Below are 115343 nucleotides of genomic sequence, written 5' to 3' on the forward strand. Positions count from 1 at the left end.
TCTCCCTCGGCCATCCGTTTTAAGTATTCTTTTTCCTCGTTTTCAGAGAGGGGCTGCGGAAACGCTTTGTTTTTCACATACGAGACAAACAGCATACCCGTTAGCACAATAAGTATTTTTAAGTTTATTTCAATAATCGATTGTTTCATCATAATGATTTGCTAAAAGTTTAAATATAATGAACCATGACCTTATTTTAAAAGAAAAGAGGGTTATGGGATGAAGTGTAAAATACATCGGTGTAATTGCCGAAAGATCTGGTCTGTTCAGAATCGGAAAAAGAAGATAATAGCTAAATCGATATTGCTTAACGGCAATTGGATGACAGAAGTAAAACCTGATCGAAGATTAAATCCAAAAGGATTTGTCATTACTAACTACACTCAGGACATTATCACAGATCCCCCGATGGAATTACTAATGCAATTTAAAAAAGTAACAAAGTTAATTTATGATAAAAACACCGTTGAGTTTAATATTAAATCTGGTAAATTTTTATGGTTTGCCGAAGATGGAAGCTGTTATTTGTTAAATAGGATGTATGAGATGTAGCTGGGCAAGCCCTGCTACATTTTTCATTTGTTAATATCAATTAACCTGCTTTATTAACCTGCCCTTGAGTAAAACACCATCATAAAAAAACGGCCAAACGATTTTCAACTAACGCCCCCGTTAGTTGAAGAAGGCTCCCTCACAACTCTTCTGCACCTTAATTCAATTCGAATCCCTTAAATGTATAGCACAAGAATCTAATCCTCTAGTATCAATTTAACTTCATTAAAAATATGGCGAGTGATTCTTCTCTTTTTTCAATAAAAATTGCAGATTGAAGTATTTCACATAATATAGTAATCAGCTTCCTTTGAATATGACGGTAGAAATAGAAGCAATTTTTGAGGTTAAATATACAATCTAATTTTTTGACATTGAGAGCAGGTAAGAGTAGCATACTTGAATGTTGTAAATTGGTTGAGACAATAAATGGTGTCAATTAAATTCTTGACGTTAAATCCTAAATAAAGTAAAAATAAAAAAAGGGTGATTCCCCCCTTTTTATCGTTAAAACAAAAGTATTCAACAGGTGAATAAGAAAGGATTTAAGTAATGAAAAAGGGAATTTTACTATTAATAGTAGCTACGCTTCTATGGGCGGGTAACTATATTTGTGGTCGCTTTTTAGCACCCGCCTTACCGGCCACCTTGCTTAATACAATACGCTGGGCCATTTCGACTCTAATACTTTGGGGATTATTAGCTTTCAATAAAAAGAACCTCCCTATACTATCTAAGTGGAAAGAATTTTTGGTGTTAGGATTTCTAGGCGTATTTGCTTTTTCCACATTAAACTATCTTGGATTAAAATCCATTAGTGCCTCACAAGCTGGAATGATTTCAGCTGGTATTCCTATTATCATCTTACTTTTTACCCCCTTTTTACTTAAAGAGAATATCAAAACTAAAGGCTGGATTGGCGCAATTGTATCCATAATTGGAGTCATCATACTAGTTCAGGGCAAACAATCAAATTCATCTGATGCATCTATTATTGGAGAGATTGAAATTCTATTATCTTGTGTAGCCTGGGCTTTATATACAGTCCTAGGAAAAAAGTATGGAAGACAGATGGATCCATTAACTATGACAGCAGGAGCTGCTTTTTACGGGACTCTTTTTAGTGCCATAAGTTGTATAGGAACCGTACAACCATATATGATTCATATGACCAATAGTGCTTGGCTTGCCATTATCTACGTGAGTACACTTGCCTCAGTAGTTGCATACTTTGCTTGGAATGCTGGAGTAAAAAATTTAGGAGCCGGACGTGCAGCTCCCTTTATTAACCTGCTTCCTGTATGGACCGTTGTATTGGGTATCCTGTTATTACAAGAACAAGTATCTGGAATGACACTTTTTGGAGGAATTATTGCAATCTTTGGTGCTATTTTAGCAAGTTTATAACATATTTCTGATCTCTTTATATTTAGGCGTCTTTTCTAATTACTATCCACTGAAATGTAAAAAAGGACTGATAAGATAAAAAAGGTTGGTATGTTGATGGTACGGGACCAGAATCAACGGTAGCTTATTTCAAAAATGAGGATTTAAATATTCATTCATTAGATACAGAAGAAATTCACATTAATAAGATTGTCGATTACATTTTCATGGAAAACACTCATTGACCTAGTTGAACTATATGGCGTTATTATTGAGCAAGAAATAAATAGGGGGTACATATTATACATGACTAATATGTACCCCCCCCTTTATTGACTAAAAGCTTATGGAACTAACCTGCCCGTTAGCACAATAAAAAAAGGATCACCGCAGCCATCCCATTTTTAACATAACCTACCCGATAGTGTAAGTACAATTCAAAAACTCATTAATTGTTGAGTGTACAATTGGCATTACCTTAGAGCTTGCAGGCTTCTTTTAATAACTTAATTCCTGTATTGATTTCAGTTTCCGTTAATCCTCCAAATCCAAGCAAAATTCTAGAACCTGCGCTTCCTGTTTCTCCGCTATAATATATCGATAATGGATAAACCTACACCAACATTCATTGCGGCATAATTAACCCGTCTTCTTATCCCTTTACGTACTTAGTACAACAACAGTAAAAAATGACCTTTAAGTTAGCATCCAATTTAACCTCCTGAAATTCTTTTTATCTCGGTGTATATCTAAAAAGATTTTATCGAAAAATAAACAAAGGAGGTGTAAGAAATGAGGCATATTTTAAGAATCGTCATGAAGTTTATTGCAGCTGCTGTTGTTCTGGGCATTATCGATGCGTTGGGCTACGATTTGGGTGCTTCTGATATCCTAGGGATTTCAGCGGTATTAGCTATTGTTAGTTATATATTGGGTGACTTATTTTTTTTACGGGTTGCCAACAACACAGTGGCAACTATTGCTGATTTTGCCTTAGCGTTTGTAATTCTCTACCTAATGATCGATAATATGACCTTCGAGGATGACGTGTTATCCGCTTCACTTATTGGCTCGATAGCAATCACAGCTTTTGAAATCTTCTTCCATCGCTTATTAGGAAGAGAACCTGGCAAACAGGCTTCCAATCAGCGACAAACCATGCAAACTGGACCACAATTTCAAACGGAAGCGTCTTCTGAATTAACTCCTGTTAAACGGGATGAAAGAAGTGCTCAACAGGACAAGTCTCAGGAGAACAAAGATAAACAATAATAGTCAAAAAAGCGTACATCCAAAGAATGTACGCTTTTTTATATTATACCAATTATTCCGCTGGTGGATTTTCGACGCCAATTTGATTCCGTTCAAGATGGCATTGCTCTCTGCCGGGTTTGTAATTCCCACCGAAACCAATTACGGTACATATCAATTTATTACCCATTTCTTAAACTATCCTGCCCTTTAGCTCAATAAGAATTGAGATTTGGCTGAAGTGGCGACCATGGTAAAATTGCGTTTTATGATGCATTAAATGAGCAGCTTGAACGAAATAACGACGTAAAAGAAAAAGCCGGGGAATAATCCCTGGCTTTTTCTTTTATACTGTAAAATGATTTACCAGACCTCCCCACGCCTGTTTTTAAGGGTTCTTCTTCTGTAATCGTTTTCTCTATTTATTATAAAATTGCTTCGCTGGTTCGTCTAATCCATATCATGCAAAGACCTATTTCATCATGGTCAATTCTTAGCCAACATATGATATATCGGTATATCAAAAAAGGCGCCTGAAATTTGATAGTCGAGATCAATTCCGTGTGGATTACTCGTTTTGTCTATCATAGATTAATCTGTCTTTTGCTCCAAACAAAAGAGTAGCTCCTTTATGTCTAAACCATAGTAAAATTACAAACTTAGCGGTTCAATTTTCACCGAGTATTTCACATGAACCTTCATTTTTTCATAATGGTCCAGCCATTCCCTTCTTGTCATTGGATGAACCAAGGGAGAGAGCGTATGGGCCCCCACTTCCAGCGGTTCTATCTTTAACCTTTGTGTTTCCTTTACAAGCTCCGCGGTTTCCCGTTGTAAATAAGACTCGATATCGTGGGTCATCCTATTCATTTCACTTCGACTGAGTATGTTTTGGTGTCCTCGGTATTCATCGATTCTTCCCTTTAGCTTAACATGAATGGTTAGCGTTTTTAATTGATCATCGACCTGCATATGAACCTTGGAGCGTACCTGGCCCAAGGAAACATTTAGATGTGGGATGGGAAGATTCTTTAAATAGTGGTCATTGGCGGTGAGCTGAAACATTTGGTCTTCCCTTTTATTAAATAAACCCACATACTTATTTTCATTAAATAAAGCCGTTCCTTCATACGTAAAATTATCTTTGTCTGCCTTAAATATCGGAAGCACTGGATCGGAATAGTGAGAGTAGACCTTTTCCATAAATTCATGCAAATTGACGATGCTCATTTCCCCTTGATTTCTTCTTTCATAATGCCGGAACATCCGGTAAAGGTAATAATCCAGGTTCTTCTGCACTTTACTTTCCCCTTCTAAAAAATCTTCAAAGCTCCCTCTGACCAGTACAAGAAAAAGGCGTGGAGATACATCAGGATCTGAGAGGATCGTATCAATTATCGAGATGACTTCTTTTTTTGCCAGTTTTTCATTAATGATCAGCATGCGAAGTTGGCCAAACTTCAATTCCCGATAAAACTTCAGGTTGAATTCTTTTTTCCCCTGCTTTAATAAATCCACATTCAATGTAAACAGCCTTTTTTTCTCATCAGTAACCGGAGGGACGAGGGTCGTTATTTCCAATCTGCCTCCTTCCCCTTGATTCAGGGACCAAAACGTGACTGGAGCAATCTCCTCAACCGTATTGTTTTCAACATAAGGTGATGAACAGCCTGAAAAAACAAGGAGGATACAAAGGATGGACAAAAGAGTCTTCATCTAAGACTGCCCCCTCTTCCATTTAATGGCAACGGCAAGTACAGAAGGAACCAAAAGGTAGGTTATTGCCCCCAGCCATAGCTGCAGTGTTACCCATACATTTAATTCCTATCCTTCCCTCCAGTACCAACCATTAATGATCAGCATACAGATAAAAACTGCAGCTACACTTCCTAAAAAGCCCTTGCGATTCGTCTTGATGTTTATTCTCCCTGCCACGATTCTTATTGCTCCATACAAACATAATAAAAAAAGGGCAATCAAATAGAGAAAATAAATCATGTTTAGGGAAATTAATATAAGATCCACCCTTTCGAAAACAGGGGACTGCAGATAGCGGATCATGTTCACAACCGGGAAACTAATCTTCTCCAAATATGGTGAACCATAATAGAGAAGACACGCCACAAACAGAACAAGGTATTCAAAGACTGAGAGTGCATTTCCTATACTCATTCCCCTTAAAATCTTTTCCTTAGGGCCGATCCATGGGCCCAGGCAAACTAAATATTCAGGTCCGGAGAGGGCAGACCAAACCATCAGCAGTCCGTACCATGAATGAAGTGAAACCTCCCCCGGCACCAACGGATACAAATGATGAATTTCGGAAATGGGCGGCAAGAAATATGGAATATAGACAAGAATCACCCAGATCGTGGCCAAAAAACTGATGATGGACAAACGAATCGTTTTCTCCATCCCTTGAGAAGCTATATAAAACCCGGATGCCATCAAGACGAAAATAAGCCAGCTCGTCTTCATCGAAGGAAACATAAATTGATGGACGATTTCGACATACCCCAAAGTGGTCACGATCACTTTAATTAAAATGAAAAAAATCCCCAGAAGTGCAAAGAATCGGACAATCTTTTCACTAAATAATTGGACAAAGCCGCGATAACCTAGAACAAAATAATTCGATGTTAAATATTTGGCCAGAATGAAAAGATTGATCTGCGAAAGAACACCCACTCCAAGGATTCCTACAATCATATAAGGTTGGACCAAATGTTTGGGCAAAATTAATATGTAGTACAGCATTTGCATCCGGTTCACCATCGCAAAAATATAACCGCTTCCCATAACAGCAGTTCTATCAAACAAGCGAAATCTGCTGCTCATTCGCTCCCCTCCCCTTTAGAAACCCGCCATTTTTTCACCGTCTTCAAATATTCCGGCCGCAGCTTTGCCCATGGCAATGGTGCGCGAACAAAAAGATCTTTCCAATCTCTCCAGTAAAGAGGAGCAACCGGTGCAAAAAATGGCTGTTTTAAGGAAGAAAGACCATTCAGATGAGCGAGCAGGAGTATCAATCCAAAGGCAATTCCCAGGATCCCATAAAATGATGCAAGAATAAGAATCAAAAAATTGAAGGGCGGTAGTTGCTTTTGTGACTAAATAATTCGGCACTAGAAAGCATGCAATTGCCGAGATTCCCACAAGAACAATCAACACCTTGCTGGCAAATCCCGCTTCAACAGCAGCTTGTCCGATGACAATACCACCAATAACTCCAATGGTCTGACTCGTTTTTGTCGGCATCCGTAAACTCGCTTCTTTAATAATTTCAATGATAACCAACATAATCAGCGATTCCCAAAATGGGCTGAACGGCAGTTTGGTCCGTGATTCCATGAGTACATACAGAATCTGGAGCGGAATCATCTGATAATGATAAGTGGTTAATGCCACATAAAGAGGAATCAAAGTGATGGCTATAAAAAAACTTAAATAACGAAGGGTGCGCAAAAAACTGGCAATCACCCAGCGATGAACATAATCTTCCGGAGATTGAAACAGATGAAAAAAGGTAATGGGGGCGATGAGCGCAAAAGGTGTATCATTTAGCAAAATAACGATCTTGCCAACCCCCAGTGAATAGGCGCACGAGTCCGGACGATCCGTCTGCATAAACTGTGGAAACAAACTGTGCGTATGATCATCCATAAAAGCGGAAAGATTGGAGGCCTCCAAAATCAAGTCAAAGTTCACTTTCGAAATATTTTCCCGTGCAATTTCCACGATATCGGGATTGGCAATTCCTTCAATATACAGCATCTGAACCTGTGTTTTGGTATTCGAACCTGCCTGGAACTTTTCTGCTTTTAGCTCCGTAACAGGCAGACGCCGCCGAATCATGAACACATTCTGCTCAATCCTTTCCGTAAAGCTGTCTTTGGGCCCGTACATTATTGTCTCAATTTCCGAATTTTCGATTGCCCGGCTGAGCGAATTTTCCAGTTTTACCGCCCACCATTCATTATTCTCTTGATCATGGATAAGGACAGCACCAAACAGCATGTGTTCTTTGGCTTCTTCCATTGCATGGATTCTTAGAACACTGCAGGTGGATATACCCTGAATAAATGTCTGTTCCTTGTTCTGAAGAAGTGGCTGAATAATGGCCTCGTTCAGTCTTTCCTTGTCAATTAACGTTTGTATGTAAACAAGCGAAAAAGAAGCCCCGTTGTTTGTTTGCCTCTGTACGATTTCAGCATCATCCATTTTCGCTGTTACCTGTTTTAATAATTCGAGCGTAACAGCTTCATGCGTCATCCTGTTCTGCTCTTCATTTATTTTCTGATTGGCTGCTTTCCTTTTCTTTTTTCGGAACATCAATACCTACCACCTGACCGCATACCTTGATAGTTTCTGCGCTTATTATGTACCGGTGAATAGATTTTAACCAAAGAAAAAACAAGTGCTCCGCCCATGTGCTTTGCCATGCACAAGAAAAACTGCAGGTCATATATAGGTAATATCGGTTCAAATCGATGAGGGAGATGATGAAATTTATGCTGCCTATGGAAAGATATTTCGGTAAGTTTGAACTCGTTCATTCATTTTATGGGGCTATGCCTACAGGCGTTACCGTGTCAGAAACCGGGCGTATTTTCGTTTGCTTTCCGAAATGGGGAGATGACGTGAAATTTACGGTGGCTGAAATTGCGGGTGATCAATTACACCCTTATCCAAATTTGGAAACAAATTTGGCCAACCCGGCAAACGTTGCGATGTCATTTATCAGTGTCCAAAGTGTAGTGGCTGATGGAAGGGGAACACTTTGGGTATTGGATACAGCAGCACCCAATTTTTCTGAACCGATTAAAGGGGGAGCAAAACTGGTCGCTGTTGATTTAAAAACAAATACAATCAGAAATGTGTATACCTTTACAGAAAAAGTCATCCTGCCAACCACATATTTGAATGATGTTCGCTTTGATTTTCGTGTGGGAAAAGCCGGTTATGCCTATATCACAGATTCATCCTCCAAAGGTCCAGGAGCGATCATTGTTGTGGATTTAGAAACCGGAAACGCATTCAGACGGTTAAGTGGCACCCCACCTACATCACCCGATCCCTATTTCTTGCCAAAAGTAGAAGGTAAAATACTGATGAACCGCAATAAAGACGGCTCCCTTTCTCCCTTTCGACTGGCATCTGATGGTATTGCGATTTCTGTGGATGGAAAGACCTTATTTTTTTGTCCATTAACCAGCCGTCATCTGTTCTCCATTTCAACAGAAGCCTTGAGAGACAGAAGGATACCGGAGAAGGACTTACTTTCCCGGGTAGAGTATTGGGGAGAAAAAGGGGCATCTGATGGAATGATTACCGGGGCAAAAGGAAACGTCTATGCAGGGGATTATGAAAACAACAGCATACGAAAGATTATGCCGAACGGAAATATGGAAACCATTGCACATGACCCCAGGCTTTTATGGCCGGATACGTTTTCGATTGGCCCGGATCAATACTTATATGTGATTGTGAACCAATTACACCGGCAGGCCAGGTTCCATTATGGAAGGGACCTGCGGGTAAAGCCATATAGTTTGCTTCGCATAAACATAGATGAATTGCCTGCTTCTGCATTCTGACAATAAATAAGGAACAGTTTATTGGGTAAACTGTTCCTTTACATGATCTATAGTGTTGGCAAATCCAAAGCGGTCTTCATATTTGTCAAGTTCAATTGGATTTGCTCGTTCGTATCCCAAGCGTGATACCATCCTTTTTCCACGATATAACCGGAAACTTGTTCATGCATATCTATGGCTTCTTCCAAATGCCGAGTTAACATTTCTTTGATTTCTGGTGTTCCGGCTTCCGTAACAGCCATGGCGTAATTTCTAACTCCACTTTTTGCTGCAATCAATAAATCCATCGCAACACTCTGGTCGGAAAGGGCATCCATTCCTGTTAAGTTTTCAATGATTGAATTCAATTTAACTCAGCTCCTAACGATTGCTTTGCATTAGATAAAACAGAAGTATATTCGGTTAACTGTCTGGTGGAAAGATCAATGTCTTGCTGCATCATTTCTTTTAGCCTTGGGTCACTAACCAGTGCTCTCATTGTTTTAGACTTGGTTAAACAATTTGTTTTAAAAGCGGCCATTTCTTGAACCTCAAGAACTTCGTGCAGGGCATAGTTCATTTTTAATCCTCCTTCCTAAGGCTTCAGGACGACTTTTATGCAATCATCCGTTTTGGTATCAAAAATCTCATAGCCACGCTTTGCTTCACTGAGCGGAAGGACATGGCTGACCACATCTCCCGGATCAATCTTTCCTGTAGAAACCAGTTCAAACATATAAGGCATATAGTGAATAACAGGTGCTTGTCCTGAGCGGATATTTACATTGCGGTTCATAATATCTCCAAATGGAAAACCGTTATATTTCCCCCCATAAACGCCGGTTACCTGGATATTGCCACCTTTTCGGACAGCCTGGGTCGCCATGATAAATGCACCTAATGCACCACTGTGAAGTTTTAATCCGCTGGCAAGAAACTCCATATCTGTCATTTTTCCGTCCATACCAACCGCATCAATGACTACATCCGCACCGCCCTTAGTAATTTCCTTCAAGTATTCACCACAATTTTTATGATCCTCAAAGTTCACAATTTCAACTTTGTTTGTCCGTTTTGCATGCTGCAAGCGGTAATTCACATAATCGACTGCAATCACCCGCTTCGCCCCTTTTAGCCAGCAAAACTTTTGTGCAAAAAGCCCCACCGGACCGCATCCCAAAACGATAACGGTATCCCCGTCCTTTACGCCCGCATTATCGACACTCCAAAAACCAGTGGTCATCGCATCCGCAATAACCGCTAACTTTTCATCAGGTTCCTCGCAGGTCTCCGGGATTTTAAAATGAGTAAAGTTGGCAAAAGGAACTCTCAAATATTCCGCTTGCCCGCCTGGGTAACCGCCAGTTGTTCCGGAATAGCCGAAATAGGCTCCCATATCTCCATTATCATTTGAATTGTCGCATTGGCTTTCCAAATTGTCCTTACAGAAACGGCATTCACCGCATGCGATGTTAAATGGGATGATGACGCGGTCTCCCTTTTTTACTTTAGTCACTTCAGGGCCAACCTCTTCAACGATTCCCATCGGTTCATGTCCAATGACATAGTTCTCTTGCAGGTTAGGGATCATGCCATGAATTAAATGCAGATCAGAACCGCATATTGCTGTACTGGTTACTTTGATGATCATGTCATCCGGTTTTTCAATCTTAGGGTCTGGCACTTCTTTCACAACAACATTTTTTATCCCTTGATACGTTACCGCCTTCATACTATATAACCTCCAGTGTCAATGTTCATCAGGTGTCCGATCGAACAAGCCCTTTCGATTGGTCTCAACAGGAAACAGGTTCATTTTGCCGATTTTCATCGTATTATTGGCCGATAGCTGGTCCAATTGGTACTGTTCCGTTAATTCGTAAGGATGGAACCATTTTTTCTTGATCATCAATTCAGATATTTCCTGATGCATCGCTATGCCCTGCATCAATTGTTTTCTTAATGTGGCACGGACATCAGGTGATGCGGATTCGGTTAATGCTACAGCGATGTTGCGAACACCTTCTTTGGCACGAAGAAGAAAGTCCATGGCAAAGGTAGTATCTGCCATCTCAGGCATATGCAGCGAGTTTATCGGGTCCAAATAATCATTATTCAATGGATGGTACCTTCCTTTCCATCAATGATGGGAGTGGGGCGATTTTGAGGAACAGGAGCTTGAAAAGGTGCTCGTTCATAGAGGGACTGCAATTCAGTCAAATCTTGTATTGATTGTTCAACATCTTTTTTCATTAAATTCCTAAGATCATCATCAAAAACCAGTCCTTGCATTAATTTAGACTTGGCGATACAAAGCGTTTTAAAGTTAATGGCCTCATGTAAGTCCAAAGACTCGTGGGCAGCTAATACTTTCTGTTGATCCATTTTGATTCCCCTCCTTTTTATCGTAAATACAATGGTATTGTTCCAAACGTAAGATGAAGTATGATTTACAATATTTCCTACAAAGACCAATCAATTACAATGATGTAAATCCAACCTGAAAAACCGCTGTTTCAAGTGGTTTTTTCCTTTTTTGACCAAAATTTATTATGAATTCACATGATTAGTATTGATTTGATTTCATCCAGGTTTATAATCATAGAAAAAAGAGATGAAAAGTTTCAGGTGGTTACTATGAGAAAATGGTTATTACAATTACGACAGCAAAAAAACATGTCTCAGGAAAAAGTCGCATCCGCTGCTTTTATCGACAGGAGCTATTACTCCCAAATTGAATGGGGAAAAAGAGTTCCGAGCCAGGAAGTTGCCAAAAGAATAGCCAAAGTACTAAACTTTGATACGGCACGATTTTACTCGAACTATTTTAATGAACCTTTTAATGAAGTCCTATCCTCCTCACCTGTATCCATTGCCCACTGCGATTTGGAGCTCCGGTATACTTGGGCATTTAATCCTCCGTCAGATTACGATGTGCCCAATCTTCTATTGGGAAAGAGAGATGATGAATTAATCGACCATGCAGGCTCCAAAGAATTTATGGCATTGAAGTATAAAATCATTAAAACGGACAAGCCCCAGCGTAAGCTGATTCACTATGACATGTCCGATGGCATTCATATGTATGATATTTTTGGAAAACCAATATATTCAATGGAGGGAAAATTGACTGGCGCGAGTTTTGTTTGCACAGATCTTACTGCCATAAAGCAGCAACTCCTTCAGAATAGATCTGAATAGAGGAAAAGGAAAACATGATCTAATCCATCGAACTTGCGGTCATTTTGGCAGCTTTCACAGGAACTTTCGGGGAATCCCCAGCTTCGTGGATTTCGAGCGGCTCTTCCAAGCTGCAGCCAGATCTTTGTATGGGTATTGACATTAGAATCTGATTTTCAACACAACGGGGCGCATATACCAAAGACTTGATTTCATCGATTATGATGAAGATACAGACGGTGTCTTCTACCAACAATAAAATAAATATCCAGTCTTCTTTTTCCATTAAATGGACCGATTATGGAAGATCAAGTTAGACTTAATCCTTTACCCCCGGTTTACCCCCTGCATAGGTTCCTGTTATACCTCTGATAATTACATAATGATTTAGGCAGTATCACCAGAACAGTTTTACTATACGTTTATAAACTGATACAGAAGTCTTCTTATTTGATTTAATGAAGGGAGGTTTTTTTATTGGTTAATCGACATCAGCAGCCTGGCTCATGGATCCCAGGAGGAGTGATGGTTCAACAACAACATAGTCATCATAGCAGCGGCCAGCATTACATGCCACAAACCCAGCATGCTCAATGGTCGCATGGACATCATCCCCATCATATCCATTGGCCACATGGACACCATGTACATCATCCTCACACCCACCCGGCACATTGGGCACCTGGACAACATGGACAGCACACTCATCCAGTACACTGGACACCTGGTCAACAGGGACAGCACACTCATCCAGTACACTGGACACCTGGTCAACAGGGACAACACACTCATCCAGTACACTGGACACCTGGTCAACAGGGACAACACACTCATCCAGTACATTGGACACCTGGTCAACAGGGACAGCATCAGTCACAGCCTATGCACTTTATGCCAAGACAGTACTGGGCGCAGTTACGGTAGATTTACAACCCCATGACCAATATACAAAGTGAGATCTAATGTTCTGTGGATACTACGTTATAAAGGGTAAATTAGAAAAAGAACTGCTTCAAAGGGATACCCAAACGGTATCCCTATTAATTTTTTCGATCTCAGAAAATGCAAAATCTGCCTTCCGTCTTCCAACCCATCCATTCTCCTACATCATAGCCCATCTTAATGGGACTTCTTAAATATTGAAAATACACCCACTAGGATCTGTATCATTTTTAATACATAAGTTTCCTTGTGTTTTAAAAAACATCCCATAGCATTTCTCACTCCTTTTATCATTGTTAACCAGCTGCACCCATTATAAGATGCAAACAACACATGGAAATGGGTGATATCGCACGGGAAATCGGTTTCGGTAGAGGTACTAACCCCCTCTAGATTTCCAGGAACTTCTTTCCCGGAAAAAATATTATTTCCGTCTATATGTTTATATTTTAAGCCATTCCAGATCAGCCATCTTGGCTCCAATAATAAGCAATATCATTTTCTACAATGAGTAAAAGGCAACGTATAAGCAATACTAAGAAGGAAGTTTTTGAATAAAGGAGAGAAAGTAATGACAAGTCGCAATGGCAGCAAAGGAAGCCAAAATCAAGGTTCACCCCAAGCACAAAACAATCAAGAATTTAGCAGTGAGCTTGTGAGTGGGGACGATAACAAAGGAAAAGAATACCGTTCTAAAAAGGGTAGTAAATCAAAGAGTGATCCAAAGGAAAGCGGAGCATAAAAAAATCGTGAGGTTTACGCCTCACGACTTTTTATGCCTAATAAGCATTTCAGGTGCAAAGTATTTGCAAACGTTCAAGCGAACAAAGCGTACAATGTAAACTACTTCAGCTGCAATGTTTAAATCAACAGCTGGCTTATAATTTCATCTAAGAACTTTTTAGAGTATAAATAAAAAAAGAAAGCCTGGAACATTTAACTGCTGCCAGGACATTTATATATACCCTAATGGAAACAGGGAAACGCACCGAATAGCAATTAGAAAGCGAGTTACCTTATAACTCATTTTCCCTTTGCTGTTTAGTAGAGAAAGACGCAGTTTCACCCTCATTACCCGGTTCTTTTTGAAACCCTTTATCGAGCTGACCGGCATTTTCTATATCTCCTGATGCCCGGTATCCTGCTACTTCCTCGTTGCTTGTTGTGCCATATAGGCCCATGCCACCAAGCTGTGTTCGTAGGTTTTCCTGAATTTTATCTTTTTTGTCTGCCATTTTCTTCACCTCCGCTTGTTGTTAATGTAACCAACAATTAGTGCGGTATGTAAGAAATAAAATGGTTTTGACTCAAATTATGCTCCCTTTTCCTGTAATGATTAGAGTATGAACAAAACAAATAAAACAACTTTATTGAAGTATAGTTTTATTTTTTTTTGAAACCATATTAAACGGAGGTGTGTACATAATGGAAAAAAACAAAGATGTTCCAAATACACTCAAATATAGTATATGGAATACACGAACGGATGAAAATCAACCTGGTAAAAATGAAAAATATACGGAGTCAATTGACAGATCTAACCCAGAATCAAAAACAGCAGACAATCAAGAATAACAATCGCTCCATAGATTTGGCGGTTATCTTTTAACGTTTGATTCAACAGGCCAAAAATATTTGAAATACAGGAATCAAACGGAATTTGAGGATACTTTTGTAAGAAAAAGGACCAAATCTTCAAAGCTTAACTCAGTTTCCTCTTGTGAAGTAAAATTTCGCAGCCTCTTCAAATAATCGCAACCATCATTACACATCCGACTATTCAGCCTTTTTTATTACAAAGCCCCGCGCCCAGAAGCATCCACAAACTTTCCAGCTATCCAGCGGCTATAAGGAGAAGTGAAGAATGCGACCATATCTGCAATATCCTCAACCTGTCTAAACGTTTAAAAACGGATAGCTCCCGGCATAATGGCATTCACTGTTGTGCCACGGTTACCAAGCCGTTTCACTAATGTTTGGGAGACATATGTTTCATGCAAAGAACGAAGGGGATAAACCTCAGTCTATGTTCTCCGATAAACGAATTAATGTGAATGAGGAACAGCTAGTAAGATTTTTTCAGTGAGGAAGGATAATCCGTCTCATCATTGTTACCTCTTTTATACAATTGTAAGCAAGGAACCAAAAGATACAATAAGCTGTATTACATGTTTTTGACGAAATTCTTTTTACGCTTTTTCTTTCTAATCACTGCTATTAAGAGAAACAATGCAGGAATCAAAGTCATTAACAATGACCCATAAAAAGGGTAAATGGTTACGAGAAAATGATTGAGTTCTTCGAAGTTTGGAGCAACCCACTGACAGCCAAGCACAGTCAAAAGAAAACCAAATGGAAATACGATTGGTCTATAATCCGAAAGCTTTAACCATTGGGACGTTCCTATAACAAGTGCATAATAGAACATAGATATTTTGATAAATATTCCAGTAATCCATATAGCAATTGTTACTGATTCAAGGTGCTCAAAGAAGGTTGAAATAGTGATGTACCGGATAGCGGTAAACAACGGAAAGGTATAGCCGCTTGCAGTTCCTCCAAATAAGAAGACTGCTAACAAATTGGTGATAACAAAGTTAACCATAATGGTAACGACCAAAATCAAACTCCACTTCATTCCTTTATCGCGATCGGATAAAAAAGGAAGAATCATAGTGATAAGAAAAGTTTCCCCAAACCATGCCTGTGGCGCTGCCGCACCCATAACCGAGGGCATCATACCATGCTCCATAATGGGTAACATATGCTTTGGGTCAAAATCCTTCAAAAGGAGTATAGCTGCGATTATCGGCAGAAGGAATAAAATTGGAACAAACAAGTTGGCGGTTCTTCCCAGCACTTCAATTCCGCCGCGTACAGCAAAAGCACAGACCAAAACCATTCCTCCAATGATTACAGATGGCGGTGTTGTTTGCAAGAAGGAAACACTAACAAACGTTGAATACTCTCTTAGTATAATGCTGCCTATATGGAGTAAAAAGAACAGATAAATAAACCCAAGTATCTTTCCTAAAACCCGGCCAACTATATGTTCGCTGTATTGAATGATGGTTTCCTTTGGATACAATTTATGTAACTGATACAGAATAAACACTGTAAAAAAGCCATTAATGGATCCTAAAATAGGAGAAATCCACATATCACGCTCTGCATATGTACCCGTAATGCCAGGAACGGTGAGGAGAGCAGTTGCTTCTATCGTTGGATACATAATAAGTGCCATTTGAAATGAGGAAATTTTACCTTTTTCAATCATTATTCTACCCCGTTACATTTTTTCTTTTAGTATTTCCTCAAAATCATAAAAGAAGACTTACTAAGTTTGATACCTCTTACGATTGGTTTCGATAACCAATAAAATAAACGGTATGACAATCGATGAAATTTCCTATAGATGCTAACCTCACCACCGTTAGCAACGGACAGGCAGCCCTTCTTCCATCCTAATTTTTCTCAAGCATCTTACCAAGTGGTTTAAAAAGCTGCTCAATCATCTGGGTAGGACCTTGTAAGTCTGGAAAGAAAAGAAGAAGAATGGCGAGAAGCCATCCCATGGCTGTAATGGTCACAAAAGCCGTCTTCTCCTTTTTCTGATGTTGTCCCATTTTTGGCCATTCATATAAAATAAGTAGGACCACCACTATTGTTATCCCTATTATTGACACCCATTTCATTTCTTTTTGATCTCTTCTTCCCTTAACCCTGCCGGTGTGGTGGACAAACCCGGTCGGCGTACCCGCATAGTAATATCCATATCCACGTGAAGTTGCGGAAGGACCTTTTCCCAGTGATCTTGGTTTTTTTCCCATTCTTTTGGGTATTTACGATGAAACGCCTCAGCAAAACCAAACACGTCGACTTTCATTCCTTTCTGAACTTCATTTAAAGACTGCTGAATACGTTGTTTGAGGTCTTTTTTTGCTTCATATTCAATCCGTTTTACAACGCTGGTACTCATCGGATTTAGATTGGTTCCGTTTTGTACAATTGTATTTTCTGAAGTTATTTTGGCCATAATTTCCCACTTTCCATTCTTGATTTTAGGAATCAATCTCGTCTGTTGCCGAATAGGATCCAATGAAATGGATCCCTTATTCTTCGGATGTGCTGTAATTGACAACACTTTTATCTCATCTCTTAACCACAGCACCCCTCGTGTTACCTTTGGATCAATTTGACCGATCATTTTATCTCTCCTAAAAATCGCAGTACCTGCGATATAAGCCGCAGTTTCTGCTTTTCCTTCCCCATGCTTTAGGGGTAAAATCTTTAGCAAGGGCAGAATTGCCCCACCTGAATCACCTGTTAACATCTCTACAAAATCGTTAACAGTTACCGTTGCACCAGTCCTCATCTGAGATAACCTTCTGAGTGCTTCTCCCTCGTAACGATCCAGTGGCGGCATTAATTCCATTACATCAGCCGCTTTCCCATCACTGACAAACAAATGAGCATTTTCCCTCGGCTCTGGGTGTCGAAGTAAAAAGTCAATTTCCTGATTGAGTCCACCCTTTTTACCAAGCTTCTTACCAATTATGAATACTTTACAATGTCCCCAGAAAATTTGTCGTGAAATTTTTGTCTGGAGCTTTGAAGCAGCATCTGCCATATTCTCTCCTATCGATGATCTCACCGAAATGATAGGTACCCCGCTGCCTTGTCCCTGCTGACTGCCGCTTACATTGCGAGGCTGTAAGACTTGGATGGTAAGCTCAATATTTTTGTCGCCTCTTTTATCGATCGCGGCCCCCAATACAAATGCCATATCATTGACTTCTTTTCTGTCCCAGCAGCCAGCAAGAAGGAAACTAGATGAAAGAAAGAGAAGAATGATGAACGTTATTTTGAAATTTTGTGATAAAAAGAGTTCCATCCTTTTTCATCCTTCCTTAACGCTCTTACTTTATGGTTCTTTCTCCGGATTCGGTTTTTCCCCTAGGACCTGTCGGTGGGCATTGTATTTGCCCGTTAGATGCGGACGAGAGTTCATCATCCACCATGGGGCACGAAAGAAGGTATCTTTCAATTCACGACCTTGCAATGGGGCGATTGGTGTTAAGTATGGAAGACCAAATGAACGTAAGGTACATAAGTGGACGATGATGGTCATAACCCCAAACATAATACCAAGCAAACCAAGCGTAGCGGCAAGAAGAATTAAAGGAAAGCGCAGTAGCCGGAGCGCTAGCCCTTGTGTATAGTGAGGCATCATAAACGATGCAATACCCGTAATCGCAACAACAATGACCATCGGGGCGGAAACCAGACCGGCTGAGACAGCAGCCTGACCGATGACCAGCGCGCCTACAATACTAACAGCGGCCCCAATTTGTTTGGGAAGTCGGACTCCCGCTTCACGCAATGCTTCAAAAGTAATCTCCATCAATAATGCTTCGACAAACGCGGGGAAAGGAACGGATTCTCTTGCAGCTGCTAGACTAATCAGCAAGGAGGTCGGCACCATCTCCTGGTGGTAGGTAGTAACGCCAACATAGAGCGCAGGCAAAACAAGAGATATCCACATAAACAACATACGCATTAAGCGGATGGTTGAGCTAACGAGAGAACGTTGGTAATAGTCCTCTGGCGACTGGAGTAGTGAAAAAAAGCCAATGGGTGCAATTAATACAAAAGGAGTTCCATCTACCAAAATTGCTACTCGTCCCTCTAGCAGATTAGATGCAACTGTATCAGGTCTTTCCGTATTTATAAGTTGTGGAAACGGTGAACGAGGATTGTCTTCGATCAATTCCTCGATATATCCACTTTCCAACACACTGTCTATATCGATACGCTGCAATCGTTTTTCAACTTCCTTAATGAGTGTTTGATCCGCTAGTCCTTCTATGTATGCAATGACGATATTTGTACTGGTATAGCGCCCAATTTTCATTGATTTCATTTTCAGGTCAGGACTTTTGATCTTTCGCCGGAGCATTGAGGTATTGACTCCCAATGTTTCTACAAACCCTTCCCTGGGTCCACGTACTAGGCTCTCTGCTGTCGGTTCTTCAATCGATCTTTTTTCCCACTGTGCGATCCCAAGGGCAAGTCCTGAAACTTCTTGGTCTAATAAAAGCACAGGATTCCCGATTGAAATATTCTCAATACAATCTGTCAACGTCTTGACTTCTTTCAGTTTTGAAATGTGCATTTTTTCCCTTAAAATACTCTGCGGACTACGAACTTTTCCTCCTGTTTCTTCCATTAGCGGAGCAAGTACATGATCATCGAGTTCCCTAATATTGGACAAGCCCTCTATATAAACAAGAACGGCCTTTGTTTCTCCACCCATCAAAAATGTTCGAAACACCACATCAAAGCAATCCTGATACATGGAGCGAAGAACCTGCAGATTGTCATTCAAAACGGAAGAAAGAACTTGTTGCTTCGCTATTTGCTGCTGTGGAGAATTTTGATTGTCTACCTTTTTAATCCTTTTTCGTCGAAACAACTTGATAAGCTCCTTCCTTTCAAAAACAGCTGGTTTTATTATGTCCCTCGGGAGCGCTGAATATTTAGTTTTCTGTCTGAATGAAATGTTTCTATACGAAATGGGAAAAAGCATAAGAGGTAGATTTCATGGCATATGAGACACAGCTGAAGCTATATATTTCCCTTTATCTCTCAGTTATTAAAAGGGTAATCCTGGTTAAGAACTCTGAGTTTTGAAGGAGGTGAATACATGCCAAACCGTTTATTCATTTAACGGGCCATATTCTCGAATAAGGAAGGAATTTATATAAACAATCTTGAAAATGTGATTTATTCCAGAAAGCTCCAGCTATATAATTCACTTAAAGGATATAAAGAATAAAATGGCTCTATTATTAAATAAGAATAAAAAGGACAGAATTAAAAGCTTGTATTATTATGTAGTTTTACATGAGAAAGGAGAATTTTCTTTTAAGCATAAAATATGAAAAACGTATGAGGCCAAAAACAGCTGATAAAACTTATTTCACTAAAGGATGGGGCTATTTTGCAGCGCTTGCACTATTGCTGTATGCAATTTTAAAATGGCTATGGGCATGGGGATCAACGGTAGGACTTACAACACAACGAACTGTACAAGGTGAAGCAGGGTTTGGTGATACATTAAAGGATATACCATAGGGATAGACTTCACAGCTATTTTAGCGATACTGGCATCTTTATTTGCTTTAGCTCTCGTGACTTTCCTGGGGGGGGAAGCTACCAAAATGGTTATTAATCATATCAGGATGGTCAGTCGGGATATTAACCGTTCTAATTAGCTTCTTGACAGCTCTTCAATTTTGGGGAATCCTTCCCAAAGGATACACCGAGGGATTAGCCATTTGGGTGTATGTGGTAACGTACGGAGGATTATTCTTGTGGGGAGTAACTGTATTTATAGCCACTCTGTCGTTTTTAGCATTGGATTAAAAACAAATATTCCCCAAAAGCAGATTTTAAGCAATAATCTGCTGCCGGTGCTTATCTTGTCTATCCTTTCAAACTAACTAAACTCCAAACTGTTTTAAATGATGGTCAAGGTGCTTGTAAATTCCTTTCCCCCATTGCTCGGAATTAAGTTTACCGAAAAAAGGATGTGGATGAGTCGTACATTTCTTTGGACCATTATATTGGAAAGTTATAATTTTTTGCTTCAATTTTTCCTTCTCTGTTTCAAATTCTTTTTCTTCTACAATCATAATGGTCGGAATTGTGGACATATTTCGGGCTAAAGGCTTGTCGTTATAAAAAATTGGTTTCACAAAATTTCCTATAAATATTCCTAACCAACCTCTCGCTGGAAAGGAATGTCCCATTGCAATGTCTTGAAAGGATGAGCAATGTGCTAGCATTTGGGCAACATCCATTTTACCCCATTGGGGTTTTAAATTTCGGCTTAATTTGTCAATACGGTTTAAAATTTCCTCTGAATGCAATGGATTAAAAATATTTTTCATTTGTGTACCTCCTTTTACATCACCACAAAAAATCCATTTATTTTGTTCTGCTTGCTTAGGCAAGAAATTTCAACTTCTAAATAATTATACCATAATATTCCAATTTCGTTTGAAATCAGCCATCCATTAGATGGCGCGATTGGTTACCTTTCAATATACGAAATTTTTGATTAAACTTTTTTTCAAAAACTTTGTTTTAAATAGTGCAACTTTCTTATAAAACCACAAAAGGCAGAACCATATAAACATATTTTACATATCAAATATGTCCATGTCTCTTATTTTAGTGACTTTAACCTCTGCTACTATAAATTTGAACACTAGATTAATTAAGAGAGGGCATCAGCCCCTCTTTTTATACTCCTTTTTAATAGAAATAATAACGTTCCGTGGCACTTGCCCCTTTCAAAGCAACAAATGCTGCATATATTTACTAGTAAGAGATTAATCAGCTTTTTTTAGCTGAAATAGTCTCTTGAAAGGGGGTTACTAAATGAGCCAAAGAATAAGCCGAAACCGATTATGTCAGGAATTTGCAAGAATTCTTGGTGGACAAGGTAGTATAACTGAAAATGGTGTTTGTTTAGTACAAAAATTTCGTTCAATTCGTTTTAGAATCTTAGGGCGTCCAACACGTTCTCCGTTAGTTACTCCTCAATTTTTCACTTTTGAAGATGTAGATAGTAGAGGAAGAGCACTAAATTTAGGTGAAACAGTCCTTTTGCAAGAAGAGATAAATCCATTATTAACTGAACTTAGAAAAAGAGACATAATTGTGACTGCAGTTCATAATCACTGGTTGTTTGAAGAACCTCGAGCAATGTACATGCATTTTGAATCAATTGAACCACCATTAGACTTTGCACGAAAAGTAAGGTCAGCATTTAGAGTATTGAGAGGGTAATAGATCATTTCAAGATAAGAGGGAGACCAATAACTGGTTTCCCCTTTTTATAATGAAAAATCTACTATGGAACTGCAGATAAATTTCTTGGTTCAAACCATGGGTGATTACGAGTGATTAGAATCTAATTGATCTGAACATCAAACATATTTGATTATAAAAATGATCCCCATACTAACTCCATTTAATCCAGAAAAAAAGTGCAGTCCCGATTGTAAACGAGAATGCACATTTTGTTTTTGCTTCATATCAAGTATTATTTTCTGTTTAAATATCGGTAAAGCGTTGCTCTGCTAACTCCAGTTGCCCGCACAATTTCCTGAATGGAATAGGGATGATCATCAAAATACATTTTTAATGCCTGCTCAAGCATATCAGAATTCACTCGCGGTTTACCTCCGCCTTTCACCTTTGCCAAGCTGACACCAGACGATATTTTTTCAGAAACACTATCTTGAGTTACTTGCGAGAGTCCTTCAAACAGCCGAAAAACGACCTGACCATCATCTACTCTGGTATCAATCGATTCGCTTAAGGAAACAAAGTGTATACCCTTCACTTGAAAACTTTGAATAAGACGGATAAAATGCTGAATATCTTTGCATAGACTGCTGAATTTGTGAACAACAACTGTATCTCCATTTTTTACAAAGGGCATTAGCGAGTAAAACGCCTGAAGATCTGTAACGGTTGTTACACTCTTTTGAACATAAAAGTTTTCCAGTTGCACACCGTAATTTGTTAGAGATTGAACCTGAATAATTCCATTCGGGTCCAGGGTACTGCTCGTCACAAAACCATATAACAATTTTCCAACCTGCCTTTAGTGATAACAGTAATTAAAAGCTGTCAAAAAGAGGTTGTCCAATGTATTCTCCCTTTTTAATCCCTCTTGGCATTGCAAACATTGCACTTCCTATATGCTGAGTGTACTCATTTAATTTATCTGCCTTTGACATCTTTTTAAGCATAGGGATAAATTGTTCTGCCGGATTTTTTTGATAGCTTATAAACAAGAGGCCGGCATCAACATACCCGGTTTTGGGATCCACTCCATCCGTATAGGAATAGGCCCTTCGGTAAATTTGCTGGCCGGTTCTCTTGGCAATCGCGGTGTGAGAATCGGGAGGCATTTGAATTGGATTTACCTTATCATGCTCGTTTATCTTTCCGTATGGAGCGCCGCTCTCTTTTTTTCTTCCGAAAGTGTCTTCCTGGTCTTTAAGTGAAGACCGGTCCCAGACTTCAAGAAACATTTTGATCTTCCGGAAAGCCATATAGGAACCGCCATTCATCCATGCCGGCTCTTCATCGCCGGCCCAGATGATCTGCTCATGTGCTTTACTGTCCTTTGGATCAGCATTTGCCGTACCATCTTTAAATCCGAACAGATTTCGCGGAGTTTTTCCGTGTTTTGCGCTGATAAATCCTGACTGCATCCACCGAACTTCCGCCTTGCCAACAGCTGACTTAATAAAATTCCGTATTGCGTGAAAAGCAACCTGCTGATCTTCTGCACAGGCTTGTACACAAAAGTCTCCCCCTATGAATGGTTCCTGCAAGTTATCCCTGGGCATGAGAGGAATATCCTTGAGATGTTTAGGTGATTTACGCTTTACGCCAAACCGATCAATTCCCTTTTTGCTGAAAAAAGAAGGCCCAAAACCAAAGGTCAGCGTTAAACGGGACGGAGGGAGATCCAGAGCCTCCCCCGTATCTTTAGGAGGAAGCCAGTCATTACTGTACTTATGATCTGCCTTGCCCTGGCTCATGGATTCCGCAAGTAACGTCCACTGTTTCAATAAACGGATAACATCCCCTTTTGATGACGTTGTAAAATCAAAGGCAGCCAGATAAGTATAGGTTTGCTGAGGTGTCACAATACCTGCCTGATGTTTACCGTAAAATGAAATGATATCCTTCTCAGATGATGAGCCTGACTTTTTAACCGTTTCACCAAAAACATTGGTCATGGAAGTAAGGGCACCGATGCCGCTCATACTAATAGCCACCCCAGCACCAGTAAGAAGTGACATTTTCAACATTTCTCTTCTTGAATATTGATTAGGTTCTTTCTGCTCATCAACCGTTTGGTCTTCTTGTTCCTTCACTTTGATTCTCCTAATCTATTGAAAAATTTCAGCGGTCTGTGCCATTGATTCCGAAAGTGTGTTCAGTTGCTGGCTTAACTCACGCACCTGGGATTTTTTCAGTTTTTCGTAGTTCAGATAAGCACCGCTGTTTTTATGTTCATTCAAAAGGACTGTGATTTTATTAAACTCAGTATCTAAATCTTGTGCAAGATCTTTATTTTTTTCATTAAGAACAGGTAGGACTGCATGATATACCGCTTGAGAACCTTCTACGTTGGAATTGAGATCTACAAGGTCAATATGTGAATAGCGCTCTTCTTCTCCCGTTACCTTTGAGATCGCGGCTTCATTTAGCAATTCCATCGAACCCGCAACAATCTGGGTCGGATTCAATTTGACTTTCTCAATCTTTTCCTGTAGCTCGGCCACATCCTGATCAAGCTGATTTGCGTACCTCGTCATCCCCTTTAGGCTGCCGTCTTTCCATAAGGCTTTCTCGATTCGATGGAAACCGGTCCACTCACCATCTACATCGTTTTCACGGGCATCAATTTTGGGATCAAGATCACCGAAGCTTTCGGCAATGGGTTCAATTCGCTCATAATATACACGGGCTTCAGCATACGCTTCTTTTGCTTTTGGTGTGTTGTTTGCCCTTACGGCATCAGTAAAACTTTTTGTTGATTTTACCAATTCCCCTGTTTGCTCATTCACATATTTCTGATATTTTTTCACTGCTGAATCTAATACTTTATTTGTTTTTTGTGTACTTTCTTTTGCATTTCTAAGGTTTTTAAAAGAACGGCTCAGGTCCACGCTTAACTGCTGAACCTTACTGCTGTTCAATTTATCTTTTGTTACTTCAGCATATAAAGGGAGTAAATATTTTTCAGTATCCGTGTACAGCAGCGGATACTTTTCCCGAATATTGTTTTCATAGGTAAGCCATTGCTTATTCAAACGTTTTCCATATTCTTTGACTTTGCTTTCATTCTTGTCCTGAAGAGAATTTTGCAAATTTTCTAGTGATGCCTCCATCTCTTTTACTTGAGACTTTAACTCATTATCCTTGGAGGATGTTTCCTTTTTTTGTTCACCGCTTGATGCTGCCTTGTTGCTGCAGCCCGAAACCACAGGAACAGTGAGTATAGATACGGATAGCACGGTATAAAGTATAGATTTAGATAAGTTCATGATTAGCTGGCCTCCTGTTGCCGATTCTGGTTATTTCTTTTCTTTATTTGCTGTGTAATGATAACAATCAATGCAATGCCCACAACAACGATCTGCGGCATCGTACTGTATAAGGATGGATACACGCTAAACAACTGTATGGTAGGAATGTATTCGGCAGTTGTAGCTGGTATTAATCCTGAAAGCTGCAGGCTGTGTATTCCGGATCCCATAAATTTCAGGCAAAGATAAAATACGATGAGACTGGATACGATGAAGAACGGCTTTAACGGGACATGAACGCTAAACTTCAGTATGCATATCCCAATGACTGCCAGGATTCCAAAACCAAGAAGGATTCCCAGGATCAAAGAGGTATGTGACATCTGATTAGCCATTCCGATTAAGAAAATTACAGTTTCAATTCCTTCCCTCAGAACTGCCAGGAATGCCAATATCCCAAGGGAAAGGAGTTTTCCTCCGCTAACAAGCCTTTCTGTCTCCGTCTTCATGAAAGAGTTCCAGCGGTTCACGTTTGCATTCCTGTGAAGCCAATAACTAACGTAAAGCAGCATAAGACTCGCAATGACACCCGACCATCCATTGATGAGAAAATTGTTTTGGCCAAAAGCAGATGAACTAAGCACATAGCTTACAAGAAAGCCTATTCCCAAACTAGCAGCAACTCCTGCCAACGTACCGCTCCAAATATAAAGGCTCCCCTTCTTATCTTTTCTTCGCTTAATAAAAGATAGCAGTGCTCCAACCACAAGCAATGCTTCAAGACCTTCGCGCAGAGGGATCAACGCGGCATCCCAGACGCCGTATGAAGTGTGGGCAAGTGGCGTAAGATCTTTTTCCATATCATCCAGCATCTCTTTGGACCTCTTATTATCACCCGGATTGTTAATGGAAGAAGCGAGTAAAACGAGCCGTCGCTCAGAGTTGTTGTAAACTTTTTGGGATTGTCCTACTACATTTCCTTCAACGCTGAGCCAAAGAGAATTCAATTCATTAACCTGTGCCTTGGCTTGTGACTGATCCCCTGCTCGCAGTGATTGTTTCACTTCTTTAATTTTTTGTAAATACACAGTGATGCTTACGTTTTTGGAAGCAGCTTTCCTTGTTGAACCAGAAAGTTGACCCTCCTTGAATTGCTTAAGCAGCACTTTGAGCATTTGTAATGATTCTTCCGACTTTTTTTGATCCTCATTCAATAAAGCTACCGAAACAGCCGCCATTTTTGTCTTGATCTTGCTGTAGCCCATAAGGTTTTCTTTTCGGACTTCCCCTTCTGTACGGTTCCACATCTCTTTAAACGAGTTAAAAGATGTCTCAGCTTGATTAAAATCCATCTGTTTCACCGATTTAATCGAGGCATCTATGTATGGAATCGTTTGAGACACTTTAGCGTGGGTGTTGCTTTCTTGCCCTGTTGCCTCAATAGGCAAATTAATAAGAAGTAAAAATAACACAACAATAATAATAGAGAGATTTCTTGGTTTCATAAAAGTCCCCCGCGAACAATTAATTGATAATAATTATCATTATTAATTATCTTTTCATTCTTGTGCTTTGTCAATAAGTTTTAATCAAGTCAGCACTTAATAGAACATAAAAAAGATGACCCCCCCTTTAGAGTCATCTTCAAATAGTGTCTAGTTTTCCAATAAAAATAACTGTTAAAAGTAATCATCTATCAGCTCAGGTGGATGAAGCGAGTTCTGTCATGCCACAAGGTTTTTTGATAGTAACGCCAATCCTGCTCCAGAGGAAGCCCTGATTTAAGAAGAGACTCTTTAAGGGTCTCTTTTATAATTCTAAGGATACATCAAGCGGATTTATTTTATAAAATTACACTAATGCTGTACCACTTATTCAGGATCCTTGTTAGACAAACCTGCCCTTGAGTTGCAAAAGAAAAGGGGATGCCGCAGCCCCCCTATTCTTCGACATAAGCACCCGTTAGTTAAAGAACCATTTTTTTCGTGGTACCGGGTAATATTTGCCGGCGACAAGTTCTGAAGGTACGGCTCCTTCAATTCGTAAAGGGTCGTCTGAACTTAAATTCTGGTCAACTGCGCCGAGTGAAACATGAAGTTGTGATTGCTTTCTTGCATCAATCAATGGGATAACATCCTCACCCTTGGATAAAACCCACGCGACAGCAATCTACGTAATGGTTGCTTGCTTTTCTTCAGCAATTTCACGCAATGCCTCTACAAGGGCTAAATTAGTTTCAATATTTTCGTTGGCAAACCGAGGACCATTACTTCGTTTATCATCCAAACCTAGAACCCGATCTTTTGACCATGTACCGCTCAATAAGCCTCTTGAGAGAACACCATAAGCCGAAAGCGAAAATACCTAATTCCCGTAGAGTTGGCAAGATATTTGAAACATTGTCCCTTTCTTTGTTACCTTTTTCTAATTTTTAACATTGAGTTAGCATTTGCCTGAAATTCATATCGCACTTTAACTTCTTCGACTGTACATCCATTATCCGCGAGATAGCTTATTAATTTATCTAAATTCTCATATCTTTTTCCCCCTAAATCAACTAAAGGGAAAATACGGACTTCCTCTTTCGTAACCCGCAATAATTCATTTAGCGTTTCTATGTGAAATTGATAATCTAATCTATCCGCATACATAAATAGAAAATGTGCAGAGAGAAGAATATCAAATTCTTCATTCCTAAACGGCAAAGAAGGTAATTTAACGGGAATGTATCTTTCGCTAGATTCCTCTATATCTTTGGCACAATCTTGTAAGGCACTTAAACGATGGTTTCTAAGACCTTCTATATCTTTAAAATAACCCCATTTATAATTGTTTTGGGCTTTTTGCATATGCTCCATCGCGTGTTCAATATCCTGAAGACCTTTATTTTTCAGGTCTACGCCGGAATGATAATAAGCAATATCGCAAGCTGTTATGTCTAAACCTGATTTGCTACCAACAGCAGTAAATGAACAAGCCCCTCCTGGACAATCGAGTATTTTCTTACCTTGTAGTTCTTCTTCTGAAAGCGAGAACATATCAAAATACTCTTCAAAGGTTCTCCCAATAAAAACAATTCGCTCTAAATCTAACTTTGTACTCTGCTCAACTTTACTCAACTAAACTCACCTCTTCTAAATGATTACATTCATATTACCACGACCAATTGGTACTGTTACCCATTTTTTTACTTTCTTTTTGAACTAACCTGCACCGTTAGTTCAAGAAGAGTCAATAATATTGGTACCTAAAACGGCACTGAAATTTGACAAAAGTTATGGCCCTCTACAGTACTACACGAACACACATTCTCATATATTTAAGAAAATAAAAACAAAGGAGGTATAAACATGTTACGAGACCGAGGATCCATAAAATGGACTGCTATGATGCTGCCTGAACAGGTGAAAGCACTACGGCAGTTTGACTGGGAACAGGAGAAAAAAGTGAAACCGGAATTAGATGAACAGCAGCTGGAGATGATGGAAGAAACCATTTGCGAGGCCATGGAACATCACTTGGAATTGTGTTTTACATACTTTGATCAAGAAGAGTTCCATTTATTAATAGGAAAGGTTCATTTCGTTGACGTTGATAAAAAGGAATTAAGGATTCTTGACTTTCATGGTGATGTAAATCGATTAAAAATAAGGAATTTAGCAGATGTAAAAATAAGGTAATTTGTTACAGCACTGAAGATGGAATAAAGATTGTAATTGAATTTTTCATAATTCTACAGGATATGAACAAAACTCCCCTTTAATTGATAAATTTCGACATCTAGTTTACCCTGTTTTATAGGGAGTGATAAGAATGTGTGAAAATATTTCTGATATTGATTACAAACAAGTCATTGAATATTCTCTAGAACCACTTATTATCCATTCAGAACTTAAAATTATTTATGTTAATCATGCTTGTGAAAAATTTTTTAGAGCTAATAAAGAAGAAATTATTGGCGCTAGCCCATTGGATATTTTTAAGGAAACATCTAAAGGCGCCATTGAAACTAGGATACAGTCTGCATACGATCAACCGGCAGAAGTTATTGAAGAAACAATTTATAGAATGGATGGAACCACAGTTGATGTTGAATTATATTGTCACCCCGTATTAATTGGGAAGACAAAGGCCATTCAAACTTTTGTTAGGGACATATCTAAAAGAAGAGAATCCGATAATAGGCAGTTAGAAATGAGAAAACAAATAAATGAATTATCAACAACACTTGTACCTCTGTTGAATGGTATTGCTGTACTTCCTTTGTTGGGATCTATTGATGAAGAAAGAGCGTTTCAAATTTTAGAGAATTTACCTAATCGTGTACAAGAACAAAATGTTGAATCCTTGATAATTGACTTTTCTGGTATTTATAAATTAGATAATGTAGTAACAGAAAATGTATTTAAAATTACAAATGTTTTGTCGTTGCTTGGTGTACGAACAATCATAACTGGATTAAGACCAAAATCAGCAATATATGCTGTGCAATCAGGAACAAATTTAAATAATATCCAAACAATGGCTACGGTAAAAGAAGCACTTTTACACCTGGGGGATAAGAAACAGCCTTTTGCTTTACTTTAACGGCTTTGTTTAATAATTGTCTAACTGTACCCGAATTGGTTTGTGCTTATTTATATCATTCACTTTGAACATACGTAAATACAATAAATCATAAGGATTGCAATCACTCATTGCAAATCATCCAACCTTTAAAAAGTCCCCCAATTAAGTGAGGGGCTTTTTATCTTTATCAAGGTCTACTCACTAAACCTTAAATTCATATACTTCTTTAAGAAAATAAGATTTCCCAGGCAAAACTTCACTGTACATGGATAAATCTACAATTGGCTAATCTCTTATAAGAATGTATAATTGCTTTATGTGTTTAAAGCGTTTATGTATAACATCGGAAGAGAGGCAGGGACAGCATGGGAAAAAGTCACCAAGAATTAAAGAAGGGTTTATTACCCCGCCATGTTCAATTTATTGCCTTGGCTGGCATGATAGGAACCGGGATATTTAAAGGGAGTTCAGATACATTAAGTCTGGCTGGACCAAGCGTTGCTTTAGCTTATTTGTTAGGCGGGTTGTTATTATTTATTGTCATGACTGCACTCGCTGAAATGGCTATTGCTTTTCCAAACTTAAATGTTCAGAATTTGGTCCATAAAGCCTTCGGGCATCGAGTATCGTTTATTGTAGGATACCTTTATTGGATCAACTGGGCGATCGTCACGATTGTGGAGATTTTAGCCGCAGGAAGCTTTCTTCAATTTTGGTTCTCCTCTGTACCGCTATGGCTGTTAAGTTTAATTTGTGCCATTTTTATTATTGGAATCAACTTATTTCAAGTAAAGTACTACGGAGAGATCGAATTTTGGTTTGCGGGAATAAAAATCGTCGCTTTAACCGCTTTTATTATTTTGGGGAGTTGTATTTTGTTTCGCTTCATTCCAAGCCCCATTGACAATCCTTGGGTTAATTACACAGCTCATGGTGGTTTCTTTCCAAATGGGATTGGAGGTATGCTGAGCGCATTCTTAATCGTCATGTTCTCTTATGGAGGCGCAGAGCTGATTGGCGTGGCGGTTACAGAAACAAAAGATGCTCAGAAGGTTTTGCCAGTAGTTATTAAAGGTACCGTGGGAAGGGTAATCCTTTTCTACATTCTCCCTATTCTCATTATATGCGGCTTAATGCCTTGGAATAAAGTAACGGGTGCAGAAAGTCCTTTCGTACAGGTTTTCAGTATAACCGGATTGCCAGGAGCTGGACACATTATGAATTTTGTTCTTTTAACAGCTGTATTATCTGCAGCTAACTCTGGCATTTATGCCACATCGAGAACACTCTATTCCATGGCTCAAAATGGTGAAGCACCGAAAAAGTTATTAAAAGTAACAAAAACCGGGATACCCATCATTGGGATCATCATTACATCGATTTTTATTTTTATAGGGGTATTTTTAGCTTATTTAACGCCTGAACAGATTATCGGCTATATGATGACCATACCAGGATTTACGATTCTTTTAATTTGGATAGTCATCTGCCTTTCCCAATTAAAACTTCGCCGTCAATATACGAGCAAGCCCTTCTTTCAGGTAAGAGGGTTTCCATACACAACCATAATGGGAGTAATGGCCTTATCCGTTATTTTTATCTTTTTCATCTTTAATAAAAATAATTGGATTGGCTCCACTGTTTGTATCTTAATATTGGTTGTTCTTACGATACTAGCCCTGTTGAGGAAAAAACAAAACGGCGCACCTGTGTAAATTAAACCCAAAGAAAACCAACTTAACAGGCTGGTTTTCTTTTTTTTATTATAGGATCCGGATTCCCGAAATATCTTTATCCGTCATATCTTACATCTTTAACTTCTTCAATATATTCAAGTGATGAGACATGTGATGGGTTAATGATCAACCCCTCAAACTGAATAAAGCTATTGATCAGGTCACCATCCTGGTTTTTAAACTGTTCTACCAGATCTTCCGGATGCTTATTAAGGATGTACTCTTTTCCAGAATCCATAAATAACTTTGTTTTGTATGAAGTACTCATCTTCTCCACCTCCTTCTGAGTTACCCAACTCCTCTAAGTTAAAATCGCTTTTGGTGTCTTGTAGTATGGTCATCTTTCATAAACTTTAATGTGTATTCCGTACCATTTTAATAGCCATCCTTAAAAATCTAATAACCGTACTAGTATATTAGCCACTTTTTCTGATCTAAATTGATACTAATAGAACGGTTCTAGTCATATGTTTTACAAAAAGCATTAGAAGGAGTGTAGAGTTAGTTGAGATCAGTGAAGGTTCGGTTACTGCCCATTGTAAGTAACATTAATTTACCAACTGTTTTAAAATCAACTATACTTCCGGGTGACTCCATTGAAAGATTATTTATTGCAACCCAAGTGGGAGAAATCTTTTACATAGGAAATGGAGTTATCAAGACTTTTTTAGATATTCGCCCACGAATCATAAAACTGGGTACTTCTGAACCCGGTGTTTCTCGAGGTGGGTATGATGAACGGGGATTACTGGGGCTGGCGTTTCATCCAAACTTTTATTATAACGGGCTTTTTTACCTACATTATTCAATGGCAGGAACACAAGGTCCAGGTGCTCTTTCTAAACATTTTAAACCTGACCCGTGCGATCCTAAAACGTTAAACCTGAAATGGGTCAATAGAGAAACTAATTATGATCATATCGATACAGTTGAAGAATGGATATTCCAATCAAATGGTCAACCTCAAAAACGGCGGACATTACTTAACCTAAGAAGACCTTTTTTCAATCATAATGGTGTCAACAGTTTAAACTTTTCACCTGAAACCGGCAAACTTGTTTTAACGACCGGTGATGGCGGTGCAGGTTTTGATCCATTTAATTTAAGTCAGAATGATATGGAAATCGCCGGTAAAATAATTGAGATTGATGTCGTTAAAAATACCTTTATTAATAACCCGCCAGTAGTCACACGTTTTAATGAGCTACCTCTTCCTATTCAGGAAACACTTACTGTAATGGCCAAAGGAGTTCGTAATATCCCAGGTATTTCATTTCAAAGAATTTATAATCAGTACATTAAATATACGGGTAATGTCGGACAGGACTTGGCAGAATCCATTTTTTCGTTCGTTCATTATAAACCCATACCGGTTACTCAGCTTGTTCAGCACGCTTCTTTTATGGATTCTTTCTCAGACGAGGAGGGATTTATTAACTTTGGCTGGCGTGGCTGGGAAGGTGCTTTTCCTACTATGATTAAAAGGGGCTGCTCTGCAAACCCTGCTACAGATGAGAAGATAACTGCTTACTACAGTGAGGCCATAGAAACGTCAGTAAAACGACTCGAACCTATAACGAGTTATTATCACAAAGATATCCGCCCTGATAAGTTCGGCGGCACTGCTCTTACAGGTGTTCAGCCATATCTAGGGAATGACATTCCTGATTTATCGGGAAGCGTTGTATTTACCGATGCTGCCCGACAAGAATCCCAACCGGTTAGAGGTGTTTTAGCATATACCAGAGCAAGAACAGATGGTAAGCTAAACGATTTTGGGATTATTGAGACCGATTATAATTTTGGGCCTCAATCCTCTCTTTACATGAGCTTAGGAACGAACCTGGACCAAACCAGACTATATTTAGGAGCGTATGGTTCAATGAAAGTAACCGATTTTAACCTGGGTACCATTTTTGAAATAATTCCATAGGTAGGATATCCATGCTAAAAAACACATAAAACCACCTAAATTAAGATGGTTTTAATAAACCTTTGTCGCTTTAGCTCCCGATCGAAGTCAAGAGATTTCATTTCAAGATTTGAAAAAAAAAGGACCGATTATTCGGTCCTTTAGTTCATCCCAGCTATCATAAATGGCTTATTATTAAATAAAGTTCACATTAAAGAAGGATAAAGGAAAAAACTCTCCGGGAAAGAATGACACTTATGTCATGTATTTTAGATTTTTCTTCATTAGAGCTGCTATTTCGGTATTATCTTCTAGTGAAGTGTTTTCCAGCTGTTTAATAATTAATTCCTGGCGCTCTACAGGATGGTTCTGACTTAATTTTGCTTTAGCTTCAAGTTTTTTGATTTTTATTCCAAACGCTACAATCCCATTAGTCATACCTTCAATAAAATCCGATTCCACATCATTTAAATGGTAGGAACTTTCTGGACTTTCATATTTATTTACCAGATCATTTAACGAAGTCAATATTACGTTTCTGTCTTCAACAATCTCCATCTTTCCATAAACATGGACAGAAACATAATTCCAAGTTGGCACTGCTTTTTTTGTTTCATACCAGGAAGGTGAAATATAACAGTGAGGACCTTGAAAAACCGTAAGAACTTGTTGCCCTTCAATATCCTTCCATTGGTCGTTCGGACGTGCAAAATGGCCATATAAAACATGTTCAGATTTATCCAACAATAGCGGAAGATGGGTAGCGTACGGTTCTCCATTATGCTGAGAAAACAACGTTGCAAAGCCATGGTTTTCGATAAAATTATAAATGACTTTTTCATCCTCCATTTTAAAAGGCTTAGGGATATACATATCATACTCCTTTCATAAAACAGTTAGTTGAGTGTTTTCGTCATGATAAGATCTGTTTGCTCATCTTCCCCCATATAAAAGGAGTGGGCTCCCGTTTGGACAAAGCCTAATTTATTATAAAAAGAAATGGCATTTTCATTCTTTTCCCAAACACCTAGCCAGATTTTCCTTTTTCCACATTCCATAGCAATTTTAAAAGCTTTGTTCACGAGATATTTACCAATTCCTAGTTTTTGAAATTTGCTTTTTACATAGATCCTTTCAATTTCAAAGAAATCGTCACCCATTTTTTCAGACTGAGCATCGTTGGTATTGACTTTTAAATAGCCTGCTACTTCATTATTAAAAAAAACAAAAAAGAACTGCGAAAAACGATTGGATAATTCTTTTTCTAATTGTCTTATGTTAAAGGCTTTTTCCAAATAGCCAATCATATTTTCCGGTGTATTTACATCCTTAAATGTCTCATTAAATGTTTCATAGCTAAGTTCTTGAAGTTCCCGTGCATCTTCAAGCACGCATTTTTTTATCTTGATCAACATTTATATTACTCCTTCATCAATAATTTCTCTTATTGCCTTTTTTTACGAATTCCCAGTCTCTTTCTACATTTTTTCTCACTCTTTGAAGAAGATTGAAAATGGTTTCTGTTTCCTCTTCGGTTAATCCTTCTAATGCAACGTTATTGGAATACTCATTTTCTCTTTTAATAAAAGGAAAAACACTTTTCCCCTTTTCTGTTGGATACAGTTTTTTAATTTTTTTGTTCTGTGGATCGTCTTTTTTTTCAACAAAGCCATTCAATTCAAGTTTTTTTATAGCACGTGCTGCTGTTGTTCGATCTACTTTAATCATCTCAGCTAATTTTTCCTGAATCATTCCAGGGTTTTCACAAATTCGCACAAGATACAGATACTGTCCTTTTGTAAGATCATATTCTTTAAATTCTATATTACTGATTGAATCTAAAGCCCTCGCAATCATTCCTATTTCACGAAGAATTTCCTTCATAATTCCCCCCTTGATACTTTTTTGTTGTAAATGCAATAAAATTAACTTATATTAAATGTAACTAATTTTTGTTGTATATGCAACAAAAACCATAAAAAGAGGTGACTCAACTGAAGTTTCTTATTTATGTTGCAGGCATCCTTATATTAACCCTTGGTATTTCTTTCACTATACAATCCGATCTCGGAACATCACCTTTTGATGCACTTTTGGTGGGACTTTCCACAAATGTAGGATTAACCGTGGGCAGTTGGGAAGTACTAATAGCTTTAGTATTGATAAGTTGTAATTCATATTTAAAAAGACAAAGACCCGAAGTTTTGGGGTTGGTCACTGCGGTTATCACAGGTGCTGGTATTGATCTGTGGCTTTTTTTAATACAGCCATTGATAACACCCGAACTATGGTACAACAAATTAATCTGTTTTGTTATTGGCTTAATTATTACAGGACTGGGAACCGCAACCTATTTACACACAAATTTTGCACCCATCCCAATAGACCGATTAACAATAATCATAAAAGAAATGACTGAAACCACCATATTTACTTCAAGAACATTCATTTACCTTGTTTTTTTGCTAATGGCTGTGCTTTTTCATGGGCCGATTGGCGTCGGAACATTACTAACGGTTTGTTTAGGGGGACTACTACTTAATTACTTCATGCTATTAACTGAAAAAGGATTAAACCGCATAATTACACGGTCTCATTATGACAAAGATAAAAAGCATTCTTGTTAACCTATCTGCCTAGTAATTGCTGTGAATCAGACAGATAAACCCAATTTGGATAATAAAAAATCTGCATTTTTTTTGCGAAAGGACTTGAAAACTGTATTGTAAATATAGTAATTTCCTTCTACACTGCTTTCTGATGCTGTTCCGAGACTTCTTCCAAAAAGTACAGATTATTTCATAATAAAGGATCGTTATGTAGAAGTTATGAAGTTTCAGCATTTATTTAAAATGTGTTTATTGCTGCGTTATAGAGGAAAAACAAGGACTGAACTTAACTAAAACAAGGAGGAATTGATTATGTCTCGTGAACAATTTAAAGAATGTATTGAGGAATGCCTATCCTGTATCCAGGTGTGTAATCACTGCTTTAATGCCTGCTTACAAGAAGATGATGTGAAAATGATGGCGGAATGCATCCGTTTAGACCGTGAATGTGCTGATATTTGTGCATATGCTGCCGATGCGATGTCCCGAAACAGTCCATTCACCGCTCAAATTTGCCGGCTATGCGCAGAAATATGTGAAGCATGCGCCAATGAATGTAAAAAGCATAATCATGATCATTGTCAGCAATGTGCAGAGGCATGCCTGCGTTGCGCTGAAGTTTGCCGTAAAATGGTGAGTTAAAACGGCAGAATCACGTTTTCACTATATTCTGGACACCAAGAAAAGAATGGAAGAGGCTAGCGTATTTGCTAGCCTTTTTCTCTATCCGACCTCTTGCAAAAGCTGCCCTGAAGTCAGGCGATAAACCATTTGGTTCGGTACTTGTTTCCTCCAGAGGAGTCATTCTTGAGGAGGAACACAACCATGTCGCCACCGGTGATCATGCTCGGCATCCCGATTTCGCTCTGGCACGCCGGGCTGCAGAGAATACACTTCTGCATTGCCTAATGTGCGCTGCAGCGCACGGATGGGTCGGCCTTGGTCGAATTGTCTTTGCAAGTTCCTCAGCGCAATTGACTCAATGGCTGAGCAAAGTGGATATAGCCAGACCACTTGTGCGTAATCTGCCCATCCAGGATGTTATCCGCGATCCAGTGGTTGACGGACCAGTTGCAGAACTGGCCGATGAGGTCCGGGAACTTCACCGGCAGTTTTATACAATGAAAGAAAAACATAGCGATGGATCACTTCAGCAGTCAACTTTGACAAAAATATTGTAAAAAAAGGAAGGCTGTAACAGCCTTCCTTTTGGTAAAACCCCTTATAATCCTAACAACAATTTAAAGAAGTTGGTTCTTTTTAAAGTACTTCCACATTCCCCAGGTTAGGATGATTAACAATAAGAAAATAATGACTGTTGCTAACGGAGAATGCTGATATGGCAACGGAACGTTCATTCCAAAAAAACCGGTGACAAATGTTAACGGAAGCATGATCGTGGAGATGAGCGTCAGAACGTTTAATTTTTCTGAGGATTTTGCGTTAATGATTGAATAGTACGTATCCAATGCACTATTTACTAGATCTCTAAAGGTTTCTGTTGAATCTACGATCCGTTCCAAGTGGTCAATGAGGTCTGTGTAAAACGGCCGATTATCTTCTCGAATATCAAACTTCCAATTCCCGTCTACCGTTAGGAAAATCCTGCGTTGCGGAAGGATGACGCGGCGAATAAGGATGATCGTTCGTTTTAATGCTAAAAACTCTTCCGTCACACCTCTTACACCCTCGTCATAAATCTCATCTTCAAGTTCATCGATACGAATCCCTATACGGTCCAGAATAGGAAAGTATTCATCAGTAATTCCATCAATTAATGCATAGAGAAGAAGGTCTGCACCATTTTTCATGTATTTAGTATGTCTAGAACAGATGGCATCCATTTGACCGAGCCACTTCAATTTATGCTTATGGATGGTGACGACATAATTGGGGCCGACGAACACATTCAGCTCAAGTGTGGTAATTTCATTATCGCTTTCTTCGTTGTAACGCAGGGCATGAAAGACAAAGAACTTATAGTCTTCATAGTCATCCATTTTTGCCCGGGGACTGTCATGTAAACAGTCTTCAACCGCTAAGGGGTGGAAATCAAATAGTTTTGCGATTTCATACAGTTCACGGTTATGTAAGTCATAAATATCAATCCATAACAAGTTCTCTGGATTCTTTAGATGCTGCTGGACATCCTTTAACGGAATATTCACTTTCATTTCTTGGTTCTCTTGTTGATACAAATAGGTTTTTATCATAAAAGTTCACCTCTTCTTTTAAGAGGCAGTAAAGGCTGCGAACAAATCTTATCTTATCGGACAAGAGGAACATGAGCACTTTGTTGCCTCTTTCGTTGTGTTGTTTATCCTGATGATTTTCGAATGGGGGTCATCTGTACCCATAATTCCTCACCTCCTGAGAAAATAAAAAAGCTCTTTCACCACAGGAAAGAGCCATAAAGCCACATTTAATAGAGCCATTATTCTTCCCGTGTTGAGTTTTAGCACTGTACAGCATAGGTCATACCAGCTACATTAAGAAAAACCTTAATCCGATTTTCCCTGTTGACCCATTGGCGTCTCTCGACATTTTTGGGCAGCAGCGTATCTCTATACAGGAGCCTCACCTAACAGAAGAGGTATTCAACTAATGCCACTATATGAAATATTTAAGCCTGTGTCAATGGGATCTTCTTTTATTCATTCAGTCGTCAACCTTTGAAAAAGAAAAACGGTCACATAATTAACTAGAACAAAACATTTGAGAAATACACCACAGCAGTAACCGTAAGACTACTGAATAATGTAGATAACAAAACAGTCTGTGCTGCATAGTCCGGATGGTTGCCATGCTCCAAAGCAAAAAGGGCACTGTTCCTTGATGTTGGAAAGGAGCTTGCAATGAATAAGGCCTGCGCTGTTGTACCTTCTAGGTCCAATGAATAAATAATGCCCAAGGCAATCAATGGTGCCAATAGTAGTCTTCCTGTTAAGCTCAGAACGAGCGGCATTGATAATTGGTGGATTTTTAAATTGGCACTCTGAGCACCCAATGTAATCAATGCTACCGCAATAAATGCACCAGAAAGGTTATCGATGGGATTCCAAAGAAACAAAGGGATTTTAAAGGAAGTAATTTGACAAGCAAGACCAAGCAACACCGCGAAGAAAATAGGGTTCTTGAGGAATAATTTTATGGCCGTGGAACGTTTTGTTTTAACTGATGCCGAATTCATTAAACCATATGTATAGGTGAGAAAGTTTTGAAAAATCGTTACAATGACCTGAATAGAGGCGCCAAACGGATTGTGCTGAAACACAAGCTGGCTCACTGGGAGTCCGAAATTGCCTGAATTGCTGAGCACTACACTGTTCTTAAAAGTGGCAGCAAGACTTTTGTCAAAGCGGGCCACTTTTGCCATGACGGAGCTTACTAAGATAAGGCACCCATTTTGCAGCAGCAGAAAACCGATGATGATCAGCAACGCCTTCCCCTTGACTTCGCTTTGATAAATATTCGCAAAACTCACAGCGGGCATAAGCAGATAATTATTGATCTTTGATAAGGTGTTCAAGTCGAAATGAAACTTGCGGTGAAGCAGCACCCCCACCCCAATTAAGATAAAAACCGGAGTAATCACATTAACGACAATCATGAAAAATATTTCCATATGCTGTTCCTCTCTTTTTGCATTCCAAAAAATTAATAGGGTTCAAGGATTTGGATAAACAATCGATAGGAGTTGAGGTATTTTACAGTGATGGCGATGTCATACTTCCCTTGACTTTCATCAAGGACACTTTTAATCCCCACAACAGGCAGGATAAAGTAATTCGCGGTTTGCGGCTCGCTGACCATGACGATATTTGAATTCACAACCTGAACAATCCCCTTCTTTACCGTATGCATGAAGCCAAAGCCGGTGTTGCTCTCTCGTTCATACTGCAGGTTCACATCAAAATTTTTTCCTTCATGTTTCTTTAAGAGCAAAACAAGCTGCTTCAATTTTTTCTCCATATCCCTGGCTCCCTTCTCTCTTTTCATCATAGAATGGCGGGGATGTTTATTAAAATATGAATATCGTATCGAGAACCATACAAAAAAGGAATGATAGCCATAAAAAAAACCACAGGTTCTGTACCTGTGGTTTTTAAAGATCTTGCAAGAAATCAAGGGTTTGAACGAAACGGACAAATTCTGAAATCAGATTCATCTCCATCGATTTTTCATGATATAACATCCATGTTTTCCGAACAATTGGTTGATTGTCTTCATCCAGGAGCTTGATCTTATGAAGCTCTTGGTGTTGATCTACAAGGACACTTGGAAGAATACCATAACCTAATCCGTTGATGACCATCTCCTTGCATGTCTCCCCCTTGTCCACTTCCATACCGATGGTTCCGGGGCCAGAAAAATTCCTGCTCCACCAATTGTCAATGATTGCCTTCAACGCTGGATCTGTTCCATAATCGATTCTTGGAGATGCAGGCAAATCAACAAGCTTGATTTCGTCCCTGGAGGTTATGCAAAGATTTTCTTCAAAGAGCAGACACTTTGCATCAGACCATTGATAATCCCCCCGTACAATACCAATATGGACTTCGTGATTATAAACAAGATTAAATACATCCCGACTCCAGCCGGTCCTTACCTTAAAATCCACGAGAGGAAATTTCTTTCGAAAAAGCTTCAGCAATTTTGGAAGCTTGTGCAAGGTAAAATAATTCGAAACAGCCAATCTCAGAGTACCCGTTACTTCTTCACTCATGTTCAAGACCGTTTCTCTGATCGTTTGAAGATTGAGGAGCATCTCATCCGCACATTTGGCGAGGTACTCCCCCTGTGGCGTAAATTGCACTCCCCGTTTTCCTCGTTCAATGATCACCGTATTGAATTCTTTCTCAATATGCTGGATCCTTTTCGTGAGAGAAGGCTGGGAAATGTACAATTGGTATGCTGCCTTCGTTATATTCTTCTTTTCGTATAGGGCCTTCAATATAAGCCAATCCCGTTCATCCATCGTGATTTCCTCCAAACAGCCATTTCAGATACATATAAAAATGTACCATATATCGTTACAGATGTAGGATTTGTTTGGTTAAAGCAACCTTAATGAACAAGGAAGAGAAGAAACGTGATTACAGAATAAGCATAAAGACTTCCTATGCTTTCATTTCTTTATATGCTCAAGTTACTTTGCAGAATTCAATTCAATGCTTTGTTTTTTAGAGCGAAGACTAATAAAGGCAAAAGTCGCCAGCAGGAATACAAATAAAATCACCCCTACAATTTCAAAATCCAGTTCTGCCCAAGGGTTAAAGAACGTGAATGCTAGATAAAAAGAAACACCATAAGCAAGAACTACAATCACCCATCCCATTATTCTTGAAGCAGATTGTCCAAACTTACTCGACTCATTAACCATTTTATAAACAATAAGTGAATCGATGGTATCCGTAATCATCATTCCGGCCATAAAAACCAAACCTAAAATTAACGGAGTATATTTACCCGAATTGCTTGCTGCCATAGACCAGACCGCCGTTTGGCTAACGGTTTCAGCGGCTAAAGCAAATAAGGCACCAATCAAAATGATAAGAAACGGATTTGATGTTCTTCTTATCATTTTGGGAAGAAACTTCCCTTTTAAGCCGCTTACCTGGAATTCTTCATGTTTCCGTCTTGTTCGAATCAGATTGTACGTATTCAAAGTGCCAATTAGAAAAAGTGAGATAATGGAAACCCAAGCGGCAAAGTTATCAAAATAGGCGGGAAAAGAAAAGTTCTCCATTACTATGCCTAGCATACCCGCTGTAAAAGCGACGATTCCTCCATGTCCGAAAGAAAACAGTGTACCAACCCAACGGGCATAAGGAGTCCCTAACCTCCAATGGTAACGGGTCTGGCCGTCTATAAACGCCAGATGATCGGCATCAAGGCCGTGACGTAAACCTAATACAAAAACGAGCAAGAATAACGAAATTTCCTCCACTTATGAAGCCTCCTTTTTGATTAAAAAATAAAAAGCCTCAACCTAAAAAGGGTGAGGCTTACAAGTATGTACACTAGGCGGCCAATTACATCAAAAAGAAAATAGGCCGGCTCCATACACCACTCCTTTCCTCGAAGGTTTTTGGGTGTGTAAACTAGGTAGGTCTCCTGGCTTTTGAGTCATCGTGCTCCATCGTCTTCCCCAAATTTGAGTGACATAATGATAGAGAACTCCTCAATTACAGTGGCGGGACCGCTCGGGATTTTCACCCGATTCCCTGTTACCCCTTATAAAAAAACAAGGGCACCTAGATTACTTTTTATTTTTTTACTTCTTTCATTATACAAAACAAGGATTCTTTAAAAAAGGATTATTTTCATTAGAAACTATAACATTCTTATTGGAGTCCAGTAAACGATCGCTGCATGAAAAAAATATTCATAAATATATTACCCCTTTACCCATGAAATGTACTTATTTATAGCATTGATCACATCACGTTGCTCATACTGTTTATCTGCTATCTTTGAAACATTATCCATGAGTAATACGTCAAATGATGGATACGCTTTCTTACTTTGCAGTTTCACCAGCCTACATTGAGCAAATATCCCCAGTTGATATAGCACGTTTAGGATGTGTATATATGTTGAATTAACAGCCGGCAAGCTTATGCTCTCCAGCTGTGTTACTTTGGTACCACCAGAAAGGCCTGATACAAATTGCCATCTACTTTAAATTTATCGATGTTTAATCCTAACCAAACCCTCATTTGAGCCATTGTTGTCGTTTCTTTTCAAGATGATGAAGTCCTTGTTGATAAAGAACGAAAAAAAACCGAGAAAAGAAATTGATGATTTAATGGGTGAAGTTTGGGAGGATAAGAAAAAGCAGCCAACTTGGGCTGCTTTTTCTACTGTATGGGTAAAATAACCATTACTGCAGTCCCATCATTGGGATCACTTTCCATCCATATACTTCCCCCATGAGCCTCAACCAATTGTTTGGCAATGGTTAGCCCTATGCCACTCCCTCCAAATCGGCGGTTTCTGGATTTTTCTGTCCGGTAGAATCGTTCAAATACCTTAGAAATGTCTTCTTTGGGTATTCCAATCCCGGTGTCTTTTATGGTGATAACGGCGTCCTGCTCTTTAATCTCTATTGTAATGTCGACTCTCCCTCCAGTAGGGGTGAATTTTAAGGCATTTGTTAACAGGTTAATCATGACTTGCATGATTCTTTTTTTATCAATAAGCAATTGTATCTGCATTTTTTCATGAAAGGACAAGGCTACCCCTTTTTGCAGATAAGACTCTCGTAGTGTAGTCATACTTTGTTGAAGAACTTCCCCCAAATTATCTCTTCGCTTTTCAAGTACAAAGTTAGGCGCTTCAAATGTCGTTAATTGTTCGAGATCATGCACCAGCAGAATCAGCCGGTCGATTTCTTCCCTGAATGAATGCAGCCGCTCAGGAGAAGCCTCAAAGATTCCATCTTCAATGGCTTCCATATGACTCTTCAGCGTGGCAAGAGGCGTACGTAATTCATGAGCGATATCACTGGTCATATTTTCTCTTGCAATCTCCTGTTTTTGCAGCTGTGCTGCTAATTGGTTTAATGATTGCCCTAACTCCTGCAGTTCATCATTTCCCTGCACCTTCACTCTAACATCGAGGTCACCCTTAGTCATTTTCTCTGCGGCCCATTTCATTTGCACAAGGGGTTTAGATAGTTTTCTGGCTACGAAATAGCTAATCACACAAACCAGAATGAATACCCCAAGCAACGTCCAAAGTATCGAACCGATGACCGCTCTCTCAAAATGAATGGCCAGTGGCTTAATCACCCGAAATTCAGGAGCATCCAATTTAAACATTGTAAAGTGATAATGAATTTCCAACAAAATGACCAGGCTTGCTACCATCAAAATGACAGTCGCTGCCAGTATAAAGATAAGGGTCAGCCTGGCATGCAATCCTTTAATTTTCATTGCGGTTTCCTTCAAACTTATACCCCATTCCAAAAACGGTCTGTATGTACCGGGGCTCTTTAGGATTGTTCTCTATTTTTTGGCGAAGGTTTTTGATATGTTGGTCAATAGTGCGGGTTTCCCCTTCATAATCATAACCGAGCACTTTTTCCACAAGCTCGTCTCTAGTAAATGTGCGTTTAGGATGCCGTGCAAAAAAGAGCAACGCTTTGTATTCAATTGGGGTAAGACTGATAGAATTGCCCTTTGAAAATACTTCTTTTGACTTTGCATTTACTATTAGCTCACCTTGATTATAAGAAATCTGCTCCGCCAGCAGATCGTTATCATTGGAACGTCTCAAAATCGTTTTCACCCGCATTACAAGTTCCCTCGGACTGAATGGTTTAACCATGTAATCATCAGCTCCAAGCGACAGACCTTTTATCCGTTCAGTTTCCTTTGCTTTTGCCGTTAGCATAAGGATCGGGAGTGAAGTTTCTTGCCGAATGCTCTGGCAAATATCCTCGCCGCTGTAATCCGGAAGCATTAAATCCAAAATGACAAAATCAATGTGGCGTTTTCTTATATACTGCAGGGCTTCTTGTCCAGTGGACGTTTCAATCGTTCGATAACCCTCGTTTCTTAAATACGAGGAGACCACTTCAAGTATTTTCTCTTCATCATCTACAATCAGGACCGTCTTCATCTATTTTCTCTCCCTTTCTTCTTCCTCAATTATAGACAAAAAGAGAACCCTTTTGAAAACACATGGATTCTCTCTGCTGTCCTTATTTAGCCTGCAGCTCGTTTTCTGTTACCCATTTATGATTTTCAACCCTTTTTCCACCTGTAGCAGGTGTGTAATCCACCATATAAACGGTTGTTTTTTCAAAGGATTCGATTATGGCAGAAGCATCTTTCATGCCTTTCATATGATCCGCGTTCAGCTTTACCTTTTGTCCCGTTTTCAGCGTTTTATTTCCTGCATCCTGGATTTCCTCTTGGATAATCCATTTGTGATGTTTAACGGGGTTTCCCCCTGTTTTTGGGGTATAGGTTACCACATAAGCTGTTGTATCATAAGCTCCGGCTATTTTTGCTTTTGCCCCCTTCATCCCTTCCATATGATCCGCCTTAATAACCGCCTGGCTGCCCACTTCATACTTTGGGTCCGTAGCTTTCTTCAGGTCCTTTGGCACCTTTCCGGAACCCGAATGATTCATTCCCTCATGTCGCATACCTTCATCTTTTGATTCATGCCTTCCCGAATTATTATCGCCAGTGTCATTTGAACATGCTCCAAGAGTCAATGACATGGCAAGCAATGATACAAGCCAAATATTTTTACTTTTCATGCTGCTTCCTCCTTATGTTTCCTGCTGCTTTCATAATAGAAAGCAGTTATGAAGATCTTGTGAAGAACCAATAAGGAACATGTCAAAAGGCTGATTTTACAAGCCGAAAAACAATGGAATTTTTTATTGAAAAAGATAAGAAGAGACTTCAAAGCCAGTTTAAGATCATGGGCACCGGCCCGTGCTGCTCCGATCATTATGATTATAAAAATAAGGATGAAAGCTATATCTACTGGAAAGATGGATTTAATAACTTGCCTTCCAACTGGAATAATCTCTTGAAAACATTTTGTGCTCTTCAAGTTATATAGCGTTTGTATAAAAATCTATTACAATGTAAATAATTTCTTTAGATCTCTGGTTGTTAAGGGGCTTAATGATTAATGAGGAATAGTGTAAAGGAAATTAAAACCAAGTTTTCCACTCAAGGAGATTTTTTCATTGAGGAAGAGTCATATGACAAAATGTCCTGCTATCTTATTGGATTTAAAACACTTATTGATCTACCTAAGACAAAATTATACATACAACAGATGGGTGAATCTTGTACTTCAAAAAGCGCCCTTTTGGGAAAGCTCAGTGAAGAAACCAACGTTAATACAGAGCAATTAATTAAAGGAATTTTAGAAGGCAAATTAGTAATCGTTACAAAAGATGGAAAGGAAAATGCAATTGTAGATCCAATTGTTCAAAACCTTAATAGCAGCATTGGAGAACCCAAAAATGAAAGTCCGGTTCATTCCTCTACGGATGCCTTTGTAGAGGATATTAATACTAATGTTGGGATGTTGCGAAAGAGATTAAACACTGACCGTTTATGTCATTGTACCTATCAGGTTGGAGAGTTAGACAAGCGAAGATTATCCATGCTTTACATAAATGGGAAAGCTCCAAATGACCTTGTTAATAAGATTCATCATCAGTTAAACCAAATTGATTCGGATATTGAAACCATTGATGATCTGAATAAAAGGTTTGAAAAGCGTAGACTGAGCCCTGTCAGTCATTTTTCTGCCACCGAGCTACCAATTCAAGCCATACATTCCTTAAAAAAGAACAGAATTGTTCTTTTTATGGATAATTACCCCTTTGCCCTTGTTTTTCCAAATTTAATTTTGGACATGTTTAGTACGGAAAATGACCGCAATTTCCCTTTTATCCTTACATTTATGCTTCGTTTTTTTAGAGTCATAGGAGCTGTAGCAACAGTGATTTTTCCTGCCTTATATGTTGCATTAGTGTCGGTTAACCCCGGAATATTCAGAACTGATCTTGCTTTGTTTGTCGCAAAAAGCAGGGAAGGTATTCCTTTATCTGCCTTTTTAGAAACCATTGCAATGGTTGTTTTAGTTGATTTGATACTCGAGGCGATTGTAAGGTTGCCTAAAAGTGTTGGGCCTGCAATTACAATGGTAGGAGGAATAATTTTGGGACAAGCAGTAGTAGAAGCCAATTTAGTAAGCAATTTGTTAGTCATTGTGATCACTGCTGTAGTCATTGCAAGTTCTGCAGTTATTGGAATGCAGAACTCATTGTATATACGTCTGCTAAAGTATCCTATATTAGTTTTAGCCTCTCTATTTGGTATTTTAGGGGTATTTATCGGTTTCATTTTCACAATCATCTATTTAGCAAGTTTAACATCAGACGATATTCCTTATTTAACGTTACGTTTTGAACACAAAGGAGACACAAAGTGACACATCGAATACAAGTTGGAATGCTTTTCATTATTATGCATTTAAGTTTTAGCTACTTGATCTATCCAGACCTCATTTACCGGTTAACTAAAACCTCGCATTGGGAAGTGATCTTGTGTCAGGGATTGATGCAACTGATTTTACTTTGGATTTACTACAAAGGTTTAAATTATTTTCCCGATAAAAATGTTATTGAAATATATTTAAAAATAGGAAAATGGGCTGCAATCATTTTTCTTACCCCATATGTAATCAATCTTATTGCTATTGTGGGGTTCAATTTGCGTCTTCATGCTGAAGTGATTAATGATGTATTTTTACCCCGAACCCCTTACTGGTCGATACTCATCTTGTTATTTTTCATCTCGGTATATACAGCCATTAAAGGATTGGATACCATCTTACGTTCCTCGGTTATTATTTTCTTTATTGTTATTCCATTAATATTTTTTAACATCTTTTCCTCTTTTACAAATTTCGATCTACACAGCGTTTCCCCGGTTTGGGATTCTCCTCTCAAATTCTTGTTTAATATAAAGTATTTTTATCTGATGGGATTTTCATCATTTTTAATTTTAGGGTTTATTTCTTCAGGAGCAAATTCGAATTTCTGCCAAATTTTTGCCGTTTTCGTTAGTGTGGTCTTATTTTCTTTATCAGCAGTGTATATACCACTTTTTATATTTGGACAAGAAACCGTCACTACGCTGGCCTATCCTTTCTTAGAAGCAATAAATTCAGTAGACATTAGTTGGTTTATCTTCAACCGACAAACCATGGTTTTCGGTATTTCATTGGTTGGATTAGTCATCTTGGCTAATGCAGTTTTACTTTGGATGTCTGGGCATATTATGCAGAAAACCTATAAATGGAAGACAATGGAGGCTGCTTATTGGATCATCTTGCTCTCTGTTATCGCATTTGTTGTTGCATTGGTGGTTCCACATCAATCATTAGTTGAAAAGTTTTTTCTGTGGAGCACAGGGGCCCAAACGTATTTTATGATTATCATCCCCTCTTTCATTTTTCTCTATGGTTCCTTATCCAAAGGAGGCTTGGTAGGTTATGATAAAAAGTAAAGTGAGTCGACTATCGATCGTGTTCCTGTCAATCCTATTTCTTTCGGGTTGTTGGGATATTAAAGATATAAATAATCGTTCCCTACCTTTAGTCCTCGGGATTTCAAAGGAAAATGGACAAGAGTATAAATTAACCTTGCAGATTCCTATTCCGAAAAGCGACAACCAAATCTCCAGAACAGTAACAGAGAAAGGAAAAACCGTCACAAATGCACTTGGCCATATTCAAACAAACTCTGAAAACGCTATTGACTACTCCCAAGTACAATTAATTGTCATCCAAAAAAACTTGGCAAAAAACCAACAGGAATTTCGAGATCTTATAAAATTCTTAATGGGATCAGAAGATATTCCATCAAGAGCATTAGTGGCCATTACAGATGATAATGTCGAAAATGTATTATCAAACATTAATAATAAATTAGGGGTTAATGCATCTGCTATATACGATTATTTTAATAAAGGGACTGCCTGGGCGCCTGAACTTTTTAGTACCCCGATCTGGGAGGTGTACCGAAGCCAGTTTTTATCCACAAAAGATATTGCCGTGCCGGCAGTTCGTGCAGGAAAAGACACAGTATTAGTTTTTGAGGGCTCAACTATTTTACGGCAGGGCCAATTCATTGAAACAATCGGCCCAAAGGATAGCCAAATGATTAATGTGTTTAATAATAAGGATGTAAAGGGTTATACGGAAAACCTCGGTTTTGCTAGTATCATGGTAACTAACAGTTCCATTCAAAGCAAAATAAAAATGAATAATAATAAACCCTATGTTACAAGTGATTTACGTTTAAAAATACATATTTTAGAAAGAAAACAAGGCATCACAAACAAAAAAATTTACGAAAAAATAGAACGGCTTACTGAAAGGCGTTTTTACAATCTACTTAAGAAAACACAACATAGTCAAAGTGACATTTTTGGTTTTGGGCAGCAATTTCAACATGTAATTTCATATCATGATCTAAAAGATTGGAGATATAAGTATTACCCCGATCTGAAGGTCGATTTTAAGGTGCATGCTAACCTCGAGTAATAGGCTTATTCTTAAGCTATTCTATTTATTGTTCAAGCTAGGTCCAGGAATTGCCCTTGTTCACATTTAGATTCTGTTGCTTCCTGTTTACTCCATAGGTAAACAAATACTTGAATTCCCTCATTCGGCTTTGATTCAACAGGACATTTGATCGCGATAAAAAAGGTAAGAGCATAATAAATGTGCTCTTACCTTAAATTTCATAATTCGAATTAACATTTTTATATTCATTTATGCTTCGTTTACGGAAGTAAAATTGTGTTTGAAATATTTTATTTAATTACACATTTAGTTTTCTTTCATTGATAATGGATACTGGCATACTAATACTTACTGTGGTTCCTTCATTGACCTTACTGTCGACTTTAAGAGTTCCTTTATGTGATTCAATGATTTTGTAGCATATCAGTAATCCTAACCCGGTACCATTTTCTTTTGTCGTAATAAACGGTTGTCCCAAAATAGAGAGTTGTTCCTTTGGAATACCGACTCCCTCATCTTTGATCGTTATCAAAACTTGTTCATGATGCCCTTTATTAACTACAATTTTAATCTGACCACCATTAGGCATTGCTTCCATTGAATTCTTTAAAAGATTAAGAAAAACTTGCTTCATTTGATTCTTATCAATATAAAAATCCGGCAAATTTGATTCATACTGTTCTGTAATTTGTATGTTGTGATTTTTCGTCTTTAAATTCAATAATGCAATAACTTCTTTCAATACATGTTCTATATTTTGTTCTTTTAAGGCAACTTCCTTTGGTTTTGATAGATCTAAAAAATCACCGACTATATTATTTATTCGTTCAAGTTCACTTTCGACGATGGCTATATATTGGTTCTCATGCTGGTTTACTTGTAATAATTGAATGAATCCCGATATAGAAGTTAGAGGATTGCGTATTTCATGAGCAATACCTGCAGCCATTTGTCCCAACAGAGCCAATGCTTCTGATCTTTGTAAGAGAATCCTTGTCTCTTCTTTTTTTAAAGTAATATCTTTAATAACAGTTAGACTGACGTCTTTATTTCCATACTTAATATCATATGAGCTTACCTCGTAAAAAAAAGAAATGCCCTTTTTGTTCTTTATTTCGATATCAACTGGTTTAAATTTACTTTCTTCTAGTAGTATTGCGTTCAACAATGGTTTAGTTAGGGGGGGCCCCACAAAATTATTCAACTCATTACCAATTGCTGCATCCATGTTTCTCAGATTTATTAGTTGGAGAAAGGGCTGGTTTAAATACAGTATTTTTCCATTTTGGTGAATCAAAATCGATTCGGGTAAAGTATCGATAAGAAGTTTGTAACCTTCTTCATTAGCCTTTGATTGTTTTGCAAATTCACGTATTTTGTCATAATGCCAGCCAATTAGCCAGGCAATGAAGGTGAAAAGGAAGAAATCAAAGGTCCAAAAAGGGTGACCGCTCCATATTTTTTGATAAGTGGTAAAAGCAATTGAAAGTGAAATTAATGAAAGCTGTCCAACTTTCTTCATATATACTTCTCCAACAGATGTTTTTATCTTATGATATCATATATGGTCTGAATTTTCAGTCCACTAATGAAAAATAATTGATTGATATAATTCTTTTTTAAAGGTATTTCATATTTCAGCGTTTGGTATAATGGTAAAAATTTATCTAGCTCTTGGTTTTTTAACCATTTCGTTCCATAATAATGACCGACCTTTTTTGCTATTGAGTATAATGCTTCACACAGTATTGCCCATGCCGGGCACACAAATAAAAAGACTGTTCAGAAGCGAACAGTCTTTTCTCAAATGTTTCTTAATTATTTGTTTTTTGGGACTAAGCAATAGTCAGAACGAGAGCGAAAGCAATGAGTTAGAACAGTCAAAATTGCTTTATTTACTAAACGGTTCATCGCTTCCTATTATGTTTTTCAAACTTATTTTTTAATCAGTTTATTTTTCGGTTTGTTCAGTTTGCCACCATAAAGCATCTTTTGGATTTTCAACAGCTTCATTGAACTCAGACTTAGAAGCAACTGTTGGGTAAGAACCCTTGAGAGATTTTCCTGCTGTGTTAGTGAAAAAGAATAAAATAACTAAAAATCCAATAATACTTACGATGGTTAAATAGAATGCAGGTGCCAAGTTATTCCCTGTTTTGTGAACTAGCCATGTGGCAACCAGCGGAGTCGTTCCACCAAATAGTGAAACAGAGACATTAAAAGTAACCGCTAATGTTCGATAGCGAATATCTGTATAGAACATTGTGGGTAAGGTTCCAGGCATGGTTCCTTCATAAGATGCAAGTAGAAAACCTAAGATCAGTATACCTATCGATATAAAGACTAAAGTATTCAAGTTGATTAAATAAAAACAAAGAACAGACAGCAGGGTTAAGCCTCCTAAACCAATTAAGAAAACAGCCTTGTTTCCAATTTTATCACTAAGCTTCCCAAACATGAAAGCAAGCGGCACCATAAGAATCATAATAACTGTAATTAATACGGTTCCTACAGTGTTAGACAACCCGATTATTTCATTTAAATAAGACGGCATGTACGATAATAGCATGTAGTTTGTAATATTAAAGAAGGCCACAGCTACAAAACATACGAAAACATCTTTTTTGTGATTTTTTAAAATGGAGAAGAAGCTTTCTTCTTCAACTTCATCATCATTAGAATCAGCAAGTTCATTTTCAAAGATCGGTGTTTCCCCTAAACTGCTTCTTAAATAAAACCCAATTAGACCTAAAGGTAAACCAAGTAAAAACGGGATTCTCCAACCCCAAGAAGCCATCTGATCATCAGATAGAAGCAGAAAAAGCAAACTAGCCATCAATGAAGCCAGTATATAACCAGTGAGAGTACCAATTTCCAATCCACTTCCAAGGACATTACGCTTATTGTCTGGAGATGATTCAGCGATATAAACCATTGCACCCGCATATTCACCGCCAGTTGAAAAGCCTTGAATAATCCTTGCTATTAATAATAAGATCGGAGCCCAAATTCCAATTTGACCATATGTAGGTAATAAACCGATTAATAATGTGGATAAAGCCATTAAAATAATGGTGGTTGTTAGAACAACTTTTCTCCCTAACTTATCACCAATCTTTCCGAATATAACACCCCCTAACGGGCGCATTAAAAAAGCAATCGCAAAAGTGGCAAATGTAAACACTAATTTTAGCTCGTCATTCTTAACAGCACTAAAAAAGTTTTGACTAATAATAACCGCCAGATAGGAATATAAACCAAAGTCATACCATTCCATTGCGTTTCCTACCCCAGTAGCAAACACGCTTTTCCTGGCTTTTTTTATATCGACAACATTAATTTTTTTCTTGTTAAACTTCATTATTAGTTTGTCACCTCCAACGTATATGGTATACAAAAATAAGAAGCAAAATCAAACATTAGGCTTGCTTCCTAAGTAATACAAAAGGTTGACTATCATTTTCACAAAAATTATTATATACCTGCAAATTCATCATTCGCTTTGAAACGCCACTGCCATAGCTCCTGCTACTACTTGAATAATCTGCCATTGACTAAATTGGTAACTGTCTTTTCCACTTAGATATACCTCTTTTATTAAGGGTTTACACCTTCAAAAAATACTATTCATTTTCCGACAATTATTAGTAAAAGCAATATCCATTTTGCGTTAAAATATCATCTTCATCTTAAGACAGGACCTGAAGAAATAAAGGTGACTTGCGCATTTTTTACCCTAATATGCCCAGGAATCAACACTTGGGCATATTTTTTGAACTAAGCATGAATGATGGGTGTAATCCTTAAAAACAGAACTGGTAAATATTATTAAAGCCATTCTATAATTTTCTCCATTAACATATGGTCAAACATAATCACTTCATTTATGTAAGTGTTATGTTTGAGTATGTTTGCTTAAACTCCTCAGGCTTTTTCCACCTTGAATCATAATTCTTTATAGTATAAATTTTTAATAAAGGATTAAATAATAAAAACCTTTGATTGTTAAGTACAAACCTTCCTTGTGATTTTTATTGTAAAAGTTCTCTCCAATATTGCGATATCGTCTTTTCATTTAAGAATTGTAAAGTCATGAGGTGAAATGTAGTCTATATTCGGGGATTTACTAAATGCAGGGTTTAAATTTTTCTTATTTTGGTGCATCTTCAACTAGATTTTAAATTAATAATGCTGAGGAGGATAAGATGGAAAAGCATGCTGAATTATTTCATTCATTGGAGGGAAATAACATCTACTTCAAGTCATTGAGTGTTAAGGATGTTCAAGAAATACATAATTATGCATCCGATCAAGAAGTTTCACAATTTATTGGCTGGAACTTAATGAGTACCTTGGAGGAAACTCGTCGGTACATTGAAGTAATGTTAAAGCGTGAGGCAGAAGGTACTCATTTATATTCCTCCGTTGTTGAAAAACATACTGATGCAGTAATAGGGACAGCCATGATTTTTAATTTTGACAATAAGGCAAACAACGCCGAAGTTGGTTATGTGTTGAATAAACATCATTGGGGTAAGGGGTATGGCAGAGAGTTGGTTGCATTGATGAGTAATTTTGCATTTTCCTCCCTTCAGCTCCACAAACTCCATGCCATCTTAGTGGATGCCAATATTGGATCTGCTCGTATACTGGAAAAGAATCAGTATGAATTAGAAGGACGCTTAAAAGATCACTATTTTATAGAGAATACGTATTATGATGCATTGCTTTTCGGGAAAATACTGACCTCGGAAAGCAGCTTTTGTTGAACATTCAAAATCACCACCTTACACAAAACGTGAGGAAAACTTTAAATCCATACTATAAGGCCATCCGACTCAACATGCATAAGCCTCCAATTCCAGCACTACAATCAATCCTTTCATAACAACCACACTCTTTATAGTTGGCACTCATCCCTCCCTTAAATCTGTGTCAAAATATAGACAAGTGGCTCCATATCCTTTGTACCAAAAAAGTAAATTTGGTTGGCCAAAAATAATTCATAGTATGAATGACGCGAAGACGATGGTTTTCCTTCTAAATTCAAAACCCTCTGGGAAGGAGCGTTTTCCACGGTTTCAAACTTCATATCCTGGGGCAGCTGCATCAAAAAAATCATGGACACTTTTGTGCTATAAGTGGCGGGCGTTTCATCATCCAGCAGCCAGTTTGGACTCCCTCCTATTTTTGCATGAGTTTCATCAGGAGTCTCTGCTGATGACTGGCGCCATCTCACAAATTTTATTTTTTCCTCGTAGTCGTTTCGCAGTTCTCCATTCTCTGTTTCAAAAAGAAAAATCCTGAAATTTTTTTGGTAGGATTTCAAAAACCCCTGCGGTATATCTATACCTTTTAATGTATCCTGAAGCATTTCGGGGATCAGGTACTCCTCGTGTGCGCACATCGTACAGGCAAAGACTGCCATCGTTTTTCCTTCCCAGCTATGTCCCACTGGGAAAGATACTTGGAAAAAGAAGGTTAGTTTTTCACCGCACAACTCACACGGTGGTAAAGGCTCTGAAGCTGGCATGCGGGGAAGCCCGCCAATGAAGGTCAGATCCCCTTTCTCTTGCAGTCCGGATTCTTCCAATAGAAGATAGCTTTTTTCCATTCCATCACTTCCTTACGGGTTTTTAAAAATTCTTGTTATCGTATTGCCATTTATTCTTACGGAATAGGCAACCTCATGCGGCCGTATGGCGCCTGGTGCATACTTCGGAACGACTCGCACAAATACGGTTTTGCCAGCATTCACTTCATCATGGATCTGTTTCTCAAAAGCTCTGAACGCCCCGCGGTTTATGCTGTGGTTTTGAGGAAACAGATTGGCTGAATTTTTATTGCCAAGCCCCCCAAGCTTATTTCCAATCGCGTGTCCTGCATCGTCCGTGTTTTTACCGCCGAAGAGTTTCATTAATTTTCTTGATGCGTCATTCGTATCCGTTCCTTTTCCAAGGCTTTTTGGTTCAATTTTTGCAAATACTGCGCGCAGCTCTCCATTTTTCCCAAGAGTCGTTCGATACACAAGTCCACCCTTTGTCACAAGCTCGTATTTTTTCCACCCGGAAGCTGTTTTTAATAGTTTCTTTCCAACAATTTTTCCAAAAGGCAGCCGGTTAAGCCCCAGTGTAAAAACAGCGGCCGCTGCATATTCCGGAGAGATTAATTTACGCGGATGACGAAGCATATCCGCAATTTGATGCCCGCTTTGAGCGAGTCCAGCTGCTGCTGAAACCGCCCCCAGCGCAGACCATACGCCAAGAACAGGGAAAAACAGCGCAAAGGCACCTGCAAGCAGCATGAATTTTTCAGCTCCAGATAATCGGTAATCCCACCAGTTCTGCAAGGAATCAAATAGACAGGCAAAGCACGATTCAAGACCTGAAGAACCGAAAATCCATCCATATCCTGAAAAAATAAGTATAGCTGAAAGCAACATTAACGCTCCGTAATATTGATGCACAGTTGCTGAAAGCTCATGGACCCTGCTTTTTGCCTCCTCATCTCCGCGAACCATCGTGAATCCCAGTTCTCTCCGTTCTCTGTAGAAATACAGGAAACTGCCAAACCTTTCTCTGTCACGATAAAATGATGTAAGCAGGTTTCTCAGTTCACTGACTGGATTGATCATCCTTTCTTCTGGCAGCAGGAGAAGTTTGTCTTTTGCCCGGTTGAGATCCCAATAGTCGATGACCATGGCTGCAATGAGCATGCCTAAAAAAAGAGGTTTCGATGCATAACCACTTCCGAGCAAATCATGAAATCCTCTTAATACAACAGGTGCCCGGTAACCGGCATTCCACACGATATGATCCAGGATACTTAATCCCAGCAAACACAAAGGGATGAACAAAGTAAATCCCTTTAATCGACGTTTATACCTTATGGCTAAAGCAAAGCCAACGGTGACCATTGCGGTAAGTACCGCATGTCCGGCACTGGTCCTTTCATTCAAAATATACCCTTCAAAATAACCGGGAAAAAGACTGAAGAAATCCCAATGAAGGACTTGCCCGGTCAGCAGGCTCTTTCCATATAAACCTCCTGAAACCAGACGCCGCGCGGTTTCCTCCAAAAACTGAAACCCCGCTCCTGTGGCCGCACCTGCCAAAGCATAATCAGTCAAGCTTAGAGCAGTAGCCCTGCGGGATAAAGATAAATAAATGGCGAGAGGAAGTAGTTTCAGCACCTCTTCTGTTACCGGCGTTATAAAAGACTGGCTCCAAACATCAAGCGCCCTGCCCCCTAACACTGCTGTAATAAGAAGGACAATCATCGCATTGAGCGGCGCAATAAGCCAGGCTCCCGCCATAAAAAAAGACGTGAATTTTCTCCATGTGAACGTCTTGCTCCGGCATATAATCCAAAATTGCAATAAGAGATAAAATGACCAAAGAAACTGAACGAACATCGTACGAGAATCTTTAATGAAAAATAAACTTAAAAGAAAGAGCAGGAGTGAGACCCAAGAGAGGATGGAATAAAGTGTCCTTATCCAGGGATGGGACTGCACCCAACTCATGATGCGATGACCAATGGCCCCGATTTTATGTCGCAATGTTAAGCGCAAACGTTCCAGTTTGGTTTTCAACATAACCACTCCATAGAAGTTACTTCTGTTGAGGACATGGTGTTATCGGTTTCTTACTATACGCGATTAAGCAGCAAATCTAAATAGGTCAATATTTTCAATTTTTTGAACTGTCCATCCAACTGCCTAGGAAAGACAAAAGAAAAAGACTGTTAAAAAGATAACAGTCTCCTACTCACTCCATGGATTATATTTTTAGGCCAATTCAATACCACCTGTAATTCCATATGTTTGTGCGGTTACATAACTGGATTCATTGGAAGCCAGGAACACATAAACACCAGCCAGTTCAACCGGTTGTCCGGCACGCTTTAATGGAGTATCCTGCCCGAACGTCGGGATAGCTTCTCCAGGCTGTCCTCCGGAAATCTGAAGCGGCGTCCAGATCGGACCGGGAGCTACTGAATTGACACGAATTCCCTTTGGGGCCAACTGCTTGGCCAATCCTCGGCTGAACCCGTTAATCGCAAACTTGGTAGCCGCATAATCCAAAAGGTTTGGACTTGGGTTATAGCCCTGCACAGAGGTTGTCGTAATGATGGAGGCACCTTCAGGCAGATATGGCAAAGCCGCCTTCACCGTCCAATACAAGGAGAACACGTTCACTTCAAACGTGTTTCTAAGCTGTTCAGAGGACAGGTCTGCAATATTCTCAACTGCCTGCTGTTTTCCTGCTACAAGCGCCAGGATATCCAATCCATCCAGTGCCGAGTAGGACTCCTTGATCAAATGTTCACAGAATGCTTCATTACTCAAGTCGCCTGGCAATAGCACAGCTTTTCGTCCTTCTGCTTCAATAAGCTGTTTTACCTCCTCAGCGTCCGCCTGTTCCTCAGGCAAATAATTGATGGCAACATCCGCCCCTTCCCGGGCATAGGCGATAGCTGCTGCACGGCCAATTCCTGAATCACCACCGGTAACCAGCGCTTTCCTTCCCGAAAGCCTGCCAGAGCCCTTATAGCTTTTTTCCCCGCAGTCGGGAAGCGGGCTCATTTGACCCTGAACAGCAGGCGGTTCCTGATACTGTTTAGGATAATCTTCATTAAAATATTGAGTTAAAGGATTTACTGGTTTGGACATCATCATCGCTCCTTTGGTAGATAGATCATTGGCATTTTATACAGCAAATCAACGATATTCAGTATTCTCATCCACTGTATAAATATACCTTTTTGGACTTCCCCATACGATGGGGCTTTAAACCCTTCAACTCATTAAATATTAAAATATCCTTCAACGTGTTTACGAGAGCTGTTCCTCAGGGAAACCTATCAAAAATGGAAAAAAGGAGGCTGCAAGATGGATAAAAAAAAACCCATTCTTTCACCACTCATTGCCTTTTTTATCATTATTGGTGTCTGGATCGGGGCGGGACTTCAATCTGATGATGAACATGCACAGCACAATAGTAAAAGTGATGCTAAGGTCTATTATAAATTGTGAGATTTATAGAGTCAGCTGCCTGATACATGAAAAGAAAGAAGCTGTCCGGACCGGACAGCTTCTCTTATTAGTGCAGTTGAAGTTCCCTGTTTTCAATCTGTTTTTGCGCCTGTTTTATTGCGGCATGAGCTGCTGCAAGACGGGCCAGCGGCACTCGGTATGGTGAACAGCTGACATAATCAAGCCCTGTCTCATGACAAAAGCGAATGGACTCTTTCTCCCCTCCATGTTCGCCGCAAATTCCTGTTTTTAACCCTGGCTTCGTTTCCCGTCCCAGTTTGATTCCCAGTTCCACAAGTTTCCCTACTCCTTCCTGATCAAGAGTGGCAAACGGATTTTCAGGCAGTACCTTATTTTCAATGTAAGCAGAAAGAAACTTGCCTTCCGCATCATCCCGGCTGTAGCCAAAGGTCGTTTGAGTAAGATCATTGGTGCCAAAGGAGAAAAAGTCAGCCTCCTGAGCAATCTGATCTGCGGTGAGCGCTGCACGGGGCACTTCAATCATTGTTCCGATCTGGTAATCAAATTCCTGCCCTGTTTCTTGCTGAATTTCCAATGCTGTACCGATCACCAATTTTCTCATCTCTTTTAATTCATTAACATGGCCTACCAAAGGGATCATGATTTCAGGGGCGGCATCCATCCCCTTATCCCTCAGATTGCATATCGCATAAAAAATCGCTTTAACCTGCATTTCATAAATCTCGGGAAAAATCATGCCCAGTCTGCAGCCCCGGTGCCCAAGCATTGGATTGCACTCATCCAACTTGCGAACATTTTGAAGCAAACGCTCTTTTTCTAATAATTCTTCTGAAGAGGAACCGGATAGTTGAAGCTTTGTAACCTCCACAAAAAGTTCTTCCTTGTCTGGCAAAAATTCATGAAGCGGAGGATCGAGCAGCCGAATGGTCACCGGCAATCCCTTCATTGCTTCAAAAATGCGTTCAAAATCTTTCTGTTGCATAACCTGCAACTGATCAAGAGCTTCCATCCGCTCATCAAAGGATTCAGCAAGTATCATTACTTGAACAACAGGTATTCTTGAACTATCCATAAACATATGCTCTGTGCGGCATAAGCCGATGCCTCCCGCGCCAAAATCCAATGCTTTTTGGGCATCTTCAGGATTATCTGCATTGGCTCGTACACCCAATATTCTCTTCTCATCTGCCCAAGTTAGAAGCAATTGAAATTCTTCTGAAAGTTCCGGATCAATCATCGGGATTTCACCCAGCATAATCTCACCTGTTGACCCGTCAATGGTAATTACGTCGCCTTTTTCAATTATTGTTCCTGATACAGCAATCTGCTGCGATTTCAGATTGATAGATAAAGCTTCACATCCGCAAATGCAGGCCTTTCCCATTCCCCTGGCGACCACTGCCGCATGACTGGTCATCCCGCCTCGGCTTGTAACGGTTGCCTCTGCTGCCACGATTCCATGAATATCGTCCGGTGTCGTTTCAGGACGGACAAGAATCACCTTTTTACCGTCTTTCGTCATTCTTTCGGCTTCATCTGCGTCAAATACCACTTGTCCCGTAGCTGCACCTGGTGATGCAGGAAGACCTTTTGCGATGACACTTCTTTCCTTGGAATCATCTAGACGGCGGTGAAGTAGCTGGTTCAGCTGTTCTGGTTCAATGCGCAAAATCGCTTCTTTTTTATCTATTATGCCTTCTCTGACCAGTTCCACCGCAATTCGAATGGCCGCCTGTGCAGTTCGCTTCCCAGTCCGTGTTTGCAGGATGAAGAGCTTTCCCCGCTCGACGGTAAACTCAATGTCCTGCATATCCTTATAATGAGACTCAAGTAAATGGCATGTTTCCGCAAACTGCTGATACACTTTAGGCATAGCTGTTTCCATGGCGGCAATCGGCTGCGGTGTCCGGATTCCCGCCACCACATCTTCTCCTTGGGCATTGATCAGATATTCGCCATAAATCTTTGCTTCACCGGTTGAAGGGTTTCTTGTAAAAGCAACACCAGTACCAGAATCATTGCCCATGTTCCCGAATACCATGCTTTGTATATTGACAGCAGTCCCCAAGTCATCCGGGATCTTATGAAGCCGGCGGTACACAAAAGCGCGTTGGTTATTCCATGAATCAAAAACAGCAGATATGGACAATTGAAGCTGTATCTTAGGATCCTGAGGAAAGTCTTTTTTTGCGTGTTTTCGAACCAGTTCCTTATAGCCTTGGATCACTTCTTTCCAGTCTTCCGCGGTCATCTCAGGATCTGTAGCATATCCTTTAGCTATGCGGAATTCTTCGAGCAGCTGCTCAAAGTAAAAACCGTCCACATGAAGCACAACATCACTGAACATTTGAATGAACCGGCGATAAGTATCATATGCGAATCGCGGATTGTATGTGAGTTTCGCCACTGCTTCCACCGTTTCATCATTCATACCAAGATTCAGTACGGTATCCATCATCCCCGGCATCGAGTGAACGGCGCCTGAACGTACGGAAACAAGAAGCGGATTCCTGGTATCTCCTAATTTCTTTCCTGTACTTCTTTCAAGATGATGAAGGGCAGTCTCGATTTGCGTTTTCATCTCGGACGGTAGACGCTTCCCTGCCTGATAATAAGCATTGCATGCTTCAGTTGATATGGTGAACCCGTAAGGAACCGGGAGTCCAATACGCGTCATTTCTGCCAGGTTGGCCCCTTTTCCGCCTAAAAGTTCTTTACCTTTTTTCCCATCCTCATCAAACAGATATACGAATTGCGTCATGATATCCAGCTCCTCTCCTTTTTTAACATGGCCAAAATTAAATCCGCCGTCTCTTCAACCGCCTTATTGGAAACATCAATCACCGGGCAGCCAATTCTTTTCATGATTTTTTCGGCATAATCCAATTCCTCCATGATCCTCTCCAAGTTGGCATAATGGGCTCTTACTGTTAATCCAAGGTTCTTTAAACGTTCCTTCCGTATCTCATTCAGCTTATCCGGCGTAATGATTAAACCTATACATTTCTTTTTGAATTGAAAGACGGCTTCCGGCGGCTCCACCTCTGGCACTAATGGAACATTAGCCACCTTGAATCTTTTATTGGCCAAATACATCGATAGCGGCGTTTTCGATGTTCTGGAAACACCAATCAAGACGATATCCGCACGGGAAAGGCCACGTGTATCTTGTCCGTCATCATATTTAACTGCAAATTCAATGGCTTCCACTCTTCGAAAATAGTTCTCGTCCATTTTCCGGAGCAATCCCGGCTGATAAACCGGCTCTTTATGAAATTTTTCGGTGAAGGCATGCATGAGCGGTTTCATGAGGTCAATGGCAATAATACCTTCTTCCTGCGCCCGCTGGTCAAGATACTGTTTCAAAAAAGGAACCACAATCGTATAAGCAATCACTGAATTTCGATATTTGGCGACAGAGATTACATTTTTCAAATCCTGGATATCTTCAATAAACGAGACATTTTGAATTTCAATATCTCCCCCATTAAATTGCGCAGCGACCGCTTTAACCATCAGCTCTGCTGTTTCCCCTACTGAGTCTGAAACCACATAGACGATCTTCTTTGTATCCAAATTGAATCTCCTATCCTATGAGTTTTAAAAGCAGCAAACTACTAGCCCCTCACTCCTCTCCACAACAAATGTGACATACTTTTAAATGATATTCCTCTAATGTGTTATACTAATTAATTTAAATCTTATATTATCACCAATAATTCAGAGATACAATCTATTTCTTGGATTTTTGGACAAAAAAATAGAAAGGAACGACGTTGCTCAAGAATGAACGAACGCTGGCTTTTTCCGTAACCATTAAAAAAGCTGACTCCCTTTACGGATATCAGCCTACTTCCTTATTTCTCGTATTTATCCCTGTAATGACATAATGCCAGCAGCGGCCAAATGTAATTGTAGCTGTGATAGTACATATAAAATGTTCCTGGCAGCCCAGCCCCTGTTGGATAGGTAACATGTATGCCATGATAATTTTCGCGATGTAATAGATAATCAATTCCTCGTTTTATCGAATCGGTTGGCGTTGGACATGCCGCGATCAGTGCATCAACTGCCCATGCTGTCTGGTTGATCGTGCTGTATGGAAGAGCACAATAATATTTATCGATATCACTTTTGCATGACTCCCCCCAACCTCCATCACTTTTCTGAATCGAAGTCAGCCACTCCACTGCCTTTTGAATGACAGGGTCTTTTGGCGGGAGCCCAGACGCCACCAGCCCTGTTATACCGGCCCATGTCCCGTAAATATAGCAAATGCCCCAGCGCCCATACCAGGAACCATTGCTTTCCTGATGCTGCTTCAGCCATTGAACTGCCGATTGAATGGCGGGAGATGAAAGACGTATCCCTTCATAATTTCCAAGGAATTCAAGTGTTCGACCTGTTAAATCAGCTGTGGAAGGATCGGTTAAGGCATCCTCGGCATTTTCAATGGGCAGTTTCGCCATCCATCTTTTATTCGTGTCTTTTTCAAATGCAGGCCATCCCCCATCCTTGTTTTGCATGGAGAGAAGCCAACCTACACCTCTTTTGTAGGCGTGTTGTATCGTTTTATCGGTTTTTGCATAATGAAACATCGTTCGCAGAGCAGCCTGGGTATCATCGATGTCCGGATGGATGGTGTTACTTTTGCTGAATCCCCAGCCTCCAGGCAAGACATCCGGGTTATGAAATTTCCAGTCTCCTAGACGGGTTTGCTGATGCTTCTGCACAAACGTCAAACTCTTTCTCATTTGTGAAGATGAAGGAGAGGCCCCTGAGGACAACAGAGCATAGCTTACGAGAGAAGTATCCCACACCGTCGGCGGTGAGTTCTGAAGATGAAAGGTTTTCCCAGTATGATGAACCAGACAAATCAGCCCGGTAATCGCTCCATGAATGATTGGATCGGTGGGCTTGTAACCGATCGCGAGAAGCCCGTATATCATGAGAAAAGTAGAAGTGGCATAGCTTAGGAGAGTTCCATCCTTCTCAACCCTCTTCAGTATGTAATTTTCCAGAAAAGCGCTGTGGAGGGAATAGAACGGACGTTTAGAATTCTTTTTTCCCTTCGTCTTCCTGCGGTCTTCTTCTGTAAACAAATGATTCAGACAAGGTTTACTGCTGTTTTGCACCTGAAATTTTTCTGCCATTCCCAACAAAACCGGAGCAAAGTGAGCCCTTGCATAGCTTCCAAGATCGTAAAAGTTCATGTTCACTTTTTTCATGATTCGAAATAATCTCGAAGGATCCACTTCAAGGTGTGGCCATGGATAGAGTCCGTTAAATGCAAAAAATACCTTCGTTAACAAACTGGTCTTTTTCAATCCACCGTTTTCTTTGATAAACCGCGCGGCTTTTTTCATCAGGATGGCCTCCGCTGAAATAAATCCTGAATAAAGCAGTGCGGCATACGCTTCTGCCGTGGCAGACAAATTGCCCATTCTTTCATCAGGATAGGCTTTCCATGTTCCGTACTTTGTTTGCTTGGCTAATAATCTCCTGGTCAATTGCCGGATCAGCGTCTCGTCATCCCATTCCAGTGTTCGTAACATAATAATCATATAGGCATCGGTCAGCAAAGCATTTTCAAAAGAAAAACGCCATGAACCGTCAGCCTGCTGCAGTTCAAGAAGACGGTCGGTACGCTGGTCAATTTCTGTTATTACTTGAGCTCGTCTGTTCATTGTCCATCACTCCGGTCAGACTTACAGCCAATGGTGTTGGCTATATTGTATGCTCACTGAATGAGTAAGATTCGCATGAGATAAGAATGTACAGAAAAGTACAAATAAAAGTTGATGCAGGTATAATTATCCATTACGATAGAACTATAATCTTGTTTACCCAAGGAGGATGCACATGTCAGACTTGCAGGTTGAAACTGGCTCTATTCTTTTGGAAGACGTTTATACTTCCAATGGAGTTCTTTTATTAAAAAAAGGCACCATTTTAAATACCACTCATGTAGAGCTGTTTCAAAAACACAATGTGGAACGTGTGAAAACCGTTCAGTTGACCAATCCCGAAGACATTCTAAATACCCTGAAGTAATTGAATCAATCGATAATATCAACATTTTTGACAGGAATCATTGTTTTGTCTGATCTGTTGCTTGTATTTAGCTTCATATCGGACCTTAAAACAGAGAGAATGAGGTTCATGTACTCTATTAGACGCGTATTTTCCCTCGGGAGAAGCGCGTTTTTTCAATGCCTTAATTTCATCCGAAAGAGGGATACACACTGACAGCCGGTTGTGAAATGATAGATTCATGTGCGTGGGAAAAAGGGGGAATAATTTTGATGAAAAGAAGGATTGCATGCCTGTTGTCTGCAGTCCTGGTCTTAGTGCTTGCCTCATGCAGCAGCCAGGATAAGCATGACGATATGAATATGAGTATGGGTAAGAGTAAGGAAGTGAAAGCCAACGATTCATTAAACTGGAAGGTAGATTCATTTACATATACCGATGAAAAGGGAAAGCCATTTTCCTTGAACCAACTAGAAGGAAAGGTTTGGCTGGCTAACTTTATATTTACCAATTGTGAAACGGTTTGCCCTCCAATGACTGCTCATATGGCCAAGCTGCAGGATATGCTGGCAAAGGAAAAGATACCTGCAGACATCGTTTCGTTCAGTGTTGATCCAAAAAGGGACAGTCCCACACAATTACGGGCATTCGGAAAGAAATTCGATAGTGATTTCACCAATTGGCACTTTTTAACCGGATACTCACAAAAGGAAATTGAAACCTTTGCCAAAAGTTCATTCAAAGCTGCGGTTTCGGCAGAGCCAACATCAGATCAGTTCATACACGGGACTTCCTTTTACCTTGTCAACTCAAAAGGGAATGTATTAAAAAGGTACGACGGGGTTCAAAATGTGCCCTTTGATCAAATCGTGAAGGATACGAAAGCGGCAGCAGACCAGGCAAGAAACGTTCAAAAAGACGAAAATGCAGAGGAAATAGAACCGGTAAAAGTAGAACTAACGATTACCGGGAAGGATACACCAACTATTAAGGCAGCCGTAAGTCAAAATGGAGAGCCGGTTAATGATGCGGATGAAGTTCTTTTTGAATTGTGGCGATCAGCCGAGAAAAGGCACAAGAAAATAGAAATAAAAGAGGCTGAAAACGGTGTCTATTCTCTGAAAACGCATAATTTAAAACCGGGAAAATACATGGTCATTTCCCATGTGACAGCACGTGGCATGCACACGATGCCGAAAAAAGAATTCATGGTACAGTAAAAAAATCAGACACGGTGTCTGATTTTTTTGCTCTATTCAATCCATCCCTTGCTGTACGCATAGCTCGTGAGCTGCACACGGTTATCAAGGTGAAGTTTATTTAATATGTTTTTCAGATGACTTTTAACAGTATGCTCCGAAATGAAGAAAGCCTGGGCAATTTCACGATTCGATTTCCCTTGAGCAACCAGCTGCAACACTTCTAATTCACGGTCAGATAAGGGTGTTGGTTTTTTCTCTTTCCGGCCATTTGTAAACTCATGCAGGATACGGGTCGCCATATTTTGGGACATGGGGGCTTCGTCAACCGCAAAGGCCCGCAAATAACTGTACCATTCATTGGCATCCAAGTTTTTCAATAAGTAGCCTTGTGCGCCTCTTTTAATCGCTTCAAAAAGGTCCGTGATTTCATCCGATACCGTCATGATTACCACCTTAACCATGGGATGCCTAAATTTAATCATTTTGGTGGCTTCCAGCCCGTCCATAACCGGCATTCGAATATCCATCAGGATGAGGTTCGGTTGTAAGGCTTCTGTCATTTCAATGGCTTCAAGGCCATTAGTCGCTTCACCTATAATCTTAAATTCATCATAATCCTCAAGCAATTCCTGAATTCCTTCCCTTGCATGCTGATGGTCATCCACCAGCAGCAGACGAATTGGCTCTCCCATTCTTTAACACTCCTTTACAAAAAGAAACACACATCTCACCATGTTCAATGGATACATCCAATAAACAGCTCATAGCAGCCGCTCTGTCCTTTAAAATTTGCAGTCCATAGCCCTGTGACGCTTCTGGCAAGGTTGTTCGTTCCGTTTGGTTTCGAATGGTCAGCAGCCATCCTTCAGGATGTTCTTCTGCCGTCATCCACACTTGTTTGGTACTTGCATGCTTAATGGCATTGATCAATGTTTCTTTTATGCAGGCGAACAGTTCGACCTTTTCTTTGGTGGAAAGCAGCGATTCGTCAATCTTCCAGTTCAGCTCTACCTGCAGTTGATGTTCCTTTTCAACTTCACTGATGTACTTCAGCAATGCTTCTGTCCAATTGAAATTGGTTTCCACAAGCGGTGACCTCAAGTTGTTGATTGCCTGCCTCGTATCTTCATGAATATGGTGCAGCGTTTGTTTCATTTTTATAAAGTGAGGATTGTGATCAAGGTTCGCCTGCCTGCCCAGCTTATTAATCTTAATGGATAAAAGGAACAACGATTGCGCCATTCCGTCGTGCAGCTCACGTGCCATTTTTGCCCGTTCCTGCAGCGCCGTTTTCTGAGACCGCTCTTCATTCAATTCAGATTGGATTTGTTCAAGCCGCTTAAACAGCTTGACCAAAAAGATTACAGTTACTCCAAAAACAATGAGGGGAGATAAAAAGTTGCCCATCTCCATTGACAGGTAAGGCATTAATAAGGTGTGCCGCAAATACTCCCAGGCACCAATCGAAAGCGTGGGCAGCATTAAAATCAACCATTTAATTTGTTTGTATGTCATCCTATCTCCACCCTGAAGAAGTATTAATTGTCTTTCCACTATCTTGCCATAAAAAAAACACGACTGTGTATCCCTATTTTGAGGGATTTGTGAAACTCATTTTCTACTAAACCGTTGGTTCCTTCTTTGTTTATTCTGCTGATAAAGTTTGCTTTATGCTGTGTAAACCATATTTCTCCTTTTTTACCGCTTGACATTCCATATGGACCCGAATCAGGACAGGGTACAGGAAATTCTTCTATTTGCATATTCTTCATTTCCATCCTCCCTAATTTGTATACCTAAACAAAAAAACTCCAAAGGAATTCTGCTGAATCCGCTTGGAGTTTGGTTATCTTATGCAGTTTTGCCAAAGTCATTCAAATAAATCTTTTCTAGAATAAATGTACAGATTGCACTGCAGACACTGATGGAATAGACCATATCCCGTTTATAATCCTTTTTTTGTTCATACTCATAAAGCAGCTCTTCAAGGAAAAACGTAACGCTTTCCTTGGAATGCTCTTTGATCTCAGGCAATGTTAAGCAGTTAATACTGTTGAGCACCCTGGCCTTTTTATCCAATGCTCTTTCATACTTTACATGGGGGATCATGGCATGCTTAAATTCCCAGCGCTGGTTATGGGGAACACAGAAGAAATCCGTAACGAAATGGCAAATTACACCCATTTCGATTTCAAGCCATCTCCGCTTTTGTTTATCCAGCAGATCGGATGCGGGAATGTCCAGCAGACCCACAATTTTATCAACAACAAATCCAAAGCTTTCTTCTATATAATGCTTTCTTTTTGCAAGTTCCGGTATGAAATCGGGTTTCATATTAGCCCAGGTAAACGTAGACTTATTTAAATCATACTGAACGCTTTCTCTGACATGTGATTGAATGTGGTGCGCCATCACTTTATGCGAATAAGCAAACAGATCAGAACAGTCCTTTCTTATTGAAGAAATAGGTTGAATCAACAATACTACATCAAGCCTGTCGAATCAATAAATTTGTAAGAAATTTAATATATCTCTATCCTATTCACATCTTAATGAAAAGGAACTGTAATAATAAACAACCTGCCAAAAATTTGGCAGGTTGTTTTTCTTTTATGCCCTTGTTTTAACATTCAATACTCTCATAGCATTTAAAACAGCAATCAGGGTTACGCCGACATCCGAGAAAACCGCTTCCCACATGGTGGCAATTCCGAATGCTCCTAATGAGAGGAATACCGCTTTTACCCCTAAAGCAAAAACAATATTTTGCCAAACGATCTTTCTTGTTCGTTTTGCAATTTTTATGGCTTCTGGGATTTTGGAAGGTTCATCTGTCATTATGACCACGTCAGCAGCTTCTATCGCCGCATCTGAACCTAATCCACCCATTGCGATTCCGATATCCGCTCTGGCTAATACAGGAGTATCATTAATGCCATCTCCCACAAATATCAGTTTTTCATTTTTGGATTTATGGCCATCCCACTTTTCAACTTGCTCCACTTTTTCATGAGGAAGCAGTTCGGCATGGACTTCATCTAACCCCAATTGATGTCCCACTCGGTCACCAACGGCTTTGGAGTCTCCAGTCAGCATCACCGTCTTTTTTATTCCAAGCTCCTTCAGCTGGGCAATAGCCGATGCTGCATCTTCTTTTACTTCGTCCGAAATAACCAGATAACCGGCATATGTCCGATTAACCGCCACATGGACAACGGTACCTTCTGACCCATGTTTCTCATATTCTATTTTTTCGTGATTCATTAATTTTTCATTTCCGGCGAACACTTCTTTTCCATCTACTGTTGCCCCAATGCCATGCCCGGAAATTTCGTTGTATTCTGCTACTTGATCGGCCTGAATCTCTTTACCAAAGGCTGAACGTATCGAAACGGAAATGGGATGATTGGAATGGGCTTCTGCCATGGCAGCATAATAAAGCAATTCATCCTCTGAAAATCCATTATCCGTGTGAATACGTGTTACATCAAAGACACCTTTTGTCAGCGTCCCTGTTTTATCAAACAGAACATATTTCACATCATTCAACGCTTCAAGATAATTGCTTCCTTTAATAAGAATGCCCGCTTTTGAAGCTCCTCCCACCCCGCCAAAAAAGCTGAGGGGAATGGAAACAACAAGCGCACAAGGACAGGAAATGACCAAAAAGACCAAGGCCCTGTAAATCCATTCTGCAAATGATGCACTCTGAATAAGAAGCGGAGGCACAAACGCCAAAACAGCAGCTGTAATGACCACAACAGGAGTATAGTACCTCGCAAATTTTGTAATAAAGTTTTCAGTCGGTGCTTTTTTGCTGCTTGCATTTTGAACGAGATCCAAAATTTTGGATACGGTGGAGTCATCAAATTCCTTGGTTACTTCTACAGTAAGCACGCCGTTTTTGTTGATCGTACCGCTTAACAGGTCACTGCCAGGTTTCACTTTCCTGGGAATGGATTCGCCGGTTAACGCCGAAGTATCCACCATGGATTCTCCCTCAATGATTTTGCCGTCTAAAGGAACCTTTTCTCCAGGTTTGATAATAATAATGTCACTGATTCGCACGTCTTCAGGCGATACACGCTCTGTCCCGCTCCCCACTTTACGATTGGCATGGTCCGGCCGGATGTCCATTAAGGCACGTATTGATTTACGAGACCGGTTGACCGCTAAGCTCTGGAACCATTCCCCCACTTGGTAAAAGAGCATGACTGCTACTCCTTCGGGGAACTGTCCAACTGCAAATGCACCCACTGTCGCAAGTGTCATTAGAAAGTTCTCGTCAAATACCTGCCCCCGAACTACATTTCGGGCAGCTATAAGCAGAATATCCCCACCTACAATTAAGTAGGCGGCAAGAAAAAGGGAAAACTCCAACCAATGATTGAGAGGCGCAAACGCAGCAAATGCCGTTAAGACGGCTCCCAAACCAATCCGCGTTAACATCGCTGCGTTTTTAGTTCCATCATTTTCTAATGGCTCACTATTAATGTGGCGGGGTTGCTGTGTCACCTTTACACCAGGTTCAAGGCGCTTTACGATTTCCACAAGTTTAGCTGACAGATCATTTTCCGTTGTGGCAGGATCCGTTTTTATACGTATGGTTTTGGAAACGAAGTCCATACTTGCAAAACTTACACCTGGCAGGCCGGCTGCTTCATACTCTATTTTTGCTGCACAGTTGGCACAGTCCAGGCCTTCCAAATAGAAACTCACAGCAGAATTCCGCCTTGTTTTTTGCTTTTCAAGTACTTTTATATGCGGCTCAATCGATTGAATCAATTCTATTGTATTTTCAATTATGGGGATGTCCTTCCCCTGTTCGGTTTCCATTCTTAATGTTTTGGTTACAAAATTTACGCTGCAGGATGATACCCCTTCAAGTTCCCGAACGCCATCCTCGATCTTAGAGGCACAATGTGCACAATCCAGACCATCCAATAAAAACTCTCTTTGTTGATCAGTCACCAGGTTTACTCCTCTCTGGCCGCGAATCTTTTCATCTATGCATACATGAGCAGTAACTCATATATAAATCATTATATGTACGCACCACAAAAAGTGTCAACGCAACTTATAAATACAAAATCAATCGTGGCATGCATGATGAATCGCTTGATTTAACAACGTGATCACATGATCATCATCAATCGAATAAAACAGGGTCGTTCCTGCTCTTCTGAATTTAACAAGGCGAAGATTTTTTAAAAAACGCAGTTGATGAGAAACCGTAGATTGTAACAGTGAAAGCTTTTCAGCAATTTCATTTACCGATGATTCTTTATGTGATAAAAGGTGAAGAATTCGGATTCGGGTCGGATCGGACAGCGCTTTGAAGGTTTGAGATGCGACAAAAAGAGTTTCTTCATCCAAATGTTCACTTTCAATAATTGCTTTTTCGTGTTCATCCATTTAATATCAACTCCTTACCACTAAAGCATATATGAATAATTACTCATATTTTAAACGATGGTTATATTTCTGTAAATGCTGCAATAGTGTTCTCTTTTCTTTAACTATAATGAATGATTTACGCTTCTATTCCGTATTTCATTAGAATAATTTCGGGTAGAAATAGAAAGGCAGGGAAAAGTATACAAAATAATGGAAAAATCATTGCACGGCGAAGGACATTCTTATACAATATATATGAGCATATATTCATATATAGTTAAAAAGGAGTGAGCATTTATGGCGCATACTCACAGCCACGGTGAATCTTATGGGCATCATCATGGAACAAACAATAAAAGAGCATTGAAATGGGCGTTTTTTCTTATTACAGCCTACATGCTCGTGGAAATTGCCGGTGGCATTATTACCAACAGTTTGGCTTTATTATCTGACGCAGGACATATGTTAAGTGATGCGGCAGCTCTTGGATTAAGTTACCTGGCATTGACTTATGGCCAAAAATCTTCCTCACAATCCAAAACATATGGTTATCGCCGCTTTGAAATTTTAGCTGCCTTTATCAATGGCATTGCTCTGTTAGCGATCGCCCTTTATATCTTGTGGGAATCCTATCAGCGCATCTTAAATCCCCCTTCAGTCATTAGTAAAGGGATGCTCATTATTTCGATCATTGGTTTGATTGTAAACATTGTCGCTGCCTACATCTTAATGAAAGGCGACAAGGATGAAAATCTCAATGTAAAAAGTGCTTTTTTGCACGTACTTGGGGATATGCTCGGATCTGTTGGCGCAATCGCCGCTGCCCTTCTCATCATGTTTTTCAATTGGAATCTGGCAGATCCCATCGCAAGTATTATTGTTGCTATTCTGGTTCTTATCAGCGGGTGGAGGGTAACCAAAGAGTCTGTTCATATTTTAATGGAAGGCACTCCTCAAAATGTGAACTTTTTAGAGATTAAACAGGCTTTGCTTTCCATCCCTGAGGTAAAACAAGTCCATGATCTTCATGTATGGTCGATCTCTTCGGATTTTCCTGCCTTAAGCTGCCACCTCGTGGCGGAAGCAGAGGAACATCAGCAAACATTGCTTAAAAAGGCGAATCAGCTGCTGAAGGAACAATTTCATATTGAGCACACAACCATTCAGATTGATCTTTCGGATACTGATTGCACAATGAATCATTCCTGCGAGTAAATGAGGAGGGCTCAATGGAAAATGTAAAACATGCTCTGAAACATATCTACTGGATTGGCCATTCACCATGCGCAGGAAAATCAAAGGTAGCACGGATACTTACAGAAGACTACGGCTTTCATTATTATAAAAGTGATGACGCCTATGATGATCATATGGAAAGAAGCACAGGTACAAGAAGCGATCGATTTTTATCATGAACAGTTTTCACTTGTTCTTGAAGATCTTATGTCTTTACCCAGTGAAAAGCCCCTCCTTGTGGAAAGGTGCTGTGCTTTTAATCAGAAACGTGAAGCCATTGCTTTACACTACCAGAAACTATCTGCTGTTTCCCACTCGGGAATTTCAGGTGACTCATGAATCCATCCTCGATCAGAGTGAAGACCCGGAGAATACATTTTTTCATTGGATGTAAAAAGGATTTTTTGTTTTCACAAGAGATGAAAAAAGAAGCGGATCGGCTGAATCTAAGTACGATTACCACTGATGGGACATTCACAATCGAGCAAACACTCGAACGTGTGAAAAGACACTTTAAGCTAAATAAACACCAAAAAGGATGACCGTTGAACGGTCATCCTTTACACGTTTTATTCAAAACCAACTGTCATGCTGTCCGGATGAGAACCGGCCCGGCTATCCTGGTTCAGCCCATCGATACGCTCGATGTCCTCACTGCTTAATTCAAAATCGAACACATCGGCATTTTCAATAATACGATGCTCTTTTGTTGATTTTGGAATGGTTACCACCTCATTTTGGAGATCCCACCGCAAAATCACCTGTGCTACCGTTTTATTGTGCTTATCCGCAATCTCTTTCAATGTAGGATCTTCGAGCAGCTGTCCTTGTTTAAGCGGTGACCAGGCTTCCAATTGGATTTCATTTTTTTTGCAGAACGCATGTAGCTCTTTTTGGGTAAGATGGGGATGGTATTCCACTTGGTTGACCATTGGTTTAATTTCACAGGAACTCATCAAGTCCTCTAAATGGTGAACCTGGAAGTTACTTACTCCGATGGCTCGGATTTTCCCGTCATTGTACAGTTTCTCAAACGCTCTCCACGTCTCTTTATACTTGTCTTTTCCAGGCCAGTGAATGAGGTAGAGGTCCAGATATTCCAGACCGAGCTTTTCCATGCTTGTTTCGAATGCTTTTAGTGTAGATTCGTATCCTTGCTCACTATTCCATAGCTTTGTTGTGATAAATAAGTCTTCACGGGAAACTCCGGATTCTCTGATCGCCTGCCCTACTCCCTCTTCGTTCCCGTAAATCGCTGCCGTATCAATACTGATGTATCCGTTTTTTATCGCAGCTTTTACAGATTCAATCACTTCTTCTCCCTCTTTTACTTTGAAAACCCCCAACCCAAAGCGCGGCATTTTGACGCCATTATGTAGTGTTGTTGTATCTTTTAAACTGGTTGCCATTTTTTATTCCTCCTCTTGTAATAATTGCTTGCTCTAAAAAGAACATACCACTTTTTCTCTAATCTTAATACAATATCCTCCTGCTTCTTTGTACAAAAGGCCATTTTACAAAATAATTTTCATGCCGTATGATTAAGACAAAAGCATAAAAGAGGTAGAGTACAGTCAAATGTCCAATCACTGGAACGAGCTCTCACACTATTAAACAAACTTTCCGAGTATCCGGAAGGTATTCAAATCCCGTTTATCCGAACAGGTGGGGTTAACCAAAAGTACGATTCACCGGCTGCTGACTCTCTGCAGTATGAATTATGTGGTCACTTTCATACTGTAATTTCCAGATGTTATCCTAAAAAATGTGTGAGTAGATATATTTGTTACCACAAAAACCTCCCGCGTCCTAACTTTCTAGGAATCTGGGAGGTTTTAAAAGATGGCAGAAACATACTTGCAATCAAATGTAAGGTTTCTCCCCTCTTCCAGGGAAGCTGTCATGCAGTTCGTCACTGAATTATACGATATAAACGACAACCTCACCGGAACGGGTGAGCCCCGGAAGACAAAAAAGTGAGTATCCCCGGCTTGAACGTTTTGCAGGAAATCCTCCGCACAAAAGGGCCGGTAGGATGAATCCTTCATGCTGTTCTCCCTTTCTGTATGTTTGTCTGTTTATTTTATGTACAAATACTTAAAATGGTATAGACACCTCACATACAAAAAGAGGAATTCCACAATAGGAATCCCTTACTGACTAAAAGTCTTTATTTTAATAGATCCGGATGGAAACCATCCATGAAAGTGCAAAGCAAACAAGAGAAAAGGCGTTTATCTTGCCAGTGTGTGTATGGTGCTTTGCGCTAAGGCAAATTCAAAATCCGCAATTAAATCTTCGGGATCCTCCAATCCTGCGGAAAACCGGAAAAGAGTGTTAGTGATCTCTCTCTTCTTTCTTTCCGCTTCCGGCATAGCGGCGTGTGACATTTTTGCCGGATACGATAAAATTGACTCAACCGCTCCAAGACTCACCGCCAAAACGGGGATCTGAAGATGGGAAGTAAACGGCCGGACGAGCTGTTCGCTTTCCAGTTCAAATGAGAAGACAGCACCCGGCCCCTCTGCCTGGCTCCGCTGGATAAAGCAGCCTGGATGCTCCTTCAATCCAGGGTAATGGACTTTTTTAATCAGCGGGTGTCCGTTTAAATAGTCTGCAAGTTTCCCTGCTGCTTCCGCAGAATGACGGAGACGTACGAATAATGTTTTCAGCCCTCTCATTAAAAGCCAGCAATCCTGCACGCCCAGCACGGCACCAAACGAGTTCTGCAAAAAGTAAAGGCGCTCAGCCAGCTCTTCATCTTTCACCACGGCAAGACCTGCAACCACATCACTATGCCCGGCAAGGAATTTGGTAGCACTGTGAAGAACAATGTCAGCACCGAGTGACAACGGCTGCTGAAGAGCCGGTGTTAAAAACGTATTGTCCACAAAAGTTAACGCACCATTCTCTTTCGCCAATTCGCTGACTGCACGAATATCGGTCACTTTTAACAGTGGATTGGAAGGCGTTTCAATATAAAAGGCTTTTGTATTGGGCTGGATCGCCCTTTCAACGGCATCAAGGTCTGTCATATCAACAAAGGTGTGGGTAATCCCCAGTCTTGAAAGCACCTGTGTGACCATTCGAAACGTACCGCCATACACATCCTCTGATATGATCATATGATCTCCTTGAGATAAAAGAAGAAATGACGTGGAGATCGCTGCCATGCCCGATGCAAACGCAAAGCCTCTGCAACCGCCTTCGAGCTCCGAGATTTGCTGTTCGAGTGCTTCTCTTGTCGGATTGGCAGACCGTGCATAATCATATTTTCCAAACTGATCGATATCCTCCTGATGAAACGTCGAGGACAAATGCATGGGCACACTTACCGCTCCGGTAGCCGGATCGGTTTTATGTTTATGATGCAGCAATTTGGTTTGAAAGGTATGACAGTTATGGTCACTCATAAATTACAGCCTCCTTCTGGACTATGTCCAGCGCTTGTTTTAAGTCGTTAATCAAATCATTTTCGTCTTCAATGCCAACAGATAAACGCAAAAGCCGATTGCAAACTCCGCGTGCTGTACGGATTTCTTCAGGAATGTCCGCATGTGTTTGGGTCGCGGGATAAGTTACCAGACTTTCGACCCCGCCAAGGCTTTCGGCAAATGTGATCAGCTTCACAGACTTCAAAAAACGGGGAACCCATTCTTCTTTTTTCAGCCGGAAAGAGATCATGCCTCCCCTTCCCGGATAAAGGACATCATCTACACCATCATGATTCTGCAGAAATTGAATCAACGCCAATGCGTTTTCTTCGTGTTTTTTCATTCGAAGGGCCAATGTTTTCATTCCGCGCATCAAAAGCCAGGCATCAAACGGGCTTAATACTGCTCCTGAGGCATTGTGTTGGTACGAGAGCTCCTGGCACAATTCCTCTCCTTTGGCCGCAATCAGGCCAGCAAGCACATCATTGTGTCCTCCGAGGTATTTTGTTGCACTGTGGATCACAATATCTGCTCCGAGCTCAATCGGCCTTTGAAGCAAAGGGGTGTAAAAGGTATTATCAACGATAACGAGCAACCCATGTTTCTTGGCGAGACGAGCAACAGCTCCAATATCACATACTTCCATGAGCGGGTTGGTCGGCGTCTCGAGGAAGATGGCTTTTGTTTTATCGGTGATGGCCTGTTCAATTTCGGCAACGTCAGCCGTGTTTACGTATTTACTGGATAGTCCCCATTTTTTATACCCTTCTTCGAGCAGACGGTAGGTACCGCCGTACAAATCACTGGATACAATCCATTCATCACCCGATTGAAAGATGGAGAGGATGGCCGCAATGGCCGCCATCCCCGAGCTACAGGCAAACCCGGCGTCGGCTCCTTCCAGATCGGCTATCGCTTTTTCAAGCACCTCACGTGTCGGGTTGCCTGTTCGAATATAATCGTAACCACTTGATTCTCCAATTCCGGTATGGCGGTATGCTGTAGAAAAATAAACGGGCGGATTAACCGTTCCCGTGCGGTCTTCACTTCGGTTTCCAATTTGAGCTAATTTTGTTTCTGTTTTATACATAGTAGCCTCCTAAGTAAAAGAAAAAATAAAAAAAGCCTTCTTAAGAAGAAGACTTTTGAATACCATCAAATTGTCGTTCTTCTTATCTCCCAAGTTCATCACCGAACTTGCTGGACTTAGCACCTTTTCAGCAGAAATCACTGAAGGTTGCTGAGGTTTCATCGGGCCATTCCCTCTACCTCTCTTGATAAGAAAATCTAATCCGTATCAAATTGTAGTTCCTAGTGTACCGCAATTATCTGAATGTTTCAAGCTTTCTTTTTATATTTTTATTCCGTGTTGCTGTGCCTGGCAAGAACCTCTTCATGGCTTACCGTCCCCTGTGTGCTGCTTCTCAGGCAAACTGCATCGCAAAACACATGAAGGCACTGATCAAAAAGGGAACTGAGGGGCTGTATACTTTCGGCTTCATTCTCTCCCCTTTTCTTTGTAGCTGCGGGGAGGACAAAACATGTATCAGCCACTTGTGCCAGAGAAGAATCCTCATTTGCTGTAATGCATACGACTTTGGAGCCTGCCAACTTTGACCGCTCTGCCTGATGGATCACGGATTGTGTGGATCCGGAACCCGAAATGGCGATAAGACAATTCCCCTTGGCTACCGAGGGAGTTACTGTCTCACCAATGACATGGACGTTATAGCCCAAGTGCATCAGGCGCATGGCAAATGCTTTTGCCATAAATCCCGACCTTCCTTCGCCAGCTACAAAGATTCTCGTTGTGTTTTGGAGTTCTGAATAAAAACGCTCAATCTCTTCTTCTCTAATCTTCTTAATAACTCCTTGCATCTCTTTTACAATTACATTGAGTTCGTTCATACATTTTCTCCTGTCCGAATTGTTTTCCAAACTGTATACATTTGTTTGGCTGCTTCCTGGATATTCGCAGCTTTTGTGATGGCGGACCCGACAACAATAATCTCCGGATTTTTTTCTGCAGCCATTGGGAGAGAGGATAAAGCAATCCCGCCGGCAAGGGCCAGTCGGTCGACAGGAAGCCTATCCTTAGTCTGTTTCTCCATTGTTTTGTTGTCTGACTCCTGCTCATCTTTGCTGACATGTTCGCAAAATACCGCGGACGTATATCTTAGCAGCCTTAGCCGTTGCTCCAAAGTAACATTTAGCAGATCAATCATTACTTCTTTTCCATTTTCCTTGGCAACCTTCAAACAGGTTTCGATCGTAACGAGGGGAGCCGCCCCCATGACAGTGGCCATGTCGGCTCCTGCTTCAAAGGCGATGGAAAATTCATAGGCTGCATTATCAAAGGTCTTCATATCCGCCAGCACCGGTTTTAATGGAAACTCTTTTTTAATCTCAGAAATGCTCTCAACACCATATTCCTTAATTAGTGACGTACCGACTTCGATAAGATCTACATATTGCTCTGCCTTTTTTGCCGTTTCAATTGCCTCAGGAATCGTCATCCTGTCCAAGGCCAGCTGAATCTTCATTGAGAAACAACCTCCATTCTCTTTTTCGCTTCTTTTGCAGCCGGGGCTTTAACAGCCATGGTAAGCAATACGGATACAAAAAGTGCGGCTGCCATGAATACGAAGGAAGCTGATGGCCCTCCGGTAACGCCGTTTAAATATCCAACAATGTAGGATCCAACAAAAGAACCGAGCGCACCCATGCTGTTGATGAGCGCCATCGCTCCCCCAGCCACGTTTCGCGGAAGGATTTCAGGAATGATCGCAAAAAATGGTCCGTAGGGTGCGTACATGGCTCCGCCTGCTATGACAAGTAGTGTATACGAAAGCCAAAAATTGCTGGAACCGATAAAATAGGACCCAAAAAAGGCAATTGAACCAATCAGCAGTGATGTCCATACAAATGTTTTACGGTTCAGTGTTTTATCCGAGTAATAGGATAGGACAAGCATGCCGACCACAGCCACAACATAAGGAACCGAAGAGAGCCATCCTGTTGAAACAATGTCCAGGTTTGAGGCCTTTTTAATAATGGACGGAAGCCACATAACAAATCCATAGACCCCTATGCTCCAGGCAAAGTATTGAAGGCTCAGCAGAATCACAGCTTTGGATTTAAACGCTTCCCGGTAATTCTTGACCGGCTTCAACGAAGACTGTTCTTTATTAAATTCATTCTCGAGACCCTGCTTTTCCTTATCGGTAAGCCATAATGCATTTTTCGGACGATCGTTGACCATCTTCAGCCAGATAAATGCCCACAATATTGCTGGGACTCCTTCCAAAATAAACATCCATCTCCAACTGAAAGAGTTTAATAGATAACCGGATAAAACAGACATCCATAATACGGTAGCTGGATTACCGAGGATTAAGAAAGTATTTGCTCTTGACCGTTCTTCTTTTAAAAACCAATGACTCAAAAATACAAGCATGGCTGGCATTACAGCGCTTTCAACAACTCCTAAAAGAAAACGGATCGGATACAGCCAGCCCACATGGGTTGCCATGCCTGTTGCTGTCGCAAGGCCGCCCCATAAAATCAGGCTCCAAAAGATCAACTTTTTGGCACTGTGCTTTTCTGCATAGTGAGCACCCGGAACCTGAAAGAAAAAGTACCCTAGAAAAAAGAGAGATGCCAAGAAGGAAGAAACTCCTGCTGTAATGTTCAATTCATCTCCCATGCCTCCTGCCACACCGAACCCATAATTTGCCCGGTCCAGATAGGCGAGACTGTACGTAATAAAAGCTAAGGGAATCAAACGGCGAAACCGTTTTTTTGAAGCAATAGAATCCATCATCATTAAAACGCTCCTTTTTCTATCATTTATAAAACTTCGTGCGCATTCTATTTCACTTGTTCCTGCCAGTATTTCACCCTCTCTTTTCGCAGATTTGCTACATGCTGAGATGCGTTTATGACATTTATGGGATACTCAATTGCCAAGGGAACTTCTTCTGGAATCTGACTAATGATCCAATCGATCTTATCAGGAAGCTCAGGAAAAACCGGGACTGTTCTCAATCCTCCTTTGTCATCGATTACGTGTTTGATATGAACGTATCGAATAAATGTTTTCAACCGTTCATACATAGCAAGCGGATCCTCTCCTACATACTTTGGATTGCCCACATCAAAGGTAAACCCGGCAGGAATCTCTTGTGAACGGCAGTCCAGAAAAAAAGTCTCCAGAAATTCTGTTCGTCCACCATAAGTGGTCTGATCGTTTTCGATAGTAAAAGTCAGTTTTGGAAACTGCAGCAAAAGAGCATTTAAATGGGAAAGTTCCTCCTTCATTCCGAAATAGTGACCAAGCGGCATTTTCAACAGCCATGCCCCTACTGCTTCCGCTTCCTGAAAAAGACCGAATAGGGGATCGATATTTAACTTTCCATTTTCTTCAAACAACGGCTGCGGCGAGGAAAAAACAATGTCCAGATTCAGTTCCTTTAATCTTTCTCCTGCATCGTTCAACACGATCCCGAGAGAAAGCATCTCCCTGCGCACCTCCACACCATCCGCCTTAGCCTCTGCCAAACTCTCTGCTATTTTGTCAAACTCCCGCGCACCCAACTCCGTATTCCCGAATGCGTTTTGTGTACAATAAATGTGATTCATTAACCCCGCTCCTTTGAATGCGCTTACTTTATAATGGTACCGGTACCATTTTACCGTTGAAAAAGGGGTCTAGCGATTAGACCTCTTATTTCTCTGGTGTGGAATTCCTTTTTATCAACTTTCCTTTATACATGAAGGAATGGGAGGTTGTCCGTTCTCCTCTGATTCGTTCAAGGACCATTTTCATCGCGCTTACCCCAATTTCAAATGTAGGCTGCTCAATGCAGGTAATTCCTCCAAATACAACAGGTGCCCAATCTGGATTATCAAATGTGAGGAGTGAAAGTTCATCCGGCACAGAAATGTTCATGGTATTGAGTTCATTTGCAATTTTTAGCATTAAAAGTGCATTTACTGTAAAGATGGCTTTGGATTGCCCCTTGGCATCTTCGAGAAATGAAACCAGCTTATTTCTAAACCGGCATCCATCATCTGTGGAAACAATATAGACATCATCAGAGCTTTTGTGATTGCTCTTTTTCAGAACGTCCTGAAAAAACTGATACCTCTCATGCCTTGTACTAATTTCCTGAAACGGTTCACTAAAAAACGCGATACGTTCATAATTTCGCTGAAGAAGAAATCCCAGAGAATCCTCTGTTGCCTGCCGGTTATCCAAGCCTACAAAATCCATATCCAGTTCAGGAATATTTCGATCCAGCAGTACAACCGGAATGGAATCATCTTTCATTTCCAGTAAGGAAGAGTTATTCCCACCCGTTGTATGAATAATTAGCCCATCGATCCGGTGAGACTGCAGCATATGAATAAAACGTTTCTCCTTCTCTGGATCGTTATCGGAATTGCAGATCATAAGACTGTAACCATTTTTCGCGGAGATCTCTTCAGCACCTCTTAAAATAGCTGTACTATATGGATTGCGGATATCTGCAATGATGACGCCAATGAGGTAGCTTTTTCTTCCTTTCAAACCTCTTGCAGCCGTACTGGGCCGGTAATCCAATTCCTGAACAGCAGCTTCTATTTTCTTTTTTGTTTTATCGGCAAGTTCATCCAGCCGCCCGCCTAAATAACGTGACACCGACGTTTTTGAAACTCCCGCCCGTTTCGCTACATCATAAATGGTTATCTTTTGGGCCATTACCCCACCTTACTTTCAGTTAAATCTTCCTTGGAACCGGTTCCATTTTAAAAAAGTTTACCATATGCTGTGAGGATGTCAACAAGCAAAAAGAATTTTTTTAATTTTCTTTTTCCTTATGTTTTACTTAAAAGAAATCGTTTACAATAAACACAACGATTAACAAGGAGGCTGTTCCAATGAGAAACGTAAGAAATGTCCATCGCCAACCAACATATAAGGGTGATACACCTTCTTAAGAAGTGGGTGAACAGTGTGCCCCCCTTATATGTGTGTCTTTGAATCACTCATAAAGGGGTAAATCATGCGATTTCCAATCAAAAGATTTCTTTCTTATTATAAACCTTACCTGTGTTTGTTTCTTTCCGTCTTGTTTTGCGCGCTGATCACGTCTTCCATTGCGCTCGTCTATCCGCTTCTTGTCCGGTACATAACGAAAGACGTGCTGGCCGATCAAGGGGCTTTGGACATCCAAAACGTTTATTGGACGGGTGGCCTGATGATTGTTTTGACCGTGCTTCAGAATGCCGGGAACTATTTTGTGGACTACAAAGGCCATGAGGTTGGCGCCCGTATGGAACGTGATTTACGAAGTGAACTATTCGCGCATATGCAAAAGCTTTCCTTTAGTTTTTTTGATCATGAGAAAACCGGAAAGCTCATGTCACGGATTACAAATGATCTGCTTTCGCTTTCTGAACTGTATCATCACGGTCCGGAGGATTATATGAAATACATGGTGCGCTTTGTGGGTGCCTTTGTCATTTTATTTGTAATTAATCCTTCATTGACGATGGCCGTTTTTTGCTTCTTGCCGGTGCTCGGCATCTTTTCGCTGTTCTTCAATAAGATATTAAACCGCGCCTTAACCAAAAACAAAGAGCGGATCAGCGATGTTCATGCCCGTGTTGAGGATAGCCTGGGGGGAATTCGCGTCGTTAAATCGTTTGCGAATGAAAACATTGAGATCCATAAATTCAATGGTGAAAACAATCGATTTCTAGACAGCCGAAAGAACATTTATCGGGCAGAAGCCATCTTTTTCAACGGCGTTGAAACGTTCATTCAAATGATTACTCTAACCGTGATTATCTATGGAAGTTCAAAAATCGTGCATCATACGCTTGACCTTGCTGATTTGATTACCTTTCTTCTCTATGTTAATTACTTGGTTGAACCGATAAAGCAGATGACCCACATGAGCACACAGCTTCAGGAGGGGCTTACCGGTTTTGCGCGTTTTATGGAAATTATGAATACGAAGCCAGCGATTGAAGATGACAGTCATGCGGTAACTCCTTCATCAATTCAAGGAAAAATAGAATTCAAACAGATCGGCTTTCATTATGAGAAACATTTGGATCCTGTCATCTCCAATCTGTCACTTACTGTTCAGCCGGGAGAGTATGTGGCACTTGTTGGCCCCTCCGGTGCCGGAAAGACGACATTGTGCTCCCTCATTCCCCGCTTTTATGAGGTGACATCAGGAGAATTGCTCATCGACGGAATCGACGTCCGCCATTTTGAACAAAAAGGGCTGCGAAAACATATTGGAATCGTGCAGCAGGATGTTTATCTTTTTGACGGTTCTGTCCGTGAAAACATCAGCTACGGAAATCCGGAGGCAAGCGATGCCCAAATTATTGAAGCAGCACGCCAGGCCAATGCCCATGATTTTATCATGAGCCTTCCAAACGGCTACGATTCCGAAATCGGGCAACGTGGAGTAAGGCTGTCCGGCGGGCAAAAGCAGCGGTTAAGCATTGCTCGTGTATTTTTAAAAGACCCGGCGATTTTGATTTTCGATGAAGCAACCAGCTCGCTGGATAATGAGAGTGAAAGCATCGTCAAAGCGTCCCTTGACCGGCTGGCGAAGGGAAGAACGACCATCGTTATTGCCCACCGCCTCTCAACGATCCGCAACGCAGAGCGCATTATTGTCCTGAACCAAAAAGGCATTTCGGAGCAGGGAACACACCGGTCATTACTAGAAAAAAATGGAGAGTACTCCCGCTTGTATTTCAGGGAGTTTTCCTCCGAGTCAGGTTGATAAAAAAGCAGTCTCTCCTTACAGGGAGAGACTGCTTTTTTGCCTTGGTCAATTTCTTGTCAAGTCAATGACAGGCGACACCCTGACAGCGCATACTTTAAATCCGGGCATCTTGCAGACAGGGTCAAGCCCCTGGTATGTAACGTTGTTCACATTCTGTTCTCCACCCCAGTGAAACGGGATAAACAAGGTATCTTCCCGTATCGAATCATCATACGCACCCCTGGCTTTCATTCTTCCTCTTGAAGAATCCACGTAGACCATGGTCCCATCTTTTATGCCAAATGCATTTGCTGTTTTCGGATGAATTTTGACAAAGCTTTCTATCTGGCGGGCAGAAAGAGCCGGGCTCCTTCTGGTTTGTGAGCCGGACAGATAGTGGCTCATCACCCTTCCCGTCGTCAAATGAAGCGGATAACTCTCTGATGTTCGCTCCTTTGGGACATGGTTGATGACAGGAAGCATCTTCGCTTTGCCATTTGGCCGGGCAAATGTTTCACTGAACAGCCTTCCCTCCCCCTTGTGGCCTTCTGTAGGACATGGCCAGTAAATTCGTTCATCCTTCAGCCGTGAATAAGTGATCCCAAAATAGTCCGCTTTTCCTCCCTTGCTCGCCACCCTCAGTTCATTGAAGATATCTTCTGCTTTGGTATAGGAAAAATAGGCTTCTTTCCCCAATACCCTTGCCACATCACACAGGATTTGCCAGTCGTGTCTCACTTCACCCGGGCAGCTTCGGGCCGCTCTTCTTAACGTCACCCTGCCTTCCAGATTGGTTAATGTCCCTTCGTCTTCCAAATACGAAGAACTTGGAAGCAACAGATCAGCGAGCCTGCCTGTTTCTGATACAAACATATCAACCACCACCAGACATTTAAGCCGCTTAAGCGCTTGAGCCGCAAGAGTGGCATTCGGGGTGGAAATCAGAGGGTTGGAACCCATGATGAATAAAGCCTTAATTTCGCCATCCGCTATCTTTTCCATCATTTCATAGGCAGAAATCCCTTTGCCTGGCAGCTCCTTTTCAGGGATACCCCACAGATTGGCAATATAGTTCCTGTGTTCCGGGTTTTCGATACTCCGGTATCCGGGCAGCTGGTCTGCTTTTTGGCCATGTTCCCTGCCGCCTTGTCCATTCCCTTGGCCGGTGACGGCTCCATAGCCTGCTCCAGGCTTACCAATATTCCCGGTGGCCAGAACCAGATTAATAAAGTTTCTGACTGTGTCAAAACCGTGTGTTTGCTGCTCCACCCCTCTGGCTGTAAAAACCATGGCACGGGAAACGGAAGCGAATGTAACAGCCGTGTACTCAATCATTTCACGGGGAAGACCTGTTAAATCAGCGATGGCATCCAGGTCAACACCAGAGATCTGTTTCAGCACTTCATCAAAACCTTCCGTTCGCTCCTTTATAAACTGCTCATCATGGAGATTGCGGTCAAGGATCACTTTTAACATGCCATTAACCAGAGCAGCATCCATGCCTGGCTTTACTTTTAAATGGAGATCAGCTAATTTGGTGGTTAAGGTTTCTCTTGGATCAATAGCGATGATAAATGCACCATTGTCCTTCGCTTTTCGAAAATAAGGAAGAAGCGTTGGCTGGCATTCGGCAATATTGGTTCCTGCAAGAATGATGCACTCTGCCAATGGAACTTCTTCCATTTCGTTCGTTAACCCCCGGTCCAGGCCAAATGCTTCATTCATTGCGGAGGCAGCCGCCGACATGCAATAGCGGCCATTATAATCGATATGCTTTGTCTTCAATCCCACTCTGGCAAACTTCCCAAGCAGGTATGCTTCTTCATTGGTTAATGAGCCGCCTCCATACACTCCGACAGAATCGGGACCGTCGTGCTCCTGAAGCGTGCTAAACTGCTCTTTAATAAAAAACAATGCTTCCTCCCACGTAATTTCTACAAATTGTCCATTCACCTTTTTCATCGGATGTAGAATCCGTTCTTTATGAAGGGTGTGCTGATGAGCATTCCTGCCTTTTATGCACAATCTTCCCTCGGAAACGGTATCTTTCAGCGGAAGAACTTTGTATTTTTTCCTGTCTCCCGTACGCTGTTCAAGCAGCTGCATGGTGCATTGAACACTGCAGAAGGGGCACTGTGTATCCATCACAGTTTCTTTTTCTGCATCCTGCTGCTGATGGCGAAAGTGTTCCAGAAAACTACTGGTCAATAGTACTCACCTTCCTCCCTCCTTTTCTATCATTCTTATAAACAAAGGTAGACCTTCTCTTCCTGCACTTCCACTTTATATGTTTTCACACAGCCCATATCCGGCCCTTGTGCCTCTCCACTGTCAGTGCAAATCTTCCAGTCATGCATCGGGCAGAATACATACTCTCCGCTTACCATTCCCTGGGCAAGTACGCCCCCTTTATGCGGGCAGCGATTTTCCACCGCTTTGATCTTTCCGTTGGAAAGCTTAAAGAGAGCAATATCATGCTCTCCCACTTTTAATGACATCCCCAGTTTTTCAGGTAATTTGCTCAGCTTGGCCACTTCAATCCGATTCATTTTGGTTTTCCTCCCTTTGATCTATTAAACACTCAGGCTTTCAAACAATTTCTCTTTGGTTTCCTTATTATTAATGATTTCTTTCCACGGCTCCTTCGTGTAGGAAAGGGCTTCTTCAATCCGGCCGACCAATTGGGAGCGGCCTTCTTCGTCAAAAAGAACTTCCCTGACATGTTCAAGACCCATTCGTTCAATCCATTTTGATGTGCGTTCCAGATAATGGGCGGTTTCTCTGTAATACTGCATAAAGGCGGCGGCCATCGTCACGACCTCTTCTTTCGTTTGTACGGTGCAAAGTAAATCACCGGCTCTCAGGTGGGTACCTCCGTTCCCTCCTACATACAGTTCGAAACCTCCATCCACCCCCACGATTCCAAAGTCTTTGATACCCGACTCGGCACAGTTCCGCGGGCATGCAGACACACTCATTTTCACCTTGTGCGGAGTGTTTAGCCGTTCAAACTTTTTCTCCAATTCAATCCCCAAACTGGTGGAATCCTGTGTCCCAAAACGGCAAAATTGTTCTCCCACACAAGTCTTCACCGTTCGAAGGGTCTTTCCGTACGCATAGCCGGAAGGCATATCCAGTTCTGCCCAGACGTTTGGCAGATCCTCCTTTTTAATGCCCAGAAGATCAATCCGCTGGCCGCCGGTCAATTTAATCATCGGAACATTATAAGCTTCCGCGACGTTAGCAATTTTTCGCAGATCTTCTGCGGTGGTCACACCTCCATACATTCTGGGCACTACGGAATACGTCCCGTCTTTTTGGATATTTGCGTGCATCCGCTCATTCACAAATTTGGAAGCTGCTTCATCTTCATGCTGGGGATTCATCATTCCCAAATAGTAGTTAAGGGCAGGACGGCATTTGGAACAGCCCTCCTTTTCCCTCCAGTCCAGAACATGCATAACTTCCTTCACAAACTTCAGATTTTTGATTTTAATTTCTTCAAGCACCTCTTCCCTGCTAAGACTGGTACAGCTACAGATCGATTCTTTTTGTTCGATATACTTAAAATCATCTCCCAATGTATATTCCAGCAGTTCCGAAACCACCGGTTTGCATCCCCCGCAGGAACGGGAAGCGTTGGTGCAATCTCTTACTTCGTCAAGTGAGGTTAGTCCCTGATTCACAATGGCATCGCAGATAGCCCCTTTGGTTACCCCGTTGCATCCGCAGACAACTTCATTCTCAGGCATCGAGGCAACGGCACTTTCTGCAGCTTCTTCCACAGGTGCAGCCAGCACCGCAATTTTCGGAATGCCGGAAACATCTTGTTTTTCAAGTATCATTTTAAACAGCCGCGGGCCATCCTGAATTTCTCCGAACATCACCGCACCAATCACACGATTATCCCGAAAGACGATCTTTTTGTATACTCCCTCCACTTCATCATAAATTTTCACTGATTTTGTGTGTTCATCATCCATAAAGTGACCAGCAGAAAACACATCAACACCAGATACTTTTAATTGTGTGGAAATTACAGAACCTTCATATTTGCTTGATCCGGTTTCAGTAATTCGTTCGGCTAAAATTTTCCCTTGAGCGTATAACGGTGCGACAAGTCCGTAAACCATTTCACGGTGCTCCGCGCATTCTCCCACTGCGTAAATGTCCGGTATTTCTGTCTCCAGGTAATCGTTGACGAGGATCCCTCTGTTTACAGCTATTCCGCTGTTTCGGGCAAGCTGCACATTCGGCCGGATGCCGACAGCCATCACCACCAGATCTGCATTTGCGACCGATCCATCACTGAACCTGACACCTTCTGCCCGCTTATTTCCTATAATTTCTGTTGTTTGTTTTTCCATTAAAAAGTTCATGCCTTGCTGCTCCAGCTCTTTCTTCAAAAGAGCAGCAGCTGTTCCGTCGAGCTGACGGTCCATCAACTGGCTGCCAAGGTGAACCACATCCACTTGCATTCCCAGATTGATCAGCCCCCTTGCCGCCTCTAATCCCAAAAGCCCTCCGCCAATGACTATCGCTTTTTTGTAATTCTGTGCAGCATCGATCATGGTTTCACAGTCTTTTATATCACGGAAAGCGGTGACTCCTTCTTTATCAGCACCAGGAACCGGAAGCATGAATGGTTCCGATCCCGTTGCCAGTATTAATTGGTCATATTCGACTTCCCTTCCAAGATCGGTATGCACACTTTTCCGATCTGAATCAATGCTTGTGACCGTTTCTCCTGTATATAGCGTGATGTTATTCTTCTCATACCACGCCCGGTCATTAAGAGTAATATCCTGAATGGAAGTATCACCTTGAAGAACGGTAGATAAAAGGATTCGATTATAGTTCGGATGCGGCTCACTTCCAAAAATGGTAATATCAAATGCCTCTGCTTTCATTTTCAAGATTTCCTCGATGCAGCGAACTCCGGCCATGCCATTGCCTACAAGCACAAGCTTCTTTTTTTCCATGGTAGCCTCCTGTTTAGTCAATATCCTATCTCTCTTTTTTAGAAAGGTACCACAACCGCTGAAGTTATTTCTCTTTGTATGTAAGAAAAACTGACATAGTTTTTTCAACCTATGAATTTTTTATGAGTTAAAAAAGTTTGTTACCTTTTCTTCCATTAATAAAGCAAAGCAGAGACAAGAACCGTAGACTAAAAAGAAAAATCAGGAATGGAGAGAGATGAATGAGTCTAAAAGAGTTAAGAAGTCACGGACATGCGCCATCACTGTTAGGTTCCTTTTTGTATTTTGATGTAAGCTTTATGATCTGGGTGCTCCTCGGTGCTCTTGGCGTCTATATTACAAAGGATTTTGGGCTTTCCCCTTCGCAAAAAGGGCTGATTGTCGCCATCCCTATTTTGAGCGGTTCGTTATTCAGACTATTGTTCGGTGTACTCACCGATCGAATCGGCCCCAGGAAGACCGCCGTTGGAGGAATGCTGGTAACCACCATTCCTCTTTTATGGGGGTGGTTATCTGGAACACATATTGCCGAACTGTATGGAATTGGCTTTTTGCTTGGTATAGCGGGAGCAAGCTTTTCCGCCGCTTTGCCAATGGCAAGCCGCTGGTACCCTCCGCATCTCCAAGGGGCCGCAATGGGCATCGCAGGAGCCGGAAACAGCGGAACACTGCTTGCCACCCTTTTTGGTCCGAGGCTGGCCGAACACTATGGTTGGAACGGAGTCATGGGCATCGCACTCCTTCCACTGCTGTGCACGCTGCTTTTATATCTTTTCATCACAAAAGATGCTCCCTCACAGCCTGCCGCTAAGCCAGTAAAGGATTATTTAAACGTGCTGAAAGTAAAAGATACCTGGTATTTTTGTCTTCTTTATTGTGTTACCTTTGGAGGATTCGTAGGCTTGACCAGTTTTTTAAGTATTTTTTTCGTGGATCAATATCACTTGCCGAGCGTTTCAGCCGGCAATTTTGTTACATTATGTGTCGCGGCGGGCAGCATTGTCCGTCCGATTGGCGGCATGATCGCCGACCGGATCGGAGGGATCAGGCTTTTGAGTTATTTGTTGATTGGCGCAACGCTATGCATGCTCGGTGTCAGCCAGCTTCCTTCCCTTTCATTAGCCACTGTTTTGCTATTTGCCGGCATGTCCTGCCTTGGCATGGGAAATGGTGCCGTCTTTCAATTGGTGCCTCAACGGTTTAAAAATGAGATTGGGGTGATTACCGGAATTGTAGGGGCTGCAGGCGGGGTTGGTGGTTTCTTTGTTCCGATTATCCTTGGCTCACTGAAGGAACTTTCAGGAACTTATGCTTCCGGTTTCATTGTTTATTCATTGATTGGCGGTTGTGCCTTTGTTCTTTTAATGGTAGCACAAAGCGCATGGAAGAAGACATGGGCTCTTCAGAAGAGCTCCATAAAATTGTAAGAGTACATAAAAACCGCCCTCTTCTTTTGAAAGAGGGCGGTTTTTTTAGTCTAGCTTTCGAATAATGACCCCAATTGTGTTTTGTTCTTCCTTTGACGGATTAGCTGAAAGCCTTACATTGAACTTGAGTTTTCCATTATGATCCGGCTTTAAGATCATTGTCTTATGATTTCCTTTACCATGCAGTTTAACGAGGTATCGTTTCTTCGGATGATACCAGGATGCTGTCTTAACTGCCGCGGTTCCTGAACCTGTTAGTGAAAATCCAGCTTTTGATACTTGGTTAATTTCAGCAAACTCTTCTGCTTTTCTGTTAAATTGCACGGTCCACCCATAAATGGAAAATACGGATTCTGCCGTTTTATATGAAAAGGGGCGCGGAGCCTTTGGAGGATGCTCAAACAATGTCATAAAACGGGGCAGTGTCTGCGCAAGATCCCGCTTCCAATATCCCCATGTATGAGAACCGGGTCCGTAGCTGTTCCATTCATGCGGAATGCCGAGCTCTGCCAGCCGGTTGTGCATGCTCGTGGACATGCTGTAGCAAATCTCTTCAACCGGGGAGGCCATACCGCCGTCCAAGGGACCGCCCGCTTGACCTGTGCCTGTATAAATCGACAAATCCATACCTGCTAAATTTTCGGCAAGATCCCACGGATTGTGGCTTCTCCATATGATTTCGTGGGTCTCGCGATCTCCCCAGACAGTTCCCGGAGGCACATTTTCCTGATTTTGAAAAATAGTCTTTTCCAGGAAGTCGGGATCCAAATTTGTATTCACCACACCTGAGAAAGAAGCGGCAGCCAAAAACAAATCCGGATGTCTGGCAGCATAGGACAAGGATCCGAACCCTCCCATGGACAACCCCGCAATGGCTCTTCCTTCTCGGGTATGTTTCACCCGGTAGGATTGTTCAACCCAGGGAATAAGTTCATTAATATGATAGGTCTCCCACTCCGGCTTCCCATAAGCTCCATCGTTGTACCAGTTGGAGTAGCTTCCTCCTCTGCCTGCATCAGGCATTACAATCACGAGAGGCAAGTCCTTTGTCATGTTTTCAATATCCCCGGCAACGGTCCAGGATTTATAATCACCGCAGCAGCCGTGGAGCATATAGAGCACGGGATACTTTTTCTTTGCATGCTGATCATAACCTTTTGGCAGGAGCACGCGCAGAGGCGTTTGTTTTCCAAGAGCCGGGCTGTCCAAAACAATTTCATGCAGTCTTTCAGATAAGGCTGTATCAGAAACAACTTTTAAACGCTCCTGGCCCTCTGCGTGTGTCTGCAGTGTCGGAAAGATTAAGAGGGCAAGGAAGAATGCAGCAAACCATTTAACCAACGGATGATACATGAAACAACCTCCCATTTATTAAAGATACTTAATTTTTCAATATTTATATAATTTTGTCAATTTACGTAATTATAAAAACAAAAAAGGGATCTTTTGTAGGAAGGTTGTACAGCAGGCTTGGGCATTTCTTCATATAAAAACATCCTCTCCAGGGAGAGGATGATCAATAAAATGAGGCAAAAAGACGTTTTGTCCTTTTGCCTCATTCGTATGATATACCATTATCTTCTGTTATCAAAAGCATCATTCACTTTGTCGGCAGCCTTCTCTTTCAGATCGCCGACTCCTTCGCGTGCTTCTCCTTTTATTTTGTCCTTGTTACCTTCTGCCTCTGTTGTTTCATCATTTGTAAGTTTGCCGAGGCCCCGTTTTGCCTCGCCTTTCAGCTTGTCCAATTTTCCTTGTGTCTGATCGTCATTCATGAATGGGTTCCTCCTTTAGTGAATTCAATAATGATCCATAGTGGTATATACCCATGTCGAAGGAATGTTAATCACCTGCCATATTTTTCGTTTTTAAATCATAGGATAAGGGAAAAATAAAAATTATCCAAATAGAATTGAGGAGTGTACATATGAAAAAAAGTTGGCTATGGCCCGTACTTATTATTGCTGTGCTTGTGATCTTGTTTTTCACCAGCTACAACGGGTTCGTAAATAGCGAAGAAGATGTAGACCAGTCCTACTCCCAGATTGAAACCCAGCTTCAGCGGCGTGTTGATCTCGTGCCCAACCTCGTCAGCACGGTCAAAGGATATGCCTCCCACGAAAAAGAGGTTCTCAAAGATATCTCTGATTCCCGTTCACGTCTTGCAGGGGCCAAATCCCCTCAGGATGAAGCCCAGGCGAACGACCAGTTGACCAGTGCCCTTAGCCGCCTGCTTGTGATTCAGGAGAGGTACCCAAACTTAAAGGCAGATAAGCAGTTTACCCAATTGATGGATGAGCTTGCCGGCACAGAAAATCGAATTGCTGTGGCAAGAAGGGATTATAATGAAAAAGTTGCTTCCTATAACAAAAAAGTTAAAAGGTTTCCAGGAGCCTTAATTGCAGGGATAGGAGGATTTGATAAAAAAGAATACTTTAAGGCCAGCGCCAATGCACAGGAGCCTCCAAAAGTTGATTTTGGAGGAAACAGCTGATGTTTTCCAAAAAATTCTCCCTCTTCTTAGGGTTGTTTGTTGTTTTTTCATTATTAACAAACGCCATTCCGGTATCTGCTGATGCGATACCGGAGCCAGAGGGAGACATTTATGTTCAAGACCATGCAGGCGTGCTTAGCCCGCAGGAAAAGTCGAAGCTCTTGTCCCAGGGAAGACTGCTGGAAGATCAGACAAGTGCACAGCTTGCTGTTCTTACGGTTAAATCCATTGGTGATACACCTATTGAAATGTATTCCAATGAGGCCTTCAGGAAATTTGGGCTTGGAACAAAGGAAGCGGATAACGGTGTTCTGCTAGTTTTGGCCCTCTCGCAGAAAAAAATCCGTATCGAAGTGGGATATGGTTTGGAAGGAGCGATTCCAGACGGCAAAGCTGGAAGAATTCTGGATGAAAATGCTGTTCCTTATTTGAAGCAAGGAAAAAATAATGAGGCCATCATCCATACGTATCAGGCCCTGTCCAAAGAAATCCAAAAAGAATACAAAGGACAGGATGCTCCCCCGTCCAAGAACAAGAAGGAGAATAAGGATCCGTTTTCCTGGTTTTACATTATCATTATCGTTGCCATTATCTTTTTGGACATTAAATTCTTTGATGGTTTCCTCACCTATATGATTCTTTCCATGCTTTCAAGAGGTGGAGGGGGTGGAGGGGGACGCCGGGGCGGCGGAGGTGGATCATCCGGCGGAGGTGGCGCAGGAAGGGGCTGGTAACTACTTTTTCAGCCATTTTTTCACATGCTCCTTCGGATCCCAGCAATTAAATTTATAGGAAGGCTTCGTATCGAACCCCAGTCTCACACATTCATATTTCATTCCGTTCTCCGTCCGTGAAGCCTTGAAGTTTATACACGTTGCACAGCAATGGATGTCTTTTTTCATGGATGATTCTCCACCTTCTTTACCAAAGTCGTTATCTTCATCATACCGTAAAAAAACCGCCCTGCAATGATTTCGCACGGGCGGTTTTGCTTTTCATTTATCTTAAATAGTTCGCCTCGCCAGCCTTCGTATGAGCCGCTTCGAACAATTCGTTCACATTTTGTTGATGCACATAATCTTTGTACGTTCTTTCATTCTTCCTTAATGAAATGGTCAACGTAGCAAAGAAAAGGTTCAATGTTAGCATACAGACTCCTCCTTTCCTGCTCTCTTTCCCTTTCAGGTCGTATCTTTCTCTGTTACCATCCAATCCAGAAATACCAGTTTTCGCTTCATCATTTCATACCCTCTCCTTTTCCATTAATTTTTTCGTTTTCGGGTCTTACTACATGTGAACATTATTCATCAATTTTTCATGAGTCTCTCGGTACATTTTCTTTACATGCTGCTGATGAATCATTCCATTTTGGCTTTTCATTTTACGCTGAAACGAAAGCGTAATCGTTCCAAAAAACAAGTTCAGTGTAATCATTGGGCATTCCTCCTTTCATGTGCATTTAACAGTCCATATCCTTCTCCAGTGAAAACCAGGTTAATAAAGCAATACTAATCATCATTTCTGTCATCCCCTTCACGGTTAGTTGTATAAAAAAAGGCCGCTGGGATTCAGATCCCCGCAGCCTTCCCTAAAAAAGGGCGCAAAAAAGCCACAGGGCATCATTCGACCTGCGGCGCTTTTTTATCAAAAATTACAAATTAAAAAAGCTGTGTCCATTGGCCGAACATCGTAGTGTTGCATGAAATTGTAGTTGTGCAGAAATAGATTGCAGTGATGCTGCAGCTGGTTGTAATCTCATCATGGTGTTCGACCTCCTTCATAAATTCTGATTATTCTTTACAGGGTAAGTATAACCATAACTTGGTAACTTGTAAACCACTTTTTTCAAACAATTTATTTATATGCGAAAGAAAGGGAAAAGATCACCCATTTTATACGTTTTTTCTCTAAAGAAAATGATTCCATACCTGCCAGCACAATTTCGCATGGACAGGCATATTGTGTACATTTTCACAAACATATGTATTATAATGGTTATGCTACACTATTTGTATTTTAGTAAGGAGGAACATTATGATAAGCCCTAAAGTTATTTTGGCTTCTACACGGCCATTTTCATTAACGGCTGCCATCATACCGGTTCTTTTTGGAACCATACTTGCTCTGCAATCCACAAGCATTAACTGGGGTTTGTTTCTTTTAACACTCCTTGGTGCCGTCTTTATGCAGTGCGGAACAAATCTGGTCAACGATTATTACGACCATGTAAAAGGTGCTGACCAGCCTGGATCACTCAGCCCTTCAGGCGTCATTGACCGCGGAGAAATGACCCCAAAACAAGTGCATATTACCGGTCTCATCTTTTTTGCTCTTGGGAGTATCATCGGCTTGGTTTTGGCAGGTCTAACAGGCCGCTTTATTCTTTATATTGGTATTCCATCTCTCTTGATTGGCTATTTCTATACGGCCACTCGCTACGCTCTGGCCTATAACGGGTTTGGAGAATTCGCTTCCGGCACCACGCTTGGTGTGCTTGCCGTAATCGGTTCCTTTTATGTCCAAACACTTACCGTCGGCTGGAATACTGTAATGATGGCACTGCCGAATGCCTTTTTAATTATGGCGATTTTGCAGGCAAATAATTTAAGAGACATTGACAGCGATAAATTGATTAACAAAATCACCGTCGCCGGCTTGCTCGGCAGAACCGGTGCCCGCATTGAATATTTGATTTTGATGATTGGCGCTTATGTACTGTTGCTGATCCTGGTGGCAATATCTCTGCTTCCTTCATGGAGTCTGCTCGCTTTCTTGTCACTTCCCGTGGCCATTAAAGCCCTTTCCATCAGTCTTCGCACCTGGGATCCCAAAGAATTGAATACTACACTTGGATTAACGGCGATGCTTCATTTAGGCTTTGGCATCCTTCTTTGCATCGGCACCTTAATCGGTATATCAATATAAAATAACTATCATTTTCAACAATATAAAAAAAAGTGACCCGCACAAGCTGCCGGTCACTTTTTTTATTTATGATTCTATATCCTGCAGCTGTTTTTTCAGCCGCTTTGCTTGATAGTACATAAGTGCAGTGAATCCTAGTCCAGTTAATGATGTGGTTCCGCAGACGATTTCATCGGTTACGTCTTTGCCTGCGAACGGAATGACGGTTCCCAAATACATAAAGGAACTTAGTCCTAATAGAACAATTCCGTAGTGCTGATAGTCCTGGATCTTCTGTTTGAGGTCTTGCAATACTTTTGATTCCATACTTTTAACCAGCCTCCTAACCTCTTTTATTACAATAACATAGAACAGGTACAAAGACACACGAAATTTTTGACAAATAAATGAAAAAAATCCCGTCTCCTCCAAACAGGAACGGGATTTTTTAAACCAGCCAAATAGTGCTTTATGCCAGTGCTTCTTTTAAGTCTTCGATCAAATCTTCAGCATCTTCAATACCAACAGAGATTCTAATCAGTCCATCGGTAATACCGAGCTCAGCACGCCGCTCAGCTGGTATGGAAGCATGAGTCATTTTTGCAGGAACAGAAATCAGACTTTCCACTGCCCCAAGGCTTTCAGCCAGCGTAAAGTATCGAACCTTTCTTAGCACCTCTGTTGCTTTTTCTTCGCTTCCTACATCGAAGGAGATCATTCCTCCAAAACCGCCGGATTGCGCTTTGGCAATCTCGTGCTGCGGATGGCTTTCTAGGCCCGGATAGTAGATTTTTTTAACGGTTGGATGGCCGGAAAGAAAATCCACAATTTTTTTCGTATTGGCTTCCGTAGCTTCCATACGCAAACCAAGTGTTTTAATCCCCCTGATAAGAAGCCATGAATCTTGAGGTCCCAAAATACCCCCTGTGGAGTTTTGAACAAAGTGCAGGTCCTCACCAAGCTTTTCATCATTCACTACAACGACTCCGGCTACCACATCACTGTGTCCGCCAAGGTATTTCGTTGCTGAATGCAGGACGATATCGGCACCGAATTTGATCGGAGTTTGCCAATAAGGTGTGCTGAACGTATTGTCCACAATCAGCAAAAGGTTGTTTTCTTTTGCCAGCTGGGATGCCGCCTTTAAATCGGTTACTTTTAACAACGGATTTGTCGGTGTTTCCACATAAAGCGCTTTTGTATTGGGCTGAATTGCTTCTTTAATCGCATCCAGATTGGTGGTATCAACAAGAGTGGATTCAATTCCGATGCGGTTCAGCACCTTTGAAACAACGCGGTACGTACCTCCATACACATCATCCGTTAAGATAACATGGTCTCCCGAACTGAAAAGCATCATGACTGCTGTGATGGCAGCCATTCCGGAGCCAAAAGCAAATCCTCGTTTTCCTTCTTCAAGGTCTTTTACAAGCTCCTCGAGTGCAAAACGAGTAGGATTTCCTGTTCTGGAATACTCATACCCTTTATGGACTCCGATTTCTTCCTGTTTATACGTACTTACTTGATAAATGGGAACAGAAACAGCTCCTGTTGCTGCATCGCTTGGAATCCCGCCGTGAATTAATTTTGTTTTACGTTTCATTTAAATTCCCCCTTCATAAATCTTCTTGCTTAAATATCGGTCACTTCCGTCCGGGAAGATCGTCACAATCGTTGAGCCTTCAGGTGCAGTTTCTGCTTCCAGCAAGGCTGCGTGAAGCGCAGCACCCGATGAACTGCCCGCCAAAACACCTTCTTTTTGCGCCAGTTCCTTTACCCTGGAAAAAGCGTCTTTATCCTGTACCGTATGAATCGCGTGGAAATAAGAAGGATCCATATAGCCTGGCAAAAACTCCATGCCTATTCCTTCCGTTTTATGTGGACCCGATTGGCCGCCGTTAAGGATGGAACCCTCCGGTTCAACGATCACCGTTTTTAGTGAGGGTTTCTTTTCTTTTAAAAATTGAGCAGTACCCATAAAGGTGCCTCCCGTTCCTGCTCCTGCAACAAAGATGTCCACCTCACCGTTCAAATCGTTCCATATCTCAGGGCCCAGTGTTTTATAGTACGTTGCGGGATTGGAAGGATTAGAAAATTGGGCAGGCGTAAACGAACCTGGGATTTCATTAAGGAGCTGCTCCGTTTTTTTGATAGCCCCCTTAATTCCATCATTGGTTGGGGTGTGAATGATGGTTGCACCCAGTGCCTTCATAATTTCCTGTTTCTCTATACTGAATTTCTCAGGGATCACAAAAATGACACGCACTCCCCGATTGAGCGCAGCAAGAGCCAGCCCGATACCGGTATTCCCGGCTGTTGGCTCAATGATAGTTCCTCCTTCAGCCAGATTCCCCATACGAAAGGCTTCATCCAGCAATTCTCTTCCCAACCGGTCCTTCACACTTCCCCCCGGATTAAGGTATTCCAGCTTCGCAAAGAGTTTCACCTTGTTGGGCAGCGAAAAATGGGTCAGCTGAAGTAGAGGTGTATTTCCTACCAATTCATGTATGTTTTTGTAAACCGTCATTGCTCAGGCTCCTTAGTCGGCAAATACCTTATTCCATTCGTCTTTTTTCGCAAGCATCTTCTCTGCAATTTCCTTTGCGCCTGCAAGGCTGTGGTTGGCAGCCCAGCCGCATTGGACTTCATTGCAGGCCGGCACTTCTTCGGCTTTTAAAACATCTTGCAGAGTTTTTTCCAAAACATCGAGAATCTCTTCATAGTTATCGTGATTGATCACAGAAAGATAGAAACCGGTCTGGCAGCCCATCGGACTGATGTCAACTACAGAATCATGATGATTTCTGATGTTTTCTGCCATCAGATGCTCGATGGAGTGAAGTCCGGCCATATCCATATGATCCTTGTTCGGCTGGCAGAAACGGATATCGTATTTATGAATCACATCTCCGCTTTTACCTTGTGTTGTTCCAGCAAGGCGCACATAAGGCGCTGCTACTTTAGTATGATCCAGATTAAAACTTTCTACATTCATTTTTTTAACCATTCTGATTCAACTCCTCTATCATTAATAAAATTAATTCAGCAGAATGCTTCGATGCGGTGTCCAAAAACTGGTCATAGGATACACGGGCATCCTTGCCAGCAATATCCGACAGTGACCGAATAATAACAAACGGGACATTAAATTGGTAAGCCACTTGCGCGATGGCGGCTGCTTCCATTTCAGCGGCATAAAGTCCTGCTAGTTTAGTCCGGATAAATTCTACACGGTCATGATCGCTCATAAAAGAGTCGCCGGAAGCGATCAGTCCTTTAGCGACTTGAATTCCACTGACTTTTTCCGCGCTTTTTACAGCAACAGACACTAATTTTGTGTCTGGTACATAATAGGCGGGCATTTGAGGCACCTGTCCGTATTCATAACCAAAAATGGTGGCATCCACATCATGATGCCGGACCTCAGTCGAGATCACAACATCCCCCACGTTTAAATCCTGATGGAATCCACCTGCCGATCCTGTGTTGATAATGCAATCCGGTTTAAACATCTCAATCATTAGCGTTGTTCCAATGGCTGCATTTACTTTACCGATACCCGATTTTAAAAGAACGATATCAAGTCCATCGATCCGGCCGGTATAGAATTCGCATCCGGCCAGCTTTGTATCCTTTCTCCCGGCAAGTTTGCTGCGGAGAATAATCACTTCTTCTTCCATAGCCCCAATAATTCCAATTTTCATAGCGACAACTCCAGTATCTTCTGTTCAGTTTTTTTTGATCTTAACAGCTTCCATCAGCCAAACGTAGGTGTTCAATTTTTCAAAGGAAACGTCAAATCCGTGCTTACGGAAAAGATGATCCAGCACGTCAATCGTCGTGTAATATTCAGTCTGCAAGTCCTGAAGAAGGTTCAGGTATCCCTTTTCCTTTACAAGGCGGTGTCTTTCCTCCCGGTCGGCTTCATTAGTGAATGCTGTATCCGCAAAAACAATTTTACCATTTTCTTTTAAAATCTGGCTATATAATTGAATGGCTGAGTCCTTTTCCTCATCTGTGAGATGGTGGAAAGCGTAAGTGCTTACGATTGCGTCCACTTCATCCGGAAGCTGTGGAAACGTTAAAAAGTCACCGTCTAACAATTCTAGGTCGATAAACCGGGCTTTTGTCTTTTCTCGCATTCCTAAAGAAGGCTCTATACCGTATACGGTTCTTTCTGCTTTCAACAGCTTTTCTGTGAGATTTCCGGTCCCTACTCCAAATTCCACAACTGTTCCTGTCGTCTTGGATGCGACAGTTTCGAGAATGTGTTCATACTGCTCGAACACTTCCCTATACTCTTCGTCTTTTCCTGAAACCGATTGATCATAGGATTCTGCCCACTCATCAAACAGTGAAATAAACTCTCTGCCCATTAGATTTTCACTCCGTTTATCATAAAATATATAATTCCTATCACTATACTATGAATTAAATCGTTACAAGTTACAATTTATCACAGAAATCCGTAATAATCAATGAAACGGCGCTTCCTTTCTTACCCTTTAAAAAACACATAAGAAAAGCCAGAGGGAGACATTGCGTCTCCACACCGGCTAAATCGGGCTACTGTTATTGTTTATTTACGCTTGTTGGTTTCCAGCCTTTTCCGTCCTCCCATTGAAGCTGAATCTCGTACCGTGAGCCATCCGCCTTGGAAAGGACCCGTCCGACCGATTTATCCGGTCCTCCACCGTTACCCAGCCAAAGGATGGTCATTTGATCTTCAGGAATACCTGAAGCATAGGAAAGAGCTTTTGTCTGTTCGCTCCAGTCCGCTGATCCTTTGTCATACGACTTTGTATGCTCACCGGTTTGAGACGTGCCGACCGCATCCCAAGGACCTTCAGGACCGCCTTTTGCCTTATCTTCCGATTTTTCTTTGTCAGCGGCTTCCTTATCCTTGTCTTCGCTATCTTCCTTTTTGGAAGCATCCTGATTCTCATCAGCAGCCTCACTGTCTTTCTTATCTTCAACAGCGATGGACGAATCATCTTTCTTATTTGAATCTTTATTTACAGAAGAAGACTGATCTTTCTTGTCGGCTGAATGATTAGATGATGATGTCTGGCTGCTGCCTCCGTTTATAAAAATGCTTGCTCCCACTACCACGATTAATAATAGCACAACCCCAATTGCTATATTCAACATTCGATTTTGTTTTCGTTTCTCAAAACGAGAACGGTACTCTTTTCTTCCCATACTTACCTCCTCAAAACTATGCCTAAATCAATTTTACCACGATAAACGAATTCGACAAGTTTGAGATTTTGCGTATGTCGAGTGCCTTATTTATTTTTTTTATCATTTTCGTAAATTTGTTTTACGATATCTGAATAAGCGGAAAGGACGGGATTGGCTCCTCCTTTATAGTCCAGATCAACAACGACCATTGCGTATTTCGGCTGGTCAGCGGGAAAGTAGCCGGCAAACCATTTATTGGATGTTTTGGAGTCACCCTTCTCAGCTGTACCCGATTTTCCTGCAATCTTATACGGCAGCCCATTTAAAGCACGTCCCGTTCCTTTTGGATTGGTGACCACATCGCGCATGAGCATTTGAAGCTTCTTTGCGGTATAGGGTTCAATCTTGTTTTCCTTTTTGTGATCAGAAAAAGAAAGAAACGTTGTTCCGTTTTTATACTCAATTTCTGTTGCCGCTTTAACTTCCCTCACTGCGCCCCCCCGTGCAATGGCCGCAACCATGTTGGCAACCGCCAGCGGTGTTACCTGAACATTTTTTTGTCCGATCGCCGTTTGCGAAACCGCCAACGGAACTTTCTTGTCAGAAGAAGCACCCCATATGTTCCCTGTTTCTTCTTCTGGAAACTGTGCAAAATCCGGATAATGGTATACTTGTCCTCTCCATCCGGTTGTTCCGGCCAAGCCAAGCTTGGCAGCATATTCATCAATCATGTTTGGATCTTCTTTCATCATTTCATTGGCCAGCAATCCAAACGTCCGATTGCAGCTTTGAGCAAAGCTCTCTGAAAAATTCAGCGTGCCAAGTGCATGTTTTGCCTCTTTTCCGTCAATGCCTAGGTTACAGTCAAATGTTCCCCTATTTGCAAGATCCTGATGTTCGATGGCAGAAGCTGCAGTTACGATTTTAAATACAGAGCCTGGTGCATGCTGGCTCAGCATTTGGTTTTTCATTAAACCGGACGTATACGGTACACTTACCATTCCGAGCAATTCATTCTTCTCAATATCGATCAGCACAGCCCCGCCCTTTTTAATATGGCTGACTTTTATCGCCTTTTCCATTATGCCCTGAAGGGTGCTGTCCATTGTCGTTTTGACACTCACCGGGTAAAAAGGATTCGATGGAGACAAATACTTGACGTCCAGCCCGAATAACGGAGAACCTGAACGGTCCACATGGTAGATTAGTTTCGTCTCCCCCTCAGAAATCAAAAAAGGGTCAAACGCCTGCTGCAATCCTGTTTTCCCAATTTTTGTATTGATGGTAATTGTCCCTTTTTCCAGCTTGTCGGGGTATTTTTTCTTGATGATTTCGGGCGCTTGTCCGGTGACCCCTAACAACGCACCGGCAAACGGAGAATGCTTTGTTCGGGAGATGTATTGAGCATAAACACCGGGCCGCTGCAACCCATTAATTTCTTCCATAGCCTCCTGGGTGATCTGATCTTCATCATCGGCGATGACAAAGGGCTCCTCATGGTCTTTCAGGGCGTTTTTAATTTCTTCGGTTGACTTTCCCAGTATGTTTGCCACCTCGTCAATGGTGCCTTTTTGATCCTGGATAAATGGAAATAAGATGATGGCCGGCTTCAATTCGGCTGAAATCATTTCGCCTTTGCGGTCTAGCAGCAAGCCTCTTCCTTCATTGATCATAAAAGAGTGGGTTCGCTGCCTGACACTCTCATCGATTAAATTGATGTTATGCTTTGAAAAAGATTCTGTGGAAATGAGCTGGATTTGAACCAGCCGCCCCACCAGCAAAAACAATGCGGCAAGAAATAAAGCGCCTGCAGTGACTATTCGTTTACGGATCCTTTTCATGGAGACCACCTCACTCCCCAGTGTGGTCGCATGAAGGAATTATTAAACGGATCATCATAAAAAGACGCCAAAGCCTAAGCTTTGACGTCTTGAATGATCTATTTTACTTCTACAATTCTAACACTAATTTCTCCGCCAGGAGTCTGAACAGAGACCTGTTCCCCTACTTTTTTGCCGAGCAAGCTTTTGGCCATTGGAGAATCATTGGAGATTTTGCCTTCAAATGGATCCGCTTCAGCACTCCCGACAATCATGTACGTTTCTTCATCGCCATCAGGCAGCTCAAGGAACTTAACTGATTTCCCGATAGAAACTACGTCTCCTGCAGCTTTGTTTTCTTCGATGATTACAGCATCACGAATCATTTTTTCCAACTGAACAATCCGCGCTTCAACAAAAGCCTGTTCATCTTTGGCTGCATCGTATTCCGAGTTCTCTGAAAGGTCGCCGAAACTGCGGGCAATCTTGATACGCTCTACAACTTCTTTTCTTTTTTCAGTTTTTAATTGCTCTAGTTCGTTTTCAAGCTTTTGCTTACCCTCAAGTGTCATATAATGCTTTTTCTCTTCTGACATACTGTATTCACTCCTTCAATTAATCAGTACCCTGATAACTATATATGTTGTCTAATAGATCCGATATGTATAATGGATGCTTACACCTTACTAAAAAATAAAGCGCTTGCCAAACTTTTTACTTCGTAACATCCAGTATACGAGCAAAAAATGAGGGCTTGGCCTCATTTTTTTAATATTGCTTTTTCTTCAAGGATCGTTTGGATTTTGGTTACCATCAAATCAATGGCTACCCGGTTTTGTCCACCTTCAGGTATGATGATATCCGCATATCGTTTGGTTGGCTCAATGAATTGATTATGCATCGGGCGAACAACCGATGTATATTGGTCGATCACTGATTCAAGTGTTCGTCCCCTGTCCCGTGTATCTCTTACCATTCGCCGGATGATGCGTACATCGGCATCTGTATCGACAAAGAGCTTGATATCCATCAGATCTCTGAGACGCTCATCTTCCAATATTAAAATCCCTTCAAGAATAATAACATCTTTCGGTTCAACTGGGATAATTTTATCACTTCTTGTATGCGCTGTATAGTCATAAACGGGCTTTTCGATGGATTTAAATTCCAAAAGAGCATTTAATTGTGTAATTAATAATTCATTATCAAATGCCAAAGGATGGTCATAATTTGTTTTCAAGCGCTCATCCATTGTTTTATCGGATTGGTCTCTGTAATAGGAGTCCTGTTCAATGATGAGAATCGACTGATCGGCAAACTGGCGGTAAATTTCCTTCGCTACAGTTGTTTTTCCGGAGCCCGACCCTCCGGCTACCCCAATGACAATCGGTTTTTGTACCATGTTCTTTCTCCTTCCGAAATCTCTAACGCTGCTCGTTATCTTTTTTAATGCTGATGCCCAGGCCATCTCCTACTGGTAAAATGGCCGTTGTATATCCATTGTGATTCATAAGAAATTCATTGTAGGAACATATTTTCCGGACGAGGGAAGCCAGCCTCCTGGTCCCTGGATGAACATCGCCGGTGACATATCCCTTAAACAGAATATTGTCTGAAAAAATGACCCCTTCTGGCCGGAGAAACTCTCCATAACTTTCAAAAAAGCGCTGATACTGTCCTTTAGCTGCATCAATAAAAATCACATCATAAGGTGCCTTTTTTCCGGCTTCGGCGACTAATTCGTTTGCATCGCCAAACAATACTTCAATTCGTTCAGTAAGGCCAAATTCTTTTATATTTTGAAGTGCCAGCTCATAGCGTTCCGCGTCTCTTTCTATCGTAACGATAGTCACATTCGGCAAGGCTTCAGCCATTCTTATCGCTGAATAGCCAATAGCCGTTCCCACTTCCAGGATTTTTTGGGGTTTTATCATTCGAAGCTGCTGCAGCAAAACTTCGATTCCCACGAGCTCCATAATGGGAACACCATGTTCTTTGGCGTACTCCTCTAGCTTTTGAATACGAAAATCCCGACCGGGTATTAATTGTTCAATATAATTCTGGACTTCCTGTGAAATCAAGGCTATGCCTCCTTACTTAACCGAAACATTATATCATAAAAACAACCTGCTATGTTTGCTTTTTAGCTTTTCCCTGCACGTTCCTGCCATTCATGACGGTATTTCTGAACGATTCTTTTATGCTCGTCATATGTTTTTGTATAGATGACTTGTCCGTTTGGACGTGCATAAAAAAAGTAATACGTTGTTGGTTCCGGATTCAATGCCGCTTTGATCGCTTCTTCGCCCGGGGAAGCTACCGGACCGATAGGCAGCCCCTTGTACTTGTAAGTATTGTAAGGAGAATCCACTTTCAGCTCTTTGTAAAGAACCTGAACTTTAAAGCTCTTGCGGGCATATTTAACCGTGGGATCGGAATCCAGCTTCATCCCTTTTTTAAGCCTGTTATAAAATACCCCTGATATTTTGGGACGGTCTTCCGGCCGCTGGGCTTCTTCCTCAATCATGGACGCCAACGTGAGAATTTCGTATGGTTTTTTTCCGCTCTTTTTGACTTCCTCCTGATGGCCATCCATTATTCTTTGCGTTTTCTGCACCATTTTTGTAAGGACAGCTTTAACCTCCGGTTGCTTTTCATCAAATTCGTACTTTGCAGGGAACAAGTAGCCCTCGAGCGGATAGTATATTTTTTTGTTGTATACTTTATTATCGATCACAGGAAACTGCTTTTGAAGCCCTTTGACAAATGCCGGATCATTCATCGTCTTCATAACATCCCCTTTGCTTTTGCCGGTGTTTTTCGCAATCACTTCTGCTATCTGCGGGACAATAAAACCTTCCGGTATAGTAAATGATGTTTCAGGATGGCGATATACCTTTCCATTTTTAAGAGCAGCGATCAGCTGATCCATGTTCATGGAAGGATTAAGGTCATAGACTCCGGCTTGCAAGTTTCCATTTTCTTTCGTTTTGGCATAGACCTGAAAGACCAGGCTGCTTTTGATCAGGTTGTTTTTTTCCAAAATCTTCCCGATTGTTGAGACAGATGAACCGATGGGTATATCAACGGTTATATCCTTATTATTTCCTGCATCAGCAGGGCCAAGCGCATCCTTAATATATGTATAGCCAAAAATAGCAGCCGCTACTAGAAGCACTATAATGACGGCCAGGACTGTAAGTACTTTTTTCTTTCTCTTTTTCTTACCGAAACCTGTTGGACCGCCGGGAACATCATTATATTGTGACACCTTTTTCTCCCCTTTCATCTGCTTCATTATACTGATAAGTAAATTTCATGTCTAGTTTCCATAATAAAGAAATAGAAAATTGGATGAATCCCCAGATCTTTGTTGCACTGTTATAGTCATTTAGTATGTTCAATTTGCATAAAAAAAGCAGCTAAAGTTTACCTTTAGCTGCGAAGTCGTTTTATTCTTCTTCATCCTGAAATGCGTTTAAGGTTTCTTCAATCATCTGCCACTCTTCATCTGTTTCCAGAGGAAAGAGCTCGATATCGTCTTCACCTTCACCATTGTCCACAAAGCGGAAAGGGAAAACTTCCTGCTCATCACTATCATCTTCTTGATCTTCTCCTGCCGGTACAAGAAGAATGTAAGAATGGCCGGTCGGCGTTGTGCTGCCATCAATCGTCATCAGCACTTCAAATAGATTCTCTTCTCCGTTTTCACCTGGGATAATAATGTGTTCTTTTTCTTCATTTGCCATTTGATCACCTCATTTTTTTAATTGACGGCTGTCCAAATATCCTTGAAGGATTAAAACTGCGGCCATTTTGTCGATGACCTGCTTTCTTTTCTTCCGGCTGACATCTGCAGAGATCAGCATTTTTTCAGCAGCCATCGTAGTCAGACGCTCGTCCCATAATACAACAGGTAACCCGTATCTCGCTTCTGCCTTACTGGCAAATTCCTGACACGCCTCCCCGCTCGGACCAATGGAACCGTTCATATTTTTGGGCAAGCCGACCACAATTTCTTTCACATCATACTGTTTAATCCAATCGCCAATACGTTCAAAAACTTCATCGGGCTGATGCGGTTTCCTTCTGACCGTTTCGATTCCCTGAGCTGTCCAGCCCATCTCATCGCTCACAGCCACTCCTACCGTATGGGATCCTACATCCAGTCCCAGAATCCGGGTCATCAGAGAGAATCCTCTTTCTTTGTGTCAAGATAGGATTTAACCAGTTCCTCAATCAGTTCATCCCGCTCGATCTTTCGAATCATGGTTCTTGCATCCTTGTGGCGGGGAATATAAGCTGGATCTCCTGATAACAGGTAGCCTACAATCTGATTGATCGGATTGTATCCTTTTTCCTGAAGAGCTTCATACACTGAAAACAGCACTTTTTGGACATTGGGATCCATTGAATCGTCATGAAAGTTAAACTTCATTGTTTTATCCATAGAACTCACGGCCAACACCTCTTTCTCTAGCTTCTCCCTTTATATCCTCATTGTACCCTTAATAAGGGGATTAGGAAACAGATTTCACTGCTTCTGATACGTATTCCAGGGCAGCGTCAAGTTTTTCAGGGTCTTTTCCTCCTGCCTGCGCCATATCCGGACGGCCTCCGCCGCCTCCGCCGCAGCGTGAAGCTACCTCTTTTACAAGTTTTCCTGCGTGATAGCCTTTTGGAATCAAGTCCTTGGTTACTCCCGCGACAATATTCACTTTATCATGATTGACGGCACCAAGTACGACAATTCCACTTGAAAGTTTATTTTTTAAATCGTCAACAATGGACCTGAGACCATTCATGTCTGCAGCATTTACTTTTTTCACGATCACAGAAACACCATTGATTTCCACTTTCTCGTTGATCAGGCTTCCTGCTTCGAGATTGCCGAGCTTTGCGGATAATGCCTCTTTTTCGCGTTGGAGCTCCCGCACTTGGTGCTGCAGCGCTTCTATACGACTCGGAACTTCTTTTGCATTGGTCTTCAACAAAGCTGCAGACTCACGCAGTGTTTGTACTTGTCCCTTCATGACCTGATAAGCTTCCTGTCCGGTTACAGCCTCAATCCTTCTTGTACCGGCACCAATGCCAGTCTCTGAAAGAATTTTAAATAGGCCGATCTCCGAGGTGTTCTGCACATGGCAGCCGCCGCATAATTCCAGGCTGTAATCACCGATTTGAACCACTCGCACCACTTTTCCGTATTTCTCACCGAATAAGGCCATCGCTCCCATGGCTTTTGCCTCCTCAATCGGCTTTTGCATTTTATCGACAGAAATGGTCTTCCAGATCTTCTGGTTGACGATGTCTTCTATGCGTTCGATTTCTTCCTGTGAAATACTGCCGAAATGAGAAAAGTCGAATCGAAGCCTTCCAGGTGCCACAAGGGAACCTGCCTGGTTTACGTGAGTACCAAGAACATCCTTCAGCGCTTGATGCAGCAGATGAGTTGCCGTATGGTTTTTCACAATAGCCGCACGTTTTTCAGTATCAACCTGAGCGACAACTTCTATTCCCTTTCGAAGGTTTCCTTGTTTTACAACAACGGTATGGAGATTTTGTCCATTTGGTGCTTTTTGTACATCCTTAACAAACAACTCCAGTCCTTCACCTGTAATTGTGCCCTGGTCAGCAACCTGACCTCCGCTTTCCGCATAAAACGGGGTAATGTCAAGAATGATCTGGCCTTCTTCTCCCTCGGCAAGGATATCAATTCGCTCCCCGTTTTGCAGAGTTTCCAATACTTTTGATGTGCTTCGCTCTTCGTCATAACCCACAAAATCGCTGTGTGTTTTAATGTCGCTTAATACACCGGACTGCACCTGCATGGAATCTACATCCTGACGTGCAGTACGGGCTCTCTCACGCTGGCCTTCCATTTCTTTTTCAAACCCTGTACGGTCGACTTCCATGTTTTGTTCTGCAGCGTATTCTTCAGTCAGTTCAAACGGGAAGCCAAACGTATCGTAAAGCTTGAAGGCATCTTTCCCTGAAACTGTGCTGCTGCCGGCTGCTTTTTCCTTTTTGATGACATCCTCGAGGATTGCTAGCCCTTCATTAATTGTTTCATGGAATCGCTCTTCTTCGTTTTTAATAACGCGCTGGATAAACGGCACTTTTTCTTTTACTTCCGGATAATAGTCCACCATGATATCTGCTACGGTAGGAACAAGTTCAAACATGAACGGTCGGTCAAGTCCAATCTGCTTAGCAAAGCGAATGGCTCTTCTGATCAGTCGGCGAAGAATATACCCTCTGCCTTCATTTGACGGAAGTGCATTGTCAGATACGGCAAAGGCAACGGTACGGATATGATCAGCAATGACTTTAAAAGCGGTATCCGCTTCCTTTGCTTCGCCATACTTGCTGCCAGAAAGCTTTTCCGTTTGCTGAATGATTGGAATAAACAAGTCCGTGTCATAGTTCGTTGGAACGTCCTGTATAACGGAAACCATCCGTTCGAGTCCCATTCCGGTATCAATGTTTTTCTTTGGAAGGGGTGTGTACGTTCCGTCCGGATTATGGTTAAACTCGGAAAAAACCAGATTCCATACTTCAAGGTAACGGTCATTTTCCCCACCCGGGTACAACTCAGGATCATTGGCATCACTGCCGTATTTTTCTCCTCTGTCGTAGAAAATTTCTGTATTCGGTCCGCTTGGCCCTTCTCCTATATCCCAGAAGTTCCCTTCCAAACGAATGATTCGTTCTGGCGGCACCCCTACGGTTTTGTTCCAAAGCTCATAGGCTTCATCATCTTCCGGATGGATGGTGACTGATAGTTTCTCGGGATCAAAACCGATCCATTTTTCACTGGTCAAAAATTCCCATGCCCAGATAATTGCTTCTTTTTTGAAATAATCACCGATGGAGAAATTTCCGAGCATTTCAAAGAACGTATGGTGACGTGCGGTAACCCCCACATTTTCAATGTCATTGGTACGGATTGATTTCTGAGCGTTAACGATTCTCGGGTTTTCCGGAATCACGCGGCCGTCAAAATACTTTTTAAGGGTAGCAACCCCACTGTTGATCCACAAAAGTGACGGATCTTCATAAGGAACAAGGGAAGCGCTCGGTTCGACACTGTGGCCCTTCTCCTGGAAAAAATCAAGAAACATTTGTCTTACTTGAGCAGACGTTAAAGTTTTCATCTTTCCATTCTCCTTTCATTGTTAGAAAAAGCGGTAGCGCCCTGTTCTGCTAAAATAAAAAACTCCCGTTCCTGATTGTGCATCAGGGACGAGAGTTTTATCACGCGGTACCACCCTGGTTATGATTTCAGCTGAACACAGAAATCATCACCTTATGTAAACCGTAACGGGGTTTAACCGGCAGGGATTAACTGCACTCGGGAGTAGCTTTCTGTTCTTTCCTTTTAGAAACCTTACAGCCCGGGGTTTCCTCTCTTGGAAAAGGATCAAAACATACTTATCTCCATCATCGTTTTGCTTTATCTAGCAGTAGTATAATTCCTTCTAGGGCATCTTGTCAATCTTGGCTTGCAGCCGATGATTTCGTATATGCACAATAATAACCTTCATGATTGAAAACACAGGCACAGCCAGGATCAGCCCGGCCACTCCTCCGATTTCACCGCCGGCCAGCAGCGCCAAAATGATCAATGCGGGATGGATATGAAGGCTTTTTCCCACGATCAGCGGACCCAAAATGTTTCCTTCGATGAACTGCAAAACCAGCATGATGCCGGCCACAACGAAAACCATTTTAACAGAGATGGTAAACGCGATGAAGATGACCGGTACAGCGCCAAGAATGGGCCCAAAATATGGAATGATATCCGTGATGGCAATAATAATACCCAATATAATGGGATACGGCATCCCGGCGAGCCACAGCGCAAGCATAGCGGCAGCACCAAGAAGCGTTCCCACAAATAATTGCCCCCTGATGTAACCACCCAGCGAACAATCAATTTCTTTGAGAACCTGTCTTCCTTCTCTTCTCCACTTCTGCGGCGTCAAATACCAGCATACCCGTTTAATACCCTCAATATCCTTTAAAAAGTAAAAAACAAGGAACGGTATTATAATAAGTACAAAAAAATAATCCACAAGTTTTTTTATAGAACCAATGACATTGGCTGCGCTTTTCTGTAAATATCGTTCACCTGAATGAATATATTCCTCAATCCTGAGGTGAAGGGACTTCGGTAGACTTGCCGTATGATGATCTACTTCAAGCAGCCAGCTTTGATATGTTTTTGAAATGGTGGGAAGATTGGACGCCAATTCCCTGATTTGAAGGATCATGTAGGGTATTCCTTTGTATAGGGCATAGCCTGTTCCACCGAAAAAAAGCAGATAAATGCACAAAATGGACAAGGTGCGCGGCATGCCTTTCCGATGAAGTATTTCCACCAGAGGATGAAGTAAATATGTGATGAAAACGGCAATAAAAAAAGGAAACAGCACGGCTTTTAGAATCGTAAGAACAGGGGCCCAAAAAGGGGCCAGTTTCAACAGGAGCCAGGCGCAAAGAAACAGCAAAACGAGAAGAGATAAACGGATGATCCACTTTATGTAATTCTCCCGTTGCATGGTATCACCTCCTCCCTTATTGTTGCCACCTGCCCATTTTTCATGTAAGAAAAGGAAAAGCTCCACCGAACGAAAAAAGTCCATGCTGCTAAGCATGGACTTTTTTTCATTAATATATGGCTTTTGCCAGTCTTTTACGCAGTCGTCTTACGCGCTTTGAGGACAGCATATCATCCATCCCCATAAAGCTCATCCCATTTTTCCGGGATTTCATTCCGTAGATAGCTGCCCAAAGACCGAGGGCAAGTACGGGTTTTAAATAACTGTTCATGAAGTCACCAACCCTTTTATCAAGTTTGCCTGCTTATTGCGCATCCGCCTTGTAGGACAAATCATGATCCTCAAACAGATCATCCAGCGAGGTTAAGCTGCCATCCTCTTCCACCTGGTGAAGGGACAGTGTGCCATTTACAATGGATAATTCAATAAAGCAGTTCCAGCAATAATACTGATTGACGCCGATCTTGCCGATATCCTTACGGCTGCAGTTGGGGCATTTCAAAATGTGGGGCCCTCCTTTATAGCACTATCGTACAAAAAGTGACTGCTTTCCGATGATCAACGGCTCATGCGAATAAATCAGCGATCGTCCATCCGTCCAGTCCGAAAACAATCCTTTTGATACCTCAATGGCTACAATCCTGCCCCAATTTTTTGAAAAATATACATCCTCAACCACCGCTTCTGTCTCTCCATCTTTGGATAAGAGAGCCTGCTTCAGCAGGCAGCAAGGATGTTTCTCCATCATGAATGTTCCTTCCGAATAAGAAGGCACCCTGGATGGCCTGCAGCTGCAAAGCAGAACGGAGTCCTCCTCCTGGATCCTGGCTGACGCATACGGCAGATACGCTTTCCGGAAGAAAAGGCTGTTTCCGCATAAAATGAACCCCAGCACATTTCCTCTTGAGTCTGTCAATATATCCTCGACTTTACCGATGGTTTTTCGGTTCGCTGATAGAACAGCTTTTTTCCCTTTTAAAAAAGAAAATGTTCGCAAAGTTACCCCCACCCTTCCGAACATCTTTATCATCCCACTTCTGTCAGGGATTCATGCTTGAAAGGTTTTCCATCTGATAGTGGGTTAATCTGTTCTTCAGACGTGAAAATCTGGACGCTTCATCATTTCTTTGTACTGCCAGTTCAAAAGCGGATTCTTCCCCGCACAAGATTAAAAACTCCCGGCTCCTTGTAATGCCTGTATAAATTAAATTCCTCCTCAGCATACGGAAATAACTTTTTACAACAGGCATGATGACAATGGGAAATTCGCTTCCCTGGGATTTATGGATCGAACAGCAGTAGGCATGAGTAATGTGATGAAAATCAGAGCGTGTATAGACTACTTCCACTTCATCAAACGCCACGACGAGCTGGTCTTCTTTGTCCGTTGTTTCTTTGGCATAAATGATCGATACTATTTCACCCATATCCCCGTTGTACACAAGGTCTTCCGGCTGGTTAACGAGCTGAAGCACTTTATCACCCACCCGATAAACCACCTGCTGGATGTTCAGTTCGCGTCTCTGTGGTGAAGGCGGATTAAATAATTCCTGCAGTTTTTGATTCAGGATATCGATACCCGCGTTCCCGCGATACATGGGAGCGAGTACTTGAATATCCCGGGCCGTATATCCCTTTTGTCGCGCGTTTTGACACACCTGCTTAACGACTTCTAACACTTGATGGGTCTGGCAGGAAAAGAAGCTTCTGTCCGACTTTCTCTTTGCAAGATCGTTTGGAAGCACTCCGTTTTTCATGTGATGAGCCAGTTCAATGATGGATGACCCTTCGGCCTGCCTGTAAATATCCTTTAATTCAACAGTCGGAATGACTTTCGAAGAAATGAAATCGCGTAATACCTGGCCGGGACCAACAGAAGGCAGCTGATCCTCATCTCCCACAATCACCACCTGAATATTTCCAGGAACTGCTTTAAAAAGGGCATGCGCAAGCCAAATATCCACCATGGACATTTCATCCACAATCAGGAGTTTGCCTTCAAGCGGATTTTCATCGGTATGTTCAAAGCCCGCTCCGCCTTTCCAACCGAGAAGCCTGTGGATGGTGAATGCGGGAATACCTGTTGATTCCGACATACGTTTGGCGGCACGCCCGGTCGGGGCCACAAGAAGCACCGGAAACGGCTCATCTTTTTTATATGAGGCCGGATCTAGTGAAACGCCATGAAGTTCCGCATAGACTTCGACGATTCCTTTAATGACCGTTGTTTTCCCGGTTCCCGGTCCTCCTGTAAGAACCATGAGCGGGGAAAAAATAGCGGTTTCGATCGCCAGTTTTTGCGAAGGGGCATATTGAATGCCGAGCCGCTCTTCAAGCTCACCTAACGCCTTTAAAAATTCCGACTGCGGAAACGCTTCTTTATATTCTTCCTGTCCGGCAATTCCTGTTACCGATTCAGCCAATCCTTTTTCGGAAAAGTAAAGAGATGGCAAATACAGCCGGTCGTCTTCCATCATCAGTTTTTTGTCTTCCCGAAGGGCTTCGATTTCACGAAAAATATCGCTGTCATTAATGGGTGCTTCCCCATTTGTCAGCAGTTTTTTCACTTCATCCAGCACAAAGTCTGCAGGCAGATAAACATGTCCTGCATCGGTTCCCCTTTCCTGCAGAACAAAAAGACAGCCCGCCCTGATCCGTTCAGGGTGGTTATATGACAGTCCGATCCCTCTTCCGAGTTCGTCTGCCCGCTGAAAACCGATGCCTTCAATATCGTAGATGAGCTGATATGGATTGTTTTGGATAATATGAAGGGCTTCTTCCTGATAGGTTTGGTAAATTTTCATGGACAGCTGAGGTCCTATACCAAAGGGATTCAGGGTGATCATCACTTGTTCGAGACCCTGATGTTCAACGAGAGCATCATACAGGTTCTTCGCCTTTTCCTCATTCAGTTGCGGAATTCCATTGAGGACATCGGGATTTTCCAGTATGGAAGATAGCGCCTTATCTCCCAGATGGTCCACAATGGCCTGTGCGGTCTTTTTGCCGATGCCATGAAACAAATCACCCGATAAATATTGAACCATGCCTTCCTTCGTCTGTGGCATGTCTTTTCGAAATTGGGTTACATGGTATTGCTTTCCGTACTTTGGATGTTCTTTAAAGTGCCCAAAGAAAATATACCGGTCATCCTGGTAAAGCGGCGGGAGGATCCCGGTAATGACGGCTTCTTTTTCGTCATACGCCTCATTCGTCTCATGAACACGTATGCGGGCTACGGTGTACAAGTTTTCCTTATTAAAAAAAATGGTTGTAATCAACGTGCCCTTTACATATTTTGCTTGTTCATCGAATAAATCGAAAGAAGACTGTTTATCCATCATTTGTCTCCTGACTTCATAATAATTCTGGCATTAAACCAGCTCTTAGTTCAGCATGTTTTCCACATTTTTTTTACCATTCGCTGCAAGATAGTGATCAGGCTGGATAGAGAGCGCCTGATTAAAGGCCTCGAGTGCTTTCTGCGGTTTGTCGAAATAGACGTAGCCTACCCCAAGGTTATAAAACGCATCCGCATGCTTAGGATTTTTTGCGGTTACCCTTTGAAACACGTCTAAAGCTTCCTTGACCTGTTCCATCTGGGCGAGACATAGTCCATACTGAAAGAGCGATTCCATATCATTGCTGTCGAGTTCTGTGGCACGCAAAAAGTGCGGAAGTGCACGGATTTGTTCATTTTTCTGGAGGTAGCACATGCCGATCATAAAATGGACATCGCCCTCCTGGATTCCTTTTTGCAGTGCCTGTTGAAAACAGTGTGCAGCCTCCGGATACCGTTCAAGCTGATAAAGTGCAATCCCCATGCTGTACCATGCTGTACCTGCCTCTGGGTCAAGATGAAGCGCCTTTTCAAAAAAAGCAATGGCTTTTTCATACTCATGAACAGCGGAAATCAGGTTTCCGTAATTGATGTAAAGGACCGGATTATCCGGCTCATGTTCAATCTGCTGTTCCAGTTTTCTTGCGGTTTCTTCCAGTTTGCCTTTTTTTAAATAATCCTGTTCCACTTGTTTCCTCCTGAATCCTTATTCTTTTTAAAGTATAACAAAAATTTAGGTTCTTGAAGAAAAAACCAGTCCACGGTCATTCATGGACTGGTTTTTATCTTCTTACAGATAGGAAATAGGTTCACCGTTTTTGATCACGTCATCAATGGTGGCGCCGCCAAGGCAGATGTCTCCATCATAAAATACAACCGCCTGTCCGGGAGTGATCGCACGCTGTGGTTCATCAAAGACCACATGAAGCTTGCCGTCATCAAGAAGGTTAACGGTTACCCCTTTATCCGGCTGCCTGTATCTGAATTTCGCTGTGCAATGGAATGTTTTTTCCATTGGCTTATTGCTCATCCAGCTTGGCTGAACAGCGGTCAAGCTCTCGCTGTAGAGGGATTCATGATCAAAACCCTGTTCCACAAACAAAACATTTTCGTCCAAATCCTTGCCGACAACAAACCAAGGTTCACCGCTTCCGCCGATCCCGAGGCCATGCCGCTGGCCAATGGTATAGTACATCAAGCCATCATGCTTTCCTTTAACTTCACCATCGAGTGTTCGCATCTCACCGGGTTTTGCGGGAAGATAATTGCTTAAAAACTCTTTGAAATCGCGTTCGCCAATAAAGCAAATTCCTGTGGAATCCTTTTTCTTGGCTGTTGCCAATCCTGCTTCTGCAGCCATTTGACGGATTTGAGGCTTGTTCAATTCTCCGATTGGAAACATTACTTTTTCAATCTGTTCCTGAGAGAGCTGATTCAAAAAATAGGTTTGGTCTTTGTTTTCGTCCACACCGCGCAGCATCTTTACTTCGCCGTCTTGTTCGGCTACACGCGCATAATGTCCGGTTGCCACAAAGTCAGCGCCCAGACTCATCGCATGATCCAGAAATGCTTTAAATTTGATCTCCTTGTTGCAGATCACGTCAGGATTTGGTG

116 protein-coding genes, 2 pseudogenes, 3 riboswitches and 1 other annotated feature (1 of these 122 only partly in view) are annotated in these 115343 nt (G+C 41.4%); of the genes and pseudogenes, 29 read left to right on the forward strand and 89 right to left on the reverse strand.

Features of this window, described 5'->3' with window-relative positions:
• Positions 1 to 1104 precede the first annotated feature (1104 nt).
• Positions 1105 to 1959, forward strand: a complete 855-nt coding sequence (locus tag BLT53_RS09945; protein ID WP_090234491.1) for a DMT family transporter — start codon at positions 1105 to 1107, stop codon at positions 1957 to 1959.
• Between the two features lie 771 nt (positions 1960 to 2730).
• The gene (locus BLT53_RS09950) at positions 2731 to 3210 is read left to right on the forward strand and encodes a YndM family protein (protein WP_090234492.1); all 480 of its coding nucleotides are present in this window, start codon (positions 2731 to 2733) and stop codon (positions 3208 to 3210) included.
• Positions 3211 to 3840: 630 nt separating this feature from the next.
• Here BLT53_RS09950 and BLT53_RS09955 read toward each other — a convergent pair.
• The 4 genes and pseudogenes from BLT53_RS09955 to BLT53_RS09965 all read right to left on the reverse strand — a co-directional run.
• Complete coding sequence (locus BLT53_RS09955; RefSeq protein ID WP_090234494.1) at positions 3841 to 4905, reverse strand: Ger(x)C family spore germination protein; 1065 nt, start codon at positions 4903 to 4905, stop codon at positions 3841 to 3843.
• Between the two features lie 108 nt (positions 4906 to 5013).
• Complete coding sequence (locus BLT53_RS09960; RefSeq protein ID WP_244520392.1) at positions 5014 to 6027, reverse strand: GerAB/ArcD/ProY family transporter; 1014 nt, start codon at positions 6025 to 6027, stop codon at positions 5014 to 5016.
• Positions 6024 to 6269 carry a spore germination protein gene (locus BLT53_RS25705; protein ID WP_342027872.1) on the reverse strand — a complete coding sequence of 82 codons (246 nt, stop codon included), beginning with the start codon at positions 6267 to 6269 and terminating at the stop codon, positions 6024 to 6026. The genes BLT53_RS09960 and BLT53_RS25705 overlap by 4 nt, the downstream gene beginning before the upstream one ends.
• Before the next feature lie 58 nt (positions 6270 to 6327).
• Positions 6328 to 7521: pseudogene (locus BLT53_RS09965) on the reverse strand (spore germination protein); the annotation flags it as partial.
• Between the two features lie 170 nt (positions 7522 to 7691).
• On the opposite strand from BLT53_RS09965, the gene BLT53_RS09970 reads away from it, so the two are divergent.
• Positions 7692 to 8786 carry an L-dopachrome tautomerase-related protein gene (locus BLT53_RS09970; protein ID WP_090234495.1) on the forward strand — a complete coding sequence of 365 codons (1095 nt, stop codon included), beginning with the start codon at positions 7692 to 7694 and terminating at the stop codon, positions 8784 to 8786.
• A 47-nt stretch (positions 8787 to 8833) separates the two neighbouring features.
• Here BLT53_RS09970 and BLT53_RS09975 read toward each other — a convergent pair whose 3' ends face one another.
• The 5 genes from BLT53_RS09975 to BLT53_RS09995 are packed head-to-tail and all read right to left on the reverse strand — an operon-like array spanning position 8834 to position 11150.
• Positions 8834 to 9133 (reverse strand): spore coat protein, encoded by a 300-nt coding sequence (locus BLT53_RS09975; protein WP_090234496.1) that lies wholly within the window; start codon positions 9131 to 9133, stop codon positions 8834 to 8836.
• Positions 9130 to 9345: a hypothetical protein gene (locus BLT53_RS09980; RefSeq protein ID WP_090234498.1), complete on the reverse strand. Its 216-nt coding sequence runs from the start codon at positions 9343 to 9345 to the stop codon at positions 9130 to 9132. Before BLT53_RS09980 ends, BLT53_RS09975 begins: the two co-directional genes overlap by 4 nt.
• A 15-nt stretch (positions 9346 to 9360) precedes the next feature.
• A complete protein-coding gene (locus BLT53_RS09985) occupies positions 9361 to 10497 on the reverse strand; it encodes a zinc-dependent alcohol dehydrogenase (protein ID WP_090234499.1) in 1137 nt (378 codons plus the stop codon).
• 18 nt (positions 10498 to 10515) lie between these two features.
• Positions 10516 to 10884, reverse strand: coding sequence for a spore coat protein (locus BLT53_RS09990; protein WP_061975298.1), 369 nt, complete (start codon positions 10882 to 10884; stop codon positions 10516 to 10518).
• Positions 10881 to 11150, reverse strand: coding sequence for a spore gernimation protein GerQ (locus tag BLT53_RS09995; RefSeq protein ID WP_090234501.1), 270 nt, complete (start codon positions 11148 to 11150; stop codon positions 10881 to 10883). Before BLT53_RS09995 ends, BLT53_RS09990 begins: the two co-directional genes overlap by 4 nt.
• A gap of 252 nt (positions 11151 to 11402) precedes the next feature.
• Here BLT53_RS09995 and BLT53_RS24995 point away from each other — a divergent pair, with 252 nt between their 5' ends.
• Positions 11403 to 11966 (forward strand): helix-turn-helix domain-containing protein, encoded by a 564-nt coding sequence (locus BLT53_RS24995; protein WP_090234502.1) that lies wholly within the window; start codon positions 11403 to 11405, stop codon positions 11964 to 11966.
• A gap of 460 nt (positions 11967 to 12426) precedes the next feature.
• Here the strand turns inward: BLT53_RS24995 and BLT53_RS10010 are convergent, their stop codons facing one another.
• Positions 12427 to 12822, reverse strand: coding sequence for a hypothetical protein (locus BLT53_RS10010; RefSeq protein WP_090234505.1), 396 nt, complete (start codon positions 12820 to 12822; stop codon positions 12427 to 12429).
• Between the two features lie 636 nt (positions 12823 to 13458).
• Between BLT53_RS10010 and BLT53_RS10015 the strand changes: the two genes are divergently transcribed.
• Positions 13459 to 13629, forward strand: coding sequence for an imidazoleglycerol-phosphate dehydratase (locus tag BLT53_RS10015; RefSeq protein ID WP_090234507.1), 171 nt, complete (start codon positions 13459 to 13461; stop codon positions 13627 to 13629).
• Between the two features lie 274 nt (positions 13630 to 13903).
• On the opposite strand, the gene BLT53_RS10020 is transcribed toward BLT53_RS10015, so the two are convergent.
• Positions 13904 to 14122 (reverse strand): hypothetical protein, encoded by a 219-nt coding sequence (locus tag BLT53_RS10020; RefSeq protein WP_090234509.1) that lies wholly within the window; start codon positions 14120 to 14122, stop codon positions 13904 to 13906.
• A gap of 190 nt (positions 14123 to 14312) precedes the next feature.
• Here BLT53_RS10020 and BLT53_RS25000 point away from each other — a divergent pair, with 190 nt between their 5' ends.
• Entirely contained in the window at positions 14313 to 14462 is a 150-nt protein-coding gene (locus tag BLT53_RS25000; protein ID WP_170834297.1) for a hypothetical protein, read from the forward strand.
• 589 nt (positions 14463 to 15051) lie between these two features.
• Here the strand turns inward: BLT53_RS25000 and BLT53_RS10025 are convergent.
• From BLT53_RS10025 to BLT53_RS10040, 4 genes are all read right to left on the reverse strand, one after another.
• Positions 15052 to 16164 carry a GerAB/ArcD/ProY family transporter gene (locus BLT53_RS10025; protein ID WP_090234511.1) on the reverse strand — a complete coding sequence of 371 codons (1113 nt, stop codon included), beginning with the start codon at positions 16162 to 16164 and terminating at the stop codon, positions 15052 to 15054.
• Positions 16165 to 16351: 187 nt separating this feature from the next.
• Positions 16352 to 16513, reverse strand: a complete 162-nt coding sequence (locus BLT53_RS10030; RefSeq protein WP_342027850.1) for a hypothetical protein — start codon at positions 16511 to 16513, stop codon at positions 16352 to 16354.
• A 65-nt stretch (positions 16514 to 16578) separates the two neighbouring features.
• Positions 16579 to 17781 (reverse strand): Ger(x)C family spore germination protein, encoded by a 1203-nt coding sequence (locus BLT53_RS10035; protein WP_090234514.1) that lies wholly within the window; start codon positions 17779 to 17781, stop codon positions 16579 to 16581.
• A 30-nt stretch (positions 17782 to 17811) separates the two neighbouring features.
• Positions 17812 to 19362, reverse strand: coding sequence for a spore germination protein (locus BLT53_RS10040; protein WP_244520393.1), 1551 nt, complete (start codon positions 19360 to 19362; stop codon positions 17812 to 17814).
• Positions 19363 to 19838: 476 nt separating this feature from the next.
• On the opposite strand from BLT53_RS10040, the pseudogene BLT53_RS25710 reads away from it, so the two are divergent.
• Positions 19839 to 20352, forward strand: a pseudogene (locus BLT53_RS25710) (hypothetical protein).
• A gap of 40 nt (positions 20353 to 20392) precedes the next feature.
• Here the strand turns inward: BLT53_RS25710 and BLT53_RS10050 are convergent.
• Positions 20393 to 20842 (reverse strand): DUF1569 domain-containing protein, encoded by a 450-nt coding sequence (locus BLT53_RS10050; RefSeq protein WP_090234517.1) that lies wholly within the window; start codon positions 20840 to 20842, stop codon positions 20393 to 20395.
• Between the two features lie 493 nt (positions 20843 to 21335).
• On the opposite strand from BLT53_RS10050, the gene BLT53_RS10055 reads away from it, so the two are divergent.
• A complete protein-coding gene (locus BLT53_RS10055) occupies positions 21336 to 21746 on the forward strand; it encodes a DUF1259 domain-containing protein (RefSeq protein ID WP_090234519.1) in 411 nt (136 codons plus the stop codon).
• Positions 21747 to 22002: 256 nt separating this feature from the next.
• Here the strand turns inward: BLT53_RS10055 and BLT53_RS10060 are convergent, their stop codons facing one another.
• The 7 genes from BLT53_RS10060 to BLT53_RS10080 all read right to left on the reverse strand — a co-directional run bounded on the left by BLT53_RS10060 (position 22003) and on the right by BLT53_RS10080 (position 28134).
• The gene (locus BLT53_RS10060; protein ID WP_090234520.1) at positions 22003 to 22554 is read right to left on the reverse strand and encodes a recombinase family protein; all 552 of its coding nucleotides are present in this window, start codon (positions 22552 to 22554) and stop codon (positions 22003 to 22005) included.
• A gap of 31 nt (positions 22555 to 22585) precedes the next feature.
• Positions 22586 to 23857, reverse strand: coding sequence for an iron uptake transporter deferrochelatase/peroxidase subunit (efeB, locus tag BLT53_RS10065; RefSeq protein ID WP_280138801.1), 1272 nt, complete (start codon positions 23855 to 23857; stop codon positions 22586 to 22588).
• 15 nt (positions 23858 to 23872) lie between these two features.
• The gene (gene efeO / locus BLT53_RS10070) at positions 23873 to 25033 is read right to left on the reverse strand and encodes an iron uptake system protein EfeO (RefSeq protein ID WP_090234521.1); all 1161 of its coding nucleotides are present in this window, start codon (positions 25031 to 25033) and stop codon (positions 23873 to 23875) included.
• A gap of 2 nt (positions 25034 to 25035) precedes the next feature.
• Entirely contained in the window at positions 25036 to 26520 is a 1485-nt protein-coding gene (locus BLT53_RS10075) for an FTR1 family iron permease (RefSeq protein WP_090234523.1), read from the reverse strand.
• A 457-nt stretch (positions 26521 to 26977) separates the two neighbouring features.
• On the reverse strand, positions 26978 to 27139 hold the full coding sequence (locus BLT53_RS25005) for a hypothetical protein (protein ID WP_170834298.1): 162 nt from the start codon (positions 27137 to 27139) through the stop codon (positions 26978 to 26980).
• A gap of 45 nt (positions 27140 to 27184) precedes the next feature.
• A complete protein-coding gene (locus BLT53_RS25010) occupies positions 27185 to 27337 on the reverse strand; it encodes a hypothetical protein (protein WP_170834299.1) in 153 nt (50 codons plus the stop codon).
• Positions 27338 to 27429: 92 nt separating this feature from the next.
• Positions 27430 to 28134: an SAM-dependent methyltransferase gene (locus BLT53_RS10080; RefSeq protein WP_090234525.1), complete on the reverse strand. Its 705-nt coding sequence runs from the start codon at positions 28132 to 28134 to the stop codon at positions 27430 to 27432.
• A gap of 231 nt (positions 28135 to 28365) precedes the next feature.
• On the opposite strand from BLT53_RS10080, the gene BLT53_RS10085 reads away from it, so the two are divergent.
• From BLT53_RS10085 to BLT53_RS10095, 3 genes are all read left to right on the forward strand, one after another.
• Positions 28366 to 28695 (forward strand): YolD-like family protein, encoded by a 330-nt coding sequence (locus BLT53_RS10085; protein ID WP_090234527.1) that lies wholly within the window; start codon positions 28366 to 28368, stop codon positions 28693 to 28695.
• 133 nt (positions 28696 to 28828) lie between these two features.
• Positions 28829 to 29602, forward strand: a complete 774-nt coding sequence (locus tag BLT53_RS10090) for a PAS domain S-box protein (RefSeq protein ID WP_090234529.1) — start codon at positions 28829 to 28831, stop codon at positions 29600 to 29602.
• 347 nt (positions 29603 to 29949) lie between these two features.
• Positions 29950 to 31299 carry an amino acid permease gene (locus tag BLT53_RS10095; RefSeq protein ID WP_090234531.1) on the forward strand — a complete coding sequence of 450 codons (1350 nt, stop codon included), beginning with the start codon at positions 29950 to 29952 and terminating at the stop codon, positions 31297 to 31299.
• Between the two features lie 76 nt (positions 31300 to 31375).
• Here the strand turns inward: BLT53_RS10095 and BLT53_RS10100 are convergent, their stop codons facing one another.
• Positions 31376 to 31588, reverse strand: coding sequence for a hypothetical protein (locus tag BLT53_RS10100; RefSeq protein ID WP_090234532.1), 213 nt, complete (start codon positions 31586 to 31588; stop codon positions 31376 to 31378).
• Between the two features lie 237 nt (positions 31589 to 31825).
• On the opposite strand from BLT53_RS10100, the gene BLT53_RS10105 reads away from it, so the two are divergent.
• The gene (locus tag BLT53_RS10105) at positions 31826 to 33253 is read left to right on the forward strand and encodes a PQQ-dependent sugar dehydrogenase (RefSeq protein WP_090234534.1); all 1428 of its coding nucleotides are present in this window, start codon (positions 31826 to 31828) and stop codon (positions 33251 to 33253) included.
• Positions 33254 to 33487: 234 nt separating this feature from the next.
• Here BLT53_RS10105 and BLT53_RS10110 read toward each other — a convergent pair whose 3' ends face one another.
• Genes BLT53_RS10110 through BLT53_RS10120 form a run of 3 tightly spaced genes read right to left on the reverse strand, consistent with a single transcriptional unit; the run spans position 33488 to position 35116 of the window.
• Positions 33488 to 34105 carry an FMN-binding negative transcriptional regulator gene (locus BLT53_RS10110; RefSeq protein ID WP_090234535.1) on the reverse strand — a complete coding sequence of 206 codons (618 nt, stop codon included), beginning with the start codon at positions 34103 to 34105 and terminating at the stop codon, positions 33488 to 33490.
• Positions 34106 to 34128: 23 nt separating this feature from the next.
• Complete coding sequence (paiA, locus tag BLT53_RS10115; protein WP_090234537.1) at positions 34129 to 34647, reverse strand: spermidine/spermine N(1)-acetyltransferase; 519 nt, start codon at positions 34645 to 34647, stop codon at positions 34129 to 34131.
• A gap of 16 nt (positions 34648 to 34663) precedes the next feature.
• Positions 34664 to 35116: a MarR family winged helix-turn-helix transcriptional regulator gene (locus tag BLT53_RS10120; RefSeq protein ID WP_090234539.1), complete on the reverse strand. Its 453-nt coding sequence runs from the start codon at positions 35114 to 35116 to the stop codon at positions 34664 to 34666.
• Positions 35117 to 35226: 110 nt separating this feature from the next.
• Between BLT53_RS10120 and BLT53_RS10125 the strand changes: the two genes are divergently transcribed.
• The 3 genes from BLT53_RS10125 to BLT53_RS10135 all read left to right on the forward strand — a co-directional run bounded on the left by BLT53_RS10125 (position 35227) and on the right by BLT53_RS10135 (position 37022).
• Positions 35227 to 35859, forward strand: a complete 633-nt coding sequence (locus BLT53_RS10125) for a YczE/YyaS/YitT family protein (RefSeq protein ID WP_090236820.1) — start codon at positions 35227 to 35229, stop codon at positions 35857 to 35859.
• A 294-nt stretch (positions 35860 to 36153) separates the two neighbouring features.
• On the forward strand, positions 36154 to 36483 hold the full coding sequence (locus BLT53_RS10130; RefSeq protein ID WP_090234540.1) for a four-helix bundle copper-binding protein: 330 nt from the start codon (positions 36154 to 36156) through the stop codon (positions 36481 to 36483).
• A gap of 65 nt (positions 36484 to 36548) precedes the next feature.
• Positions 36549 to 37022 carry a tRNA-specific adenosine deaminase gene (locus BLT53_RS10135; RefSeq protein ID WP_090234541.1) on the forward strand — a complete coding sequence of 158 codons (474 nt, stop codon included), beginning with the start codon at positions 36549 to 36551 and terminating at the stop codon, positions 37020 to 37022.
• 60 nt (positions 37023 to 37082) lie between these two features.
• On the opposite strand, the gene corA is transcribed toward BLT53_RS10135, so the two are convergent.
• The 8 genes from corA to BLT53_RS10180 all read right to left on the reverse strand — a co-directional run bounded on the left by corA (position 37083) and on the right by BLT53_RS10180 (position 45118).
• Positions 37083 to 38054, reverse strand: a complete 972-nt coding sequence (gene corA, locus BLT53_RS10140) for a magnesium/cobalt transporter CorA (RefSeq protein ID WP_090234543.1) — start codon at positions 38052 to 38054, stop codon at positions 37083 to 37085.
• 221 nt (positions 38055 to 38275) lie between these two features.
• Positions 38276 to 38437, reverse strand: a riboswitch (M-box (ykoK) riboswitch).
• Between the two features lie 105 nt (positions 38438 to 38542).
• On the reverse strand, positions 38543 to 39466 hold the full coding sequence (locus BLT53_RS10145) for an AEC family transporter (protein WP_090234544.1): 924 nt from the start codon (positions 39464 to 39466) through the stop codon (positions 38543 to 38545).
• Between the two features lie 32 nt (positions 39467 to 39498).
• On the reverse strand, positions 39499 to 39813 hold the full coding sequence (locus tag BLT53_RS10150) for a hypothetical protein (RefSeq protein WP_090234546.1): 315 nt from the start codon (positions 39811 to 39813) through the stop codon (positions 39499 to 39501).
• A 133-nt stretch (positions 39814 to 39946) separates the two neighbouring features.
• Positions 39947 to 40819: a LysR family transcriptional regulator gene (locus BLT53_RS10155; RefSeq protein WP_090234548.1), complete on the reverse strand. Its 873-nt coding sequence runs from the start codon at positions 40817 to 40819 to the stop codon at positions 39947 to 39949.
• A gap of 171 nt (positions 40820 to 40990) precedes the next feature.
• Complete coding sequence (locus BLT53_RS10160; RefSeq protein WP_090234549.1) at positions 40991 to 41791, reverse strand: HoxN/HupN/NixA family nickel/cobalt transporter; 801 nt, start codon at positions 41789 to 41791, stop codon at positions 40991 to 40993.
• A gap of 140 nt (positions 41792 to 41931) precedes the next feature.
• Positions 41932 to 42117, reverse strand: a riboswitch (cobalamin riboswitch).
• Between the two features lie 587 nt (positions 42118 to 42704).
• Positions 42705 to 43796, reverse strand: a complete 1092-nt coding sequence (locus BLT53_RS10170; protein ID WP_244520395.1) for a sensor histidine kinase — start codon at positions 43794 to 43796, stop codon at positions 42705 to 42707.
• Complete coding sequence (locus tag BLT53_RS10175) at positions 43771 to 44469, reverse strand: response regulator transcription factor (protein ID WP_090234554.1); 699 nt, start codon at positions 44467 to 44469, stop codon at positions 43771 to 43773. The genes BLT53_RS10170 and BLT53_RS10175 overlap by 26 nt, the downstream gene beginning before the upstream one ends.
• Positions 44470 to 44551: 82 nt before the next feature.
• Positions 44552 to 45118, reverse strand: coding sequence for a YdhK family protein (locus BLT53_RS10180; protein ID WP_090234556.1), 567 nt, complete (start codon positions 45116 to 45118; stop codon positions 44552 to 44554).
• A 383-nt stretch (positions 45119 to 45501) separates the two neighbouring features.
• Here BLT53_RS10180 and BLT53_RS10190 point away from each other — a divergent pair, with 383 nt between their 5' ends.
• Genes BLT53_RS10190 through BLT53_RS10200 form a run of 3 tightly spaced genes read left to right on the forward strand, consistent with a single transcriptional unit; the run spans position 45502 to position 48936 of the window.
• A complete protein-coding gene (locus BLT53_RS10190) occupies positions 45502 to 46818 on the forward strand; it encodes a spore germination protein (protein ID WP_090234559.1) in 1317 nt (438 codons plus the stop codon).
• On the forward strand, positions 46815 to 47897 hold the full coding sequence (locus tag BLT53_RS10195) for a GerAB/ArcD/ProY family transporter (protein ID WP_090234561.1): 1083 nt from the start codon (positions 46815 to 46817) through the stop codon (positions 47895 to 47897). Before BLT53_RS10190 ends, BLT53_RS10195 begins: the two co-directional genes overlap by 4 nt.
• Positions 47884 to 48936 carry a Ger(x)C family spore germination protein gene (locus BLT53_RS10200; RefSeq protein ID WP_090234563.1) on the forward strand — a complete coding sequence of 351 codons (1053 nt, stop codon included), beginning with the start codon at positions 47884 to 47886 and terminating at the stop codon, positions 48934 to 48936. Before BLT53_RS10195 ends, BLT53_RS10200 begins: the two co-directional genes overlap by 14 nt.
• A 280-nt stretch (positions 48937 to 49216) precedes the next feature.
• On the opposite strand, the gene BLT53_RS10205 is transcribed toward BLT53_RS10200, so the two are convergent.
• Both BLT53_RS10205 and BLT53_RS10210 read right to left on the reverse strand, forming a co-directional pair.
• Positions 49217 to 50440: an ATP-binding protein gene (locus tag BLT53_RS10205; protein WP_090234566.1), complete on the reverse strand. Its 1224-nt coding sequence runs from the start codon at positions 50438 to 50440 to the stop codon at positions 49217 to 49219.
• 429 nt (positions 50441 to 50869) lie between these two features.
• Positions 50870 to 52279, reverse strand: a complete 1410-nt coding sequence (locus tag BLT53_RS10210) for an MFS transporter (protein WP_090234568.1) — start codon at positions 52277 to 52279, stop codon at positions 50870 to 50872.
• 844 nt (positions 52280 to 53123) lie between these two features.
• On the opposite strand from BLT53_RS10210, the gene BLT53_RS10215 reads away from it, so the two are divergent.
• Positions 53124 to 53687: a GNAT family N-acetyltransferase gene (locus BLT53_RS10215; protein WP_090234570.1), complete on the forward strand. Its 564-nt coding sequence runs from the start codon at positions 53124 to 53126 to the stop codon at positions 53685 to 53687.
• A 155-nt stretch (positions 53688 to 53842) separates the two neighbouring features.
• Here the strand turns inward: BLT53_RS10215 and BLT53_RS10220 are convergent, their stop codons facing one another.
• From BLT53_RS10220 to BLT53_RS10230, 3 genes are all read right to left on the reverse strand, one after another.
• Positions 53843 to 54532, reverse strand: coding sequence for a hypothetical protein (locus tag BLT53_RS10220; RefSeq protein WP_090234571.1), 690 nt, complete (start codon positions 54530 to 54532; stop codon positions 53843 to 53845).
• A 12-nt stretch (positions 54533 to 54544) separates the two neighbouring features.
• On the reverse strand, positions 54545 to 56512 hold the full coding sequence (locus BLT53_RS10225) for a DNA/RNA non-specific endonuclease (RefSeq protein ID WP_170834300.1): 1968 nt from the start codon (positions 56510 to 56512) through the stop codon (positions 54545 to 54547).
• Between the two features lie 195 nt (positions 56513 to 56707).
• Positions 56708 to 57592, reverse strand: coding sequence for an SDR family oxidoreductase (locus tag BLT53_RS10230; protein WP_090234574.1), 885 nt, complete (start codon positions 57590 to 57592; stop codon positions 56708 to 56710).
• 219 nt (positions 57593 to 57811) lie between these two features.
• On the opposite strand from BLT53_RS10230, the gene BLT53_RS25015 reads away from it, so the two are divergent.
• Entirely contained in the window at positions 57812 to 57955 is a 144-nt protein-coding gene (locus BLT53_RS25015) for a hypothetical protein (RefSeq protein ID WP_170834301.1), read from the forward strand.
• Between the two features lie 67 nt (positions 57956 to 58022).
• On the opposite strand, the gene ppdK is transcribed toward BLT53_RS25015, so the two are convergent.
• From ppdK to BLT53_RS10245, 3 genes are all read right to left on the reverse strand, one after another.
• Positions 58023 to 60698: a pyruvate, phosphate dikinase gene (gene ppdK / locus BLT53_RS10235; RefSeq protein WP_090234575.1), complete on the reverse strand. Its 2676-nt coding sequence runs from the start codon at positions 60696 to 60698 to the stop codon at positions 58023 to 58025.
• Entirely contained in the window at positions 60695 to 61513 is an 819-nt protein-coding gene (locus BLT53_RS10240; protein WP_090234577.1) for a pyruvate, water dikinase regulatory protein, read from the reverse strand. Before BLT53_RS10240 ends, ppdK begins: the two co-directional genes overlap by 4 nt.
• Positions 61514 to 61794: 281 nt before the next feature.
• The gene (locus BLT53_RS10245) at positions 61795 to 63624 is read right to left on the reverse strand and encodes a terpene cyclase/mutase family protein (RefSeq protein WP_090234578.1); all 1830 of its coding nucleotides are present in this window, start codon (positions 63622 to 63624) and stop codon (positions 61795 to 61797) included.
• Positions 63625 to 63799: 175 nt separating this feature from the next.
• On the opposite strand from BLT53_RS10245, the gene BLT53_RS10250 reads away from it, so the two are divergent.
• Together BLT53_RS10250 and BLT53_RS25020 are read left to right on the forward strand one after the other, a co-directional pair.
• Positions 63800 to 63991 carry a hypothetical protein gene (locus tag BLT53_RS10250; protein WP_090234580.1) on the forward strand — a complete coding sequence of 64 codons (192 nt, stop codon included), beginning with the start codon at positions 63800 to 63802 and terminating at the stop codon, positions 63989 to 63991.
• A 251-nt stretch (positions 63992 to 64242) separates the two neighbouring features.
• A complete protein-coding gene (locus tag BLT53_RS25020; protein WP_170834302.1) occupies positions 64243 to 65190 on the forward strand; it encodes an SCO family protein in 948 nt (315 codons plus the stop codon).
• 32 nt (positions 65191 to 65222) lie between these two features.
• On the opposite strand, the gene BLT53_RS10260 is transcribed toward BLT53_RS25020, so the two are convergent.
• The 6 genes from BLT53_RS10260 to BLT53_RS10285 form a co-directional block, all read right to left on the reverse strand.
• On the reverse strand, positions 65223 to 65864 hold the full coding sequence (locus BLT53_RS10260) for a response regulator (RefSeq protein ID WP_090234581.1): 642 nt from the start codon (positions 65862 to 65864) through the stop codon (positions 65223 to 65225).
• Complete coding sequence (locus BLT53_RS10265; protein ID WP_090234583.1) at positions 65830 to 66687, reverse strand: sensor histidine kinase; 858 nt, start codon at positions 66685 to 66687, stop codon at positions 65830 to 65832. Before BLT53_RS10265 ends, BLT53_RS10260 begins: the two co-directional genes overlap by 35 nt.
• A gap of 38 nt (positions 66688 to 66725) precedes the next feature.
• On the reverse strand, positions 66726 to 66944 hold the full coding sequence (locus BLT53_RS10270; RefSeq protein ID WP_090234584.1) for a hypothetical protein: 219 nt from the start codon (positions 66942 to 66944) through the stop codon (positions 66726 to 66728).
• 79 nt (positions 66945 to 67023) lie between these two features.
• Entirely contained in the window at positions 67024 to 67650 is a 627-nt protein-coding gene (locus BLT53_RS10275; RefSeq protein WP_244520396.1) for a zinc dependent phospholipase C family protein, read from the reverse strand.
• 132 nt (positions 67651 to 67782) lie between these two features.
• Positions 67783 to 70143: a heavy metal translocating P-type ATPase gene (locus BLT53_RS10280; RefSeq protein WP_244520397.1), complete on the reverse strand. Its 2361-nt coding sequence runs from the start codon at positions 70141 to 70143 to the stop codon at positions 67783 to 67785.
• A gap of 120 nt (positions 70144 to 70263) precedes the next feature.
• Positions 70264 to 70587 (reverse strand): ArsR/SmtB family transcription factor, encoded by a 324-nt coding sequence (locus BLT53_RS10285; RefSeq protein WP_090234588.1) that lies wholly within the window; start codon positions 70585 to 70587, stop codon positions 70264 to 70266.
• Positions 70588 to 70866: 279 nt separating this feature from the next.
• Between BLT53_RS10285 and BLT53_RS10290 the strand changes: the two genes are divergently transcribed.
• Together BLT53_RS10290 and BLT53_RS24690 are read left to right on the forward strand one after the other, a co-directional pair.
• Positions 70867 to 71784 carry a cation diffusion facilitator family transporter gene (locus BLT53_RS10290; protein WP_090234589.1) on the forward strand — a complete coding sequence of 306 codons (918 nt, stop codon included), beginning with the start codon at positions 70867 to 70869 and terminating at the stop codon, positions 71782 to 71784.
• A 144-nt stretch (positions 71785 to 71928) separates the two neighbouring features.
• Positions 71929 to 72144, forward strand: a complete 216-nt coding sequence (locus BLT53_RS24690) for a hypothetical protein (protein WP_139168387.1) — start codon at positions 71929 to 71931, stop codon at positions 72142 to 72144.
• Positions 72145 to 72374: 230 nt separating this feature from the next.
• Here the strand turns inward: BLT53_RS24690 and BLT53_RS10305 are convergent, their stop codons facing one another.
• The 9 genes from BLT53_RS10305 to BLT53_RS10340 form a co-directional block, all read right to left on the reverse strand.
• Entirely contained in the window at positions 72375 to 73214 is an 840-nt protein-coding gene (locus tag BLT53_RS10305; protein ID WP_090234594.1) for an aldo/keto reductase, read from the reverse strand.
• 426 nt (positions 73215 to 73640) lie between these two features.
• On the reverse strand, positions 73641 to 73853 hold the full coding sequence (locus BLT53_RS24695; protein WP_139168388.1) for a hypothetical protein: 213 nt from the start codon (positions 73851 to 73853) through the stop codon (positions 73641 to 73643).
• Between the two features lie 186 nt (positions 73854 to 74039).
• Positions 74040 to 75218 carry a cystathionine beta-lyase gene (gene metC, locus BLT53_RS10310; RefSeq protein ID WP_090234595.1) on the reverse strand — a complete coding sequence of 393 codons (1179 nt, stop codon included), beginning with the start codon at positions 75216 to 75218 and terminating at the stop codon, positions 74040 to 74042.
• Entirely contained in the window at positions 75211 to 76329 is a 1119-nt protein-coding gene (locus BLT53_RS10315; RefSeq protein ID WP_090234597.1) for a methionine biosynthesis PLP-dependent protein, read from the reverse strand. The genes metC and BLT53_RS10315 overlap by 8 nt, the downstream gene beginning before the upstream one ends.
• Before the next feature lie 79 nt (positions 76330 to 76408).
• Positions 76409 to 76523, reverse strand: a riboswitch (SAM riboswitch).
• Between the two features lie 75 nt (positions 76524 to 76598).
• Complete coding sequence (hxlB, locus tag BLT53_RS10320; RefSeq protein WP_090234599.1) at positions 76599 to 77147, reverse strand: 6-phospho-3-hexuloisomerase; 549 nt, start codon at positions 77145 to 77147, stop codon at positions 76599 to 76601.
• Positions 77144 to 77782 (reverse strand): 3-hexulose-6-phosphate synthase, encoded by a 639-nt coding sequence (hxlA, locus tag BLT53_RS10325; protein ID WP_090234600.1) that lies wholly within the window; start codon positions 77780 to 77782, stop codon positions 77144 to 77146. Before hxlA ends, hxlB begins: the two co-directional genes overlap by 4 nt.
• On the reverse strand, positions 77779 to 79065 hold the full coding sequence (locus BLT53_RS10330; RefSeq protein ID WP_425284670.1) for an MFS transporter: 1287 nt from the start codon (positions 79063 to 79065) through the stop codon (positions 77779 to 77781). The genes hxlA and BLT53_RS10330 overlap by 4 nt, the downstream gene beginning before the upstream one ends.
• Positions 79066 to 79109: 44 nt before the next feature.
• Positions 79110 to 79880: a sugar phosphate isomerase/epimerase family protein gene (locus BLT53_RS10335; RefSeq protein ID WP_090234602.1), complete on the reverse strand. Its 771-nt coding sequence runs from the start codon at positions 79878 to 79880 to the stop codon at positions 79110 to 79112.
• A gap of 85 nt (positions 79881 to 79965) precedes the next feature.
• The gene (locus BLT53_RS10340; RefSeq protein WP_090234603.1) at positions 79966 to 80982 is read right to left on the reverse strand and encodes a LacI family DNA-binding transcriptional regulator; all 1017 of its coding nucleotides are present in this window, start codon (positions 80980 to 80982) and stop codon (positions 79966 to 79968) included.
• A 304-nt stretch (positions 80983 to 81286) separates the two neighbouring features.
• Here BLT53_RS10340 and BLT53_RS10345 point away from each other — a divergent pair, with 304 nt between their 5' ends.
• On the forward strand, positions 81287 to 83032 hold the full coding sequence (locus tag BLT53_RS10345; RefSeq protein WP_090234606.1) for an ABC transporter ATP-binding protein: 1746 nt from the start codon (positions 81287 to 81289) through the stop codon (positions 83030 to 83032).
• A 48-nt stretch (positions 83033 to 83080) separates the two neighbouring features.
• Here BLT53_RS10345 and nasC read toward each other — a convergent pair whose 3' ends face one another.
• The 3 genes from nasC to nirB are packed head-to-tail and all read right to left on the reverse strand — an operon-like array spanning position 83081 to position 87996.
• A complete protein-coding gene (nasC, locus tag BLT53_RS10350; RefSeq protein ID WP_090234608.1) occupies positions 83081 to 85222 on the reverse strand; it encodes an assimilatory nitrate reductase catalytic subunit NasC in 2142 nt (713 codons plus the stop codon).
• A gap of 35 nt (positions 85223 to 85257) precedes the next feature.
• Positions 85258 to 85563 carry a nitrite reductase small subunit NirD gene (gene nirD / locus BLT53_RS10355; RefSeq protein WP_090234609.1) on the reverse strand — a complete coding sequence of 102 codons (306 nt, stop codon included), beginning with the start codon at positions 85561 to 85563 and terminating at the stop codon, positions 85258 to 85260.
• 24 nt (positions 85564 to 85587) lie between these two features.
• Positions 85588 to 87996: a nitrite reductase large subunit NirB gene (nirB, locus tag BLT53_RS10360; RefSeq protein ID WP_090234611.1), complete on the reverse strand. Its 2409-nt coding sequence runs from the start codon at positions 87994 to 87996 to the stop codon at positions 85588 to 85590.
• A 221-nt stretch (positions 87997 to 88217) separates the two neighbouring features.
• Between nirB and BLT53_RS10365 the strand changes: the two genes are divergently transcribed.
• Positions 88218 to 89423 carry a nitrate/nitrite transporter gene (locus tag BLT53_RS10365; RefSeq protein ID WP_090234612.1) on the forward strand — a complete coding sequence of 402 codons (1206 nt, stop codon included), beginning with the start codon at positions 88218 to 88220 and terminating at the stop codon, positions 89421 to 89423.
• Between the two features lie 45 nt (positions 89424 to 89468).
• Here BLT53_RS10365 and BLT53_RS10370 read toward each other — a convergent pair whose 3' ends face one another.
• Both BLT53_RS10370 and BLT53_RS10375 read right to left on the reverse strand, forming a co-directional pair.
• Positions 89469 to 90776, reverse strand: coding sequence for an alpha/beta hydrolase (locus tag BLT53_RS10370; RefSeq protein ID WP_170834303.1), 1308 nt, complete (start codon positions 90774 to 90776; stop codon positions 89469 to 89471).
• Between the two features lie 221 nt (positions 90777 to 90997).
• On the reverse strand, positions 90998 to 91198 hold the full coding sequence (locus BLT53_RS10375) for a CsbD family protein (protein ID WP_090234616.1): 201 nt from the start codon (positions 91196 to 91198) through the stop codon (positions 90998 to 91000).
• A 152-nt stretch (positions 91199 to 91350) separates the two neighbouring features.
• Between BLT53_RS10375 and BLT53_RS10380 the strand changes: the two genes are divergently transcribed.
• Together BLT53_RS10380 and BLT53_RS10385 are read left to right on the forward strand one after the other, a co-directional pair.
• Entirely contained in the window at positions 91351 to 91917 is a 567-nt protein-coding gene (locus BLT53_RS10380) for a LemA family protein (protein WP_090234617.1), read from the forward strand.
• On the forward strand, positions 91917 to 92651 hold the full coding sequence (locus tag BLT53_RS10385; RefSeq protein WP_090234619.1) for a TPM domain-containing protein: 735 nt from the start codon (positions 91917 to 91919) through the stop codon (positions 92649 to 92651). Before BLT53_RS10380 ends, BLT53_RS10385 begins: the two co-directional genes overlap by 1 nt.
• Here the strand turns inward: BLT53_RS10385 and BLT53_RS25025 are convergent, their stop codons facing one another.
• From BLT53_RS25025 to BLT53_RS10390, 3 genes are all read right to left on the reverse strand, one after another.
• Positions 92652 to 92819: a hypothetical protein gene (locus tag BLT53_RS25025; RefSeq protein ID WP_170834304.1), complete on the reverse strand. Its 168-nt coding sequence runs from the start codon at positions 92817 to 92819 to the stop codon at positions 92652 to 92654.
• A gap of 97 nt (positions 92820 to 92916) precedes the next feature.
• Positions 92917 to 93066, reverse strand: a complete 150-nt coding sequence (locus BLT53_RS24700) for a YrzI family small protein (protein ID WP_139168389.1) — start codon at positions 93064 to 93066, stop codon at positions 92917 to 92919.
• 138 nt (positions 93067 to 93204) lie between these two features.
• Positions 93205 to 93351, reverse strand: a complete 147-nt coding sequence (locus tag BLT53_RS10390) for a YrzI family small protein (RefSeq protein ID WP_090234620.1) — start codon at positions 93349 to 93351, stop codon at positions 93205 to 93207.
• A 600-nt stretch (positions 93352 to 93951) separates the two neighbouring features.
• Here BLT53_RS10390 and menA point away from each other — a divergent pair.
• Positions 93952 to 94842, forward strand: coding sequence for a 1,4-dihydroxy-2-naphthoate octaprenyltransferase (gene menA, locus BLT53_RS10395; RefSeq protein ID WP_090234621.1), 891 nt, complete (start codon positions 93952 to 93954; stop codon positions 94840 to 94842).
• Between the two features lie 66 nt (positions 94843 to 94908).
• Here the strand turns inward: menA and BLT53_RS10400 are convergent, their stop codons facing one another.
• The 23 genes from BLT53_RS10400 to mnmA form a co-directional block, all read right to left on the reverse strand.
• Positions 94909 to 95148, reverse strand: coding sequence for a YrhC family protein (locus BLT53_RS10400; protein WP_090234623.1), 240 nt, complete (start codon positions 95146 to 95148; stop codon positions 94909 to 94911).
• 142 nt (positions 95149 to 95290) lie between these two features.
• Positions 95291 to 96424, reverse strand: coding sequence for a bifunctional cystathionine gamma-lyase/homocysteine desulfhydrase (locus BLT53_RS10405; RefSeq protein ID WP_090234624.1), 1134 nt, complete (start codon positions 96422 to 96424; stop codon positions 95291 to 95293).
• A complete protein-coding gene (locus BLT53_RS10410; protein ID WP_090234625.1) occupies positions 96425 to 97348 on the reverse strand; it encodes a PLP-dependent cysteine synthase family protein in 924 nt (307 codons plus the stop codon).
• A gap of 12 nt (positions 97349 to 97360) precedes the next feature.
• The gene (locus tag BLT53_RS10415) at positions 97361 to 97828 is read right to left on the reverse strand and encodes an S-ribosylhomocysteine lyase (RefSeq protein WP_090234627.1); all 468 of its coding nucleotides are present in this window, start codon (positions 97826 to 97828) and stop codon (positions 97361 to 97363) included.
• Positions 97821 to 98525, reverse strand: a complete 705-nt coding sequence (mtnN, locus tag BLT53_RS10420) for a 5'-methylthioadenosine/S-adenosylhomocysteine nucleosidase (RefSeq protein ID WP_090234629.1) — start codon at positions 98523 to 98525, stop codon at positions 97821 to 97823. The genes BLT53_RS10415 and mtnN overlap by 8 nt, the downstream gene beginning before the upstream one ends.
• A 24-nt stretch (positions 98526 to 98549) precedes the next feature.
• Positions 98550 to 99197, reverse strand: a complete 648-nt coding sequence (locus tag BLT53_RS10425; RefSeq protein ID WP_090234631.1) for a class I SAM-dependent DNA methyltransferase — start codon at positions 99195 to 99197, stop codon at positions 98550 to 98552.
• A 196-nt stretch (positions 99198 to 99393) separates the two neighbouring features.
• Complete coding sequence (locus BLT53_RS10430; protein WP_090234633.1) at positions 99394 to 100023, reverse strand: YrrS family protein; 630 nt, start codon at positions 100021 to 100023, stop codon at positions 99394 to 99396.
• Positions 100024 to 100109: 86 nt separating this feature from the next.
• Positions 100110 to 101846: a peptidoglycan D,D-transpeptidase FtsI family protein gene (locus BLT53_RS10435; protein ID WP_090234635.1), complete on the reverse strand. Its 1737-nt coding sequence runs from the start codon at positions 101844 to 101846 to the stop codon at positions 100110 to 100112.
• 98 nt (positions 101847 to 101944) lie between these two features.
• Positions 101945 to 102421, reverse strand: a complete 477-nt coding sequence (gene greA / locus BLT53_RS10440) for a transcription elongation factor GreA (protein ID WP_090234636.1) — start codon at positions 102419 to 102421, stop codon at positions 101945 to 101947.
• Positions 102422 to 102585: 164 nt separating this feature from the next.
• Entirely contained in the window at positions 102586 to 103227 is a 642-nt protein-coding gene (gene udk, locus BLT53_RS10445; RefSeq protein ID WP_090234637.1) for a uridine kinase, read from the reverse strand.
• Between the two features lie 22 nt (positions 103228 to 103249).
• Positions 103250 to 103906: an O-methyltransferase gene (locus BLT53_RS10450; protein WP_090234638.1), complete on the reverse strand. Its 657-nt coding sequence runs from the start codon at positions 103904 to 103906 to the stop codon at positions 103250 to 103252.
• 62 nt (positions 103907 to 103968) lie between these two features.
• A complete protein-coding gene (gene mltG, locus BLT53_RS10455; RefSeq protein ID WP_170834305.1) occupies positions 103969 to 105096 on the reverse strand; it encodes an endolytic transglycosylase MltG in 1128 nt (375 codons plus the stop codon).
• A 181-nt stretch (positions 105097 to 105277) separates the two neighbouring features.
• The gene (locus tag BLT53_RS10460; protein ID WP_090234641.1) at positions 105278 to 105574 is read right to left on the reverse strand and encodes a DUF1292 domain-containing protein; all 297 of its coding nucleotides are present in this window, start codon (positions 105572 to 105574) and stop codon (positions 105278 to 105280) included.
• A gap of 9 nt (positions 105575 to 105583) precedes the next feature.
• A complete protein-coding gene (ruvX, locus tag BLT53_RS10465; protein ID WP_090234643.1) occupies positions 105584 to 106012 on the reverse strand; it encodes a Holliday junction resolvase RuvX in 429 nt (142 codons plus the stop codon).
• Positions 106012 to 106284: an IreB family regulatory phosphoprotein gene (locus BLT53_RS10470; protein WP_061972686.1), complete on the reverse strand. Its 273-nt coding sequence runs from the start codon at positions 106282 to 106284 to the stop codon at positions 106012 to 106014. The genes ruvX and BLT53_RS10470 overlap by 1 nt, the downstream gene beginning before the upstream one ends.
• Positions 106285 to 106345: 61 nt before the next feature.
• On the reverse strand, positions 106346 to 108982 hold the full coding sequence (gene alaS, locus BLT53_RS10475) for an alanine--tRNA ligase (protein ID WP_090234644.1): 2637 nt from the start codon (positions 108980 to 108982) through the stop codon (positions 106346 to 106348).
• A gap of 81 nt (positions 108983 to 109063) precedes the next feature.
• Positions 109064 to 109281: a binding site (T-box leader), on the reverse strand.
• A 25-nt stretch (positions 109282 to 109306) separates the two neighbouring features.
• Positions 109307 to 110389 (reverse strand): AI-2E family transporter, encoded by a 1083-nt coding sequence (locus BLT53_RS10480; RefSeq protein WP_090234646.1) that lies wholly within the window; start codon positions 110387 to 110389, stop codon positions 109307 to 109309.
• 109 nt (positions 110390 to 110498) lie between these two features.
• A complete protein-coding gene (locus BLT53_RS25030; RefSeq protein ID WP_170834306.1) occupies positions 110499 to 110660 on the reverse strand; it encodes a hypothetical protein in 162 nt (53 codons plus the stop codon).
• Between the two features lie 33 nt (positions 110661 to 110693).
• Positions 110694 to 110891 carry a hypothetical protein gene (locus BLT53_RS10485; RefSeq protein WP_170834307.1) on the reverse strand — a complete coding sequence of 66 codons (198 nt, stop codon included), beginning with the start codon at positions 110889 to 110891 and terminating at the stop codon, positions 110694 to 110696.
• A gap of 24 nt (positions 110892 to 110915) precedes the next feature.
• Positions 110916 to 111386, reverse strand: coding sequence for a PRC-barrel domain-containing protein (locus tag BLT53_RS10490; protein ID WP_139168390.1), 471 nt, complete (start codon positions 111384 to 111386; stop codon positions 110916 to 110918).
• Between the two features lie 43 nt (positions 111387 to 111429).
• Complete coding sequence (gene recD2 / locus BLT53_RS10495; RefSeq protein ID WP_090234653.1) at positions 111430 to 113730, reverse strand: SF1B family DNA helicase RecD2; 2301 nt, start codon at positions 113728 to 113730, stop codon at positions 111430 to 111432.
• A gap of 45 nt (positions 113731 to 113775) precedes the next feature.
• Positions 113776 to 114417: a tetratricopeptide repeat protein gene (locus BLT53_RS10500; RefSeq protein WP_090234655.1), complete on the reverse strand. Its 642-nt coding sequence runs from the start codon at positions 114415 to 114417 to the stop codon at positions 113776 to 113778.
• A 102-nt stretch (positions 114418 to 114519) separates the two neighbouring features.
• Positions 114520 to 115343, reverse strand: the 3' portion of a protein-coding gene (mnmA, locus tag BLT53_RS10505) for a tRNA 2-thiouridine(34) synthase MnmA (protein WP_090234657.1). Its footprint extends 301 nt past the window's final position; 824 of the gene's 1125 nt are visible here — the last part of the coding sequence; its start codon lies off the right edge, out of view; its stop codon occupies positions 114520 to 114522.

The sequence above is a fragment of the Fictibacillus solisalsi genome, from assembly GCF_900103485.1.
Taxonomy (GTDB): Bacteria; Bacillota; Bacilli; order Bacillales; family Fictibacillaceae; genus Fictibacillus_C; species Fictibacillus_C solisalsi.

Coding starts and splice junctions, on each gene's coding strand:
- BLT53_RS09945 (WP_090234491.1), top strand. CDS start 1,105: ATGAAAAAGGGAATTTTACTATTAATAGTAGCTACGCTTCTATGGGCG.
- BLT53_RS09950 (WP_090234492.1), top strand. CDS start 2,731: ATGAGGCATATTTTAAGAATCGTCATGAAGTTTATTGCAGCTGCTGTT.
- BLT53_RS09955 (WP_090234494.1), bottom strand. CDS start 4,905: ATGAAGACTCTTTTGTCCATCCTTTGTATCCTCCTTGTTTTTTCAGGC.
- BLT53_RS09960 (WP_244520392.1), bottom strand. CDS start 6,027: ATGAGCAGCAGATTTCGCTTGTTTGATAGAACTGCTGTTATGGGAAGC.
- BLT53_RS09970 (WP_090234495.1), top strand. CDS start 7,692: ATGAAATTTATGCTGCCTATGGAAAGATATTTCGGTAAGTTTGAACTC.
- BLT53_RS09980 (WP_090234498.1), bottom strand. CDS start 9,345: ATGAACTATGCCCTGCACGAAGTTCTTGAGGTTCAAGAAATGGCCGCT.
- BLT53_RS09985 (WP_090234499.1), bottom strand. CDS start 10,497: ATGAAGGCGGTAACGTATCAAGGGATAAAAAATGTTGTTGTGAAAGAA.
- BLT53_RS09995 (WP_090234501.1), bottom strand. CDS start 11,150: ATGGATCAACAGAAAGTATTAGCTGCCCACGAGTCTTTGGACTTACAT.
- BLT53_RS24995 (WP_090234502.1), top strand. CDS start 11,403: ATGAGAAAATGGTTATTACAATTACGACAGCAAAAAAACATGTCTCAG.
- BLT53_RS10015 (WP_090234507.1), top strand. CDS start 13,459: ATGACAAGTCGCAATGGCAGCAAAGGAAGCCAAAATCAAGGTTCACCC.
- BLT53_RS10020 (WP_090234509.1), bottom strand. CDS start 14,122: ATGGCAGACAAAAAAGATAAAATTCAGGAAAACCTACGAACACAGCTT.
- BLT53_RS25000 (WP_170834297.1), top strand. CDS start 14,313: ATGGAAAAAAACAAAGATGTTCCAAATACACTCAAATATAGTATATGG.
- BLT53_RS10025 (WP_090234511.1), bottom strand. CDS start 16,164: ATGATTGAAAAAGGTAAAATTTCCTCATTTCAAATGGCACTTATTATG.
- BLT53_RS10030 (WP_342027850.1), bottom strand. CDS start 16,513: ATGGGACAACATCAGAAAAAGGAGAAGACGGCTTTTGTGACCATTACA.
- BLT53_RS10035 (WP_090234514.1), bottom strand. CDS start 17,781: ATGGAACTCTTTTTATCACAAAATTTCAAAATAACGTTCATCATTCTT.
- BLT53_RS10050 (WP_090234517.1), bottom strand. CDS start 20,842: ATGAAAAATATTTTTAATCCATTGCATTCAGAGGAAATTTTAAACCGT.
- BLT53_RS10055 (WP_090234519.1), top strand. CDS start 21,336: ATGAGCCAAAGAATAAGCCGAAACCGATTATGTCAGGAATTTGCAAGA.
- efeO (WP_090234521.1), bottom strand. CDS start 25,033: ATGAACTTATCTAAATCTATACTTTATACCGTGCTATCCGTATCTATA.
- BLT53_RS10075 (WP_090234523.1), bottom strand. CDS start 26,520: ATGAAACCAAGAAATCTCTCTATTATTATTGTTGTGTTATTTTTACTT.
- BLT53_RS10085 (WP_090234527.1), top strand. CDS start 28,366: ATGTTACGAGACCGAGGATCCATAAAATGGACTGCTATGATGCTGCCT.
- BLT53_RS10090 (WP_090234529.1), top strand. CDS start 28,829: ATGTGTGAAAATATTTCTGATATTGATTACAAACAAGTCATTGAATAT.
- BLT53_RS10095 (WP_090234531.1), top strand. CDS start 29,950: ATGGGAAAAAGTCACCAAGAATTAAAGAAGGGTTTATTACCCCGCCAT.
- BLT53_RS10100 (WP_090234532.1), bottom strand. CDS start 31,588: ATGAGTACTTCATACAAAACAAAGTTATTTATGGATTCTGGAAAAGAG.
- BLT53_RS10110 (WP_090234535.1), bottom strand. CDS start 34,105: ATGTATATCCCTAAGCCTTTTAAAATGGAGGATGAAAAAGTCATTTAT.
- paiA (WP_090234537.1), bottom strand. CDS start 34,647: ATGTTGATCAAGATAAAAAAATGCGTGCTTGAAGATGCACGGGAACTT.
- BLT53_RS10120 (WP_090234539.1), bottom strand. CDS start 35,116: ATGAAGGAAATTCTTCGTGAAATAGGAATGATTGCGAGGGCTTTAGAT.
- BLT53_RS10130 (WP_090234540.1), top strand. CDS start 36,154: ATGTCTCGTGAACAATTTAAAGAATGTATTGAGGAATGCCTATCCTGT.
- corA (WP_090234543.1), bottom strand. CDS start 38,054: ATGATAAAAACCTATTTGTATCAACAAGAGAACCAAGAAATGAAAGTG.
- BLT53_RS10145 (WP_090234544.1), bottom strand. CDS start 39,466: ATGGAAATATTTTTCATGATTGTCGTTAATGTGATTACTCCGGTTTTT.
- BLT53_RS10150 (WP_090234546.1), bottom strand. CDS start 39,813: ATGGAGAAAAAATTGAAGCAGCTTGTTTTGCTCTTAAAGAAACATGAA.
- BLT53_RS10155 (WP_090234548.1), bottom strand. CDS start 40,819: ATGGATGAACGGGATTGGCTTATATTGAAGGCCCTATACGAAAAGAAG.
- BLT53_RS10175 (WP_090234554.1), bottom strand. CDS start 44,469: ATGAAGACGGTCCTGATTGTAGATGATGAAGAGAAAATACTTGAAGTG.
- BLT53_RS10180 (WP_090234556.1), bottom strand. CDS start 45,118: ATGAAAAGTAAAAATATTTGGCTTGTATCATTGCTTGCCATGTCATTG.
- BLT53_RS10190 (WP_090234559.1), top strand. CDS start 45,502: ATGAGGAATAGTGTAAAGGAAATTAAAACCAAGTTTTCCACTCAAGGA.
- BLT53_RS10200 (WP_090234563.1), top strand. CDS start 47,884: ATGATAAAAAGTAAAGTGAGTCGACTATCGATCGTGTTCCTGTCAATC.
- BLT53_RS10205 (WP_090234566.1), bottom strand. CDS start 50,440: ATGAAGAAAGTTGGACAGCTTTCATTAATTTCACTTTCAATTGCTTTT.
- BLT53_RS10210 (WP_090234568.1), bottom strand. CDS start 52,279: ATGAAGTTTAACAAGAAAAAAATTAATGTTGTCGATATAAAAAAAGCC.
- BLT53_RS10215 (WP_090234570.1), top strand. CDS start 53,124: ATGGAAAAGCATGCTGAATTATTTCATTCATTGGAGGGAAATAACATC.
- BLT53_RS10220 (WP_090234571.1), bottom strand. CDS start 54,532: ATGGAAAAAAGCTATCTTCTATTGGAAGAATCCGGACTGCAAGAGAAA.
- BLT53_RS10230 (WP_090234574.1), bottom strand. CDS start 57,592: ATGTCCAAACCAGTAAATCCTTTAACTCAATATTTTAATGAAGATTAT.
- BLT53_RS25015 (WP_170834301.1), top strand. CDS start 57,812: ATGGATAAAAAAAAACCCATTCTTTCACCACTCATTGCCTTTTTTATC.
- ppdK (WP_090234575.1), bottom strand. CDS start 60,698: ATGACGCAATTCGTATATCTGTTTGATGAGGATGGGAAAAAAGGTAAA.
- BLT53_RS10245 (WP_090234578.1), bottom strand. CDS start 63,624: ATGAACAGACGAGCTCAAGTAATAACAGAAATTGACCAGCGTACCGAC.
- BLT53_RS10250 (WP_090234580.1), top strand. CDS start 63,800: ATGTCAGACTTGCAGGTTGAAACTGGCTCTATTCTTTTGGAAGACGTT.
- BLT53_RS25020 (WP_170834302.1), top strand. CDS start 64,243: ATGAAAAGAAGGATTGCATGCCTGTTGTCTGCAGTCCTGGTCTTAGTG.
- BLT53_RS10260 (WP_090234581.1), bottom strand. CDS start 65,864: ATGGGAGAGCCAATTCGTCTGCTGCTGGTGGATGACCATCAGCATGCA.
- BLT53_RS10265 (WP_090234583.1), bottom strand. CDS start 66,687: ATGACATACAAACAAATTAAATGGTTGATTTTAATGCTGCCCACGCTT.
- BLT53_RS10270 (WP_090234584.1), bottom strand. CDS start 66,944: ATGAAGAATATGCAAATAGAAGAATTTCCTGTACCCTGTCCTGATTCG.
- BLT53_RS10285 (WP_090234588.1), bottom strand. CDS start 70,587: ATGGATGAACACGAAAAAGCAATTATTGAAAGTGAACATTTGGATGAA.
- BLT53_RS10290 (WP_090234589.1), top strand. CDS start 70,867: ATGGCGCATACTCACAGCCACGGTGAATCTTATGGGCATCATCATGGA.
- BLT53_RS24690 (WP_139168387.1), top strand. CDS start 71,929: ATGATGATCATATGGAAAGAAGCACAGGTACAAGAAGCGATCGATTTT.
- BLT53_RS10305 (WP_090234594.1), bottom strand. CDS start 73,214: ATGGCAACCAGTTTAAAAGATACAACAACACTACATAATGGCGTCAAA.
- BLT53_RS24695 (WP_139168388.1), bottom strand. CDS start 73,853: ATGAAGGATTCATCCTACCGGCCCTTTTGTGCGGAGGATTTCCTGCAA.
- metC (WP_090234595.1), bottom strand. CDS start 75,218: ATGAGTGACCATAACTGTCATACCTTTCAAACCAAATTGCTGCATCAT.
- BLT53_RS10315 (WP_090234597.1), bottom strand. CDS start 76,329: ATGTATAAAACAGAAACAAAATTAGCTCAAATTGGAAACCGAAGTGAA.
- hxlB (WP_090234599.1), bottom strand. CDS start 77,147: ATGAACGAACTCAATGTAATTGTAAAAGAGATGCAAGGAGTTATTAAG.
- hxlA (WP_090234600.1), bottom strand. CDS start 77,782: ATGAAGATTCAGCTGGCCTTGGACAGGATGACGATTCCTGAGGCAATT.
- BLT53_RS10330 (WP_425284670.1), bottom strand. CDS start 79,065: ATGATGATGGATTCTATTGCTTCAAAAAAACGGTTTCGCCGTTTGATT.
- BLT53_RS10335 (WP_090234602.1), bottom strand. CDS start 79,880: ATGAATCACATTTATTGTACACAAAACGCATTCGGGAATACGGAGTTG.
- BLT53_RS10340 (WP_090234603.1), bottom strand. CDS start 80,982: ATGGCCCAAAAGATAACCATTTATGATGTAGCGAAACGGGCGGGAGTT.
- BLT53_RS10345 (WP_090234606.1), top strand. CDS start 81,287: ATGCGATTTCCAATCAAAAGATTTCTTTCTTATTATAAACCTTACCTG.
- nirD (WP_090234609.1), bottom strand. CDS start 85,563: ATGAATCGGATTGAAGTGGCCAAGCTGAGCAAATTACCTGAAAAACTG.
- nirB (WP_090234611.1), bottom strand. CDS start 87,996: ATGGAAAAAAAGAAGCTTGTGCTTGTAGGCAATGGCATGGCCGGAGTT.
- BLT53_RS10365 (WP_090234612.1), top strand. CDS start 88,218: ATGAGTCTAAAAGAGTTAAGAAGTCACGGACATGCGCCATCACTGTTA.
- BLT53_RS10370 (WP_170834303.1), bottom strand. CDS start 90,776: ATGTATCATCCGTTGGTTAAATGGTTTGCTGCATTCTTCCTTGCCCTC.
- BLT53_RS10375 (WP_090234616.1), bottom strand. CDS start 91,198: ATGAATGACGATCAGACACAAGGAAAATTGGACAAGCTGAAAGGCGAG.
- BLT53_RS10380 (WP_090234617.1), top strand. CDS start 91,351: ATGAAAAAAAGTTGGCTATGGCCCGTACTTATTATTGCTGTGCTTGTG.
- BLT53_RS10385 (WP_090234619.1), top strand. CDS start 91,917: ATGTTTTCCAAAAAATTCTCCCTCTTCTTAGGGTTGTTTGTTGTTTTT.
- BLT53_RS25025 (WP_170834304.1), bottom strand. CDS start 92,819: ATGAAAAAAGACATCCATTGCTGTGCAACGTGTATAAACTTCAAGGCT.
- BLT53_RS24700 (WP_139168389.1), bottom strand. CDS start 93,066: ATGCTAACATTGAACCTTTTCTTTGCTACGTTGACCATTTCATTAAGG.
- BLT53_RS10390 (WP_090234620.1), bottom strand. CDS start 93,351: ATGATTACACTGAACTTGTTTTTTGGAACGATTACGCTTTCGTTTCAG.
- menA (WP_090234621.1), top strand. CDS start 93,952: ATGATAAGCCCTAAAGTTATTTTGGCTTCTACACGGCCATTTTCATTA.
- BLT53_RS10400 (WP_090234623.1), bottom strand. CDS start 95,148: ATGGAATCAAAAGTATTGCAAGACCTCAAACAGAAGATCCAGGACTAT.
- BLT53_RS10405 (WP_090234624.1), bottom strand. CDS start 96,424: ATGAAACGTAAAACAAAATTAATTCACGGCGGGATTCCAAGCGATGCA.
- BLT53_RS10410 (WP_090234625.1), bottom strand. CDS start 97,348: ATGACGGTTTACAAAAACATACATGAATTGGTAGGAAATACACCTCTA.
- BLT53_RS10415 (WP_090234627.1), bottom strand. CDS start 97,828: ATGGTTAAAAAAATGAATGTAGAAAGTTTTAATCTGGATCATACTAAA.
- mtnN (WP_090234629.1), bottom strand. CDS start 98,525: ATGAAAATTGGAATTATTGGGGCTATGGAAGAAGAAGTGATTATTCTC.
- BLT53_RS10425 (WP_090234631.1), bottom strand. CDS start 99,197: ATGGGCAGAGAGTTTATTTCACTGTTTGATGAGTGGGCAGAATCCTAT.
- BLT53_RS10430 (WP_090234633.1), bottom strand. CDS start 100,023: ATGGGAAGAAAAGAGTACCGTTCTCGTTTTGAGAAACGAAAACAAAAT.
- BLT53_RS10435 (WP_090234635.1), bottom strand. CDS start 101,846: ATGAAAAGGATCCGTAAACGAATAGTCACTGCAGGCGCTTTATTTCTT.
- greA (WP_090234636.1), bottom strand. CDS start 102,421: ATGTCAGAAGAGAAAAAGCATTATATGACACTTGAGGGTAAGCAAAAG.
- udk (WP_090234637.1), bottom strand. CDS start 103,227: ATGGTACAAAAACCGATTGTCATTGGGGTAGCCGGAGGGTCGGGCTCC.
- BLT53_RS10460 (WP_090234641.1), bottom strand. CDS start 105,574: ATGGCAAATGAAGAAAAAGAACACATTATTATCCCAGGTGAAAACGGA.
- ruvX (WP_090234643.1), bottom strand. CDS start 106,012: ATGACCCGGATTCTGGGACTGGATGTAGGATCCCATACGGTAGGAGTG.
- alaS (WP_090234644.1), bottom strand. CDS start 108,982: ATGAAAACTTTAACGTCTGCTCAAGTAAGACAAATGTTTCTTGATTTT.
- BLT53_RS10480 (WP_090234646.1), bottom strand. CDS start 110,389: ATGCAACGGGAGAATTACATAAAGTGGATCATCCGTTTATCTCTTCTC.
- BLT53_RS25030 (WP_170834306.1), bottom strand. CDS start 110,660: ATGAACAGTTATTTAAAACCCGTACTTGCCCTCGGTCTTTGGGCAGCT.
- recD2 (WP_090234653.1), bottom strand. CDS start 113,730: ATGGATAAACAGTCTTCTTTCGATTTATTCGATGAACAAGCAAAATAT.